Genomic DNA, 113,097 nt, shown 5'->3' with positions numbered 1-113,097 from the left:
AAGACCGCCTGCTGGCCGGCGCGGTGCGCGGCGCTTATGCAGACATGCTGGCGCGGGACCGCCACGCCGTACTCGCGCTGTTCCTTGAGATTCCGCCTGAGGAAGTCGACGTAAACGTGCATCCGGCCAAGACCGAGGTTCGGTTCCGCGATCCCGCTTTCGTGCGCGGTTTTCTCGTCGGCGCTTTACGTCATGCGCTGGATAGCGCGGGCGGGAAAAGCGCGCAGCCCCCTGCGCGCGATGCGATGGCGATGTGGCAGGTCGAGCCGGTCTCTCCCTCCGTTTCGGAACCAGCGCCGCCGTCGCTAGGGTCGCTGTTCGCGCGCAACTATGCGGCGCCTCGCGCCCGATTGGAAAGCGGCGGCGTTCTGGAACAAGGCTCCTCCTGGCGCGCCTTTGAAGCGGAAGTCATGGCCGAACCCGCGGCCAAGGCGGAACCGGCGTCGCAACATGCCGAGGAAGCGCTGTGCTACCCGCTGGGAGTTGCCCGAGGGCAGGTGGCAGGCACTTATATCGTGGCGGAGGCCGAGGACGGCCTTGTGATCGTCGATCAGCACGCCGCGCATGAACGCCTCGTGCTTGAACGGCTCAAGGCGGCGGGAGCGGGAGATGCAATGGCGCGGTCGCAGGCCCTGTTGTTGCCCGAGGTGGTGGAGCTTGAAGAGACCGCCTGCGACGCGCTGGAAGACAAGGTCGCGGACCTTGCTCGCATCGGCCTGGCGCTGGAGCGGTTCGGTCCGGCCGCCATACTTGTGCGCGCGATCCCCGCCGCGCTCGGCAAGAGCGATGTTCAGGCCCTGGTGCGCGACATTGCCGACGATCTGGCGAAGAATGGTGATGCGTTGTTGCTCGGCGAAAAGCTGGACCTGGTGCTGGCGACGATGGCCTGCCATGGCTCGGTTCGCGCGGGACGGTCGCTTTCCGTAGCCGAAATGAACGCCCTGCTGCGCGAGATGGAGCGAACACCGCGTTCCGGACAATGCAACCATGGCCGGCCGACGTGGGTTAAACTTGCGCATAAGGACATAGAGAAGCTGTTTGGGCGCAAGTGATGGACAAAAAAGTCATCGCGCTCGCCGCTCTCGGGCTGTTCGGGAGCGTGCTGCCGACAGGTTGTGCGGAAAAGGACGCGGCGCGGCAGGCGGCGCAAGATGCGCGCGATATCACCATGGTTGAGCGAATGAGCCGCGAGCCGTTCGAACCGATCGTTCCTACGGCGATAAGTTCCGTCGACATCACCCGCTACGGTCTCGACCGGCCAGGATGTGTGTTTCGCAAGACGGGCGGAAATGATCCGCTGTTTATTGCCGCTGGCGATGAGGGTTTCATGCGCATAGGGGGCGATCTCAGGCGCTACGCCGCCAAGTTGGAAAGCGCCCAACTGCCAGGCAATGCTCGCGCGACTTACGTGGGGCTCTCGAACTGGATCGATCTGATGCGCCGGCCGGATGCCGGAACCGGGGCGGATGAAGACCACTGGCCCGCCAGGCTGATCGTTCACGACGCGCGGGAGCGCGTCGCTTTCATGGCTGACGGCGCAGTCACCTGTACGCGATAAGTATGGCGGCGCGTGCCATGCCCAGCCTTGCCTGGCCCAGCAGCATGCACAAGGCCATGCCGATCCTGACAGATTCTCGGTAAGGGAGACGAATCCAGGTGGGACATATGGTGGTGAAATCGCCCGAAAAGTGACGGGCTGCGTCAGGATAAAAGCCCTAAACGTTGAATTTGAAATGCATGACGTCGCCGTCCTGAACAATATATTCCTTGCCTTCCTGGCGAAGTTTGCCGGCTTCCCGCGCTTTGCCCTCGCCGCCGAGCGAGACGAAATCGCCATAGGCAATCGTCTCGGCCCGGATGAAGCCGCGTTGCATGTCCGAGTGAATCTCGCCTGCCGCTTCCGGGGCCTTGGCGCCTTTATGCACGGTCCAAGCGCGTGCCTCTTTGGGGCCGACAGTGAAGAAGGTGAGAAGTTCGAGCAATTCGTAGCCCGCACGGATGATCCGGGCCAGGCCGGTTTCGTGCAGACCCATCTCCTCGAGAAACACCATCCGCTCCTCCGGATCCATGCCGACCAGCTCGGCTTCGATCGCGGCTGAGACAATGACGGCGGTGGCGTTCTCCGCGGCGGCCTTTTCGAAAACGCGTCGCGAGAAGGCATTGCCTTCAGCGGCAGCCTCTTCCTCGACGTTGCAGACGTATAGCACTGGCTTCGCAGTCAGGAGCTGTGCCTGGTTAAGCACGCGCGCCTCTTCCTCGTCCCTGGGCTCAGTCAGACGCGCGGGCTTGCCTTCGCGGAGAAGTTCCAACGCCTGCCCAAGCACCGACGCTGCGATTTTCGCCTCCTTGTCACCCCCGGTCGCACGCTTCTGCGCGGCGGGCACACGCTTTTCAAGACTCTCTAGATCGGCGAGCAGCAGTTCCGTTTCCACTGTTTCGGCATCGGCAAGGGGATCCACGCGGTCGTCCACGTGCTGAATGTCATCATTCTCAAAGCAGCGCAGCACGTGGATAATCGCGTCAACCTCGCGGATATTGCCCAGGAACTGGTTTCCCAGGCCCTCGCCCTTCGATGCGCCGCGAACGAGGCCGGCGATGTCGACGAAGGAAAGCTGGGTCGGGATGATTTTCGCGGAGCCGGCGATTTCGGCCAGCTTATCAAGCCGCGGGTCCGGCACCCCCACCTGGCCGACATTGGGCTCAATCGTGCAGAAAGGATAGTTCGCCGCCTGAGCCGCCTGCGTCTCGGTCAATGCATTGAACAAGGTCGACTTGCCGACATTGGGCAGACCCACGATCCCGCAACGGAAACCCATCTGTAACTCCGAAAATGCAAATTTCGCCGCCCATAGCGGGCAGGATCGAGCTTGGCCAGTTTCACCTAATCTTCACCTCGCGGCGATAGAACTGCGGGCCATGAAGCATGCCATTCGTTCCAGCCTTCCTGTGGCTGTCGCCCTGTTGCTGGCCGGTTGTGGTGTCAATTCCGAGAAACGTTTGGCGCAGGCCGAAAGGGCCTATTCTGCGCACGACTATTTCACTGCGCGGGTCGATCTGAGCAGGGTGGTCCAGGAACAGCCGACCAACGCGCGGGCGCTGGAACTGCTGGCCCGCACTTACGTGGCGCTGTCCGATCCTGACTCCGCCGGCGGAGTGCTCGAGCGTCTTGCCAAGCTCCGTAAGTTGCCGGGGGATATCGCCGTTCTTCGTGGCGAAGTCTATCTGATGAAAAAGCGCTATGACGATGCATTGGCGGCCGTGGCGAATGATGGCACCGCTGAAGGATGTCGGGTGGCAGCGCTCGCTCATATCGGCAAGGGTGAAGCGGACAAGGCAATTCAAACCTTCGCTGCGGGTGAGCGCGCCTCCGGTCCGAAGGGTCGCCTCATGGCCGACTATGCGAACTTTCAGCTCGATCGCGGCAATATGGCTGAGGCGCAGCGGCTTGCTGACCTGGCCGCGAAGGAAAGGCCGCGGCCGCTCAACTCCTATTTGACCAGCGGCGATCTGCTGATGTCCCGGAACGAGTTGGGCAAAGCGCTCGTGGTGTTCGAGTCAGGGCTCAAGGACTATCCGGACAGTCGGGCCGCTTTGCTTGGCACGGTCGGGGTTCTCTCGGCCCTTGGCCGCACGGATGATGTGCGTCTGCTGGTTGCACAGAATCTGGCCGCCAATCCCGATGATCCTGATCTTATCTACCTTGACGCTCGTCTCGATGCTCTTGACGGAAAGTGGCAGAAAGTGCGCGAGAAGCTGCAAGTGCGGGAGGCTTCGCTTGAGCGCTGGCCGCAGGCCAGCGCGCTTTACGCCAAGGCATTGCTGGAACTTGGGCAAGGTGAGCAGGCCCGCGCACGTTTGTCATCCCAGCTTCTTCGTGAACCAGCCAACCGAGAGGTGCGCGCGTTGCTGGGCGAAACAAAGCTCCAGCTCGGCGACGCTTCAGGAGCGGTGGATACGCTGCAGCCGTTTGCGCAATCGCCTAACGTCACCGGCGCGGAACTGGGCCTTTTGGCCAGAGCCTACAAACAGTCGGGTAATCCCGGCGCTCAAGCCATGGAGCAAAGGGCCCGTGAAGCGATGGGAAGAACTATCGTCTCGCGACTGGCTTCCGCTGACAAGGCGATGCGCGGTGGGGACTGGCAGACGGCTATCAGCGCATACCAAACTATCTTGAGGCAGACGGACGGCAAGAATGTGCTGGTGCTGAACAACCTTGCCTTCGCTTACGGCCAGACTGGAAATTCCGCAAAAGCGCTTGAATTTGCCGAACGTGCGCTCCGGCTCGCGCCGGATAACCCTTCGGTTATGGACACTGCCGGGTGGTTGCTTCACCAATCGGGCAAGGACCGCGGGCGGGCCAGGGCGCTTATTCGTGAGGCAGCGCGCAAAGCGCCGGAGAATGCGACGATCGCCGGTCATCTCGCCGAGATCGAGAAAGGCTGACGCAAAAGCCCCCTTCCGCACATGACGGAAGGGGGCTTTCAATGGGCTGCCTTAGGGAGCTAAGGCGAAATCAGGCTGCGGCCGTGAGCGAACCGGTTTGGCGGCGGCGCGTGCGGACCATTCCAAGACCGGCTAGGCCGAGGCCGAGTATTCCGATCATGCCGGGTTCGGGAACTTGCGTTCCGCCTGAGGAACTCGAGCTGGTGATCGTGCCCGTGCCGCTTGCCGAGGAGACGGGGCCGGCGCCGGTTATCGATTGATAGCGGTCGAAGAAGTCCGACAAGGTAATCGACGATGGTGCAGAAGCGAACGAGAGAGTCATCGTTCCCATGCCAGTGTCTCCCGTCAGCACGCCGCCGGAATTTCCGGCGCAGGAACCGCTGAAGCCACCCTTGAAGCACACGTCAACGGTGCCGATGCCGTTCGGATAATTGCTGTTAAGCGTCGTGTAGGAGAACGCGCCGGTGCTGGTGGCGCCCGTGATCGTAGGATCGACGTTGAAGGCGAAGCTCGAAACGCGCGAGTCCAGACCGCCGCTGGTGGTGTTGGTTAAACTATAATCGAATACATATCCGGTGGAGGTCACCGACGAGAGGGTAAACGTCGCTTGGGAGGTCAGGCCATTGATCGTGGTTCCGTTGGCGAAGCCGTCATAATTCACGGTGAACGATTGCCCGATGTCGCTGGCGTCGAGTGTAATGGCATCGGCCCAGGCCGGAGCCGCCAACGACAGGCCGGCCGCGACGGCCAGTCCCGCGAGCGTGTTCTTCAATTTCGACATGACGTACCCCCGGTTGGCATTCGACTCGAATTGGTTGACACGTCTTTACGCAAGCTGTGTGCCAATAAGGGAGATACGGGTGCTTCCATGGTTAACGCATAGGACGAGGAAGCGAACTTGTAAGCTAACCCGACATAAATCGAGAAAAGAGGCCCTAACTTTCGCTGAGACGCAGTGCCACGTCATTCATGAAGCGCGTATCATCGTCCTCCGCCAGATGACCGGCCTCCGCGGCAATGGCGCCCAACATCTCCGCCAGCGGTTCCATTTCGGCCTTGACGAAATTACCGAGAACGTGGCCGGTAACGCGATCCTTGTGCCCAGGGTGACCGATGCCTAGCCGCACGCGGCGGAAATCGGCGTCTAAATGCTGGTCAATCGAGCGTAGCCCATTGTGTCCGGCGTGGCCGCCGCCTCGCTTCACCTTGACCTTGAATGGAGGCAGATCCAGCTCGTCGTGAAAAACGGTCAGAGCGGATAAGTCGAGCTTGTAGAAGCGCATCGCTTCACTGACTGAACGCCCGCTTTCGTTCATGAACGTGGCGGGCTTGAGCAGCAGGATATTTTCGCCGCTGATGCGGCCTTCCTGCATCCAGCCCTGGAACTTCTTCTGGACTGGGCCGAAATTGTGGACATCGGCGATGGTGTCCACGGCCATGAAGCCGATATTGTGCCGGTGCATCGCATATTGCGGTCCGGGATTACCAAGGCCGACCCATAGCTGCATCAAACTCCCCTCCCGCCTACGGGAGGGGCTGGGGGAGGGCATTTCACGCGCGCCACTCCCCGAACAAGCCCTCCCCTGACCCCTCCCGTAAGCGGGAGAGGGAATGGGGATTTATTCGCCTTCGCCTTCGGTCTTGGTCGTGTCGCCTTCCTCACTCTTGAGCGCGGACGGCGCAACGATGGTCGCGATCGTGAAGTCACGGTCCGTGATCGCGCTGGCCGAGCCGGTCGGCAGCTTCACATGGCTGATGTGAATCGCCTCGCCCACATCGAAACCGGTGACGTCGATCGTGATGTCATCGGGGATCTTGTCTGCAGCGCAGACCAACTCCAGCTCATGGCGAACGATGTTCAGCACACCGCCGCGCTTGAGGCCGGGCGACAGCTCCTCATTAATGAACACCACCGGCACGTTCACATGCACGGCCGCGTCTTTGGCCAGACGCAGGAAATCAGCGTGAAGCGGACGATCGGTCACGGGGTGGAAGGCAACGTCCTTCGGCAGCGTCCGCAGCTTCTTGCCATTCACTTCGACCTCGACGATCGAATTGAAGAAGTGGCCGGTCATGAGCTGACGGGTCAGCTCCTTTTCCTCCACGTGAATGGCGAGAGGTTCTTCGTTGCCGCCATAGACAACGGCGGGGACGCGGCCATCACGACGCAGAGCACGGGAGGCTCCCTTGCCAGCCCGTTCACGCGTCTCTGCCGGCAGGTTAAGCGTATCGCTCATGAGACTTGCCTTTCGAAAACTGGATTGAATATCGGCGACAGATCGCTCACCGACCCGCACCGCCCGCCACGCCTCCAGGGATGACCATGACGGGAAGGGCGCGCCCTTACGCGCAAAGGCGCGGGAAAGCAAGTATGCGCGCTACTCGACGCGCGTAATCCTGAAACCTTGCCGTTCCAACATTGCCGGCAGCCCCTGAGGGCCAGCCATATGCGCGGCGCCGACGGCAACGAAGGGCCTGCGCCCCGCTTTCACCGCTTCACCGATCCGCACAGCCCAGTCGCGATTGCGCCGGGCGAACAGCACCTCGCGCAATTCGGGGTCCGCGAGCATGCCGGAACGTGTTTCCCTTTCGAGCGTCGTCATGTCGCCTTTGCGCCAGCTCGCGGAGAGATCGCGATCGGGCTGCACCGCCTCCGTGACCACGGCGGTCAGCAGGTCTCGCTGTTCGTCCTCGGGGAGGTTGTCGAACAGACCGAGTTGCTTGGCTGCACCCTCCAGTTCCACCACCGGCCGGCCGGCCGCCGCGGCGATCACAGCGCGGTCGACGCCGTTGCGGGCATCGCCGCTGCCCTCTTCCGCACGCGCGAGCATAAGCGCCGCCGCCCAGGTGTCCATCGCGGCAAAGTCCCCGTCACGATAGCCGCTTTTCTTGAGCAATGCCGCTAGTTCCGTCCGCTCCCGTGGTGCGATGCGCTGTGAGAGCGGCGGCTGGCCCTGGCTTTTCGCCAGGCGCGCGAACGTCGCCGCCACCCCGGCTTCATCAGCGAGATTGCCGACCTCCACCATGACAATGCCCGAATGATCCAAAGCCTCGCGCACCCCGGGCGTTCGCCACTGGAGAGGGCGAGGCGCACTGTGTATCGTGCCAAACAGCCAGCCCACTTGCCCTTGCTCACGCTCCACCCGCCAGAGAGCCGGGTGCGCTTCCTGCGGCTTGGGCGAACAGGCCAGCAGCGCCAGCGCCACGAAAAGGGCAGCCCAGCGGGGAATCGACACTTACTGCACGCGCACGGGCGTGATGCCGATGTGTTCGAGTTGATCCTGCACGCTGCCTTGGCCTGCCAGATGCCCGGCGCCAACGGCGACGAAAACCGTGCCGGGCTTTTCCAGACGTGCTTTCAACCACTTCGCCCAGGCTTGGTTGCGATTGATAAGCAGGACCTCCCGAAGCTTGGGATCGTCTTCTTCCTCATTCAGCAGCCGGGCAAGTTCTTCGGCTTTGCCCGCTCGCCAGGCGGCGACCATGGAGTCGATATCCGGCTTGACGGTGGGAAGGGCTTTCACGACCTCGTCCAGATATCGGCGCTGCGTTTCCTCCGGGAGGGTATCGAAAAGCGAGATCTGGTATTCCGGCGTTTCCAACGCTTCATTTTCCATGTGCCGTAATTTGGCCTTCTGGCCGACCTGAGCGTCGACGCCGCTTTCGAGGTTGTAGCCTGCCTCTTTAAGCGGGATCAGAGTGAGCATGAGCGCTGCGAACCAGGCATCGTTCTTGTCGAACGCCTGTGGAGGCAGTCCGATTGAGGTCATCGCGGCGTCATACGCGGAGCGCTCTTTGTTGGACAGGGTATCGCGCAGGATCTTGCCATCCTCACGCAAGCTTTTCTGCAGGATCATGCCTTGCGAATCCTGCGTCGTCCGATCCGTCGGAATTTCGGTGACCAGTTCGCTCGACGCGTCAAACGCCTTGGCGACCGGTCCCGAGTACCAATCGACGTTCTCTGGCAGGATGTGAATGGTGCCGAAGAGCCAGATCGTGGTGTCCCCATCCGCGATTTTCCACAACGCCGGGCGGGCGGTGGGCGCCGCGAGGACCGGCGCGGCCGCTGGTGCCGCGTTCCGCGCCAAGGCGGGAATGGACGAAAACAGCGCCAGGGCGCAGGCGGTTGCACGAATGCAGGTCTTGATCGGGATCATGGGCATAGATTGCCGGAGAAACGGCAAACACGGCCTTAATGCAAGCGCTGCCGCGCCATGACCTGTTGATTTGGCGGGCTCGATCCGCCAAAGGCCGCGCAGCCACGCACGGCGCCCTGATCTTGACGGAATTATGATGTCCACCGCGGCCAAAGAGACGCTCAGTTTCCAGGATATGATCCTGACGCTCCACAAGTTCTGGAGCGCGCAAAGATGCCTGATCCTTCAGCCTTATGACATGCGCATGGGCGCGGGCACCTTTCACCCGGCGACGACGCTGCGTGCATTGGGGCCGGAGCCGTGGAAGGCCGCTTATGTCCAGCCCTCTCGCCGCCCCACGGACGGGCGCTATGGCGAGAATCCGAACCGGCTGCAGCATTACTATCAGTATCAAGTGATTCTGAAGCCGAACCCCGAGAACTTGCAGGAGCTTTATCTCGCGAGTCTCGCGGAGATCGGCGTCGATCCGTTGGCGCATGACATCCGTTTCGTCGAGGACGATTGGGAAAGCCCGACGCTGGGCGCCTGGGGCCTGGGCTGGGAAGTCTGGTGTGATGGCATGGAAGTGACGCAGTTCACGTACTTCCAACAGGTTGGCGGGTTTGACTGCAAGCCGGTTGCGGGCGAACTGACTTACGGCCTCGAACGCCTGGCGATGTATATCCAGGGCGTGGACTGGGTCTACGACCTGCGCTTCAATAACGAAGGCGTGACTTATGGCGACGTTTTCCTCGCCAACGAGCAACAGCAGTCGAAATACAATTTCGAGATTGCCGACACCGATGCCCTGTTCGCTGGCTTCAAGGCAGCAGAGGCGGAGTGCAAGCGCTGCATCGACGCGCAAATCCCGCTCGCGGCCTACGATCAGGCGATCGAAGCGAGCCACTTGTTCAACCTGCTGCAGGCGCGCGGCGTGATCTCGGTGCAGGAGCGAGCCAGCTATATCGGCCGCGTACGCGATCTGGCCAAGGGATCGTGCGAGGCATGGATCGACAAGAACAAGGCCGGGTGGGAAGCGAAGTTTCCGGGGTGGACGGTATGACCGATTTTCTTCTCGAGCTCCGTTCCGAGGAAATCCCCGCTCGCATGCAGGCCGGTGCGCGGGCGGACCTGGAAAGACTGTTCCGCAAGGAAATGGAAGCCGCTGGCGTTACGCTGAGCCAGGTCGCGGTATGGTCCACCCCGCGTCGTTTGGCGTTGATTGCGCGCGACTTGCCGCAAACCACCGAAGCGGTGCACGAGGAAACGAAGGGTCCCGCCCTCGGCGCGCCGGAGCAGGCGCTTGAGGGCTTCCTGCGCAAGACCGGGCTGACCAAGGACCAGCTCGAAGTGCGTGACCTCAAGGGCAAGGAGACGTACTTCGCCGTGGTCGAGAAGCCGGGCCGGGCGGTCAAGGACGTGCTGGCAGAGGCGATACCCGCGCTGGTGCGGGTTTTCCCGTGGCCCAAATCGCAGCGCTGGGGCCCCCGCTCGATCAGCACTGAAGCGCTGCGCTGGGTGCGCCCGCTTTCAGGCATCGTCGCCATCTTCGGCGATGATCTGGTCGAGTGTGAGATTGACGGCATCCGCTCAGGCTACGCCACCAAGGGTCACCGTTTTCACCACCCGCACGATATCACCATCGGCAATGCGCATGACTATGTTGACAAGCTTCGCGCGTGCCATGTCATCGTCGATCATGAGGAGCGGCAGGACCTGATCCGCGCCAAGGCCAGCGAAGCCGCTACGGTCGCCGGACTGACTCTGGTAGAGGACGAGGGGCTGGTGATCGAGAATGCCGGTCTCACCGAATGGCCGGTGCCGCTGCTGGGTCGCTTTGACGAGGCGTTCCTGCAAGTGCCGCCTGAAGTGATTCAGCTCACCGCGCGGGTGAACCAGAAATATTTCGTGTGTGAGCGGGACGGAAAGCTCGCCAATGCCTTCGTCTGCACGGCCAATATCGACGCCAGCGACGGCGGCGAGGCGATCGTTGCGGGCAATCGCAAGGTGCTCGCCGCCCGCCTGTCCGACGCGCGCTTTTTCTGGGAGCAGGACCGCAAGACTCCGCTGTCGGTTCATGCGGAGAAGCTGAGCCGTATCACCTTCCACGAGAAGCTGGGCACTGTCGCCGACAAGGTGGAGCGCGTGGCTAAGCTGGCGCGGTGGCTGGTGGAAGAAGGGATCGTCAATCCTGCATCCGTTCGCGCCGAGCGAACGCGAGACATGTCGCGCGATAGCCTCTCGACTTCGCTCGAGGCGAACGGAGAAGTTGTAAAATTGGCCGAGCAGGCCGAACTCGCCGCACAGTTGTGTAAGGCCGATCTCGTTACCGAGATGGTCGGAGAGTTCCCTGAGTTGCAGGGCCTGATGGGCGGCTACTACGCCCGTGCTGAGGACCTGCCTGACGCCGTGGCCGACGCTATTCGCGATCATTACAAGCCCGTGGGGCAAGGGGACGAGGTGCCGACCGCGCCGGTAACAGTGGCGGTGTCGCTAGCGGATAAGTTGGATACCATCGCCGGCTTCTTCATGAAGGGTATGAAGCCGACAGGTTCCAAAGATCCGTTTGCGCTGCGCCGCGCTGCCCTCGGGGTTTTGGCTTTGATCTTGAGCAACCATTTGCGCGGCCGTATAGCCCAATGGCTTGGGGAGGCGCGCCAAGCGGCCAAAGCTCAGGGGTTTGAAGACGAGCGGCCCGAGCCCGCACCAGCGGATTCTCTGAGAGCCGAACTTGAACAGCAATATGCTCGCGTGTTCATGAGCGACATTAGGGATTTCATATCCGATCGCCTCAAAGTCCAGCAACGCGAAGCCGGTGTCCGTCACGACCTGATCGATGCGGTTTTCGCGCTCGGCGGGGAGGACGATCTGGTCCGTCTGCTGGCCCGCGTCCATGCGTTGCAGGCTTTCGTCGAAACGAAGGACGGCGCCAACCTCCTTGCGGGCTACAAGCGCGCGGCCAACATTCTCAAAAAGGAGGACTGGCGCGGCATTGAGGGCGAGATCGCCCGTACAGGTGAGGAAGACCCGTTGGCGCTCGTCGATGATCCCGATCTTGCGCCGGTGATCGCCGCCAAGATGGCGGATCGCCACCGGGCGGAGAAAGAGCTGTCCTACACGCCCGAATTTGCGGAGAAGGCGCTTATCGATGCGCTTGATTCGGCAGAACCCGCCGCTACCGCCGCTGTAGAGACAGAGGATTTCGCAGGTGCAATGTCCGCACTTGCCTCGCTACGAGCACCGATCGACGCGTTTTTCGAACAAGTTACTGTAAACGACGCTGATTTCATTAAGAGAAATTCCCGTTTGGCGCTGCTTGATCGTTTTCGCGCTGCAGTGCACAACGTCGCCGATTTTTCGCGGATCGAGGGATGAGGGTCTTTCTCCCCTGAACCGTGTCAACTGTGTCAACCAGAACAGGAAAGCCAGCGGATAGATGAACAGGCAGGTCTACACCTTCGGCGGCGGTGCCCGGCATGATGATCCGCGCGCGAAAGACAGAGTGATAACCGGCGGGAAGGGCGCCAACCTTGCGGAAATGGCCGGAATCGGCCTGCCAGTGCCTCCCGGCTTTACCATTACGACCGAAGAATGCGTCAAATACCTCGCCGAAGGGGCCGATTTCTCTGACGAACTGCGCATCCAGGTGGCGGAGGCGTTGACACATATCGAAAAGACGGTGGGCAAGACGTTCGGCAGCGCGGCGGATCCGTTGCTGGTCTCCGTCCGCTCTGGCGCGCGCGTTTCGATGCCGGGCATGATGGACACCGTTCTCAACCTTGGCCTTAACGACCGGACCGTCGAAGGGCTGGCCGCGACTTCCGGCGACGATCGCTTCGCGTGGGACAGCTATCGCCGCTTTATCCAGATGTATTCGGATGTCGTGCTGGGCGTAGAGCATCATCTTTTCGAAGAAGTGCTCGAAATCGCCAAGGAGGACAATGGTTATCTCAACGACGTGGAGATGACCGCCAATGACTGGCGCAGGATCGTCAAGGAATACAAGGACATCGTTGAAAGCGAACTGCGCCGCCCGTTCCCGCAGGACGTGAACGAACAGCTGTGGGGCGCTATCCGCGCGGTGTTCGATTCGTGGGATTCCGACCGCGCGAAAGTCTATCGCCGTCTTAACGACATTCCTGGCGACTGGGGCACGGCGGTCAACGTCCAGGCCATGGTCTTTGGCAACATGGGCGATACTTCGGCCACTGGCGTCGCCTTCACCCGCGATCCGGCGACCGGCGAGAAAGCCTACTATGGCGAATGGCTCGTTAATGCGCAGGGCGAGGATGTGGTCGCGGGCATCCGCACCCCCCAATACCTGACCAAGGCGGCGCGCGAACGCGCCGGGGCCAAACCGCTTTCGATGGAAGAGGCCATGCCCGCGGCTTATGCCGAACTGGCGGCGGTTTTCGAACTGCTCGAAAAACACTACCGCGACATGCAAGACATCGAGTTCACGGTGCAGCAGGGCAAGCTGTGGATGCTGCAGACGCGCTCGGGCAAGCGCACTGCCAAAGCCGCGCTGAAAATGGCCGTTGACATGGTGGGCGAGGGCCTCATTGACGAGGCGACCGCGATCAAGCGCGTAGACCCTATGGCGTTGGACCAGTTGCTGCACCCCACGCTGGACCCCAAGGCTCCGCGCGACATTCTCGGCCGCGGGCTGCCCGCCTCGCCAGGCGCGGCTTCAGGCGCGATCGTTTTCGATGCTGACACTGCGGAAAAGCGCGCCGAATTGGGCGAAGCGATCATCCTCGTGCGGGTTGAGACTTCGCCTGAGGACATTCACGGCATGCACGCCGCCAAGGGCATCCTTACCGCGCGCGGTGGGATGACCAGCCACGCCGCCGTGGTGGCGCGCGGCATGGGCCGGCCTTGCGTTTCAGGCGCCTCCGGCTTGTCGATCGACATGAAGACGCGCACGATGCGCATGGGCAAGCGCGAGCTGAAGGAAGGGGATATCCTCACGCTTGACGGCGCATCCGGCGATATCATGGCCGGCCAGGTGCCCACCATCGAACCCGAGCTGGCCGGCGATTTCGCTATCCTGATGGAATGGGCGGATAAACATCGGCGCATGAAAGTGCGCACGAACGCCGAGACTCCCGCCGATTGCCGGATGGCGCGCCAGTTCGGTGCTGAGGGCATTGGCTTGTGCCGCACGGAGCATATGTTCTTCGATGCGAACCGCATCAGCGCGGTACGCCAGATGATCTTGGCAGAGGACGAGTCGGGTCGCCGCGCCGCGCTCGAAAAGCTGCTTCCCGAGCAGCGGGCCGATTTCCATGCGATCTTCGAGATCATGCGGGGTCTGCCTGTGACGATCCGCTTGCTCGACCCGCCGCTGCATGAATTTCTGCCGCACGGCGACGCGGAATTTGCCGAACTGTCGGAGGAAATCGGCATTGGCGTCGACACGCTGAAACGCCGCGCGGCGGACCTTTTCGAGTTCAATCCCATGCTGGGCCATCGCGGCTGCCGTCTGGGCATTACCTTTCCCGAGATCTACGAGATGCAGGCCCGCGCCATCTTCGAGGCCGCCTGCGACGTCGCGGCGGGCGATGGGGAAGCGATCGTGCCGGAAGTGATGATCCCGCTCGTGGCGACGAAGAAGGAACTGGAAATCCTGAAGGCCCTGGTCGCGCGCGCGGCCGCGCAAGTTTTCAACGAAAAGGGTCTCGAGCTGCATTACCAGGTCGGCACCATGATAGAGCTGCCGCGCGCAGCCCTGATCGCGGGCGAGATCGCCGAAGTGGGTGAGTTCTTCTCGTTCGGGACCAACGATCTTACGCAGACGACGCTGGGTCTTTCACGTGATGACGCAGGCAAGTTCCTCCCGACTTATGTCGAGAAGGGGGTGTTCGCCCGCGATCCGTTCGTCAGCCTGGATGTAGAAGGTGTCGGCCAGCTGGTGCGGATGGGCGCTGATCGTGGGCGCGCGACGCGCGCGGAACTGAAGCTGGGCATTTGCGGTGAGCATGGCGGCGATCCGGCATCCATCGCGTTCTGCGAAACCGTGGGTCTCGATTACGTCAGCGCCTCGCCCTTCAGGGTGCCGATCGCCAGGCTGGCCGCAGCACAGGCCGCGCTGGCCTGACCAATCCTTTCGGGCTGGAGCTTACCGATTCCAGCCCGAAAGCGTGAGAATCTCGAAGCATTCCACCACCCGACCGCCTTCACCGGCGGTTGCGAACGCCTGTATCGCTTTTTTCCGAGCCGTCTTGCCCAATGCCGGGCCCGGATCAGCTAGCATGTTCGAAAGACCCTGCGCCCGCAGGTCGGCCACCAGTCGCTCAAGGCTTCGGAATGAAACTTTGAGCGGGCGCTGATCGATCACCGGATCAGCGAACCGCGCACGCTGCAAGAGTTGCCCGCCAGAGCGCACATCTACAACCGGGTGAAGGCGCGGGGCCGGACGATCGCCGTCAGCGGCAAGCATGGCCTCACGCAGCACGGGCAGGCTTCCGGAAGAAAGAAAGCTGGCGATCATCATGCCCCCCTGCGCAAGTGCCGCGCGAAGGTGATGAAGGGCGCCCGGCAGATCATTCACGGTGTCCAGCGTGCCGAGGCTGGCGATGAACTCGAAGCCGCCGAAAGGGTAGGGCCGTTCCTCATCCAGCCCCAGCGCCGGCTCCGCCGTAGTTATAGCCACATCCCGTGCGGCCAGGGCGCGGCCGAGGTCTCCGCTATAATCCCCAATGACAAGCGCGCTGGCGGGGGTCAGGCGCAGGAAGGCCAATCGTTCGAGCACGTCCTCGATCATGTCGTCGATCAGATACCGGGGCGCGTCGGGCAGGCTTTGCAGAGAGAGCATGCGGCGGCGCGCAGCCAGACGACGAGAGGGAGAAAAGATGCGGGGGGGTGTTTTGCTGGCCATCTCGATCCCCTGCCGCCTCGATGAAATCCTTGCAACAGCTTGTCGGGCCGACGCGCTACGATAGCATGGGTTTCATGTCTCTTGCGCCGGTTCTCTCTCCTCTCATCGATCTCGTGTTCCCACCACGCTGCCCGCTATGTGGCGCCGCTATCACCGCGCAGACGGGCCTGTGCCAAACCTGCTGGAGCGAACTCGTGATTCCGGGCGAGCCGGCCTGCACTCTCTGCAGCCGGCCATTCGCTGAAAACATACCGGAGGGCGCCACCTGCGCGCCTTGCATGGCTAATCCGCCCCGCCATGACGGCATTGCAGCGGCCACTCTTTACAATGATACCTCACGCAGGCTCGTGCTGGCTTTGAAGCACGGCAACCGCATCTCGCTCGCGCCGATGATGGCCGGGTTGATTGCGCCCCGCGTGCACTTCATCGGCCCGGATTGGGTGATCGTGCCGGTGCCGCTTCATCGCTGGCGCTTATGGAAGCGTGGATACAATCAGGCCGCGGAGCTCGGCCGCGAATTATCCCGGCGCACAGGAGCCCGCCTCGCAGTGGACGCGCTAGTGCGGCGGAAGCGGACTCCGTCGCTGGGCGGGCTGGGGCAGAAGGCCCGCAAGCGGGTATTGACCGGCGCTATCACGGCAAACGGGCGCTGCCAGGCGCTGAAAGGAGCCCGCGTTGTCTTGGTGGATGATGTGCTGACCAGCGGCGCCACCAGCGACGCCTGCGTCTCGGCGCTGAAGCGTGCGGGTGCCGAGAAGGTCGTCGTCGCCTGTTTCGCTCGGGTTATCGATGAACTGCTGGACGGGCGCTGACTATCGGACGAAACCGGTATTGTGCTGAAACTGGCGTAGCAACGAAAACGCCCGGAACTCGGTTCCGGGCGTCCTCGTGACGAAACTCATGGACCCTGCATGCAGTTCAGCGGCACCCCTGATGCCGTCTTGGTCCGATCCCTCAATCTTGCAGTCGGATGGATCAATCCACCCGGACTTCTTCCCCGAACCATGGCGCTTGTCTGTCAGCGACCTGTGGGTCAAAAAGCAGCCCCCCAGCTGCAAGGGGAAGTTCCGATGAAACGCCCGCGTTGAAAAGGGGATTCGCATCGCCGCATGGATTTTGCTCACTAGCTGTGGTTATCGTGCAACATTAAAATTTGGTAAGCCTGAACGGGAAAATTGAAACAATGACGGACACGTCGAAAGCCGATCGAGAATTGGGCACCACCTTCATGCCTCGCTTTGACGCGCAAGGGCTTCTGATTGCCGTGGCTATCGATTCGGCGACGAAGGATGTGCTGATGGTGGCCTACATGGATGCTGAGGCGCTGGAAAAAACCCGTGAGACCGGCCTCGCGCATTTCCATTCACGCTCTCGCGGCAGGCTGTGGTTGAAAGGGGAGACTTCCGGGCATTTTCTTCGCGTTGACGAAATGCGCGTTGATTGCGACCAGGATGCCTTAGTCATGCTTGTGCGGCCCGAGGGTCCTGCGTGCCATACCGGTGCACGAAGCTGTTTCTATCGGCGCCTTTCGGGTGACGTGCTGACGCGGGATGACGGTTAGAAAATTAATTCAGAACCTCGTCGAACAGGTTCACCATCGCGGCCCATGATTGGCGATCGGCGCTGGCATCGTATTTTACTGCGTCCAGGCTGCGCGCATCGCTGCCTGGATCAGTGAAGCCGTGACGGACGCCGCTATAGGAATGGAAGTGCCATTTCGCGCTGGCACGATTCATTTCGTCCCAGAACGGAAGAACTTGTTCGCGGGGAACAAGTGGATCGGCATCGCCATGGCAAATCAGAAGCCGGGCTTTGATCGCACCGGGCTCTGCCTGCCTGGCCGTCGAGAGTGCGCCGTGAAAGCTGACCGCCGCCAGCAGGTTCTGTCCATCGCGTGCCGCTTCAATCGCTGCTTGTCCGCCCATGCAGTAACCAATTGCCAACATGGGAAGTTCGGAGGCGGCAGGGAGGTCCCGCAAGGCGGCGATCGCTGCGGCCAGACGTCCGCGATAATGCGATACGTCGGCCCGCAGCTTCGCAGCAAGCGGGACCGCGGCTTCGAAGCTTTCCGCTGGTTCGCCGTAAAAGTCCGCCACCATGGCGATATAGCCTAGGTCCGCCAGCATCCGCGCGCGTTTTTCCATTGGCGCATTAAAATTGGCGATAGTCGGGAACACCACTATTGCGGCGCCGGGCGTTCCTTTAGGGCGGGCTAGCCGCCCCGTCAGATCTTGACCGGCGTGACCGTAGGCGACAGCTTCCAGCTCGGTCATTCCGGCAGAAAATCCGGTACGGAAAGATAACGTTCGCCGGTATCGTAATTGAAGCCGAGGATACGGCTATTGGCAGGCAGGTCTTTCAGCTTTTGAGCGATCGCCGCCAACGTAGCGCCCGAGCTGATGCCCACCAACATGCCTTCCTTGGTAGCGCATTGGCGAGCCATTTCCTTCGCTTCGGGAGGATCGACCTGAATTGCGCCGTCGATCGCCTGGGTGTGAAGGTTAGCCGGAATGAATCCCGCACCGATGCCCTGAATGGGGTGAGGGCCGGGCTGTCCCCCTGAAATCACCGGTGAAAGCGTGGGTTCCACAGCATAAGCCTTCATCGCCGGCCAGACATGCTTGAGCGTCTCGGCGCAGGCGGTGAGATGGCCGCCTGTGCCTACGCCGGTAATCAGCACATCAATGGGCGTTTCGGCGAAGTCGGCCAGAATCTCCTGCGCGGTTGTTTTCGCATGGATTGCCACGTTTGCCGGGTTATCAAACTGCTGCGGCATCCACGAACCAGGGGTAGCTTCAATGAGTTCCCTCGCCCGCTCGATGGAGCCTTTCATGCCCTTTTCACGGGGGGTTAGATCAAATTCGGCGCCGTAGGCAAGCATAAGCCGGCGCCGTTCGATCGACATCGAATCCGGCATGACCAGGATCAACTTGTACCCCTTGACCGCCGCCGCCATGGCAAGGCCAATCCCGGTATTGCCCGAGGTCGGCTCAATGATCGTCCCACCAGGTTTCAGGCTGCCGTCAGCCTCGGCTGCTTCGATCATGGCCAGACCGATACGGTCCTTGATCGAGCCGCCGGGGTTTGCGCGCTCAGCTTTTACCCAGACTTCGTGATCCGGAAAGAGACGCGAGAGGCGAATATGCGGCGTGTTGCCGATAGTAGCGAGAATGCTGTCAGCCTTCATGACTCATGCTCCAAGAGGTTCGAACGTGCGGGCCCGGCGTATCTCGGGGAACAACCCGGCCCAGAACAGAGTGATGACTATGGCACCGACGCCGCCGAAAACAACTGCCCCCGTGGCGCCCAGCAGCGCCGCGGCAACGCCTGATTGCATTTCGCCAAGTTCGTTGGAGGCCGATATGGCAAGACCGGAGATCGCGGAAACCCTGCCGCGCACCTCATCAGGCGTGCGCAATTGGACAAGCGAGGTGCGGATAAACACGGAGATCATGTCCGCTGCGCCCATGAGCGCCAGGCAAACGAGCGAGAGGGGGAACACGCGCGAAAAGCCGAAGCTTACAGTCATCGCTCCGTAAATGCTCACGGCGAGCAGCATCTTCACGCCGACATTCCGCTCCAGCGGTTTGAACGACAGCCACAGAGCCACAAGAGCGGCTCCCGCTGCGACGGCGGCGCGCATCTGCCCTAATCCCTCAGCGCCGACATTCAGGATGTCTCGGGCGAAAACCGGCATGAGCGCGGTCGCTCCGCCCAGCAGGACAGCAAACAGATCAAGGGTGATGCAGCCGAGCAGAAAACGCTGGTGCCACACGAAACGGAACCCATCCACGATCTGCTTTACGGGATGCGCATCGCGGGCTTCTGAAGAGAAGGGGGGGAGGTTCGAGATCGCCAGGACTGAAAGCGTGGAAATGACCTGCATTCCAGCAGAAGTCCAATAGGGCACCGTCTGATCGACGGCGAAAAGGAAGCCGTAGGCCGCCGGTCCGATAATCATCCCCGCCTGCATCGCGATTGAATTGAAGGCGATCGCGCGCGGTATGAGATTGAGTGGCACCACGTTTGGGGCAATGGCGCTCATGGCCGGGCCTATGAATACGCGCACCACGCCGTGAAGCACTGCAAAGGCAAACAGAACCGGCAGGCTGCGCAGGCCAAGTTCAGTCGTAATCCCGAGGCCCAACGCGACACAGACGTCGAGAATCATGGCCAGTGCGGCAACCTTGCGCCGGTCCACCCGGTCAGCCACCACCCCCGCCACCGGCGTTAGCAGGAACACCGGCAGGAATTGAGCAAAGCCGAGCAACCCGAGTTGGAACGACGCTGTCGGGATGGACATCGCATAATCGGCGCGGGCCACGTCATAGACCTGATAACCAATGATGACCACCATCCCGGTGGATGCCAGCATGGTGCAGAAACGCGCCAGCCAGAACTTGCGGTAATCGGCGATCTGAAGGGGAGATGTAGGAGGACTCACGAGCGCTGCATGGCAGCACCGCTCACCCTTGCCAAGAGATGCCACATTTCCGGATCAGTAGGTGAACTTGGCCGTCAGTCTTACGTCCCTGCCGGCGATCGGCACAAAATCACGGGTTTCGGAAGCGGCGAGCCTTCCGGCCACGTTCAGCAGATTGTCCGCTGAAAGAACCAACGAGATTGGACTATTCTGACCGCCCGGGCGCCAGGTCGCACTCAAATTCACCAGGGTGAACGCATCTGTCGGATTCTCGTTTTCTGCAACGCGATTTTGACGGGCATTCCATTCGACTTCCCCGCGCAGGTCAATCGTCGGCGAACTGTATTCGACGCCTCCCCGCGCTCGCAGTGGCGGAATGCGGGGCACAGGTCCGATGCTGACAAGTTTTGCATGGGTATAGTCCACTCCAGCATCGGTCTTGAGCGAACGGCCATTGCCCCAACTGACCAAGGTTAACGCCCCTTCTGCTTCGATTCCGCGAAAGCGGGCCGGGGCCTGGATGTACTGATATACGGGAAAATCCTCGACAATCTGGCCAGTGGGAACGGCAGTGATGAAGTTGGCGAAGTTGGTGCCGTAAGCCGTGATCGATCCTGCCAGGTTGCCGCCGTTATAGCGGATTCCGGCCTCGATGCCGTTGCTGCGCTCGACGGTGAAATTGGGATTGCCGCGTTCGAAGGATTGAGTGGCATCGTGCAGCCCGTTCACGAACAACTCCTCGGCCGAGGGCGCACGCTCGCCGTGAGAGTAATTGATCGAGACGGTGACATGATCGAGAGGGTGCCAAGCGATGCCGCCTACGCCCGCATATTGCGAATAGCTGCGTCTCTCGTCCGCGGGAATGGTGCGGATATTTGTGCTCTCGTATCGGAGAGCACCTTCGAGATCGAACTGCCCGACTTCGATTTGCTGCAGGGTGAAAGCCGCGAAATGTTCCGTCATGTTGTCCGGCAGGAGCGTTTCGTCGCCAGACATTTCCAACCGGGCTGCGGAATATTGCACACCGCTAGATCCGCTCCAGATCCCTCGCCGCACCTGATCGAGTTGAAGCCTGACTTCAAGGGCTTTGTTATGAAACTGTGTGCCGATTTGGCCGTTCGAAATTTCGGCATGCGTGTAATCCCCATAAGCCCCCCGAAGCTCCACGCGCTTGAGAAAACCCTGAAGATTGACGCCCGCACGCAAATCGAACCGCGTCTGACGCAGCGAGATGCTGGTGGCTTCCGGGTCAGTTGAAGGGCGGGGCGGAATACCATAATCGGTAGCCAGTCGCTGAACTGACAGGCCGATATCGCCGCCCTCGTCAATGAAGGCAAGGCCACCGCCCAACGTCCAGCCCTTCGTTCCGCTGTTGGCGATCGAACCGCGCCGATCGGCTTGTTGCGTAAGGGCCATGGCGCCTTGCACATCGCCCGCGGCGGCAAGATCGTCAGCCTGCGCAAGCGTCTGTGCGCGTAGCTGCGGAGACAGTACGTTGCCACCGACATGCAGGTTGTTGCTGTGGAAGTAGGAGGCATCCAGATGGCCTACCCAGCGGTCGGCCAGGCGCACGTCGCCTGCTATTCCGCCGTTTACCATGTCTGCCGCCGTGCCATAGGACGCGAGGGCATCGATGGCCAGCGGCTTGTCCGGCACTTGTCGCGGAATACGTTTGTCGATCGCGTTGACCGCACCCCCCGCCGGGTCGCTCGCGTAAAGCAGGACGCGAGGTCCATGGAGAACCTCTACTCGAGCCACGTTAAGCGTATCGAGCGATACCGCATGATCGGCTGAGACTGACGAAGCGTCGAGCGAACCGATGCCGTCCAGGAGGACCTGCACGCGCGGTCCATCAAAGCCGCGCAGCACGGGCCGGGAGACGCCGGGGGCGAAACCCGTGCTGGATACGCCGGGCAGGCTTGCCAGCATCTCGCCGATCTGCGGTTTCAGATCACGTAAAAGGTTGTTTCCCTGCAGGACGACAGGTGCCGCGATGGGATCCGTATTTCCGGAAATGACGCGGCCGGTAACAATGATCTCTGGACCGTGCTCCTGAGCATGGCTGGATGCATTGCCGCCCGATGTGGCGCTCGCCGTGTCGGTAGCTGCAGCGGGGGCTGGCTGCGCTTTTGCGGACATCGCGGGCAAAGTGCCAGAAACAACGCTCGCACAGGCCAGCAACGCGAATCGGAGAGCAGGAAGGGACATGCCGATTTCGCTAATTGTGATGTTATACTATAACAATATATCTTTACATCAGCGGGCTGAGACGTCGTATTAATGCGACGAACGGAGTTTGGTAATCACCTTCTTATCTGCAATCAGCGCCGCGGGCGAAGGCGTGGATTAGGCTGCAAAGTATCGACCAGCTTCAGAAAATCGTCGACACGGATGATACGCTCGAACTGAAAGCCTGATCGGTCATCGTGAGACCATATCATGTGGGCTTCGATCCTTCCGACCACAGGCAATCGCATCACCAGGCGTTCGCCCCGCTCAAGACCGAGATTGCCGTGAACCATGAAGCCTTGAGCGGAAACGTTAACGATGTGCAGCGCCAGGTCGCCGTGCTGGCGATGCTCGGCGATTACTGAGTAGTCGACCGGATGACGCGCCGCCCGACGCTGATCGGTGACAGAAAGCTGCGCTCCTGCACTCATTGTCATTGCCTCTGTTGGTAACCGTGAGGTCCGACAATGCCCTGAATTGACAAAGAATCCGTAAACCCGGCAGTACCTTGCCGGACCAACGGTGCAATTTTGCCGCTTAGATGCCTTTTAGAACGCCGTGCTTCTTCTTGCCCAGGCTCAGCTTGCGCGAATCACCTGCGGCGACCGTAACGAGCAGGCCGGGATCGTCCATGATCTGATCGTCCAGTTTCACTGCGCCTTCAGCGATCTTGCGCTTGGCCTCTCCGTTGGAAGCGGCAAAGCCCAGCACCGTGCAGGCGACGCCCAGGCGGATACCCTTTGCATCAACTTCTATAGTCGGCAGGTCCTCACCCAGACCGCCTCCGGCAAAGGTAGTTCGCGCGGTGGCTTCGGCAGCTCCCGCAGCTTCCTTTCCGCGACACAGACGGGTCGCCTGGTTGGCGAGGATGATCTTGGCTGCGTTGATCTCGCTGCCTTGCAGCGTTTCAAGGCGTTCGATCTCATCAAGCGGCAGGTCCGTGAACAGGCGCAGGCGCTTGCCGACATCGCGATCGTCCGTGTTGCGCCAAAACTGCCAGTAATCGAAATGCGTCAGCTGGTCCTCATTGAGCCAGACCGCACCGCCGACCGTCTTGCCCATCTTGGTGCCGTCGGCGTTGGTGAGCAGGGGGGTGGTGAGGCCGAAGACGTGCGCGCCGTCGACGCGGCGCGCCAGTTCCACGCCGTTGACGATGTTGCCCCACTGGTCAGAGCCGCCCATCTGCAAGCGGCAACCGGCACGGCGCGACAGTTCCAGGAAATCGTAAGCCTGCAGGATCATGTAGTTAAATTCGAGGAAACTCAACGATTGCTCACGGTCGAGACGCAGCTTCACCGAATCGAAGCTGAGCATGCGGTTGACCGAAAAGTGCTGGCCAATGTCGCGCAGGAACGGAATGTACTCCAGCTTGTCGAGCCATTCCGCGTTGTCGACCATGATCGCATCGCTTGGGCCCTCGCCAAAGGTCAGGAAGCGTTCGAAGACACGGCGGATCGACGCGACGTTCTGCGCGATCAAGTCCTCGGTCAAAAGCTTGCGCGCTTCGTCCTTGAAGCTGGGGTCGCCGATCTTGCCGGTGCCGCCGCCCATGACGACGATCGGCTTGTGGCCAGCGCGCTGAAGCTGGCGCAGCATCATGATCGAGACGAGATGCCCCACATGCAACGAAGGCGCCGTCGGATCGAAACCGATATATCCCGGCACTACCTGCTTGGCAGCCAGCGCGTCCAGCCCTTCTGCGTCAGTGAGCTGATGAATGTAGCCGCGCTCATCGAGCAGGCGGAGCAGGGAAGAAGTGTAGGTCATGGCTATACGTTCGGCTTGATCGGGAGCGGCGCGCCTAGCACGCGACGCGAAGGAAACAAAGCGTGGACCTGCTCGCTACCTTTGCCGCGAAGCCGAACGGCTGGCCGCTTCTGCTCTTGTGACTGGCGAATCCGGATTGCCAGGGGGACCAAACCCCATCTACGCTTTCAGCGCCATGGCCGAACTCGTTTGTCATTCCGCCCATCCTCCCTTGCTCGTCCGCAATATGGAGGCGCGGGTCATCGGCTTCGATACGACATGGCTTCGAGTGCGATGGAAGCTGCTGGGAACAGGTCAGTTGGTGATCCCGCCCTTTGCCGGAAAAGGACGGGCGGACGGGCTTTGGCAGACGACCTGCTTCGAATTGTTCCTGATCGCGGGCGAAGGGAACGGTTATACCGAGATCAATCTATCCCCCTCGGAACGCTGGAACGTTTATGATTTTTCTGGCCGGCGCGAGGGCATGAGCGAACGCCCCATGCCGCGTGAACCCGAATGCAGCATGCGGCTCGGCACTGATCTGGCGATTTTCGATGCCGCGATTCCCGCGGCGGGATTACCCATGCCTCCATGGCGTTGCGGTTTCGCTGCGGTGATTGAAGAGCAAGGCGGCAGGAGGAGCTATTGGGCGCTTGCACATCATACAGATGTTCCCGATTTCCATGATCCGGGTTGCTTCCTGGAGGAGGTTGCGGCACCCAGCCCTGCATGAAATTCGGTATCGATCGCCTTCTTGCGGATTCCAAATTGCGCGCGCCGTTGGAAGGTAAGCGCATTGCACTCATCGCTCATCCCGCCTCGGTAACCGATGGGCTGGCCCATTCGCTTGATGCGCTGATCGCGGCGGGGGTGAACGTGGTTTCGGCGTTCGGCCCGCAGCATGGGCTCAAGGGCGATAAACAGGACAATATGGTCGAGACGGCGGATGAGACCGACCCGACTTACGGCATCCCGGTATTCAGTCTCTATGGCGAAGTACGCCGACCCACGGCGGAGATGATGGCCACCGCCGACGTCTTTTTGTTCGATTTGCAAGACCTTGGCTGCCGCATCTACACCTTTGTCACGACGCTGCTCTATCTGCTCCAAGCTGCAGCGGGGAAGGGCAAGAGCGTGTGGGTGCTTGACCGTCCCAATCCCGTCGGACGGCCGGTGGAAGGTACTCTGCTGCAACCGGGGCAGGAAAGCTTCGTTGGGGCTGGGCCGATGCCGATGCGGCACGGGCTGACGCTGGGTGAGATGGGTCAATGGTTCGTGCGCCAGTTCAATCTCGACGTGGATTATCATGTCATTGAGATGGAGGGCTGGCGGCCGGACAATGGGCCGGGCTTCGGTTGGCCTGAAAGCCGGATATGGATAAATCCCAGTCCTAATGCCGCCAATCTCAACATGGCCCGTGCTTATGCCGGAACAGTAATGCTGGAAGGGACGACGCTTTCGGAAGGGCGAGGCACTACGCGTCCGCTCGAAGTCCTGTTCGGCGCGCCCGATATCGTGGCCCAGGCGGTCTTGGCCGAAATGGAGCAATTGGCGCCTGCTTGGCTGAAAGGCTGCGCGATCCGTGAATGCTGGTTCGATCCCACCTTCCACAAGCATCAAAATACTCTCTGCAGCGCCTTGATGATTCACGCTGAAGGTCCGTTCTATGACCATCGCGTGTTTCGGCCCTGGAGATTGCAGGCGCTGGCCTTCAAGGCCATCCGCAATCTTTGGTCCGACTATCCAATCTGGCGTGAGTTTCCTTACGAATACGAGTTTGACCGCCTCGCTATCGATGTCATCAATGGCGGCAGCGCCTTGCGGGAATGGGTGGATGATCGGGCGGCGCATCCCGATGATCTGGACGCCGTTGCTGCTCGCGATGAACTGGCGTGGCGGGAAGAGGTTGCGGATATCCTCATCTACAAAAGTTAACCGCCTTGCCACGGACAAACCGCAGCGTAGGTTCCCTGGGGCGAGCATCACAAGATGCCGCGCTAGATAGGGGGATGCGATGCGAAAAGTTCCTTTGGGAGTGCCTTTCGTCCGGAGTCTTGCGGTCATTGCACTGACCGGCTGCAAGCAACAGCCCACCGCCGATGCCGCACAACCTGTTACAGAAGCCCAAGCAAAAACTGTGGTGACCGATTTCGCCAAAACAATCCAGTCAATGGATCTGACGGCACTCGACAAATGGTACGCCGATGACGTCGTTGGCTATGATCCGCAAGCGCCTGACCCGGTAGAAGGCAAGGTTTCGATGCATGTCGCCAATGCCCGTTTCATCGACATGAAGTTCGATCACGCAGACATGCCCGATCCCGAAATCCAGATACTGAGCCCGGATCTGTTTGTCGCATCGGGTTTTTCACATCTCACCAGCTCGACGGGAAAAATGAAGAAGGCCGATCTTCGCTATACGGATATATTCAAGAAGCAGGCCGACGGCACCTGGCAATTGATCCACGAGCACTTGGACTTCCCGCCCAAGACCTGAAGCAGGTAATCAAACCGGATGGCCGCGGACTGCTTCTCCGCTCGATCATCCCTTTTTGCGCGTCAGTTCCTTCATTGCGCTGTCGAGCCCGTCAAGCGTGAGGGGGAACATTGCATCGTTCATCATTTCCCGGATCATGCGGGTGGAGCTGGAATATTGCCATTGCCGCTCAGGCGTGGGGTTAAGCCACACCGTCGCGGGATAAGTCTGCGTGACCCGGCTGAGCCATGTCGCTCCGGCCTCATCGTTCATGTGCTCTACTGATCCGCCGGGATGGCTGATTTCGTAAGGACTCATCGCGGCATCGCCGACGAAGATCACCTTATAGTCGTGCCCATACTTGTGAAGGATGTCCCAGGTTGGCGTGCGCTGTGACCGGCGGCGACGGTTATCCTTCCACACACCTTCGTAAAGGCAATTGTGAAAGTAGAAGAATTCCAGATTCTTGAACTCACTGGTCGCGGCGCTGAACAGGTCTTCTACTGTCCGGATGAAAGGATCCATCGATCCGCCGACGTCCAGGAACAGCAGGACTTTGACAGCGTTGTGCCGTTCCGGGCGCATGACCACATCGAGCCAGCCCTGTTTGGCGGTGCCGCGAATGGTCTCCTCGAGATCGAGTTCCTCCGCTGCGCCTTCGCGAGCGAAACGACGCAGGCGACGCAATGCCACTTTGATGTTGCGGGTGCCCAATTCCCTGCCGTTGTCCAGATTGGCGAACTCACGCTTTTCCCAGACCTTGATCGCGCGCTTGTGCTGGCTTTCACCACCAATGCGGATACCTTCGGGATTGTAACCCGAATGGCCGAAAGGTGACGTTCCGTTCGTGCCGATCCATGTGTTGCCGCCCTGATGGCGCGCATGTTGTTCCTCAAGCCGCTTCTTCAGCGTCTCCATGATCTCGTCCCATGACCCGAGCGACTTGATCTTTTCCATCTCCTCGTCAGAGAAATAACGTTCGGCCACGTTTTTCAACCAATCCTCGGGAATATCGACCGGCTGTTGACCATAGTCGCTGAGAATGCCTTTAAAGACTTTCTGAAACACCTGGTCGAACCGGTCCAACAGACCCTCATCTTTCACGAGCGTCGCGCGCGAAAGATAATAGAACGCTTCCGGCGTCTGTTCGATCACGTCCTTTTCCAATGCCTCGAGCAACACCAGGTGCTCCTTCAGCGAGGCTGGAATGCCGGCAGCGCGCAGTTCATCGACAAAGTTTAAAAGCATCTGCGGAGCCTAGCGGATTTGCGCGGAATGGGTGGTGAAGCATTATACCGTTATCAATGGGCACAGCCGTAGGAAATGCCATCGGCATCACGGAATCGCGCCTGCGGACGATGAACCGCTGCTACGAGAACGAAGGAAATATACATCAGCAGATACCAGGCCCCGAGCTTCCCCGGATGGACAATCGTCCAGCCGAGGCGTTGATTAGGATAAATCCAGGCATGTGAAAAAGTGGAGATGTTCTCGGCAAACCATATGAACAGGGCAACCAGGAACCACCCGACCAGTAATGGCATGCAGCGGTCCCGTCGCCAGATCCGGAACCAGATACGGGTCCGGGCAAATAACAGGGTCATGACGGCGAAAAGCACTATCCGTAGATCCGGCAGCCAGTGGTGGGCGAAGAAGTTTACATAGACTGCCAGCGCCAGCAGCCACGTGCACGCCTGCCGCGGATAGCGGCTGAATCGAAAATCGAATATGCGCCAGACGCGTGCGATATAACTGCCGACAGCTCCATACATAAAGCCGGAGAACAGCGGCACTCCGCCGATCCGCAGCACACTGGCTTCTGGATATTCCCACGAGCCGTGCGCGGTTTTGAACAGTTCCATCACCGTGCCGACCAAGTGAAAGGCGAGGATGACTTTCGCTTCATCCGGCGTTTCGAGACGCAACGCCAGCATACCAAGCTGAAGGGCAAGCGCGCTCAGCGTCAGGAAATCATACCGCGATAGCGTAGCGTCAACCGGATAGAGCAGGTGCGTGCCGACCAGCAAAGCCAGCAGTAACGCGCCAAACAGACAGGCCCAGCCCTGCTTGAAGCCGAACAGCGTGAACTCGTAGAGCCATGCACGCCAACCAGCACGCGGTTCGAAGGCTTCGAGGCGAGCTCGAATCGCTGCAAAGCGAGTATGTGCAACTGGTCGCGGCCCCAAGGATCAGCTCGCTGGCAGAGCGGGAGGCTGGCGTGGAAAGCGTTCCAACGCAGGATCAAACACGGCCCAGTCCGGCGCCTCGTCGGTCCAGATTACGGCTTGCGGTCGGAGGTCGTGTCCCACATCGAGGACGCCGAGGCGGAAGGTCATCAAGTGCGGGCGGGCGGAGCTCTGCGCATAGACTTGCGTTCCGCAGGATGGGCAGAAATGGAATGTGAGTGTGTTGCCGCTGTCCGCCGTCCAGGTCGAACTGGCAAGATCGCCGTTCAGTGTGACGTCTGCCACTCTGAAGATGGCGTTATTGGTCGGTCCGCCGGCGGCGATTTGCTGACATTGGCGGCACCAGCATTGGCGCGTGCCGATCGCCTCGCCCAAGACTTTTAGCATGACGGAACCACAGGCACAGTGGCCGGTGTAGCACCTCGCCACCTCACCCACCCCGTCTTGCCATGAACGCCAGCCTCTCGAACAGCATCACGTCCTGCTCGTTTTTCAGTAGTGCGCCGTGGAGTGGTGGAATCGCTTTGCTTGCGTCTGGGCTCTGCAACACGTCGAGCGGCATGTCCTCGTTCAGCAGCAGCTTGAGCCAGTCGAGCAGCTCGCTGGTGGAGGGCTTCTTCTTCAGGCCCGGCACGTCGCGCAGCTCGTAGAAGGTTTCCATGGCCTTTCGCACCAGCGCCTTCTGGATGCCAGGGAAATGGACCTCGATGATTGCTTCCATCGTCTCGCGGTCGGGGAACTTGATGTAATGGAAGAAGCATCGGCGCAGGAAAGCGTCTGGCAGGTCCTTTTCGTTGTTCGAGGTAATGACGACAATCGGACGTTCACTGGCCGCGACATGCTCGCCCGTTTCGTAGACGTCGAAAGCCATGCGATCGAGTTCGGCGAGCAAATCGTTGGGGAACTCGATGTCGGCTTTATCGATCTCGTCGATCAGGAGAACGGGAAGCTGTTTAGAAGTAAATGCCTCCCACAGCTTGCCCTTGCGAATGTAATTGCCGATGTCATGCACCCGTGCATCGCCTAACTGGCCGTCGCGCAGGCGGGCGACGGCGTCGTACTCGTAGAGACCCTGGTGTGCCTTGGTCGTCGATTTGATATTCCAGGTAATCAGCGGTGCGTTGATGGCGCACGCGATTTCCTCGGCAAGCACGGTCTTGCCCGTGCCCGGTTCCCCTTTGACCAAAAGAGGGCGACGCAAGAGGACCGCTGCATTGACCGCGACTTTCAAATCGTCCGTAGCGACGTAATTGCTGGTGCCTTCGAAACGCTGCATCGGCGGGTCCTGTTCGTTTAACCGTTCGATTAGGCCCTATGTTTTGCGGCGCAGCAAGGCAAGATTGTTCGAGAGCACCCAGGATGCATGGACAACCGCTCCTTGGCGCTGCAAGAAACTAAGCCATGGGGGACTTCCTGCGCAGGATGGACTGGCTGGGGCGCGAACGCGCGATCGCATATTTGCGCATCGTGGCCGTGCTCGACGTCGCGCTACTTGTCGTGCTGGTAACGACGTCGCACGCGGGCGTAGACCGCAACGGTTTCCTGTTGGGGACTGACTTCATCAGCTTCTGGACCAGCGGGCGGATGTTGCAGCACGGTGCGAACGTCTATGACGCAGCGGCGCATATGGCTGCGCAGCGCGCGTTTTTTGTGGCGCCCAAGGGATATACGGCATTCTTTTATCCCCCCACCTTCCTGCCGGTGTGCTGGCTGCTGGGCTTGATGGGATATTTCCCGGCATTGGCGGGATGGCTGACGGTGACGGGGGCGTTTTACTTTGTCGCGGCGCGCCGATGGCTTAAGGCAACGGAGATAAAGTCGTCGTGGCTACTGTTCATGGGGTTCCCGGCTGCGGCCATTGTGGTGACGCACGGACAGACAGCTTTCCTCGTCGCCGGTCTCCTGGGGCTGGGCGCATGGCTGGTTCCTTCGCGGCCGGTCTTGGCCGGGATGTTGCTTGGTTTTGCAACGATCAAACCACAGTTCGGCATTCTTGTGCCATTTGCGCTGCTTCTGACGCGCGAATGGAAGACGACTGCCACGGCAGTAATGACGGCGCTGGCGCTGGGGGTGCTATCCGCCGTCTTGTTCGGAGCGCAGATCTGGCAGGACTGGCTGATGGCGAGCGCGCGGGCGCAGGCAACGATGGAGGCTGGCGGTGTGCCCTTCGGCAAGTTCATCACGCCTTTCGCCGCTCTGCGACTGCTGGGCGCGCCCGTCAGTATTGCCTATGCAGCGCAGGCTGTTGTTTCACTCGTCGTAGCACTGCTCCTAGCACGCAGCGCTTGGGGTTGCCGTTGGTCGCCTGCATTGAGCGCTCTCTTGCTGACCGGGGCGTTGCTGGCGACGCCGTTCGCGCTCGATTACGATTTGGTGTTGTTGGCATTCCCTTTACTGTGGCTTACCGGCGAGGGTCTACGCGGCGGCTTTGCGTCCTACGAAAAACTGGCGATCGCCCTTGCCTTCATTACTCCGGCGTTTTCTCGCGCGTTGGGACTGAATGTTGGCTTGCCCGTCACGCCACCGGTTCTGGCTTTGCTGTTCTGGGCTCTTTTCCGGCGCGCATCGGAGCAGCCGTCCGCGCGAATGACCTGACGCCTCAGGGCGTTCGCGCGGGCGAGTCCGGGGATCAGTGATGCCCTCGGCCCGGATAATGCGGCGCGTGCTGGCCACGCTGCGGCGTAAAGGTCCCCTGCATCGTCCGGAAATTATCTCCGGGACGCGCATCGCCACGGCGGAAGTGGTCATGATCGCCGCGATAGAAGCGCCGGTCACGATCGCTTTGTCGATAGTAGAAGAACCCATCCGTGCCCCAGTAGCCATCGTAGATTGGACCATAATAGCCGTCATACCAGCCGTAATAAGGATAGGGATCGTAATAGGCCGAATGAACGCCGACATACCCGTCCCCGCCGCACGCTGCCACTCCGACCAGGAGGGGAGCGACGAAGAAAATTTTCCAAGTACGCATTGCGAGACTCCTTCAAACCCCGCTTCGCGTGGGCGACGAGATCGCCGGCGCGCCAGTCCCTGTTGGATGGCGAACGCTTGATCGAGCGGTCAGGGCGCTTGCCTCTCAGGCTCAATCACAACACAGAAACGAGCGACGCCTGCGCCTGTTCCAATCAGCCACGAGATGCGGCGTGCGTGACAAAAAGTTACAGAAGCTCGTGAATATCCAATGACCGCGCTGATCGCGCAAGCAAACGCGGCCTAAGCGTCAATCAGCTCAGGATCGATTTCACCCGCTCGGTTCTGGATAAATTCGAAGCGGTGTTCAGGATTGCGGCCCATCAGGCGGTCGACAAGATCTTTCACCGCCGCGCGATCTTCATACTCGGGGGGCAAGGTGATGCGGATCAGCGAGCGCGTGGCCGGGCTCATCGTCGTTTCGCGCAATTGCTGGGGGTTCATCTCACCCAGACCCTTAAAGCGGCCGACTTCGACCTTCTTGCCTTTGAACTGCGTTGTTTCGAGTTCGGCACGGTGCGCATCATCGCGAGCATAGGCGGAGGTGGAACCGGCCGTTAGGCGGTAAAGCGGCGGCTGGGCCAGATAGAGATGGCCGCGCCGCACTACCTCAGGCATTTCCTGAAAAAAGAACGTCATCAGCAGCGTAGCGATATGCGCGCCGTCCACGTCTGCGTCCGTCATGATAACGATGCGGTCATAGCGCAGGTTGTCGGGATTGCAGTCCTTGCGGCTACCGCACCCCAGCGCGAGCAGCAGGTCGGCGATTTCCTGATTAGCGCGAATCTTGTCCGCGGTGGCGCTGGCGACGTTGAGGATCTTGCCGCGAATGGGCAAGATCGCTTGCATTTTACGGTCACGCGCTTGCTTGGCGCTGCCGCCTGCGCTGTCGCCTTCGACGATGAACAGCTCGGTATCACCGTTTCCTTCGCCAGAGCAGTCAGTCAGCTTGCCCGGCAGGCGCAGTTTGCGAGCATTCGTCGCCGTCTTGCGCTTGACCTCACGCTCAGCCTTGCGACGGAGGCGCTCGTCCATGCGTTCCATCACGGCGCCTAGCAACGCCTTGCCGCGGTCTAGATTGTCCGAAAGGAAGTGGTCAAAGTGATCGCGTACCGCATTTTCCACGAGGCGGGCTGCTTCGGGGCTGGTGAGGCGATCTTTGGTCTGGCTCTGAAACTGCGGATCACGGACAAAGACCGAAAGCATGACCTCGCTGCCGGTAACGACGTCGTCTGGCGTTATGTCCTTGGCCTTCTTTTGGCCCATCAGTTCGCCAAACGCACGGACGCCCTTGGTCAGCGCGGCGCGCAGACCCTGCTCGTGCGTGCCGCCATCCGGCGTGGGAATGGTGTTGCAATACCAGGAAAAGGCACCGTCCGACCAGAGAGGCCAGGCGATCGCCCATTCGACACGGCCCTGCTCTGACTCGTCCTCTCCTCTCGGAAAATCTTGCGACCCCGCGAAGAACTGGCTGGTCACGCACTCGCGGCCATCGATCTGTTCAGAGAGATGATCCGCCAGACCGCCGGGGAACTGAAAAATCGCCTCAGCCGGCACTTCCTCGTTAGTGAGGGCAGACGCACATTTCCAGCGGATCTCGACGCCAGCGAAGAGGTAGGCTTTCGATCGCACCAATTTGAAAAGGCGGGCGGGCTTGAACTTCTGATCGCCGAAGATTTCAACATCTGGAGTGAACGTCACGGAAGTGCCGCGTCGGTTCGGTGCTGCACCGACCTTATGCAGAGGGCCGAGCGGAGCCCCTCGTGAAAATTCCTGCGCGAACAACTCCTTGTTCCGCGCAACCTCTATGCGCGTGTTCGCAGAAAGCGCGTTGACCACCGAGATGCCAACACCGTGCAGACCGCCAGAGGTCGCATAAGCTTTTCCGGAGAACTTCCCGCCCGAATGCAGGGTGGAAAGAATCACTTCCAGCGCCGACTTTCCGGGAAACTTCGGATGCTCGTCGACCGGTATGCCGCGTCCGTTGTCAACAATCGTCAAACGCCCAGGCGTGCCCGGCTCTTCCTCGAGTATGACTTCGATGCGGTTGGCGTGCCCGGCGACCGCCTCGTCCATCGCATTATCCAGCACTTCGGCGGCAAGATGGTGCAGAGCGCGCTCGTCCGTACCGCCAATGTACATGCCGGGGCGTCGCCGAACCGGCTCAAGCCCTTCCAGCACTTCGATTGCGGAACCATCGTAAGCTTCCCCGTCGGACGCGGGCAATTTGTCGAACAAGTCATCGGGCATGTGCATGACTATAAGCGGCGCCGGATTCCGCGATCAAGCGGTCGGACCTCCTTATCCGCAGGGGCGATGCTCACACGGTCGAAGTCACTCTCCGAACTTGGACGGCGCTGGGCTCACCACTTTAACCGTGCCGGGCGCCACCTCGCGCACTTCCAGCGCGCGTTCCACAATGCCGCCGCGCGTGAAACGGAATGGTCCGTCGAGGCCAAGGAACCCGCTTCCGTCCAGCATTTGCGACACGGGGAAGTCCCTGCCGACCTTCCAGTCGCGCGCTACGCGTAAGGTCAGCAAGACCGCGTCATAACCCAAAGTCGCGATACGAAATGGCGGGGTCCCGAAGCGGGTTCGATAGCTCTTCGAGAACTGTCCGAAACGCTGGTCCGACACCGTGGAGAACCACGCGCCCTTCAGAGCCGGAGACGCGGCCAACTCGCGCTCCCCGCCCCACAACTCGGTTCCGAGCAGCCGCACATTGGTCGTGCCGCCGCCTGTTCGAAAGGCCGTTGCCGCCTTGATCGACAGGCTGCCGCCATCGGCGATGAGCAAAGCGCCATAACCGCCTTTTGCCTTGATTCGTCCTGCCGCTGCGCTGATCGAAGCGGCGCTGCGGTCATAGGGTTCCATTGCGACGACCGTACCCCCGCTGCTACGCACGGCTTGAAGCAGCGCGCTGCTGGCGCGATCGCCATATTCGCCGCGGGGAATCAGCGCACCGAATGCGGAAATCCCTTGCGAGCGGGCATAATTTACAGTGCGGTTAATGGACTGGCCGGGCAAGTTGCCCATGACGAATACATCCTTCGTCGCCGCCTGTTCGTCATTCGAAAAGGAGATCATTGGCACCCTGGCCGGACGGGCGACGGAGGCCACCGCCGGAACATCGTCAGCCAGCAAGGGACCGAGAATCAATTTGTTGCCATCGGCGATGGCGCGACGGGCGGCCTCGGCCGGATTGCCGGCGGTATCGTAAGTGGTAACCCGCAGGTTCTTGGCGCCCGTGTCCAGCAGCGCCATGTTGGCTGCGTTCGCGATCGATTGGCCAACAGCCGCATTGCCGCCGGTGACCGGGACTAACAACGCGATGCGATGACGTTCGGTGTCGACCGGAATCGCGCTCTCGCTCGGCTTTGGGGCCGGCGTGGGCGCTTCGGGCGGGGGGGCTTTGGGAACCACCGCGCAGCCGGCCAATATCGCCAGCAGACCGGTGGTCAGCAGATTTCGCCGATTCACGCGTAAATTCAGACGCTTGTCGAACATCTCTTGCCGCTCCCTGGGTCCTTGGCCATGAGTCCCGTGATGGAACAATCGCTTTCGCCCGGGCTGTATATAGTCGCCACCCCGATTGGCAACCTGGGGGATATCACCCTGCGTGCTGTGGAGGTGCTTCGCGGCGTTGCCGCAGTCGCTTGCGAGGATACGCGGGTGACGGGGAAATTGCTGCATCATCTCGGTTTGAAGAAACCGCTGGTCCGCTATGACGATCACGCCAGGGAAGATGACCGCGAACGGCTGCTGGCACGGATGGAGACGGAGCCCGTAGCGCTGTTGAGCGACGCGGGCACGCCGTTGATCTCCGACCCTGGCTATCGCCTTGTGCGGACCGCGCGGGAACGCGGGATCGCGATCACCAGCTTGCCGGGAGCGAGCGCAGCCATCGTAGCGATCACCCTTTCCGGTTTGCCCAGCGATCGGTTCTTGTTCGCCGGTTTCCTGCCGAACAAAGCCAAGGCGCGGGAGGAGGTGCTGGCGGAGCTGGCACGCGTGCCCGCGACGCTGGTGTTTTATGAGACGGCGCCGCGTCTTGATGCCACGCTGACGGCGATCGGCAGGGTTCTGCCGGGGCGCGAGGTGGCGGTCGCGCGTGAATTGACCAAGAAGTTCGAGGAATGCCGCAACGGCGCTCCCGCCGATCTTGCCGCTCATTATGCCGCGCATCCTCCAAAAGGGGAGATCGTGCTGCTGGTGGCTCCGCCGGCGGATGAAGACCCGGAGAACTTCGACGTGGACGCGCTGTTGCGAGCTCAACTAACCGACGCCAAACCCTCACAGGCCGCGGCGAGAGTGGCGAAAGTGACTGGGCTTGACCGCAAGACCCTTTACGCGCGGGCCCTGGAACTGAAATGAGCCGCAGCCGGACACTGGCGGAGCGCAATGGACGGCGTGGCGAAACCGCCGCGTCGCTTTACCTGATGCTGACAGGTTGGCGCATTCTTGCTCGCCGCGCCAAGACGCCGCGCGGTGAGGTTGACCTCATTGTGCGGCGAGGACGCACACTATGCTTCGTCGAAGTGAAATGGCGCAGAACGGTCGAGGAACTCGACATCGCGATTTCCCTGCCACGTCTGCGCCGGGTCGCCGCTGCCGCCGAAGCGCTGGCGGCCCGGTTCGGCAAGCCAGGAGACACGCAGCGTATCGACGTGATCTTGCTGGCGCCCGGTCGCTGGCCTCGGCGCATCGTCAATGCATGGCAGCCCGGATGATCGAATTGATGCGAAAGCAGTCGCGCCGGCAGTTGAATCCGGCTAGGTCGCGCCCGACAGTAATCCGCAGGACCACAATCGCATGACGTTACGCATCGCCATTCAGATGGATCCGCTTGAGGCCATCAACACGGCCGGCGATTCTTCCTTCGCATTGATGTTGGCGGCGCAGGCGCGCGGGCATACGTTGTTTCATTATGATGTTCGTACCTTGGCCTACGATACATCAGAAGGTGCGGCAGGCAGGCTCACCTGCTGGGGTGCACCGGTAACCGTGCAGCGTGCGGAAGGAGCGCATTTCACGCGCGGCGAGTATCGGCTGATCGATCTCGTCAAGGACATCGACGTGGTGCTGATGCGGCAGGACCCACCCTTCGATTTGGGCTATATCACAGCTACGCACTTGCTTGAGCGGCTTGCGGGACAGACCCTGGTGGTCAACGATCCCGTTTCGGTGCGCAATGCTCCAGAGAAGGTCTTCGTTCTTGATTTCGCGGGCTTCATGCCGCCGACGTTTATCGCCAGACGCATCGAGGACGTACGCCGGTTCCATCAGAAGTACCCCGGCGACTTGGTGGTCAAGCCGCTTCACGGCAACGGCGGTAAGGCGGTGTTCCGCGTGCCGGCTGACGGCAGCAACTTGGGTGCGCTGATCGAGATGTTTCAGAACGCTTGGGTAGAGCCCTTCATGGTCCAGCCCTTTCTTCCCGAGGTGGCGGCGGGGGACAAGCGCATCGTGCTTGTCGATGGTGAATTTGCGGGGGCCATCAACCGTAGGCCGGGAGAGGGTGAATTTCGCTCCAATCTCGCTGTCGGCGGTTCGGCAGAGGCTAGCGGGCTGACTGTTGCGGAAGAGGAAATCTGCGCCGCGCTGGGACCAGCGCTCAGGATGCGAGGATTGGTCTTCGTGGGCATCGATGTGATCGGCGGCAAATGGCTGACCGAGATCAACGTGACCTCACCCACCGGCATCGTCGCGATCGACCGCTTCAACGGCACGGATACCGGCGCCAGGATCTGGGACGCTATCGAGGCTCGTCACGCCGCGATGTAAGCTTGCGATGCAATTTCAAGTGGCGACTGTCAGTCGTGCTCGCGCGGATGTGCGCTGCGATAAACATCAAGCAGGATGGCCGCGTCCACTTTCGTATAGATCTGCGTGGAACTGAGGGAGGCATGGCCAAGCAGTTCCTGCAAAGATCGCAGGTCCGCTCCGGCGCCTAGCAAATGCGTGGCGAAACTGTGGCGTAGCGCGTGCGGCGTCGCGGTGACAGGCAATCCCAGTTCGATGCGCACACGGGCCACGGCCTTTTGCACCATCCCTTGCGAAAGAGCTCCGCCTTTGGCGCCGCGAAACAGCGGTCCGCCGCGCTCCAGCGGCCAGGGGCATTTGGCAAGATAATCTTCCACGCTTTCACGCACGGCGGGCAGTACAGGCACCATGCGCTGTTTGTTGCCTTTGCCGGTAATGACGATTGTCTCTCCCAATGGCACCGCGGCGCCGGTAAGCGAGAGCGCTTCGGCAATACGCAAGCCGCCGCCGTAAAGAAGCAGCAACACGGCGCGATCGCGCGCGCCGATCCAAGCGCTGCCGGCATTCTCTGCCACCGTGTCGGCAAGGTTCGTCGCCTCATCGGGAGTGACTGGTCGAGGCAGGCCCTTCTTGACGCGGGGGCCGCGAAGGCGGGGCGGCATGGCGTTGTCCATTCCCGCCTGCGCGCGCGCGAAAGCGAGAAAGCCCTTCAACGCGGCAAGCTCACGCGCCACGGAAACATTGCCAATACCTTCCTGACGTCTTTTGGCCAGTTGTTTGCGCAGGTCAGCTACGCCTAAACGAGCCAAATCGGCCCAATCGACATCGCCATCGAGCAGCCGTGCGGCAGTGGCGACATAGGCACGCACCGTGTGTGGGCTGCGCCGGCGGCCCTGCGTCAGGTAAGCGCCCCAGGCTTCCAAGATATCGGGCTTGGTCATGCCTCCACCAGAGCAAAGGGAACCAACTCCGCGAGAAGTGCATCGAGCAGGGGCATTCCGCTTTCCGTTACACCCAACTTGGCGCCGCTTTGCCAAACCAATTCTTGCTTCTCGTAGAAGGTCGCCTTGGTGGCGTTGTGCAACTCCGCCGGATCCAGGCCGAAGCGCGAAGCCAGTTCCCCCAAGTTCACGCCCTCGCGCAGACGCAGGCCCATGAGCATGGCTTCGCTGGCTTGCTCTCGCGCATCGAGCGAGCGCATTTCCGATATGCCGTTCCCCGAACGATCAACGGCGTCCAACCAGTTCTCCGGCTTGCGATGTCGCACCGTCGCCGTACCGGATCGCCGTCCATGTGCACCGGGGCCAATCCCGCAATAATCCTGATAGCGCCAGTATGTGAGGTTATGGCGGCTTTCCTCGCCAGGGCGGGCATGGTTGCTAACTTCGTAAGCGGGGAGGCCCGCGGCAGCGGTCATTTCGCGGGTCATCGCGAAAAGATCAGCGCAGGCGTCGTTGTCCAATGGTGTGAAATTGCCCTTCCTCACCATCGTCTCAAACCGCGTACCTGCTTCGATGGTAAGTTGGTAAAGCGAGAGGTGTCCGGTTCCGAATGATAGCGCTCGCGTCAGCTCCGCCTGCCATTGCTCCGGCGCCTGATCGGGGCGGGCGTAGATCAGGTCGAACGAGACGCGCGCGAAATGCCGCTGCGCGATTTCCAATGCGGCCAGGCCCTCGGCCGCATCGTGCAGGCGGCCCAGAAAGCGCAACGTGTCATTATCGAGCGCCTGCAAGCCCAGCGAGACGCGATTCACGCCGGCCGAAGCCAGCGCCGCATAATTCGCCGCTTCGACGGAGGAGGGATTCCCTTCCAGCGTAATTTCGATCTCGGGTGCGAAGCCCCACAGCGTCTCGGCCTCTTCGAGTAGTCGGGCGACGAGAGCTGGAGGCATCAGCGAAGGGGTGCCCCCGCCGAAGAATATGCTTTCCAGCGGTTCCTCTGTCGAAACAAAGCGTTCGTGCCGCATGTCCGCGAGCAATGTTTGCTCCCAGCGCGCATGATCTACTGTTTCCCGCACGTGGCTGTTGAAGTCGCAGTAAGGGCATTTAGCGAGACAGAAGGGCCAATGGATATAAAGCGCGCGAGCCATCGGCGGCTTCTACAGCATCGCCATCTTCAAATGAATCCCGTTTTCCCGCGAAATTATGCCAATCGTTCGGATCCGGCGCATAAGCGGAAATCCGCTGCTGCACGCGGCCGCCATTGACGCTAATGGAGACGGTATGAACGCTCAGGACAGTCAACCGACGGCATCGCAAGTGCGCTGGCCCCGCATCGTCGGGCTGTGTCTGCTGATCGGTTTCGGCCTTTGGATCGCAAGGGATTTTATGGCAGCGCTGGTCTGGGGCGTCGTGATTGCCATTGCGATCGATCCCTTGCACATGCGCCTGAGGGAGCGGTGGCCCGGCGTCGCCGGGCATGTGTTGCTTGCGTTGATGTTGACGCTCGGCGTGGCCCTTGTCGTGCTTGTGCCTTTGGTGCTGGGGATCGCGCAGGCCGCCATGGAGGTGCGGGAAGTTTCGATATGGATCGATGCGGCCAAGACCAATGGCATTCCTCCTCCGCTCTGGCTGGCCCGTGTGCCGTATGGCGAGGCGGCTCTCACTCAATGGTGGGCGCAGCACCTGGCTACGCCCGAAGGCGCTGCCGCGCAACTGCACAGCCTTACCGGGGGTGATCTTATCACTCACACTCGGCTAATCGGCAGTAGCGTGCTGCATCGAGCCGTGATTTTCGCTTTCACGCTGCTTGCGCTGTTCTTCCTGCTGCGGGATCGGGACACGATTCTTGCGCAGGTCCGTCAGGCGGGCGAGCGTCTACTGGGCCCGGCGAGCGAGCGTATCGGGAGCCAAGCTGTGCAGTCTGTGCGCGGCACGATCGATGGCCTTATCCTGGTTGGCATGGGAGAGGGCCTGGTAATGACGGTCATCTACCTGCTGCTTGGCGTTCCGCACCCTCTGCTCCTGGGTATGCTGACGGCGGTGGCGGCGACGATCCCCTTCGGAGCCGCGTTCATGTTCCTGATCGCGGCAGCGCTTCTGCTGGGCTTGGGATCGGTTTCCGGTGCAATCATCGTGATGGCGTCCGGGCTTGCGGTCGTAGGGATAGCGGATCATTTCGTCCGACCGGCGCTGATCGGCGGCGCGACCAGACTACCGTTTCTGTGGGTACTGATCGGCATTTTGGGCGGCGCGGAGACGCTGGGCGTCCTGGGCCTGTTCGTTGGCCCAGCCACCATGGCCGTTCTCGTCATGCTCTGGCGTGATTATGTTGATACCGGGGTGAATGCATGTTCGATTTCGTGAGGGTTCGTGCAGGCACATCAACCCCAAAATCACGCGCGCCAGCAAGAGCGACGGCCACGCTAGCAAGCGCAGTATTTTGGTTGGTCCCGTGGGGACACGCGCACGGTGGGGTCGCTACGGCCGAGCGAGTTCTCGTAGATTTTTCGAGCATCGATCGCCAGCCCTCCTTTCGCCCGGATGAAGCGCTTGGCGCGGCGTTCGATGGTGCTGAGCGGGGCGATATCGACCGCTTGCTGACGCCGCACAACATCGCCGCGATGAAGTCGGCCGATCTGCGCCCGCTAACATATCGGTTGCGCACCGAATTGGGCATTCAAGTCTGGCACTGGAACCCGGCCGGGCAATGGAGTGATCCCGCGCGCAAGCAAGGCTATTGGACGTCCAGCGACACGCTGGGGGCGCCTATCGCGCTCTCATGGGGCTATCGTCTGCCCCGGCGAGGCGACACCGTCGATAACGCGACCAACGACGAGTATTCGCGGCTCACCGACGGCGACCGTAAGACTTTCTGGAAATCTAACCCCTATCTTGATCCGTCCGTGTTGCATGATGGTCTGGATCATCCTCAATGGCTTCTGCTGAATCTCGGCAAGCCGCGGCCGATCGATACGGCAGTGATCGATTGGGGAATGCCCTTCGCCGTCAGCTACGATGTGCAGTACTGGACTGGCGGCACGGATTACGATCCACTCGGCCGGTGGGTCACTTTTCCCGAGGGCACGGTCACTGAAGGGAAGGGCGGGCAGGTGACGCTGCGGCTGGCCGACCGGCCCATTCAGGCCACTTTTGTGCGTGTGCTGCTTCACACCGGTTCGGGAACGGCGCCCGCTGGAGCTTCGGATTGGCGTGACCGCCTGGGTTATGCGGTACGCGAAGTCTCGTTCGGCCTGCGCCGTACGGACGGTTCGTTCGACGATGCCGTTGTCCATGCCGCTTCCCATGAGCATCAGACTTTCGCCCACGTTTCCTCAACGGATCCCTGGCATCGGGCCGAAGACCGCAATCCCGACCTGGAGCAGGCTGGGATTGACCGTATTTTCGCCAGTAAGCTCGGGTTCGGCCTGCCGGTCATGATGCCGACCGGTACGCTTTACGACACGCCGGAGAACGTGGCGGCCGAGCTGCGCTACATTGCCAAACGTGGCTATCCGGTAAAGCAGATAGAACTCGGCGAAGAGCCGGACGGGCAATACGGCTCGCCCGCGGATTATGGGGCGCTGTACCTGATGATGCTGGATCGGGTCCGGAACATCTTGCCAGGCATTGTTTTCGGCGGCCCCAGCCTCCAAAGTGGCTCTTCGGATCTATGGCTGCAGGACAGGCCAGGATCTTGGAACGCCGGTTTTGTCGACTACCTGAAGCAGCGCAATCGCCTCAGTGATCTCGGCTTCGTGTCCTTCGAGTATTACCCCTTTGACGATATCTGCGGCGACATTCATGCCAAGCTGATCCATCAGACGGCAATGATGGACGACATTGCCCGGCGTTTCGATAGTGACGGGCTTCCGCGTTCTATCCCGCGTATCATTACCGAGTACGGCTTTTCGGCCTATTCTGGGCGAGCGATGTCTGAAATGCCCAGCGCTCTGCTGATGACAGGCATTGTCGGCCAATGGATGACCCTTGGTGGAAATGCCGCCTACATGTTCGGCTACGGCCCCGCCACACCTGTAAATCAGCATCTGCCATGCGCAGGCTACGGAAACATGATGCTGCACATGGCGGATGCGCGGGGCGAAGCGGTCACGCCCATGCCGAGCTATTACACCGCACGGTTGCTGACTCATGTCTGGACTTTGCCAGGCCATCGATTGCACCGGGTGGTGGCCGCAAGGACAGAGGGCGCCGGTCCGGAACCCGATGTCGTCACTTACGCCGTGGAGCGACCTGACCAACGCCTCGCCGTGATGCTGATAAATCGCAGCGCAACTCATGCGCATCGGCTGGCGCTGACCATGCAAGGCTTGTCGCGCGAACCGGCCGGCATGGCCGATATCTATAGCTATGGCGCGCGCCAGTACGCCTGGCTGGATGCCGGCGCGCGGAGCCGACCACTGCGTAGTCTTCCACCTGCACATCGCCGGCAAGGAGTAAATGCAACGATCGCGATGGCACCTGCCTCGATCGCGGTGGTGGTGGTGCCGATGCCGCAGTGAAAAGCACGCGCGAGCTATCGAAACAGAAAGGGCGCGGCCCCAGCCCCTCCGCTATTGCGGCCCATTATGCCGAGCCCCCACGTTGCGCCGATTTATCATGACGTGCCAACTGCATCCCCAACCTGCTTTGCCTTCCGGATGCCGCATATGTTGGGCCTGAGCGGAAACCATGTGCAGTTCCACAGGTTTCCTGTGTAAATCCTTGATCCCAATGTCGCCGCCTACTGGCAAGCGGATCAGCAAAGGCATACATTGGTATTCGGTGACGGACACTTTGGTGGGAGTCGACCATTGGCTGACAGCGATCTGTTTTCCGACTTTAAACGGAAGTTCGACGAACGGCGTCAGGCGGATATGTCCCTGGAGGACTATCTTATCGGATGCCGCAAGTCCCCCTTGATGTATGCGACTGCGCCGGAAAGGCTGCTCGCGGCGATCGGCGAATCACAAATCGTCGATACCGCGCACGATCAGCGCCTGGGACGGATATTCATGAACCGGACGATCCGGGTCTATCCCAGTTTCTCGGCTTTCTACGGGATGGAGCAGACCATCGAACAGATCGTCAGCTTCCTGCGCCACGCATCGCAAGGGCTGGAGGAGCGAAAGCAGATCCTTTACCTGCTGGGTCCTGTCGGCGGCGGCAAGTCGTCTTTGGCGGAGCGGCTCAAGGCGCTGATGGAGGAATATCCGATCTATGCGCTGAAGGCCGGGGATGAGATCAGCCCGATCTTTGAAAGCCCGCTTTCGCTGTTCGATGTCGAACAGCACGGCCCAATGATAGAGGATAAGTACGGCATTCCGCGCCGGCGGTTGACCGGCCTCGTCAGTCCGTGGTGCCGCAAGCGGCTCGACGAGTTCGGCGGCGACATCTCCAAATTCAGGGTCGTCCGGCTGATGCCGTCGCGGATGCGCCAGATCGCGATTTCCAAAACCGAACCAGGAGATGAAAACAACCAGGACATTTCCTCGCTGGTCGGCAAGGTCGACATCCGCAAGCTGGAGATGCTTTCGCAAAACGATCCGGATGCTTACAGCTATTCAGGTGGACTGAACCGCGCGAACCAAGGCATTCTCGAGTTTGTCGAGATGTTCAAGGCGCCGATCAAGATGCTGCATCCCCTGCTCACCGCCACGCAGGAGGGAAATTACATCGGCACTGAGAATATCGGAGCGATCCCGTTCTCGGGCGTTATCATGGCCCATTCGAATGAGACCGAATGGCAAAACTTCAAGAACAACAAGAACAACGAAGCCTTCATTGACCGCATTTTCGTTATCAAGGTGCCCTATTGCCTGCGCGTAACGGAGGAGCGGCAGGTCTATGAAAAGCTATTACGCGAATCTGAACTGGCCTCAGCCGCCTGTGCCCCCGGCACGCTGGACATGCTGGCGCGGTTCTCCGTGCTGACCCGCTTGCGTGAGCACGAGAACTCTAATCTCTATTCCAAGATGCGGGTCTACGATGGCGAGATGCTGCGCGAAATTGATCCGCGAGCAAAAAGCTTGCAGGAATATCGGGATGCCGCTGGCGTGGACGAGGGCATGTCGGGCATCTCGACCCGCTTTGCGTTCAAGGCGCTTTCGGCGACATTCAATCATGACACGAATGAAATCGCCGCTGATCCGGTCCATTTGATGTATGTCTTGGAACGGATGATCCGGCAGGAACAATTCCCGTCTGATAGTGAGGCCCGTTATCTGGAATTCGTGAAGGGCGAACTGGCGCCCCGCTATGCCGAATTTATCGGCAACGAGATCCAGAAAGCCTATCTGGAAAGCTATCACGATTACGGCCAGAATTTGTTCGACCGCTACGTCGCTTACGCCGACGCTTGGATTGAGGATCTGGATTTCAAGGATCCGGACACGGGTCAATTGCTTAACCGCGAGGTGATCGACCAGGAGCTCTCCAAGACCGAGAAGCCTGCGGGCATCGCCAATCCGAAGGATTTCCGCAACGAAGTGGTCAAGTTCGCGCTGCGGATGCGGGCGACGAACGAGGGGCGCAATCCTTCCTGGACATCTTATGAAAAGATCCGCGAGGTCATTGAGAAGCGGATGTTCAGCCAGGTCGAGGATTTGTTGCCGGTTATCAGCTTCGGCTCCAAGAAAGACGGCGAAAGCGCCAAGAAGCATAGCGAATTCGTCGAGCGCATGGTCACGCGCGGCTACACCGAACGGCAGGTTCGCCGCCTTGTCGAGTGGTATATCCGCGTCAAGCAAGCAGGATAAGGGAGTTCGGCAAGCAGCACATGTACATCATCGACCGACGACTGAACCCTGGGGGCAAGAGCCTGGTCAATCGCCAGCGCTTCTTGCGGCGGGCCAAGGCGGCGGTGCAGCAGGCAGTGCGTGACAGCCTTAAGGATCGCAGCATCAAGGACCTCGACAAGGAAGGTCAGATCAGCATTCCTCGCGGTGGCATCGGCGAGCCGACCTTGCACCGTGCCGCACAGGGCGGCGATCGCGAGCGGGTGTTTCCAGGTAATAAGGACTATCTCGAAGGTGACCGGATTCCGCGTCCTGAAGGCGGGACGGGGGGCGGATCTCAGGCCGGCACGGGCGACAGCGAAGACGATTTTCGCTTTGTCCTTTCGCGTGAGGAGTTTCTTGAGCTGTTCCTCGATGACCTGGAGCTACCAGATCTTGCCAAGCGCAAGCTCACCGGAGAGGAGTCTGTCGCGCTCCGCCGCGCTGGTTATACGACTGTCGGTTCCCCATCGAACCTTTCGGTGCCCCGCACGATGCAAAAGGCGATGTCGCGGCGGCTTGCGCTTCGTCGTCCGAGCCGCGGCGAGTTGGAAGGTATCGAGGAAGAAATCGCCCGACTTGGGAACGGCAATTCCGAACGGGTCGAAGAGTTGAAAAGGGAACGCGAACGGCTGCTGCGCCGCCGCGCTCTTATTTCCTATATCGATCCGGTTGACCTGCGCTATCGTCGTTTCGAAACCGTGCCGCGGCCTATAGCCCAAGCCGTGATGTTCTGCCTGATGGACGTTTCCGGCTCGATGACCGAGCATATGAAGGACCTTGCCAAGCGGTTTTTTGCGCTACTCCATCTGTTTCTGACACGGTGCTACCAGCACGTGGAGGTGGTGTTCATTCATCACACGGACCGCGCGGCCGAAGTGGATGAGGAAACCTTCTTCTACAGCACGGTATCGGGGGGGACGCTCGTTTCCAGCGCTCTGGAGGAACTGCTGAAGGTCGTCGCCGCGCGTTATCGGCCGGATGATTGGAATATCTACGTCGCGCAGGCGTCGGACGGTGACAACATGAGCCGTGACAATCTGAAAACGATCGCCCTGCTCAAGGAGGCGATCCTGCCGATGTGCCAGTATTACGCCTATATCGAGGTTGGGCCAGAGGAACCACCGATGGCGGGCCTTTCGGGATCGGCGGAGAGCGACCTGTGGACTTCTTATGGCGAATTGACATCGAGCTATCGCCACTTCGCCATGCGAAAAGTACATCACCGCCGAGAGATCTACCCGGTCCTGCGCGAGCTGTTTCGGAAACGCGGCGCGCTCGAGCCCGCGGATAGCTGATGGCGGAGCAGGTATCCGTGCCCCTGTTCGAGGGAAGCGATTGGGATTTCGCGCTGATTCAACGTATTTACGACGCGGTTGAACAAATCGCGCTGAGTGAACTGAAGCTCGACGTCTATCCGAACCAGATCGAGATCATTAGCGCAGAACAAATGCTGGACGCCTATTCGTCAACCGGCATGCCGCTGTTCTACAAGCACTGGTCGTTCGGCAAGCAGTTCGTGGCGAACGAGATGCTCTATCGGAAGGGGCTGCGCGGACTTGCCTATGAACTGGTGATAAATTCCGACCCCTGCATCAGTTACATCATGCAGGAAAACAGCGCGACAATGCAGACTTTGGTTATCGCGCATGCGGCGTTCGGTCATAACCATTTCTTCAAGAACAATTACGCATTCAAGCAATGGACCGATGCCGAGGGCATTCTTGACTACCTGGAATTTGCCAAGAGCTTCATTGCACACTGCGAGGAGCGGCATGGTCAACAGGCGGTCGAGCGGTTGCTGGATTGTGCTCATGCACTCATGCACCAGGGCGTTCATCGTCATCCAAGGGTTCGGGCGCGCGACCTGAAAGCCGAGGCGGCGCGCGAGGCTGAGCGGGAGGCTTATCGCGATCGGATCTACGACGATCTTTGGCGCACCTTGCCGGCCGAACCGAAAGCGCCGGTCGTCGAGGCGGACGAACGGCGCAGGGAACTTAACCTCCCGCAAGAGAACATTCTCTATTTCCTGGAGAAGATGGGTCCAAGGCTTGAGCCGTGGCAGCGGGAAATCCTGCGGATCGTCCGGCTGATCGCGCAGTACTTCTACCCTCAGCGCCAAACCAAGGTGATGAACGAAGGCTGCGCCACATGGTGCCACTATCAGATCATGACGAAGCTTCACCAGCGCGGCCTGATTACCGACGGCTCCTTCATGGAGTTCCTCCAGTCGCACACCAACGTTGTTTATCAGCCCAACTATGACGTGCCGCAGTTCAGCGGCTTCAACCCTTACGCGCTCGGCTTTGGGATCATGCAGGACATAGTGCGGATCAGCGAGAACCCCACCGACGAGGATAAGGACTGGTTTCGGGATTTTGCCGGGAAGAATGATGCCGTGGGCGTGCTCAAGGACGTCTGGGCGAATTACCGCGACGAGAGCTTCATCTCGCAATTCCTGAGCCCGCACATGATCCGCCATTGGCGGCTGTTCCAGGTCATGGACAAACAATCCGAAACGGAACTTGGCATCGCCGCAATTCACGACGAGCGCGGCTATCGTCGCATCCGCCGCGCTCTCGCTCGCGAGTTCGACATCGGCAGGCAGGAACCAGACATCCAGATCGTCGACGTCGACTTGGCGGGCGATCGCGCGCTTGTGCTTGAACATCTCGTTGCCGACGGCCGGCTGCTGGACGAAAGGGATGCGACGATGGTGCTGCAAAGCCTGGCCGACTTATGGGGTTATGAAGTCCGCTTGAAAGAACTAGACGCCGTCGATCGCAGGGAATTGAAGGCACATGTTCTGTCGCCACAAGCCTGAGCCGGGGCCGCTTGGCTCCAGCAGCGGAATCCGGTTTTAATCCCGCGAAAAGCGCGGTATATCAGTCGTAGTTCAACCACGCTGGTTTCCAGCTTTCCTGTCGCTGTCCGTCCTCCGGGCCGTTCAACAGTAAGGTGGGAAGCAACGGGTTAGGAGTTTGTCCAATGATCCATTCGGACACTCATCGGTCTGATTGCCTAGAGCGAGCGCGGATGCACGAGCGGCTGGCCGCCTCGACCAATGATGCGGCCGCACGACAGATGCACCAGGCGATGGCCTCGGAGTTCAGGCGCCGTGCCGAGCAGATGAGGGGCGATGACTTGCCACCGCCTCCCTCCGCGCCTGTGCTTGAGGTCTATCCGGCACTGCGCTGACGGAAGTCGGCAATCGGATATTGACCGTACTTTCAAAAATGCGTTTGGCACGTGTTCGTCCGCGCGATGTTAAGGTTCAGCCCGTGCGCTTGTGGTGAAACCAGAAGGTCCACACTGCCAGTGTCCCTAGCAATCCGAGTGCAAGACCTGACATGGTCATCACTAGGCGGTAGGCAACACCCCCCACTTTCCCGGCATGCAGGGGATACAACAGATAGTACATCTGAACCTGCGTCGGCGAGTGACCCGGATCCTGTGCCGCCACAAGCCTGCCCGTATCAGCGGCGAACCAAAGCGTGGTCCTTCCGTTAGGAAGCCATTCCCATGGTTGCTTCATCCGAACAGTGATAAGACCATTGCCCTTGCGCGGAAGTGAGACGCCGCGCACATCGGCCTTTGGGAATCGTACGTGGGCTGCCTTGACGATGCCGGCCCAATCCACATCGCGGCTCATCTGCACGGAGAGGGGGTGCGGCGGTCTGGCAGCCACTTCAATGGCGGCTGCCGCGCCGGGACCTAGCACGATGGATGACAAGGGCCGAAACACCATAACCGAACCCGTCACAAGCGAGAGCAGCAGCAGCGGCGCCATCATGATTCCGATGTCGCGATGGTGGCGAACGATCGCCGGGCGGCTTAGTCGCTTGGGCAGCAACCGGAAGTTGAAGGTTTGCCGGGTTCGCCACCACAGGATTGTTCCTGTCACGGTGAAGAATACGCCGGCCAGACCCATGATGCCTATCACGATCTCACCCGCTTCGCCGGAGAAGAGGCGCCGATGAAGATCGGAAAGCCACAGTTCGGGACGGGCCCATTGGCTATCCCAGTGGACCAGGACGTTCCCACTCTGATCGGTATAGGCACCGCCGCCGTTCTCATAGGCGATCCGGTGGACTGCGAAACCCGGAGAAGCGAGGATAATCGTGCGCGCCGTCCGGTCGGTCATGATTTTCGTGAGCGCTTCAGCTACCTGTTCAGTCTCTTGAATCGGTGCGTCCAGCTTGCGCGTAACGGTTGTCCAGGCATCTCGATGCACCAGGATAGCGCCGGAGATGCCAATCACGGCCATCAACAGCCCTATCAGGCCGCCCAACCAACGATGACTGAGCTCAATCCAGCGCATTTAGGCGAAATACCGGCAGAAGCGCAGAGGATGCCTTTGCATGTGACCTACCCGCTCTTTGCCAATTTGATGAACTTGAGACATTCCCTTTTCCCGTGGGCCCGCACCTTTAATCAGCATGCGGCAAGGGTCTTTCATAAACCGGCAGGACCGTCAATCAACTGATTGAAAATAAGCAAGAAGTTGGTCGGGGAGACAGGATTCGAACCTGCGACATCCTGCTCCCAAAGCAGGCGCGCTACCGGGCTGCGCTACTCCCCGACCCTTCAGACGTGCAGTCCACGGTGGTGGGCCCGGCAGGATTCGAACCCGCGACCTAGCCGTTATGAGCGGCCAGCTCTAACCGCTGAGCTACAGGCCCCTACCGCCGTGCGCCGCGGCAGTGCACGAGCCGACCGGGCCGATGCGCGTTAGCTTGACTGAAGCGATCAGGCAAGCTTCACTGACGACATGATCTCGGCAATGCTTGTGGGTTTTACGCCACGCCGTGCCAGATGGCCGAACAACGTGCGCCACCAGTCGTAAAGTGCGTCCAGATCATCGTCACTGCGCACGTAAGGCGTGTGGCCCGGCGCCAGGGAAGGGCTGTGGAAAGAGAACACAAGCACCGGCAGTTTTTCATCGATGGCGATATCAACGCCGCGCAGCGCCTCTTCTGCGGTGATTCCCTCCGGCGTCAGGGGTATCCGCTCCAACAGCCCTGCGCGAGCCAGCACGCCTCGCATAGACGGAGTTCGCCACAAGTGCGGATAGATGACGTTGCCCATCTGTCGCAACGGCCCCCAATAGACTGTGGTAAGCGGCAGTTCCAGAAGCCTGCGTTCCTGATCCACCCAGTATGGGTGCAGCGGGTGATCGCGATAATTCGGACCACCGTTGCCGCTATAATCGAAACGCGCACGCACGGACGTATCGATGGCGATACCGCATTCCAGCAGGATATCCGCCGTATGGGGACCCAGGCCATAACGACCGGCGCGGTAAATCAGTGGTGCGACGCCGAATGCCTGTTGTATCCGGTCGCGCAGAGTGCGGAACTTGGCGCGCTCCAGTTGGAAAGGCAGGTTTCCGGCATAGCTGTTGAACTCGCTGACTTCTTCTTCAAAAGGCGGGCTGACCCAAGGGTGCAGTTGAACGCCGATCTCGCCCCGCCCGTTAGTCACGGCTCCGCCGATCACTTCGGATACGTAAGTGGAGGAAGCCACCGGATAGTCGATCAGGTAAATTGGAACGACACCGAATCCTTCGCAGAATTGCTGGAATTTGCGAAGGGCGGGAACGGTAACGACGCTGTGCTTCTCCCTCGCGAGCGGGGCGTTCCAATCGAACTCCTCCTCGGTGTCGACGGTGACGATGAAGCGCTGGCCGAAGTCCGTTCCGAACATCGCGGCCGCGTCCTTGCCGGGCGGTTCCAGGAGATTGGGCCCTGGCAAAGCAAACTCCCCCCTCGTTCGCGTGACGTTCTGTAACCGTTGCCCCCGGCCGTCAGTGCCGACGGTTCTTCATGCTTTGCTATTGCTTGCCCGTGTACGGGTCAAGCCGGGCAGCCATAAGTGCAATGTATTGCCTACGCGCTGCAGCCCTCCACCTGCCGCCGATGCTTCGGCCGCCGCCAGCCGTAGGCTGAAGCCGATTCCGAACATGCTGGCGGAAAGCGACTGCGCCCGTTCGCCCGGAGATGTATCGAATAACTCCCCATCCTTCAATTTCACGAGGGCGCCGGGCAAGGCAACTCTTACGCTGATCGTGTGGCGTTCCAGGGACCAGGAAAGCCCCAGCGCCTCATCCGGGGCCGTGGCCCCGGCAAGCGCGGCAAAAAGTCGCCAAATGAGGCGTTCGACCTCCGCTTCGTCAAGAGCGATAGGAAGCGTCGAGGGCCCCGTCGCAGGATCTACCGCGAAGCCGCTGCGGCGCGGATCGGTCCAGGAGCGCAGGCGTGCGATCGTTTGGGCAAGCACTTGCGCCAGATCACATTCACCCTCCTCGATCCCCAGCGCGCCGGTCTCCAGCTTCACCAGCCGGTCAAGCTCTTCGAAACCGGCGAGGATATGAGCGCAGTCACTGGCAATCGCGGCGGCGAGAGCGCGGTATTCATGCGGCGCCGGTCCGTAGAGCTGTTGCTGGATGATTTCGGCCGCGACTTGGATGGCATTGGCGGGCGTGCGCAATTCATGAAGAACTTCGCGCATGCGTTCCGCCTCGGCCCGGTTGGAGACCGCAGCATCGACCGCGGCGCGTTGCCGCAGGCGGCGTAGCCGGCCGCTGTAACCGGAAAACCGGCCACTGCCTGGATCGAACAGCGGCACGGCATCTATCTGCCACCCCCCTGCCACGGCGGGAGCTCCGGTCAGATGCAGTTGCGCGCCGTCCAGCGGCAGGTGGTGACGGATTGCGGTGGCAAGCGCGGGAGAAATGCCATCGTTATCATGCGCAGCCAAATGAAGTCCGGTTAGTGACGGGGCGTGAACACCGTCGGCCCAGTTGATGCGGCCTTGCGCATCTGTCGCGAAATCAATGGCGGCGGCATGCCTATCAGCGCCAGCTGCAACATCTTCGAGCGGCAGGCGGAGGGCCTCCGGCGAGCTTTCCGAACCGCCTTGCGCCTGTCGAGCCTTGCGAAACTCTTCGATCCGTCTGACGATGGCGCCGATGCCGGCGTGGGTTGATTTCGCCGAAGCCGCAGAAGGGGGCGAAGCAAGCTCCCTTGCCGCTTTGGCCTGAGCCCATTCACTCAGCGAAGTGGGTGCGGGGGGGGCATCGGCGAAGTCGAGCAGTTCCAGCACATCTCCCGAAATGTATGGATCTTCAGGCGCAACGGAAGACGCCGGGCTCACCGGCGGCAACCCGCGATCGTGAATGCCTAGACGATCGAGAACGGTATCGACTGCAGGGGAAAGGTCCCGCCGGTGCCGAAGAATACCACGGGCGCGCACCGGCAACTCGGGGATCAATGTAAGCCATTCGGCGTCAGTCAAATGGGCGGCCGCGATCGCGGTGCTGGCTATACCGGGTTCGTCCCGCGCCAGCAGGGAAAGCAGGCGGGAATTGGTGATCGGCTGCGGAATTTGGCGCAGGAGTCGTTGACGGTCCGGCGCCGGAATACGTACGGCCAGAGCGTTCAAGCGAGAGAAACCCGCTTCCAGAGCTTCGGAACGGAGCCGCGCCGGTACGCGCCCGAGCAGATCGATCAACTGGAGGTACTGAACGCGGGCCAGCCCATCGCCGGAATCAGGCAGGCGCAGAACCGTTTCCAGGCGATCGTCAAAATGCATTCAAGCTCCGGGCTCGCCGGCCCTTCGGCTGGCGGCAGGTTTTAAGCGGCTCTCCGCGCATTCTACCGTCTGCGCAAGAGCGTGGAAGGCTTTCCTCGTACCAAAGTGGGGGATGATCGAAAGCATTCACTCGGGGGCGTTGCAAAGCGGGACGATTACGCTATGGAACAATAATATTACATAACGCCGTTCTTTTCGATGTGGAAATTCCGTCGTGCAGCACGGCGGCGGCCTGCCGGGGAATGTATGAATGATAAATCTCGATCACATCGACCGTCGATTGCTCGCCGAATTGCAGGCTGAAGGGCGGATAACCAACGTGGAACTCGCACAGCGGGTGGGCTTGACCGCACCCCCATGCCTGCGCCGCGTGCGGAGCCTTGAAGAAGCAGGCATTATTCAAGGCTACCATGCGGATCTCGACGCTTCGAAGCTGGGGTTCACGATTACTGTCTTCGCACTGGTCAGCTTGAGGAGCCAGGCCGAAGAGGCGCTGCGCGCTTTCGAAGAACATATGAAAACACTGCCAGAGGTGCGCGAATGCCACATGCTGAATGGCGAGATCGACTTCATCCTCAAGATTGTTAGCCGCGATCTGCAAAGCTTCCAGGAATTTTTGACGGGACGGCTGACCTCGGCGCCCAATGTTGACAACGTGAAAACCTCGCTAACGATTCGCACAGCGAAGAACTTGCCCGGGGTGCCACTGGGGTAAGGCGCGAAGCCCGCTCTGCTCAGCTGTCTTGCGGTCAGGGGCGGGGCCCGAACTGTTCGGCGACAAGTTTGGCAAAGGCATCGGCGCGGTGACTGATGCGGTGCTTCTCCTCAGGGTCAAGCTGCGCGAAAGTGACGTCGCGTCCGTTCGGGACGAAGACCGGATCGTAGCCGAAGCCCATAGTTCCACGCGGTGGCCAGGAGAACGTGCCGCTCACGTGCCCTTCATAAACTGCCTCGTCGCCCTCCGGCCAGGCGATCGCCAGCACACATGAAAAGCGGCAGGAGCGGTCGACGTTGGGCCCCTGTTCACACACTAGCCCTTCCACTTTGCCCATGGCCATATACCAATCGCGACCGGGATCGCCTTCAAACCACTGCCGCTCCGCCCAGTCAGCCGTATAGACGCCGGGACGGCCGCCGAGCGCCGCGACCGAAAGGCCGCTGTCATCGGCCAGCGACGGCAATTGCGACGCCTTGGCGGCCGAGTGAGCCTTAAGCAGCGCATTTTCCACAAAGGTTTTGCCGGTCTCTTCCGGTTCGGGAAGACCGAGTTGCCCGGCGGAGAGGCACTCGATCCCGAACGGCGCGAGCAGGGCGCCGATTTCCTTGAGCTTTCCGGCATTGTGCGTGGCGATCACCAGTCGCTTTCCGGCCAGTTTGCGGGTCATCTTATCATCCCTGCACAAATGGAAGGGTCCAGTCCCTCGCGCTATTGTCCCACAGCTTTCGCTTGCGCGGCAAAGATATTTTCGCAGCCGATGCGGGCCAGGCGCAAGAGGCGCAGAAGACCTTCTTCATCATAGCAGGCGCCTTCCGCGGTCGCTTGCGCTTCGGCGATGCTGCCGCCCTCAATCAGGACGAAGTTTGCGTCGGCATCGGCCGAGGAATCCTCGATATAATCAAGATCCAGCACCGGCGTGCCATTGCAGATGCCGCAGGAAATTGCGGCAACACGGCTTTCGATCGGGTCTTCCTTGAGTTTGCCTTCTGCCATCAGCTTGTCAACGGCCAGACGCAGCGCCACCCAGGCGCCGGAAATCGAAGCGGTGCGCGTGCCGCCGTCCGCCTGCAGCACGTCACAATCCAGCGTGATCTGCCGTTCGCCCAACTTCTTCATGTCGACCACCGCGCGCAAGGAGCGGCCGATCAGGCGCTGTATCTCCTGCGTCCGGCCCGATTGCTTGCCCTTCGCCGCCTCGCGTGAACCGCGAGTGTGCGTGGCGCGGGGAAGCATCGAGTATTCCGCCGTCACCCAGCCTTCTCCTTTGCCGCGCAGGAACGGCGGCACCTTTTCCTCGACACTGGCGGTGACGAGCACGCGCGTATCGCCGAAGGAGATCAATACCGAGCCCTCGGCGTGCTTGGTGAAGCCGGTCTGGATGTCGATAGTGCGCATTTCGTCGGACGCACGGCCGGAAGGTCGCATGGAAATTCCCCCCTTGGTCGATTGGGTCGTGGATTACCTCGCGCCCCTTTGCGCATAAGACTTGAGGCTGCAAGCCCATTGCCTAAATTACCTGGAACGATGCCCACACTGCCCATCACCGAACTGACCAGCCGCGCCCGCGAGATTTTTCGACTCGTGGTGGAAGGTTATTTGACGACCGGCGCTCCCGTCGGTTCGAAGACGCTGGCGGGCCCAGGGGGCATCAATCTCTCGTCCGCCTCTATCCGCTCTGTGCTGGCGGATCTGGAAGCATTGGGTCTGCTTGCAGCGCCGCATACCAGTGCCGGCCGTCTTCCGACCGATGCCGGGCTGAGGCTGTTCGTTGACGGGATCATGCAAGTGGCTGAGCCGACGGCGGAGGAGCGCGCCGTTATCGAAAGCCGCATCGCCGCGCCCGGCCCGATTGAGGCAGCGCTGGAGGCCACCAGTTCGCTGCTGTCCAATCTTTCTTCCGGTGCCGGCGTGGTCATGGTGCCCAAGCGCGAGCCGCGTCTGCGGCATATGCAGTTGGTGCCGCTTTCTCCGGGCCGCGCGCTGGCCGTGCTGGTCGGGGACGATGGCGCCGTGGAAAATCGTGTGGTGGATCTGCCAGAAAGCCTTCCGCCCGGCGCGCTGGATGAAGTTTCGAATTACATTTCCGCTCACTTGGCCGGCCGCACGCTGGAGGAAGCGGCCCGTATTACGCGATTCGAGATCGAATCAGGGAAGTCGGCCCTTGATGTGGCAAGCCGCGATCTGGTCGAGCGCGGACTTGCCGTGTGGAGCGAGGACGCCTTGCGGCGTCCGATCCTGATCGTGCGCGGGCAAGCCAACTTGCTCGATGAAACGGCCTTGTGGGACCTTGAACGCGTTCGTTCGCTGCTGGACGATCTCGAAAACAAGCAATCCATTGCCGATCTGCTTGACGTAGCGCGCAACGCCCAGTCCACCCGCATTTTTATCGGTTCGGAAAATCGGCTGTTCGCTCTTTCCGGCTCCTCCGTGATCGCGTCTCCCTATCGTGACCGCGAGGGACGAGTGGTTGGTGTTGTGGGGGTTATCGGGCCCACGCGGTTGAATTATGCGCGGGTCGTCCCCATGGTGGACTTCACTGCCCGGAGCCTGGGCAAGCTCATCGGATAGCTGGAACAATTGACGACATGAATGACAAGACCAAACAGGCGGAAATTTCATCAGCGCCCGACGAACTCAACGAACTGGAACGCGATTCGGAAGAGTTGCTGTCCGGCATCGACGATCAGATCGCGCGCTTGTCGAACGATCTGGACGCCGCGCGACAGGACGTGCTTTACGCTCGCGCCGAAACGCAGAATGTGCGCCGCCGTCTGGAAAAGGACATCGCTGACGCCCGTGCTTATGCCGCAACCGGTTTTGCTCGCGACATCCTTTCGGTGTCCGACAATCTTTCGCGCGCCTTGTCTTCCATCCCCGTGGAATTGCGGGAAGATGAAAAGCTCAAGAGCTTGATCGCCGGAATCGAGGCGACCGCGCGTGAGATCGACAAGGTGTTCGCCGTGCATGGCATCAGCCGCATCGCTGCCACCGGCTTGCCGCTTGATCCCAACCAGCATCAGGCCATGATCGAGGTCCCCTCGGCCGACGTCGAGCCGGGCACCGTGGTGCAAGAGCTGCAGGCGGGCTACATGATTAAGGACCGCCTACTGCGGCCGGCCATGGTGGCCGTGGCCAAGAAACCGGACTGACCGCTGCTTCTCGACCGCCTGTGTCCGGTTTCCCTTGCGGGACGGCCGGATGCAGGCGGTCGACAGCCTGCTCGCCTCTACGGAACCTCACGCAAGCCTGTCCGTTGATCCGGAGTAACCGGAATTTTTCGGAGAAGTGCGATGCGCAAGCTAATTCTACCTATTCTCGCTGCGGGCGCGCTCGGCATGGCGGGCTGCGCCAGCAATTACTCGGGCGAGGGTGCCCTGGCCGGCGGCGCGCTAGGCGCGGGCGTGGGCGCCCTGAGCGGCGGTAGTATCGGAACAGGTGCCGCGATCGGCGCAGCGGCCGGCGCGGTTGCGGGCTCTCAGGTCAAGAAGCACCACGGCTGCTACCGTTATGACCGCGACGGCTATCGCTATTGGGACCGTGATTGCTGAGCTATAGTGCTCTTGTCAGTCACCAAAAAAAAGGGCGTGGGGAGACTCACGCCTTTTTTTATTGTGAAACGAACGGCAAGATCGCGTTGTGACTTTCGGCTGCCCCGTCGACGGAAATACGCCAACCTCTGGAAAACAGGAAGGCATTGCGCACGATCTCCGCCTGCTGCTCGATCCCGTAATGCTCCAGCGGCCGACTTGGTCGCAACACGTAGTCGTAACGGCAGAAGGGATGGCGCATCAGTGGCAGATACCAGCGTCCCTTGCTCTGGGCCTGCCACACATGAACCATCTCGTGAATGAACAAGCCTTGGAGGTCAGGCGTGGCCGTTGAAAAATCGTCACGATAGCTAAGGGAGGCAGGATGAAAATGCAGGTGCCCGCACGGCGCCATGACGGTGTGACGCGGCTGCAACGGGAACCAGCACCGCCTGCGTAGACGCACCGGCGCGCAGTTCACGGCATCGCCAAACACGGACCGCACCAGTTGCTTTTCCCCCGCCGTCAAAGGCCGTTCGCCGCCGGGCGAACAGGCGTAACCGGACGCTGTCAGCGTGGCTTCTCCGATCGGGTGCTCATGTCGTGATCGCTCATATCGTGACTGCCGATGTCATCCCCCAACGCCTCTATCCGCAGCGGCATGGACAACTTGTCGCCATCAGAAAAGGTCATCGTCAGTTCCGTGGTATCGCCTGGCTTGAGGGACCGGGCGAGATCGAATGCCATGACGTGGTATCCGCCCGGCGCAAAGTCGATCGTTACCCCCGGCGCCAATTCCACCGACTTGACGGCGTTCATCGAGCCGCCTTGCGTCTTGTGCATTTCCGCCTTGCCTGCTCCCGCGACATGAATGCTCGCCAGCGTGACCGCGCCTGGACCGTCATTTCGTACCGAGAAATAAACAGCAGCCGGATGTCCTGCAACGACGGGCAGGACAAGCCTTCCGCCATGAGCGGCAATGCCCGGTTTGGCTTCTGGGCTGCTGGCGCCCCCCATGCTTTCCTGCGGCGCCGGCGTCTTGGAGCCCTGGCATGCGGCCAGCGCTGCAAACGAAACAGCGCCCAGGAAAAAAGCGAGGTTACGGAGCGATTTCACGGCGGGAACATCCTTGATCCGGGGCATACGAAATTTCGCCGGGGTAATGCCACCTTGGCGGTCTTGTTCCAAGAAAAACCGCTCCTATATCGCCCCCCGACGACTTGGAACGTCATCGAGCCGTGCAAGCAGCCTTGCCTTCCGGGGAGGCATCCGTGCGGTGTCAACCACTGACGTGAGGAATGGGGTAAATGGCAAAAGTAATCGGTATCGACCTCGGCACTACCAACAGCTGCGTCGCCGTGATGGACGGCGGAAAGCCAAAGGTAATCGAAAATTCGGAAGGCGCCCGCACGACTCCGTCGATCGTAGCCTTCACCAAGGACGGCGAGCGCCTGATAGGCCAGCCCGCCAAGCGCCAGGCCGTGACTAATCCGGACAATACGGTTTTCGCGGTAAAACGGCTCATTGGCCGCCGCTTTGACGATCCCATGACCAAGAAAGACATGGAACTCGTCCCGTACTCGATCACTAAGGGCAAGAATGGCGACGCTTGGGTCAATGCCGGCGGCGAAGATTACAGCCCTTCGCAGATTTCCGCCTTCATCCTGCAGAAGATGAAGGAGACCGCCGAATCATATCTGGGTGAAACGGTGACTCAAGCAGTCATCACCGTGCCGGCTTATTTCAATGACGCACAGCGCCAGGCGACCAAGGACGCCGGCCAGATCGCGGGTCTTGAAGTGCTGCGCATCATCAACGAACCTACGGCGGCGGCTCTGGCCTATGGGCTTGAAAAGCAGGATGGCAAGACCATCGCGGTCTACGACCTTGGCGGCGGCACCTTCGATATCTCGATCCTTGAGATCGGTGATGGCGTATTCGAGGTGAAGTCCACTAACGGAGACACCTTCCTCGGCGGTGAGGACTTCGACTCCAAGCTGGTTGAATACCTCGCGGACAAGTTCAAGGGCAAGGAAGGCATTGACCTCAAGAACGATCGTCTTGCCCTCCAGCGGCTGAAGGAAGCTGCGGAAAAGGCCAAGATCGAACTGTCGAGCGCGGCCACGACCGAAATCAACCTGCCCTTCATCACCGCCCGTATGGAAGGCGGCGCAACCACGCCGCTTCATCTGGTCGAGACGGTCACCCGCTCGGATCTGGAACGGATGGTGGCTGACCTGATCCAGCGTACGATGGAGCCGTGCCGCAAGGCCCTGGCCGATGCCGGGATGAAGGCGGCCGATGTCGACGAGGTTGTCCTTGTCGGCGGCATGACTCGCATGCCCAAGGTGCGCGAGGCCGTGAAGGACTTCTTCGGCAAGGACCCGCACACCGGCGTTAATCCGGACGAAGTCGTCGCCATGGGGGCGGCGATCCAGGCCGGCGTGCTGCAAGGCGACGTCAAGGACGTGCTGCTGCTTGACGTGACGCCCCTCTCGCTGGGTATCGAAACGCTGGGCGGCATCATGACTCGCATGATTGATCGCAACACCACGATCCCGACCAAGAAGAGCCAAGTCTATTCGACCGCCGAGGACAATCAGCAGGCGGTGACGATCCGCGTGTTCCAGGGCGAGCGCGAAATGGCGGCGGACAACAAGCTGCTCGGTCAGTTCGACCTGGTGGGCATTCCCCCGGCGCGGCGCGGCGTGCCGCAGATCGAAGTCACTTTCGACATTGACGCGAACGGGATCGTGAACGTTTCTGCCAAGGACAAGGGCACCGGCAAGGAGCAGCAGATCCGCATTCAGGCTTCGGGCGGACTGTCCGACGCCGATATCGACCAGATGGTCAGGGATGCGGAGCGCTTCGCGGAAGAGGACAAGAAGCGTCGTGAGGCGGCCGAGGCCAAGAACAACGCTGACAGCCTTGTGCACGCGACCGAACAGCAATTGGTCGAGAACGGCGACAAGATCGACGCCGCGCTCAAGTCCGAAGTGGAAGCGGCCATCGCCGCAGCCAAGGCGGCCATCGAAAGCGGCGATTCGGAAGCCATGACTGAGAAGGCCCAGGCGCTGACTCAAGTCGCCATGAAGATGGGCCAGGCGATCTACGAGAAGGAGCAGGCGACGGCTTCTCAGAGCGCCGAAGCTCCGGCCGAGGGCGCCGAGGACGTGGTGGACGCCGAGTTCTCGGAAGTAGACGAAAACAAGGGCTGAACGCCCTGATGAAACCGCAACCGCCATCGGTGTTGATCGCACCGGTGGCGGTTAGGTTGTCTGTGGGGGATACCGCGTGTCAGCGACCGAGATAGATTATTACGAACTTCTGGAAGTCGAGCGCGACGCTGATGAGAAGAGCATCAAGTCGGCTTATCGCCGGCTTGCCATGCGCTATCACCCGGACAAAAATCCGGGCTGCAGCGATTCAGAGGCCCGATTCAAACAAATCAGTCAGGCATATGATTGTCTGAAAGACCCGCAGAAAAGGGCGGCATACGATCGCTATGGCCACGCCGCATTCCAGCAAGGCATGGGGAGCGGCAGTCCGGGCGGCATGGGCGCAGAATTTGGCGACATCGGCGACATCTTCGAATCGATCTTCGGCAGCGCATTCGGCAGCGGCGGGCGCCAGCAGGCGCGGCGGGGCGCCGATCTGCGTTATGACATGGAGGTCAGCCTCGACGACGCGTTCCGGGGCAAGCAGACCGAAATCACTATCGAAGTCTCGCAAGTCTGCGAGCCTTGCCACGGCTCGGGCGCGGAACCGGGCACCGGCAAGCGCGGCTGCTCCATGTGCGGCGGCCACGGTAAAGTGCGTGCGCAGCAAGGCTTCTTCGTGGTGGAACGCACTTGCCCGACCTGCCAGGGGCGCGGCGAAGTGATCGAGCGTCCGTGTCGGGCTTGCGGCGGCGAGGGGCGTGTCGATAAGCCGCAGACGCTGCAGGTCGATATTCCGCCGGGAGTCGATTCCGGCACGCGCATTCGCCTTTCCGGCAAAGGCGAGGCCGGGCCGTTCGGCGCGCCGCCGGGCGATCTCTACATCTTTCTCCACGTCAAGCGGCACAAGATGTTCGAACGCGACGGCACCACGTTGCTGACGCGCGTGCCGATCACGTTCACCATTGCCGCGCTTGGGGGGGCGATCGAGCTTCCCGGCATCGACGGGGAGACGCTTCAGCTCGATATTCCGGCCGGCATTCAGTCCGGCAAGCAACTTCGAAAGCGTGGCGCCGGCATGCCAGTGCTGCAAGGCAGGGGGCGTGGCGATCTGGTGATTGAGATCGCCGTGGAAACGCCCACGAAGCTTACCGCGCGCCAGAAGGAATTGCTGCGCGAATTGCAGGCCAGCGAGACGGGAGAGGAATGCCCCCAGTCAAAGGGCTTCTTCGATCGCATCAAGGATGCGTGGAACGACCTGACGGAGTGAGAGTCTTTCCGTGATCGGGAAAGGGAGGGCTATAGCGCTTCGACTTGCCGTCTGATGTTCGCCACCAGCGTAGGATCGGCGCGTAGCCTTCGTTCTTCCTCGTCCAGGACCGCTAGCGCCGCCTCGCGCCGGAACCGCCTGAGCTCGCCTTCGGGCAAGTCGTGATCCTTGCTCAGCGTTGATGCGATCAGGTCGATCATGCGCTCCGCCCCGTGCAGGCGCCCCCAGAGATAGTCGTTCTCGCGGTATGCCCGGCTGAAGAAGGCGCCGAAATTATAAAATTCCGTGCCACGCAATGTGTCCGACCCCGGCCGGATAAAATGACAATCCTCGGGCGAGATGCGATCCACCAGCACGGGATCGAACTCATTCATTCCCTCTCCCCGCAGTAGAGGGAGCGTCACCGTATCGTAGAAAGGAAAGCCCAGATAAGCGAGCAGGACGCGCCGACGCAGCGGTGGCGGCATCTCGACAAGGGCTTCGGCCAGCAGTTCGTCAACAATCTCGTCGGTATCCACCAGGCGGCGTTTTTGCGCAACGCGGTCAATCACCGTTTCCGCGTCTTCGAAAACACTGCGGGCTAAGCCAGGGAAATCCTCGCCAAGCGAAGCGATCGGCTCCAGATCGATATAGATTGCCAAGGCGGCATAGATCGCCGTGCGGGCGTGATCGCGATCCTGCTCCGTCACGCTTTCGTCGTTCTCCCGCTCCTGCGTGACCTGACGGGCCAGGAATCGCAGCCGACGGATGCGGAAGGCCAGATCGTGAACGCGAAAGAACGTCACCATGGCCGGCGACCTGGCGTCGCGCAGGGCCTTCATCCGGTCGATTCCGTTCACCTCCAGTTGAGCGAACAGGCGCGTCCGGATCGGAGCTGCGTTGGGGAGAGCCAGTTCGGGCGCGGCTTCGAAGATCATTCGTCCTAGCATGGCCACGATGCCGCTGAATTTGATCTGTGCGTAACCGTGATAGGCGAACCCAGCCTGCTCAAACGCCGCTTGCTGTGCTTTCGCGCGCCACGCTGCAAGCCGCTTGGGGGTGGGGCGGTCGAGGAAGAGCGTATAACCGAATAGCCGCTCCACTGTTTCCTCGATCTCCGGTCGCAATGCCCTGACGATGTCGCTGAGGGCGGCCTTTTCGCGAGAATCCCGCTCCAACGCTTCCAAATTGTCTCGGATCGGCTGTTCGCGCGGGATCGCGGAAAGCGAGCCGAAGATCACTGGGAAGAAGCCCGGTGCGCGAATGCCCTTTTCCATGCCCGCAGCCATATGGTCAGGCGTGGGATCGATATAAACGAAGCGCCGGTCCACTTCGCGCGTTGCCGGCCTGTCGCGCAGCACAGACATGGCATCGGCGAAAGGTGCATTCACCAACACTGACCCGTCGATAAGCGCGACTGAATCCAGATCGCCGCGTCGCAAATGCTCTGGCATGATACGCTGTAGGAATGCCTCGCGGCCGGGCCAGGCGATTTCCTTTTCGTTGGCCAGCCGGTCAATCTCCGCGATTTGAAGTGGCGGAAAGGCGCCGGGAAAACTGGCGGTGGCGCGCGCCGCCAGCACCAGTTCAGGCATGGGCGCCAGCGAATGTCCGCCGTAGTCCTGCACCTTGGCTCGAAAGCCGATGGTAAGCCGATGTTCACTTTCCATCACCGTTTCCGGCGAATGCAGATGCAGCGTTTCTAGATGTCCCTTGAAGTCAGTGGCCGTAACGAAAAGATCGAGCGGATGGTTCGCCGGCAGCAACGGCTTTTCAGCCGGCGCGCGCGACATGGCTGTTAGTGCGCGGCATAGCAAATGTGAAAAGCCGATGCCGCTGAAGGGCGGTTCGAACCAGCGCGAGCGGATAAGGCGTGACAGCTTCGCCCGCACTTCACGACGCGTTTCAGGCGCGACGCTTGCGCTCACGGCGTTGCCGGGGCGGCGCAGCAGGAAGGAGACGATCGGGCGCGCCCAGAACTTGGCGATCCGCGACCAGGGCCGCGCCGCCGGATCCAGCAGAACGTCGACATCCGCGCATTCAAGCCACAACTCGGTCAAGGGCTCGAGCGATTGCCCGGAATGGATTGCCTGGGCCAGGAATACCGAATTGATTCCGCCTGCGCTGGCACCTGCGACAATGTCGGTCAACAATCGCAGCCGGAGGTTGCCGCCCGCTTCAAGACGGCGCAGCAAACGCAGGTAGACAGCGGCGCTGCCGGCGGGCTCGGGTTCATCGGACCAGAAGGCCCGGCTTGCCTGCATGGCCTTCCAGATTTCCTTGGTCACGCCATGCATGTAGACGGCCAGGCTGACGCCTCCGTAACAGACGAGCGCGATCCGCAATTCCTTCTGCCGCATGCGCCATGCTTGGCAGAGCGTGCCCCCTGACGCCACTGCAATCGATGCGACGATCAACAGGCGCGTGAAATGCCAGCGCTCGGGCTCTGGACCAGACCTTCGCTGCGCAGATGGACGCGATATTGTTCGCGGCATGAGTAGCAAGCGGCACAGAAGGCTTGCGTTCGCAATCTGTTCTCATTACTCGACTGCCATGGCAAAGCCCAAGCGTCGATATGTATGCCAAGCCTGCGGAAGCGTTTCTACGCGCTGGCAGGGGCAATGCGCCGACTGCGGAGAGTGGAACTCTCTGGCGGAGGATGTGCCGCAGACGGTGTTTTCAGCCAAGCATGATTTGTCCTCGGGTGGGCGGGCCATCCAGTTCACGCCGCTTGATAGACCGGGCGAAATGCCGAGGCGACGCCCCAGCGGTCTTGCCGAGTTCGACCGCGCTCTGGGCGGCGGCCTCGTTCCTGGTTCGGCAATTCTCATGGGCGGTGATCCGGGCATTGGAAAATCCACGCTGCTGCTGCAGGTTTCCGCATATATCGCCAAGAGCGGTGGGCAGGCGGTCTATATCAGTGGTGAGGAAGCCGCAGGCCAGGTTCGCCTGCGCGCCGAAAGGCTGGGCCTGACTGGCGCGCCTATCCAACTTGCCGCCGCGACCTCCGTTCGCGACATCCTGACCACGCTTGGCATGATGGAGCCGCCGGCCCTGCTGGTGATCGATTCGATACAGACTATGCATTCCGACCAGATCGAGGGTGCGCCCGGCACTGTCAGCCAAGTTCGCGGATGCGCCTTCGAATTGATCCGTTATGCCAAGGAAAACGGTGTTGCGCTGGTGCTTGTCGGCCATGTCACCAAGGACGGCACGATCGCCGGCCCGCGCGTGCTGGAACACATGGTCGACGTGGTGATGAGTTTCGAAGGGGAGCGCAGCCATCAGTATCGCATCCTGCGCAGCTTGAAGAACCGCTTCGGTCCAGTGGATGAAATCGGGGTCTTCGCGATGGAGGGAGACGGGCTTGCCGAAGTGGGCAATCCTTCCATGCTGTTCCTTTCCGGGCGCGAAGAGCCGATGGCGGGCAGCGCGGTATTCCCGGCGGTGGAAGGCACGAGGCCGGTTCTCGTCGAAATCCAGGCGCTGATTGTACGGTTGCAGAGCGGCGCCACGCCGCGTCGCGCGGTGGTGGGCTGGGACAGCGGGCGATTGGCAATGTTGCTGGCGGTGCTGGAAGCGCGGTGTGGCCTTAATTTCTCAAGTGCCGAAGTCTATCTGAATGTCGCGGGGGGATATCGCCTGTCAGACCCAGCGGCTGATCTTGCGGTAGCCGCTGCGCTAGTCTCCGCCCTGGGCGACAAACCCTTGGCGAATAACGCCGTGTGGTTCGGCGAAGTTTCGTTGGCGGGGGAAATCCGCCCGGTGGCCCATTCATCGATTCGGCAGCGAGAATCGGCGAAGCTCGGCTTCGGACGAGGCTTTGGCCCGAATGGGGGTTCCGCTGCGGAAAAGGAGATGAAATTCACCAGCCTTTCCATGCTTCCCAACCTCGTTGACCGCATCCTTTCTGGCGCATAAATCTCAGGGCATATGACTGGCTTCGACATCGCCGTGCTGTTCTTCGTCGGGCTGGGCGCCATAACCGGCTTCGTCCGTGGCTTTGTGCAGGAAGTCCTGACGCTTGGCGCTTGGGTTTTCGCGCTTCTGGCCATACGCATGCTCCATGCCCCCATCACTGAGTGGCTGGAGCCGCACGTCGGCACAGCTTCGGGCGCGGCCGTGACGGCTTTCGTCCTGTTGCTGGCGGTGCCGTTTATGGCGGTCAAGCTGGTCGCCAAATGGGCAGGCAATATGAGCCGCGCCTCCGTGCTCGCGCCGATTGACCGCGTGCTCGGTTTCGGCTTCGGCGCCGTCAAGGGCATTATCATCGTCGTTCTTGCGTTTTCTGTCGTGGTGCTGGGCTACGACACAGTGTGGGGTCCTGAAGGCCGGCCTGACTGGATCACGCAGGCCCGCACTTATCCATTCATCAACGCCAGCAGCGAAGCTCTGGTCCAGATCGTTGCCGAGCGGCGCCAGCAGGCTATCGCGGCCGAGGCCAAAAACAAGGACAACGAGATTTAAGCGTGTCGACGGCCGTTCTCTACACGCCAGAGGTCCTGGGGCTCGCCATCGCGCTTGCGCGCTTTCCCCTGACCGAAGATTTGCCGCTGCGTGGAGAGGCGCGCTCAAAGAGTTGCGGCAGCACCATCACTCTTGGCTTGAAAATGGCTCCGAATGGGACGATCGAACGGATAGGGGTGCGCAGCCAGGCGTGCGCGATCGGACAGGCGGCAGCAGCCATATTTGCACAGGCAGCGTCAGGCCGCCGTGGCCCGGATATCCATGTCGCGGGCACGGCAATAGCGGCTTGGCTGGCGGGCGAGGGCGCCATGCCCGACTGGCCGGGATTATTCGCCATTGCCGCGGCGCGGGAATACCCCGCTCGCCATGGCGCCGTTATGCTGCCGTGGAATGCCGCGATGCTGGTGCTTCCCACCGCTTAAGCGGGCAGTTAAAGGCGGTTACGGAAGATAGTTCACGAGGGGGAAGAGATGGCAGACCCATACCGGCATCCGCACGGGCCTGAGCCCAGCGTTTCCGACATCAGACTGGTGATCGCGGCCTCCTCCATGGGGACGGTGTTCGAATGGTATGATTTCTTCATTTACGGAACGCTGGCCGCGATCATCGGCAGGACCTTCTTTCCATCGGGAAATGCCACGCTGGAAACGCTGCTGGTTTGGGCCGGCTTCGCGGTCGGCTTCGGCTTTCGGCCACTTGGCGCAATTTTGTTCGGCTTTCTGGGTGACAGGCTGGGGCGCAAATATACTTTTCTGGTGACGGTCACGCTGATGGGCATCGCTACGGCGGGGGTGGGCCTGATCCCTTCCGCTGACACGATCGGGCTGGCGGCGCCGGCGATCGTCCTGCTTTTGCGTGTGCTGCAGGGTCTTGCGCTGGGCGGGGAGTATGGGGGCGCGGCGATATATGTCTCGGAACATTCACCACCGAACCGCCGCGGCTATTTCACCGGATATATCCAGGCCAGCGTGGTCGGCGGCTTCGTGCTCAGCCTGATCGTGGTGCTGAGCTGCAAATCGCTGATGAGCGCGGAAATCTGGAACGCCTGGGGCTGGCGTACTCCTTTCGTCCTTAGCGTCGTCCTGCTCGCGATTTCCTTGTGGATGCGCCTCAAGCTTTCGGAAAGCCCGGTATTTCGGGCCATGCAGCAGGAAGGCGAGATTGCCGGCAACCCCTTCGTCGAGAGTTTCACTTATCCGGGCAACAAGAAGCGCATCTTCATAGCCTTGTTCGGCATTGCCGCCGGCCTCACGGTGATCTGGTACACAGCGATGTTCTCAGCCTTGAGCTTCCTCAAGGCAGCCATGCGCATGGATGACACCTGGGCTGAAGTAATCGTGGGGATTTCAGCGGCATTGGGCATGAGCTTCTTCGTGATCTTCGGCGGCCTATCAGATCGTATCGGCCGCAAGAAGCCGATCGTCTGGGGCTACGTTCTGACGCTGATCCTGTTGTTCCCGGCGTTCTGGACCATCGGCGCTCATGCCAATCCCGGACTTGCCGTTGCCAGCGAAAGGGCGCCCGTATTCGTGGTCGGTCCGGACTGCGATTATAATCCCTTCGCTTCCGAGCAACGGACGGAATGCGGCAAGCTATTGGGCGACCTCACGGGTGCCGGCGTGACGTACCGGCTCTCCAAGGCGCCGCATCTGGTGCTGCAAATCGGCGGCAAGGCGATGCCGCTCGGGACGTATCCCTGGAACAACAAGAAAGCCCGGACGGCGCATCTCCAGTCCTGGCTTAACGGCGCTGGCTACAGTGTCGATAAAGTCACCCCGACAATGAGCAACGCCTTGATGGTCGGCGCGATGCTGATGGTGTTGATGGCCTTGTCGGGCGCGACTTACGGGCCGGTTGCGGCCTTGCTTTCGGAGATGTTTCCGCCCAAGATCCGCTACAGCTCGATGTCGATCCCTTATCATATCGGCACCGGCTATTTCGGCGGCTTCCTGCCGCTGATCTCCAGCTACATGGTGGCCAGGAGCGGTAATCCCTACGAAGGTCTCTGGTATACTTGGGCCGTTGTGGCGATAGCCCTGCTCGTGGCGATCTGGGGCCTGCATGGCGGGCCTCCTCGCGATTATGGTGATGATGTCTCCTGATGTTCCTGCGCCCGCTTTGCGGCTGCATATTGATCTCGATGCTTTGCGATCGAATTGGCAAGCGCTTGATCGGCTTTCGGGCCGCGCGCGGGCGGGTGCCGCCGTCAAAGCTGACGCTTATGGCGTTGGCGCAAGGCAGGTGGTGCCTGTACTTCGCGCCGCGGGGTGCCGTGACTTCTTCGTCGCCCATTGGGGCGAGGTGGGCGACGTGTTGGATTTGCTGGAGCCCGAAAAGCTCTCTGTCCTCCATGGGCCGCTCACGGACGCCGATGCGGCCTTCGCGCACTCTTGCGGCATCAAGCCGGTCATCAACTCGTTGGAGCAGGCGCGCCGTTGGCTGAGGAGCGGCGGCGGTCGCTGCGACCTTATGATTGACACCGGGATAAATCGCTTGGGGTTGCCGATGGCCGAGATCGGCAACGAATGCCTGCGGTCTCTGGATATCGATGTGCTGCTCTCGCACCTCGTATCCGCGGAAGAGGACACCGATCTAAACCGGCTCCAGTGCGATCGCTGGCGAGAAGCGCGCGCCGTGATCCCGCATCAGCGCTCCAGCCTTGCCAACAGCGCGGGTATCGTGCTTGGCAGCGATTTCCACGGTGATCTAACGCGTCCCGGCATCGCCCTTTACGGAGGCGTTCCGCGCGCGGAGATGAGCGGATTGATCCGGCAGGTCGTGCGGCCGCAAGCCGCGATCTTGCAAGTGCGGAACATCGTGGCGGGGGATACCGTGGGCTACAACGCCACATTCACCGCGCCTACCGCCATGCGCGTAGGCACTATCGCCTTAGGCTATGCCGACGGCTATTTGCGCTGCTGGTCCGGCAGGGGACGTTTCCATGCGGACGGGCAGGAACTTAAGGTGCTCGGCCGCGTCAGCATGGATATGACGGTGATCGATCTCAGCAAGGCGCCTCATATTGGCGAGGGCGGCTGGGTGACTGCAGATTACGCGCTGCCCCAAGCCTCAGCCCTGACCGGCTTGTCGCAATACGAACTGCTCACCTTGCTGGGAAATCGCTTCGGCCGTTAGGGGCTTAATCGCCTTTTGCTGCGCAGCAATTTGTGTTGCGTCGCGATATGCCGGAATGATAGCATCCCTGTCTAAACAGGACGGGGATTGGCAATGGCTGAAGCGGCGTCTGGCGAAGACAATACGGTAATCATCAAGAAGTACGCGAACAGGCGACTCTACAACACCCGTTCGTCAAGCTACATCACGCTTGAACATCTCGCGAAGATGACCCGCGAAGGCGTGGACTACAAAGTTCTCGACGCCAAAACCGGTGCGGACATCACGCACACGATCCTGACACAAATCATCATGGAGGAAGAATCCAACGGCGAGCAGATGCTTCCCGTAAATTTTCTGCGCGAACTCATCAGCATGTACGGCAATTCGATGCAGTCGCTGATCCCCCACTACCTCGAAGCGTCGATGGAAAATTTTCGCGCCAACCAGACGAAACTGGCGAAGGCTTTTGAAGACAGCCTGGGCAATAATCCGCTCGCGAAGCTTGCTGAGCAGAACATGGCCATGTTCCGCGCCGCCTCTGCCGCTTTCATGCCTGGCGCTGACAAGGCTGAGCCAAAGGCGCCTGTCTCTGGCGAGAACGGCGACCTTTCGGCCCTGCGCGAGCAGATGGCGGAAATTCAGAAGAGGCTTGACGCGCTGGGCAAATAGAGGTCAGCGGGGGCGCTCCGGAGGAGGCACCTCCGGCCGCTGCAACAAAATCAGGAAGAACACATCGTGTCCGCCATCCGCCACGCCCTCTCGATCAAGCGCGAGGACGATTTCGCCCAATGGTATCAGGAAGTCATTTCCGAGGCTGAAATGGCTGAGGAATCAGGGGTGCGGGGATGCATGGTCATCAAGCCCTGGGGCTACGGCATATGGGAACGCATCCAGCGGCTGATGGACGACCGGATCAAGGCGGCGGGGGTTTCGAACTGCTATTTCCCGCTTTTCATCCCGCTATCTTATTTCGCCAAGGAAGCCGAACATGTCGAAGGCTTTGCTAAGGAAATGGCGGTTGTTACGCATCACCGACTGGTGGGGGATGGCAAGGGCGGGCTGACGCCGGATCCCGATGCGAAGCTTGAAGAGCCGCTTATCGTGCGCCCGACTTCGGAAACGGTGATCGGTGCTGCGATGGCGCGTTGGGTGCAATCCTGGCGCGATCTGCCTCTGCTTACCAATCAATGGGCCAACGTCGTGCGCTGGGAAATGCGCACCCGCATGTTCCTGCGTACCAGCGAGTTCCTTTGGCAGGAAGGGCACACGGCGCACGCCGATCGTGACGATGCGATGGCCGAAACGCTGCGCGCTCTCGAAATGTACCGCGATTTCGCGGAGACCGATCTGGCGATGCCGGTGATTGCCGGTGAAAAGCCGGAGAATGAGCGCTTTCCCGGCGCGGTGGGCACTTATTCAATTGAGGCGATGATGCAGGATGGCAAGGCGCTGCAGGCCGGCACCTCGCATTACCTTGGCACCGGCTTCGCGGAAGCTTCGGGCATCCAGTATCAGGACAAGGAAGGTGCGCAGCAATATGCTCATACCACCAGTTGGGGCGTCTCAACCCGGCTAATCGGCGGTCTTATCATGACTCACGGAGATGACGATGGGCTGCGCGTACCGCCAGCGGTGGCGCCGCACCAAGTCGTCATCCTGCCGATGCTGCGCGATACGCCTGACGACGAAGCGTTGCTGGCTTATTGCGAGGAACTGCGCAAGGTGCTCGCGGGCATGTCCGTGCTGGGAGAGCCGGTGCGTGTGCTGCTTGATAAGCGTCCCGGCAAGGCCACGCAAAAACGCTGGGCCTGGGTTAAGAAAGGCGTGCCGCTGATCCTCGAAATCGGCGGCAGGGATGCTGCGGCGGATCAGATATCCATGCTTCGACGCGACAAGCTGTGGAATGAGGCGGCCAAGGCCAATTTCCAGGCCATGCCGCAGGTGGAGTTCCTGACCCGCGCCGCGGCCGAGCTTCAAGAACTGCAAGACGCGCTTTATGTGGAAGCGAAAGCCCGGCGCGATGCTCATATCGCACAGGTTTCCAGCTTTGACGAGCTCGCCGCCTTCTTCGCGGAAGATAAGCGTTATCCGGGCTGGGCGGAAGTCGAATGGTCGCGTCCGACCGGCGCTGAGCTGGAAGAGGTTGTCCAGAAGCTCAAGGCGATCAAGCTGACCATGCGCAACACGCCGCTGCACGCTGCACCGGCGGCTGGAAAGTGCATTTTTACAGGACGTCTCGCGGTCGAGAGGATATACGTCGCCAGGGCATATTAAAGGGGAATTGGGGGGCGCGATGTTCGAAACGATCCGGTACAATCTATCGAATTTGACGAACTTTTCGGGAAGAGATTCACGCTCCACCTTCTGGTTCTACGTGCTGTTTCTTGTCATCGCTCACATGGTGATTTCGTTTGGCCTATCGCTTGTGGCAGGCGGGGCGATGGTGGTTGATGCTTTCCATACGGCGCACACGGGTGCGAGCGGAATGATCGTGCAGCAGCACTTGCTTGGCGGGATCAGCGGCCTGGTGCAATCCTCAATGTGGGGGTCGGTTCTGCTTTCACTAGTGATGACCGTCCTCCTGGCCGCCTCGTTCACGCGAAGGCTGCACGATTCCGACAAGCCGGGCTGGGTTGCGGCGGCTACCATAGCGATGCAGTTGCTCTCGGTCGTCCTCGCAATCGGCATGATTAACGAGATGGGGTCGCTTTTCGCGTTGATGAAGCTGGACGATCCCGCAGCCACGCAGGCGGTGATGCGAGCACAGCAGGCAAAGTTCGTGTTTCGCGGCGCTCTGGGCTGGCTTCCGACACTCTCCGTCGTGGTCTTTGGTATCTGGCCGTCAAGCGATGGGGATAACCGCTACGGGCCAGAGCCCGATCACCTCTGACGCGCCGCGCCATTGCAATAGGCGACATTCAGTCCCATTGCGGGTTCATGCCTTCCAAGAAACGGCCTGCACCCGGCCTGCCGACGCGCAAGCAGATCCTCGATTTCATCCAGAACTCGCCGGTTCCCGCCGGCAAGCGCGAAATCGCGCGCGAGTTCGGTCTGAAAGGGCAGGAGAAAATCCAGCTCAAGACCTTGCTCAAGGATATGGCCGAGGAAGGTTTGATCGACGGTAAGCGCACAGCCTTTCATCGTATGGGCGGCCTGCCGAAGGTCACTGTCCTGCGCGTGATCGATATCGATGAAGGCGAGGCCATCGCCGTTCCCGACACCTGGCAGGCCGAGGATGCGACCCCGCCGCCGCGTATCCGCCTGGTGGAAAAGGGCAGGGGCTCCGCGCTCAAGAAGGGCGACCGCGTGCTTTCACGTACGGAAGAGACTGCCACCGGCTGGCGCGCCTTTCCGATGAAGAAGCTGGTGTTGCGTTCCGAGCAGGTGCTCGGCGTAGTGGAGTTCGACGGCGCGGGTAAGCCCTGGCTGGCGCCCGTGGACAAACGCATCCGCAATTCCTCCCCGATCTCGGATCTCGGCGGTGCTGAACCTGGGGAACTGGTCCTGGCCGAGCCGGTCGGCCGCTCCGCGCGTGCCGCGGTGAAAGTGACCCAGGTTCTGGGGGAGCCGCTTGCACCCAAGGCTTTCAGCCTGATCGCGATCCATAAACATGGCATTCCCAACGTCTTTACCGAGGATACTCTTGGCGAGGCCGAACGAATGGCTCGCTTGCCACTCAGTCAGGAACAGCGGGAGGATCTGCGACACTTGCCCATCGTGGCCATCGACCCCAGTGACGCGCGTGACCATGACGATGCCATTTGGGCTCAGCCGGATGGTCAGGGCGGATTCGAGGCTCTCGTGGCCATCGCCGACGTCTCATTTTACGTCCGCCCAGGCGGAGAGATTGATCGCGAGGCCCGGCGGCGCGGCAATTCGGTCTATTTCCCGGATCGCGTGGTGCCGATGCTGCCGGAAGTCCTTTCCGCCGACGTCTGCTCGCTGCGCGCGGGAGAGGATCGCGCAGCGATCGCCTGCCATCTAAAGATCGATGGCGGCGGCAGGGTGACTGACTGGCGTTTTACTCGCGCGATCGTCAGGATAGCGGAAGTGATCGCCTACGAGGAAGCACAAGCACGAATTGATAGGAATGCTGAAGAGGTTGCGGGCGGCCAGGTGGATCTCGTCGTTCTTCAGAACCTTTGGGCCTGCTGGAAAACGCTCGCAGCCGCCCGCGCGAAACGTGACCCACTGGAACTGGAGCTTCCAGAACGGCGCGTGAAGCTGGATGAAAAGGGCCGTATTGCCGAAATCGCCATTCGCGAACGGCTCGACGCGCACCGCGTGGTCGAGGATTTCATGATCGCCGCGAACGTAGCCGCCGCCAAGGCGCTGGAGGCCAAGGTAGCGCCGGTAGTCTACCGCCTCCATGAGCCGCCAAGCCGTGAGAAGCTCGTCGCGCTCAAGGATTATCTGGCTACGTTCGGCAGAAAGCTTGCGTTAGGGCAGGTGATTACGCCCGGCCTTTTCAACCGCATGCTCAAAGACATCGCTGACGAGAGTGAGAAGGCGCTGATTATGGAGGCGGTGCTACGCAGCCAGACTCAAGCATATTACGGTCCTCGCAATGAAGGGCACTTTGGCCTCGCGCTGGGTTCCTACGCCCATTTCACCTCGCCGATCCGGCGCTACGCCGACTTGCTGGTTCACCGTGCGCTTGTCGATGCGTATCATCTCGAACAGCCCAGGCCCGAAGGGGACCTTCCTCCAACCACTGGCCTTTCGGAACGTGATCGGGAGGATCTTGGCCGCATCAGCGAAGCCATCAGCGCAGCTGAACGTCGCGCTATGGAGGCTGAGCGCGAGACGATAGACAGATATGTCGCCGCCTGGCTTTCCGCGCGCGTCGGCGAGGTGTTCAGCACGCGGATCACTGGTGTCCGGAAGTTCGGTTTCTTCGCGACCATCGTCGGCCTTGGCGGGGACGGACTGGTGCCGGTATCGACCCTTGGAGACGAACGCTTCGCTTATGACGAAAAAGCGCACACGCTGGCGGGTGAGGAAACTGGTGCAACTTATGCGGTGGGTCAGATCCTTCCGCTAAGGCTTGCGGAGGCGAACCCGCTGACAGGCGCGCTCAAGTTCGAACTGCAGGAAGGGGGAGGTCGCATAGAGCCGCGCGGAAAACCCCTGGCGCTCAAGAAACGTGGCGATCATCTGGCCGGTAAGCGGGGACGGCCCGCGAATATCCGACATCAGGGACGCCGGAAGCGGTAAGCCTCAACAGATCAACTCAGCCGCTCGATCGCCGTTGGATCCAGACTGCCGGGAACGACGAAAACGGGGCAGGTCATGTGCGCCATGCCGGCGCCTGTGAAGTGCACCACCAAGGGACCCGGTCCGCCTTCCTTCGCCGCGCCGAGGACAAGGGCGGAAACCTCCGGGTGTTCCTTCAGGTATTCGCGCACAACTTTGATATCCTCACCCACGCGGACCGCGATGATCGGCATTTTGCCACCCTGCGAGATGAGGTTGCCCGCGGCCGCAGTCACCAGCGTTTCGGCTCGGGCACGCGCTTCTTCCTCAATGGTGGCCTGTACGCCCCCGAAAGCGTTGAAAGGCTGAGGAGGCACCAGCGCCAGGAGATGCAGCACACCATCCGTCTTGGCCGCCCGACGCGCCGCGAATTGCAGCGCGATCAATGCCTCTTCGGTTTCGTCGATGATGACCAGATAGACGCGCATCCGTTATCCCCTTGGCAAGGACTTATCAGGCCAATCAAGTCTTGGCGCAAGCCATCCAGAAAGTGAAAAAAGTGCCGGCCGGGCGCTTGTGCGAGAGCACCATTTTGTCCAATGAGGGCGCAGGTCCAACCTTCCCAGGATAACAAGGACGATACCGCATCCATGCCTATAGAGATCAAGATGCCCGCTCTTTCCCCCACCATGGAAGAAGGGAAACTGGCGAAGTGGCTGGTGAAGGAAGGCGATACCGTTAGTTCCGGCGACGTGATGGCCGAGATCGAAACGGACAAGGCGACCATGGAGTTCGAAGCTGTTGACGAAGGCGTCATCGGCAAGATCATGGTGCCGGAGGGCGCGGAAAGCGTAAAGGTCGGAACCGTGATTGCGTTGCTGACGGGCGAGGACGAGGATGCCGCCGCAGTATCGTCTGTCTCGGCTCCCAACCCGTCCGATCGGGCCAAAGCTGAAACGAAACCCGCGGCGCCCGTGTCCAGCGCTTCGACAGTCCCCCAAGCCTCCCGTTCGCAATCTTCCAATTCGAAGGACGGCCGCGTGATCGCATCTCCCCTCGCCAAGCGCCTTGCGGCCGCCAAAGGCGTCGATCTTGAAAGCCTTGCAGGCTCCGGCCCCAACGGCCGCATCATCAAGGCTGACGTTGAGGCAGTGCAACCAGGTGCGGCTGGGTTGAAAGTCACCGCTTCTGCTGTTGCTAACGGTGGTCCGCTGGCTAAGCCATCGACGGTGGACATGGCGGCCGAAACGCGCGCACTGCTGGACGGTCGCGTGCCGCACACGGTCGAAAAACTTTCGAGCATGCGCAAGACGATCGCGCGTCGCCTTAGCCAGTCGATGCAGGAAGCGCCGCATATCTATCTTACGCTCGACATGCGCCTCGACAAGCTGATGGCGATGCGCAGCGAACTTAACGCAGCTCTGGAAAAGCAGGGCATAAAGGTCTCGGTCAACGACATGCTGGTGAAGGCCCTGGGCCTCGCCCTCATTGCGGTGCCGGAATGCAATGTGACTTTTGCCGGAGATGAACTGATTAAATATTCGCGTGCCGACGTCTCGGTCGCGGTTTCAATTCCGGGTGGGCTCATAACGCCGATTGTACAGGACGCGAACGGCAAGAGCTTCTCACAAATTGCAATGGCCACCAAGGATCTGGGGCAGCGCGCGAAAGAAGGCAAGCTCAAGCCTGAGGAGTATCAGGGTGGCACCGCCTCTATTTCCAACATGGGCATGATGGGCATCAAGCACTTCACTGCTGTCATCAACCCGCCGCAAGCTTGCATTGTGGCGATCGGCGCAGGTGAAAACCGCCCGTGGGTGATGCCGGACGGTTCGCTGGGCATTGCGACAGTGATGACCGCCACCGGCAGTTTTGACCACCGTGCGGTCGACGGGGCCGATGGTGCGCGCCTGATGGCGGCCTTCAAGGAATATGTCGAAAGTCCGTTGGGGATGGTTGCCTGAGGTGGCCGGAACGTCGCGTGAACCGATCATCCGCGTAACCGCCATGCCGGCCGACGCCAATGCCTACGGCGACATATTCGGCGGTTGGTTGATGGGATTGATGGACATGGGCGCCGGCCTGATCGCCGCCCGGCGCTCTCGCGGCCGCGCAGTTACCGTGGCGATGGATGGGCTGCAGTTTCATCATCCGGTTAAGGTAGGCGATGAAATCTCGGTCTACGGCGAATTGCAGAAAATCGGACGGACTTCGATGACAATATGCATTGAGGCATGGCGTCGGCATCGGCACGAGGAAACAGCCGTAAAGGTTACCGAAGCGCAGTTCACCTTCGTTGCGGTGGACGATACGGGCGAGCCCCGCGTTATCGATCAGGAGATTTAGCAGCGTGGCAGATTCATACGACGTTATCGTTCTGGGTTCCGGCCCTGGTGGCTACGTAGCGGCGATCCGCTGCGCGCAGTTGGGCCTGAAGACCGCGATCGTTGAGCGGGAGCGGCTCGGTGGCATCTGCCTAAACTGGGGCTGCATCCCGACCAAGGCCCTCCTGCGCTCGGCCGAAGTGTTCCACCAGATGAAGCACGCCAAGGACTATGGCTTGGCGGCCGAAAATATCACCGTTGATCTTGCCGCGGTGGTCAAGCGTTCTCGCGGGGTCGCTGATAAGCTTAATCAGGGCGTTACGCACCTGATGAAGAAGAACAAGATCGCCGTGCATATGGGCACCGGCAAGCTCATCGCGCCCCGCAAGCTCGAAGTAACGGGCGACAAGGGCGCGGCGACGTTGGAAGCACGGCACATCATCCTCGCCGTGGGTGCACGCGCGCGTGAACTACCCACCGCCAGGGCGGACGGAGAGCGGATCTGGACTTACCGCCATGCGATGACACCGAAGGAAATGCCCGGCAAATTGTTGGTCATTGGTTCCGGTGCTATCGGCATAGAATTTGCCAGCTTCTACAATGACATGGGTGCAGACGTAACCGTGGTGGAAATGCTGGATCGCGTGGTCCCTGTGGAAGATGCCGACGTCTCGGCGTTCCTCGAAAAGGCCCTTGTCAAGCAGGGCATGAAGATCATGACAAGCGCGAGCATCGGCTCCATTGAGAAGACGGGAGCAGGCGTAAAGGTTTCGATCAAGGACAAGGCCGGCAAGGAAGCGATCATGGAATTTAGCCATGTGATCGTCGCCATCGGCATCGTCCCGAATGTCGAGAATATTGGCCTGGAAGGGCTTGATATCGAACGTGACAAGCGTTCTCACGTCAAAGTGGACGATTACGGCCGCACCAACGTGGCCGGCATCTGGGCGATCGGGGATTGCGTGGAAGGACCCTGGCTGGCGCACAAGGCCAGTCACGAGGGCGTGACCACGGCGGAGGCTATCGCGAAGGAATTGGGTAACAAGGATGTGCATCCGCATCCGCTCGACCGCCGTAATATTCCCGGCTGCACCTATTGCCACCCGCAGATCGCCTCGGTCGGCATGACTGAGGCCAAGGCGAAGGATGCAGGCTTCGCGGTGAAAGTCGGTACTTTCCCCTTCATCGGCAACGGCAAGGCTATCGCGTTGGGCGAACCGGAAGGTTTCGTAAAGACCGTATTCGACGCAGCGACCGGCGAACTGCTTGGCGCACACATGATCGGCGCGGAAGTGACTGAGATGATTCAGGGCTACGTCGTCGGCAAGACATTGGAGACCACCGAGGTCGAACTAATGAATACGGTGTTTCCGCATCCGACCATCTCGGAAACGATGCACGAGGCAACGCTTGCCGCATATGGGCGGGCCCTCCACATCTGAGATAACTGAAAGTCAGGTTTGACAGGGCGGACGGAAAGGCACTCTATTGGCCGCGATTACGTCGCGTGGGCGATGCGGACGATATGGTCGAAGACCGCGACGTGCAACGGCTCCGCAAATTCGCAGCCGACGGCCGAATCGCGCGTCCAGCAAATGCTGGCGCTCAGCAGACGGATACCGGGAATACGAATACGCAGTGGGACTTCCGCACGCGCATCGGGCAGCCAGGCGATACGAAATCCTCCAGTGGACGGGTCTTCCAGCCTTGCCATTTTCCACGGGCGGGTTCCTTGGCGTACCTCGCACAGGATGACTACTCCCACGCGCTCGGTACGCGGCGGATGATCGCCCGAAATTGGCTCGTGATACAAGACTGCCTCCGTGGTCTCGGATTTAGCCTTGCTCTCGAGAGTGTTACCACAGCGTTAGCGACACGGGCGGAAGACGATGACGCCCGAGGATAAGTCCTGCCTTCAGTGCCTTGCTAGTGGAAGGTCTTGGACAGGATGACCAGTGTGGGATCGCCTTCGAACGGTTCCGGTCGGAAGCCCTTTTCGCGTTCCACCTCTATGGCTGCATGATTGCCACGGCTCTCTATCGCGATAACTCGTCGACAGCTACGCGCCTCGGCTTGTCGAGCCAGGAAATCGAGCATAGCCCAGCCTATGCCCTTGCCCTTGTGATTGGCGCAAACGGCAATGGCGACTTCAGCCGTATCGAGCGGACCATCACAGGCCAATAGCCCCGAAGCAACGATCTCGCCGCTGCCCTTGTTTATGCCGAGCCAGGATTCGGTGCGGAAATGATCGGTATGCACTAGCGGCTTGAGTTGCTCGTGCCCCACATGCTCTGCGGCTGCGAAAAAGCGAAAGCGGCGGTCTTCGTCGGTGATCCGATCAAAGAATGCAGCAAGCGCCGGCTCATCGGCTTCAGTTACGGGACGAACTTCAAGCGTGATGCCAGAGCGTGTGGGGAGATTGACGGAGACGATGGACATGGCGGCATACTCCATTCAGGGGATGCCATTTCCTAGTCGTTTCGCGATCACTGCGCCTTGATCGAGATCATCGTGGTTTTCGCGATTGCCTCAATTTCGACTGGCCAGTTCCGTATTGAGCCAGAGCGCCAACAAGGTCGCGAGCGCGCCGGAAAGCAAATAGGCGCCCGATGCGATCAACCCGAAATTGACTGACAGCGACAGTGCAGCAAGCGGCGCGAAGCCGGCGCCGAGAAGCCACGCGAGATCGCTGGTCAGTGCAGAGCCGGTATAACGATGCTCGGTCGAGAAACCTGAGGAAACCACGCCCGAGGATTGCCCGAATGCAAGGCCCAGCAGCACGAAGCCAACAACCATGAAAGCAATTTCGCCCACCGTCCCGGCGTTGAGCAACTGCGGCGCAAAGCCGGAAAATATTGCAATACCGAGGGCGCAGACGCCCAACAGTCTGCGCCGTCCCACCTTATCTGCAAGGCGGCCTGAAGCAATAACCGCTACCACGCCGAAGGCAGCAGCGAACGCTTCGATCAGCAGGAATCGCGTCGGCGCCTCTCGCGTGAACAGAAAAACCCAGGAAAGCGGAAACACCGAGACCATATGGAACAGGGCAAAGCTGGCAAGGGGCGCGAAGGCGCCAATCACGATGGTGCGCCATTCGCTGCGCATGGTGCCCGCAACGCTCACCGCCTGTAGGTCGCGACTGGCGAACAGGTTGGCAAACTCGTCTGTGACCACGATGCGCAGACGCGCGAAGAGCGCGACGACGTTGATCGCAAAGGCCACAAAGAAGGGATAGCGCCAACCCCAGCTCAGAAAATCGTCGGCCGGCAATTCGCTAATCATGAATGCAAAGAGCGCGCTGGCGACGATCAAGCCGAAGGGCGCGCCGAGTTGCGGGATCATCGCGTACCATCCGCGCCGATTCTCCGGCGCGTTAAGGGCGAGAAGGGAAGCAAGGCCATCCCATGTGCCACCTAACGCGAAGCCCTGGCCCAGACGGAACAAGGCCAGCAGCCATATCGAGGTGACGCCCGCATCGGCATAGGATGGAAGGAAGGCGATCGCGGCCGTTGAACCGCCGAGCATGAACAAAGCGATCGTTAACTTCGTACCGCGTCCATAAGCCCGGTCTATGCCCATGAAAACCAGCGATCCGAAGGGCCGGGCGATAAAGGCCAGCGAGAACACGGCGAACGAATACAGCGTGCCCGTCAATGCATCGACGAACGGGAAGAAGAGCTTGGGAAAAACCAGCACCGAAGCGATGGCGTAGACGAAGAAATCGAAGAATTCGGAAGTGCGTCCGATGATGACGCCGATAGCGATTTCGCCAGGGGAGGGCTGGTGATGTGCCTTGGAAATGGGCAGGCCCAGTGCTTCGCGGGTCTGGAACGTACTGGTCATCTTGGTTTCCCGGGCTTTCGTCTCGGGTCCATGGGCGGTGTGATTCCTCAGGCAGCCGCTTGCGGACGAATCGTTGGAACGGGCGCGTGCGCACCTTGGTTCTCTAGGTCCTATTGTCGTTGATCTCGATCAAGGGGATTGGACAAAATGTCCTATGTTCGCATTCGCAGCATCGGCCTAGTCGGGGCGCATGCGCTGTTCCGAGTCCCGTTCAAAGCTGCGCCTTGCTGCGTCTGCCCGAGTTCCGGCCACCTTGTCGCTTCTCGCCGCTCTTTCTGCGTGCAACACTATCGTGCTCCATCCAGCCGGCGATGTTGCGCAGCAGCAGGGCGACCTTGTGGTCGTTTCCACCGCGTTGATGCTGCTGATTATCATCCCGGTCATAGCCCTGACGCTGCTTTTCGCATGGCGTTACCGCGCGTCCAGCAAGACTGCGACGTATACGCCGGAATGGGATCATTCGACGCAGCTTGAACTTGTGATCTGGGCTGCCCCGTTGCTCATCATCATCTGTCTTGGCGCGTTGACATGGGTCAGCACGCACTTGCTCGATCCCTATCGCAGGATCAGCCGGATCGACCCCGAAACCGCAGTCGTCAGCGAGGCGAAGCCATTGGAAGTCGATGTCGTCGCGCTCGACTGGAAATGGTTGTTCATTTATCCCGAACAGGGCCTGGCGACGGTGAATGAGTTGGTCGTGCCGGCGGGGCGACCGCTGCAATTCAAGATCACTTCGTCAAGCGTGATGAATTCGTTCTATGTGCCGGCCCTGGCGGGGCAGGTCTATGCCATGCCAGGCATGGAAACTCAGCTTCATGCTGTGATGAACCGCACGGGCACATTCTATGGCTTTTCCGCCAATTATTCCGGCTCAGGCTTTTCCAATATGCGCTTTGGCACGCGATCGGTCAGCGGGGCTGACTTCGCGGATTGGGTTGCCCGCGTGAAGGCCGGCGGTAATGGCAATGCCGGGTCCTTGGATCGCGCTACTTACCTCCAGCTTGAGAAGCCGAGCGAGAAGGTGCCTGCAATCCGTTACGCTTCGGTGGCTCCGGATCTTTATGACGCGATCCTCGACATGTGCGTGGAGCCGGGCAAGATGTGTATGAGCGAAATGATGGCGCTCGATGCGCGCGGCGGCCTGGGTAAGGCCGGCATTCGCAACGTGGAGATGCTCGCTTACGACAAGCACGGCCGACAGACCGTAGCGACGGTCAATTCCAATCCCGACGCCGCCACAAGACGGGAATTGGCCTGGGTTCGCGCGCTCTGTCGTCAGACGGCCGGCAAGGTCCCCGATCGCTCTATGTCAGCCCCCGCCGACCTTCGTTCCTTAACGGGTGCCGGCCTTGCCGCCCCGCAATCCGTCGCTTTTGACCAGAAGCGAGGAGCGTCCGTGCACTCCCTCCAGATTTCCCGAGACTGACAGATATTATGGAAGCCGTAGTTCATACCCATTGGAGCCCTCTGCTGGGCCGCCTGTGGTGGGATGCAATCCCGACCGAGCCGATCGTCATGGCCACATTCGCAGTCGTGGCGGTCGGCGGTGTGGCAGTGCTGGCGGCGCTCTCCTACTTTCGTCTCTGGGGCTATCTTTGGAAGGAGTGGTTCACCAGCGTGGACCACAAGAAGATCGGCATCATGTATATGGTGCTGGGCCTGGTCATGCTTCTGCGCGGCTTTGCCGATGCGGTGATGATGAGAATCCAGCAGTCGATCGCGTTCAATGGCAGCGAAGGCTATCTAAACGCTCATCATTACGACCAGATCTTCACCGCGCACGGCGTCATCATGATCTTTTTCGTAGCGATGCCTTTCGTGACCGGCCTGATGAATTACATCGTGCCGCTGCAGATCGGCGCGCGGGATGTAAGCTTTCCGTTCCTCAACAACTTCAGCTTCTGGATGACTACGGCTGGCGCTGTGCTGGTGATGATGAGCCTGTTCCTGGGGGAATTCGCACAGACCGGCTGGCTCGCTTATCCGCCGCTGTCCAACCTTGCTTATAGCCCTTGGGTCGGTGTCGATTACTATATCTGGTCCTTGCAGATCGCCGGTGTCGGCACCTTGCTGTCAGGTGTGAATCTGATCGCGACAATCGTGAAGCTGCGCGCGCCGGGCATGACGATGATGCGCATGCCGATCTTCACCTGGACGGCGCTGTGCACCAACATTCTGATCGTCGCCGCCTTTCCCGTATTGACCGCCGTCATGTGCATGCTCAGCGCCGATCGGTATCTGGGCTTCAACTTCTTCACGAACGACTTCGGCGGCAGCGCCATGATGTACGTGAACCTGATTTGGATTTGGGGCCACCCAGAGGTTTATATTCTGGTTCTGCCGCTGTTCGGTGTATTCTCCGAAGTCACCGCGACGTTCTGTGGCAAGCGCTTGTTCGGCTATTCCTCAATGGTTTACGCCACGCTGGTCATCACGATACTTAGCTATCTCGTGTGGTTGCACCACTTCTTCACAATGGGGTCGGGGGCGAGCGTCAATTCATTCTTCGGGATCACCACCATGGTCATTTCGATCCCTACAGGCGCCAAGCTCTTCAACTGGCTTTTCACGATGTATCGCGGCCGTATCCGGTTTGAGCTGCCGATGATGTGGACCATAGCTTTCATGCTGACCTTCGTGATCGGTGGCATGACCGGCGTGCTGCTTGCGGTGCCGCCCGCCGATTTCGTGTTGCATAACTCGCTGTTTCTGATCGCGCACTTCCATAACGTCATCATCGGCGGCGTGTTGTTCGGCATTTTCGCGGCGATCAACTTCTGGTGGCCCAAGGCGTTCGGGTTCAAGCTCGATCCGTTCTGGGGCAAAGTGAGCTTCTGGTGCTGGGTCGTCGGGTTCTGGTTTGCCTTTATGCCGCTTTACATTCTGGGTCTGATGGGCGTGACCCGGCGCATGCGGGTGTTCGATGACCCCAGCTTGCAGATCTGGTTCCAAATCGCGGCTTTCGGCGCCTTCCTGATCGCGTGCGGTATCGCGGCCATGCTTGTCCAGTTCGCTGTTTCGATCTGGAAACGCGATGAATTGCGCGACCATACCGGCGATCCCTGGGACGGGCGGACGCTCGAGTGGTCGACCAGTTCGCCCCCGCCCGAATACAACTTCGCTTTCACGCCGATCGTGCATGATATCGATGCCTGGGCCGACATGAAGCGCTGCGGTGTTCAGCGCCCCACCGAGAGGTTCCGCTCAATCCACATGCCCAAGGGTACGGGCACCGGCTTGATTCTCGCCGGTCTCTCCACGATCTTTGGCTTCGCGATGATTTGGTACATTTGGTGGCTGGCCGCCGTCTCGTTCGCAGGCATCATCGGCTATGCCGTCGCTCACACCTTCAATTACAAGCGCGACTTTCACATCTCGGCGGAGACTGTGATCGAAACCGAAGCCGCGCGAACCCGCCAATTGGCGGCGGCGGGAGCCTAAGCCTATGGACGCCCTGACCATTCAAGCCGCTCCCGAGCCCCCCCCGGCCCAGATCACGGCGGCATTCTACGATCTGGATGAACACGACCATCCGGAAGGCGGCAGCACTATGCTCGGCTTCTGGATCTATCTGATGAGCGACTGTCTCATCTTTGCGATGTTGTTCGCCGCTTATGGCGTGCTGGGCGGCAATTACGCCGCAGGGCCAGGGCCGAAGGACCTGTTCGAACTCCCGCTCGTCGCTCTCAACACGGCCATGCTGCTGTTCTCCTCTATCACTTATGGCTTCGCCATGCTGGCGATGGAACGCGATAAGGCCGGGCAGACGCAATTGTGGCTGCTTATCACGGCCGTGTTTGGCGCCGCGTTCCTATCCATAGAGCTTTACGAGTTCGCGCACCTGATCCACGACGGGGCAACGCCGATGCGCAGCGCCTTTCTGACTGCGTTCTTCTCGCTGGTCGGAACGCACGGGCTCCATGTGACCTTCGGGCTCGTCTGGCTTTTCACGTTGGTTTCGCAAATCGCGACAAAGGGCCTCATCCCAGCCAACAAGCGCCGGCTTATGTGCCTTTCGCTGTTTTGGCACTTCCTGGACGTCATCTGGATCGGCGTTTTCACCTTTGTCTATCTCATGGGAATGCTGCGATGAGCGACTATGTCCACTCCTATGGCCATGCCAAGGATCATCATGCGGGAGATCACGCCGGCCATGGGTCATTGCGCGATTATCTGGTCGGATTCTTCCTCTCCGCGATCCTGACCGCCATCCCGTTTTGGCTGGTAATGACCGGCGCGATCACGGACCGGCAGGCAACGGCATTGGTCATCATGGCATTTGCGATCGTACAGATTGTGGTCCACATGATCTACTTTCTGCACATGAATACCAGATCGGAAAATGGCTGGACCTTCATGGCGCTTATCTTCACGATCGTGATAGTGGTGATTGCACTTTCCGGTTCACTGTGGGTTATGTACCATCTCAATCACAATATGATGCCGATGAGCCATAATATGGGGCAGTTGCCCTGACTGTCGGCGGCGGTGGCTCCGGCGCCGCCGCGACGGGTCGGCCTTGGGGGCTGACCCTGCTGCTCATTATCGCACTGGCCGTTTTCGTTGTGCTCGGCATCTGGCAAGTACGACGGATGTATTGGAAACACGACCTTATTGCACGGGTCAACGTGCGAGTCCGGGCTGTTCCTGCCAGTCTGCCAACCGATGCTCGTCTCGTCTCGGCTAGACCGGGTGATCTCGACTATCTTCGAGTGAAACTCTCGGGCGTCTATGTCGCATCGCAGTCCGCCCGGGTCCGGGCGGCAACTGATCTCGGCACCGGATATTGGGCGATGACCGTGATGCGCCTGGATGATGGCCGAACCATTTGGGTCAATCGCGGTTTCGTGCCGGAAGGGGTGACCGAGAATCAAGTTTGGACCGGCGTGCCGGCTGGAGCGGTTCGTGTGATCGGCCTCTTGCGGTCCACCGAGCCGGGCGGCAGCCTGCTGCAGTCGAACAGGCCGCAGGACGACCGCTGGTATTCGCGCGATGTCGCGGCACTAACACGTGCCAAGCAGGCTGGGCGAACCGTCCCGGTATTCGTAGACGCACAACAGGAGGAGGGGCGCTCCTTTCGTGGCTCGAAGCCGGTGCCCGGCCTAACGGTGGTGCGGTTCGCCGACAATCATTTGTCTTACGCGCTGACTTGGTTCGCGATGGCTGCTCTTTCGGGCGCAGCGATCGGCCTTGTCTGGCGGCAGGCCAGACCCAAATCGTCATGATGCGCCTGCTCGCCTCGTCTCCACCTTCGCGCAGCGCAAGCTGGCGCAACGTGCTGCTCCTGTTGCAGTTGCGCTGGATCGCGGTGATCGGCCAACTGGTGACGATCGTGGCGGTCACCCAAGTTTTGGACGCCCGTCTGCCGCTGGCCCCCTTGCTGATGGCCCCCTTGGTGCTCATCGTTGTCAATCTGGCGACCGCAAGCCTTTTGCGGCGGCGGGAATCTTTTTCGCAAAGCGAGCTTTTCGCGGCCTTGCTGATAGACGTGGTCGCCTTGTGCTGGCAGCTCTACTATAGCGGCGGCGCGACCAATCCCTTCACTTTTCTGTTCCTGCTACAAATAGTGATTGGCACGGTAATCCTGGAACCCCGCTGGAGCTGGATCGTCGCATTTCTCGCTTGCGTGGCGATCCTGCTGCTGACCTTTGTTTATGTTCCACTCGATTTGCCGGCCCGCCACGCCGCCGATCAATTTCATCTGTACCGGCTGGGCAGTTTGTTCTGCTTCGTTCTTGCGGCGGTGCTGCTTGTGTTCTTCGTCGCCAGGCTGGACCGCAACCGGCGCGAAAGCGACAGAGCCCTGGCGGCGCTGCGCCAGCAAGCGGCGGAGGAGGATCACATCATCCGCATGGGTCTGCTCGCTTCTGGCGCGGCGCATGAACTCGGCACCCCACTTTCCTCGATGTCTGTGATCCTCGGCGATTGGACGCGGCTGCCCGAAGTCGAGTCCAGTGCAGAGCTTCGCGCCGATCTCGCCGACATGAGAACCGAACTTCACCGTTGCAAAACGATTGTCAGCGGGATTCTGATGTCCGCCGGCGATCTGCGCGGCGAGAACCCCAGCGTTACCAGCGTGCGTTCGTTGTTCGGCGAAATAGTCGGGGACTGGCGGTCGCGGATCAACGGGGAACTACGCTTCGTTGATACGTTTGGCGAGGATGTCTCTATCGTTGCTGATCCCGGTTTTCGGCAAATCATCGGCAATGTGATTGACAATGCTCATGAAGTCTCACCTCAACTCATTATCCTCGAAATCCGCAGGGAGGACGCCGACCTTGTGATCGCTGTGAGTGACGAAGGCCCCGGATTTGCAGCCGACATGCTCGCGAGGCTCGGCCAACCTTATTCTTCCACGAAAGGACGAGACGGTGGAGGACTGGGGTTGTTCCTTGTCGTCAATGTCGTGCGCAAGCTTGGGGGGCAGGTCTCGGTCGAAAATCGCGAATCCGGCGGCGCGACGGTGCAAATCTCCCTCCCGCTCGCCTCTCTGGCTTACCATGAGGCATTGCCCAGATGAATAGCTCTGGCGCGCATAATGATGATGCAACGTTGCTGATCGTTGAGGACGATCCTGCATTTGCGCGAACCTTGCGTCGTTCCTTCGAGCGCCGCGGCTACGTGGTGTCATCAGCGGCCTCAGCCGCCGAAGCGGACGATGTGGCGCGGGGAACGGACTTCGACTACGCGGTGGTGGATTTAAAGCTGGGGAACGACTCTGGGCTAGCCGTCGTGCAATCACTCCATGCGCTGAGGCCAGATACGCACATCGTAGTGCTGACCGGCTATGCCAGCATCGCGACGGCGGTGGAGGCGATCAAGCTGGGCGCGGCGCATTATCTCGCCAAGCCCTCGAACACTGACGATATCGAGGCGGCCTTCTCCAGCACGCAGGGCGATTCCAGCATACCAGTGGACGGCCGCAAAAGCTCAATCAAAACCCTCGAGTGGGAATATATCCACCGCACGCTTGTCGAGTGTGATTTCAACATCTCCGAAGCCGCACGCCGCCTTGGCCTTCACCGCCGGACCCTTGCCCGCAAGCTGGAAAAGCGAAGACTCTAGACGCGAGACCAAGTGATGGTGTGACTGAATGTCCGCGCAAAGCGCTTGTCGAATCGATATTTCGGCGATAGTCGAAATATCGAAACAAATGGAAAATCGACATGCAACTGGTCGAAGCGGTCAAGGCTTTATCCGCACTTGCGCAGGAACACCGCCTCTCTGCGTTCCGGCTGTTGGTGCGGGCAGGTTCGGATGGATTGCCGGCGGGCGAAATCGCGCGGGAGGTCGGTGTATTGCCCAATACGCTTTCCACGCACTTGACGATTCTGGACCACGCCGGGCTGCTTAGATCGCGGCGCGAAGGGCGATCAGTCATCTACTCCGCCGATTACGACGGCATGGGTGAATTGCTCGATTTCCTTGTCGCTGACTGTTGCGACGGTCGTCCTGAAATCTGCGCTCCGCTTGCGGAAGTCGCGCAGGCGTGTTGTTCGTCCAAATGATGCGGCGTGCCATCGCTGAATTGGTGGGCACAGCCCTATTGCTTGCCGTCGTCGTTGGGTCCGGCATCATGGGCCAGCGCCTTGCCGCCGGGAACGTCGCGATTGCGTTGTTGGGCAACACGATCGCAACTGGCGCGGGTTTGGTCGTGCTGATTCATATCTTCGGTCCCGTATCCGGTGCACATTTCAACCCGGCGGTTACACTGGCCTTCGCCATGCGCGGCGAAGCCGATCGCCGATCCGTTCCGGTCTACATTGTCGCGCAGCTTGTGGGAGCGGTGCTGGGCGTTTGGACCGCGCATGCTATGTTCGCCGAGCCGATGCTTCAGGTATCGGTGAAACTGCGTGGGGGGCCGGCGCAAGGCTTTTCGGAACTGATCGCCACCTTTGGGCTGATAGGAACGATCTTCGGCACCCAACGATCACGCCCGGAATTTACCCCTGTCGCCGTCGGCCTTTACATCACCTCCGCATATTGGTTCACCGCGTCAACGTCGTTCGCTAATCCCGCGGTGACGATCGCTCGATGCCTGTCCGATACTTTTGCCGGGATCTCGCCAGTTTCGGCCCCCCTTTTCATAATCGGACAGCTTGCGGGCACTGTCGCTGCAGTCAGCTTCTTTGCATGGCTGTTCAGAGAGGATGTCCAAGATGACCAACGCATTTCCGATCACCATCTATCACAATCCTGATTGCGGCACGTCGCGCAATGTGCTCGCGATGATAGAAGCCGCCGGATACGGCCCTACCGTGATCGAGTATCGCAACGTCGGGTGGACGCGTTCGCAGCTTGAAAGCCTGTTTGCGGCGATGAACGCAAAGCCTCGCGACATGCTGCGCGAGAAGGGAACGCCCTCAGTCGAACTTGGCTTACTCGAAACGTCGGTATCGGATGCCGCAATCATCGAAGCTATGTTCGCGCATCCGATCTTGGTGAACCGCCCGATCGTAGTAACGCCAAAAGGCGCGAAATTATGCCGCCCATCCGAAGCGGTATTGGATTTGCTGGACCGCAAACCCCACGAGTTCAAAAAAGAAGATGGCGAAATCGTTCGCCCCTAACCGCCCATCTCGCGCTGGGTTTTATGCGAACGGAATGATTGTTTTGAGCGGCGTACGACTGGACGCTTCGAAAAGCTGCTGGCGGATAGCGGCGTAGGATGATTCATTGCCTTAGTGATTGAGCGGAGGCATTGATGTCTGGCCAGCCGGGTTTCTTTGATCTTTCGGACCGGTACGAGGCGCTGAGTGCGGCCGGTGATCCGCTGGAGCGGACTGGCATCTGTCGTTGATTTTGAGGTTTTCCGCGGGCCGTTGGTCGCGGCGCTCCGGCGCAGTGTTCGCGGCAACGGCGGGCGCCCACCGTTCGATCCGGCGCTGATGTTCAAGATCCTGGTGCTGCAGGCTGGGCATCGCGCTTGCGCCTGTGCCCGCTCGTTCATGATCGTCGAGAAGGTCGAGCGCCAGCCATGCGGCACATGCCGGCCATGCGCGACAAGGCGGTTGTAGAGATAGCCCACCGCATTCTCGCTGATCGGCTTGTAGGTATGGCGCTGGCTGGGAAACACCAGCCGGCTGTAAGGGGCAAAGGCCCGTGCAGCATCGAGCACCTCGAGCGCCTGCCTCGAGAGCGGCAGCAGGAAATCGAAGCGGGCATCGATCTTGCGGTCGAGCTTCAGCTTCATCCGTGCGGCCGGAATGCGCCAGACCGACTCCTCCCGGTCCAGTCCCTCCAGTTCCGACCACATTGTCGTTCGCAGCACGCCTTGGCGCAGTGCCGTGAGCGCCAGCAGGCGCCAGGCCAGCTTGGTCATCGGATGGGCAGGGACCTCTTCCACCTTGCGCAGCAGCGCCCGCGCTTCCTCGAGCGTTGCCAGCGCTGGCTGGCGCCCCTTGATCAAGGGTTTCAAGGCGGCACGGATAGGCGCTGCCGGGTCCGCATCAGCCAGCCCTGAGGCTATGGCGTAGGCATGGACCGCCGATATTCGCTGCCGCACCCGCCGTGCCGTCTCGATCGAGGGCCGATCCTCGATTGCCCGCACCACGTCCAAGACCATCGGCGAGGTGATTTCCTTGATCGGCAGCGCGCCGATTCGGGGGAACACATCCTGTTCCAGGCTCTTGAGCACATCGGCCGCATGGCGCGGCTCCCATCCGCTCACCTGCTGACCGTGCCATTCGCGCGCCACCGCCTCGAACGTAGCCGCCGCTTCCTCCAGCCGCACCGCCGCCAGTTGCTTGGCCTGCAACGCCGGATCGATGCCGCTCTGAGCAGCCGCGCGGCATTCTCGCGCGCCTCGCGTGCAGAACCGAGATTCATCTCCGGATAGCTGCCCAGCACCAGGCGCTTTTCCTTGCCGGCAAAGCGGTATTTCCAACGCCAGGAGCGAAAGCCGGTCCTGGTTACGAAGAGATTAGAGCCCATGGGCATCGGCGAGCTTGTAATCCTTCTCGGCAGCCTTGGCCTTGCGGCACTGCAGGTCGGTTAGCATTTAGTGCCCCAAGCCCGCGAATTGATGCCCCCACAATGCCCCCGAATCGTTCAAGCTGCTATGAGAACATACGAGATACAGAGAGACGGTAAATGCGCAAGAAATAACGCATTTCCGCGCCGCTTGAGGCGGCGTGAGATTGATGGGGATTAGTGTCTGGCGGACAGGGTGGGATTCGAACCCACGGTGAGCTTGCACCCACGGCGGTTTTCAAGACCGCTGCCTTCAACCACTCGGCCACCTGTCCACTTGTTTGTCGCGCATAGCCAAAAGCGTCGCCGACGCAAGGGGGCTGTCCGATGGATGGCATTACGCGCGCGCTGACTGTCCACTGCACGCGCGCTTGGACGGTTTGCAAGTCGGTTGATTTGTGCGACTTTTGGGCACGATGATCTCTGCTGTAACCTTCAAAAGCCTGCGTTATTGGCTCTTTCCGATCTGCTTTGCCGCCACGCAGCTCTTGCCGACGCAGGCTGGGGCGCAGCAGGAGAGCTTTTCGGCCTATCTTCGGATTGTCGCGGCGCATGCGCGTAACGCCAGCGTGAGCGCAGCGGCGAGCGCAAGTGTTCTAGAGGGGCTAACGCCCAATCAGCGCGTGATTGAACTCGATAACGCGCAGCCCGGAAGCAGCGGTATGCCGCCGCCACTGGCGCCTTACATCGCACAACATGTGGATAGTTCCATCATCGGCCGAGGCCGAGCGCAATATGCATCGCTCTCCTCGCTTCTGCCGGGGATCGAGCGCCGGTTCGGCGTACCTGGGCCGATCCTGTTCGCCATCTGGGGACATGAAACCAATTATGGCAGTTACACCGGCGACTTCGATCTGGCCCGATCGCTGGCGACTCTCGCCTGGGAAGGGCGGCGACGAGATTTGTTCGAAGGAGAACTGATCGCGCTCATGAAGATGGTCGACCGCGGTATCCCGCGTGAGCGGCTCAAGGGCAGTTGGGCAGGAGCTTTCGGCTATCCACAGTTCTTGCCCAGCGTCTATTTGCGCCTGGCGGTTGACGGTGATGGGGACGGTCGGAGCGACGTTTTTTCGAGTCCCGCCGATACCATCGCTTCCATTGCCAACTACTTCCGTGATGCCGGCTGGCGGCCTGGCCAGCCTTGGGGTGTGCGGGCAGCGCTGTCATCGGGCTTCGATGTCAATGCTTATCCGACCAAGCTTGCCGCCCCCACCTGCGGGAAGGTTCATGCTCGTCATTCCCAATGGAAGACGGTGTCTGAATGGCGCGCGCTGGGCGTTTCGCCACTCGCGCCCATTGGGGACCAGGTGCTGGCATCGCTGTTCCAGCCGGATGGCCCTGGCACGCCAGCTTACCTGTTAACCGGGAATTATCGGGTCATCCTACAGTACAACTGCTCCAATTATTACGCTATGTCCGTGGGATTGCTTGCTGATGCGATTGCCCGTTAACTATGCCCTGTCATTCGGGGCGCTTATCCTACTGAGCGCCGGCGGTGCTGTCGCCAAGGAACATCCGGAGAAGCAAGCCGCCCCTGCGACGGGTCCGGCGGCGGATTATCCCGTCGTGATCGGTCAGCCTTTCACCATCGGCACCACTGTGTGGACGCCAAACGACCAACTCAATTACGACGCCGTTGGTTACGCGAGTGTGGGGGACAGCAGCCTGACTCGTGTTACCGGCGCACATAAAACTTTGCCCTTGCCGAGCTATATAGAGGTTACCGCGCTGGATACCGGCAAGACGATCCTTGTGCGATTGGAACGGCGGGGACCCATGGTCAATGATGTGCTGATCGAGCTTGCGCCAGCGGCGGCGGCGCAGCTTGGCTTGTTACCGGCCGCACACTCTGCGATTAGGGTACGTCGAGTAAATCCGCCAGAACAAGAGCGTGCGATGCTGCGGGCTGGCGGTCGGGCGCCGGAACGGATGGAAACACCCGAAGGTCTGCTCAAGGTTCTGCGTCGCAAGTTGCATGAGCAACCGCCGCTGTTGCCACCTCCTTCAACTCCGCCAACCATGCCGACCGCCGCGCCCGCGGAAGCGGCGATCAAGAAGGCCGGTGCGACGGCCAAGCCAAACGCGGTGCCTCCCGTACTCCCCCCGACATCGACGGTCATCTCACCGACGAAGGGTTCACCCTCGCAGTCGAGGGAAGCGGCCCGAGTTCCATCAGCGACCATGCCGGTTCCAAAGCCGACCAAAGGCTCGCTGGTGGTGCAGGTTGGAGCGTTTTCCGGGGAAGCCGGGGCACGTAATCTGGCCGGTAAGCTCGGCGCTACTGTCAGCCGCTCGGACAAATACTGGCGCGTGCGCCTGGGACCGTTCGTTGATCGTGCACAAGCTGCTCCGGCGCTGGAGAAGGCTAAGCGCGCAGGCTATAGCGACGCGCGAATCCAGCCTGCGGACTGACCGGAGAACGTTTCCGGCGGGCGCGAAAGCCTGGGGTCGGGTGCGCGCGGGAGAAGCCGATTTTGACGTCGATAACGAAGTTAGTCTTGGCGCTTGCGCTTCCTGCTTCCGCCCTTCATGCTGCCGTTCCCGCCCCTCCTGCGGAACTCGCGCCGATTCCGGTCAGCCTGCTCGTCGATCTGGGGTCGGGGCAGGTGCTTGAACAGCGTCATCCTGACACGCCGTTCCTGCCCGCCTCAGTGACCAAGGTAATGACCGCCTATGTCGCATTCGAAGAGATCGGAGCGGGACGTTTGCCTCTCGACCGCGCCTTCGTGGAACGCCCGGAAAGCGAAAAGGAGTGGTTCGCTAAGGGCACAAACATGTACCTGACGGTAAACGACCGGCCGACCACACGTGATCTGCTTCACGGCATCATGACGCAGTCGGCGAACGACGCTGCGATCGTTTTGGCCGAGGGGTACGCCGGCAGTATTCCGGGTTGGACTGCGAAAATGAACGACGCCGCTCGTCGGCTCGGCATGACGCGCAGCCATTACAATACACCCAATGGCTGGATGGACGAGGGCCATACTTACGTCACCGCGAGTGACCTTGTCAGATTGGCTGATGCGATGATTACGCGCTATCCCGATCTTTACAGGGAGTTCTCTGGCCACAAACATTGGTTCTGGCACGGGCAGGCAGGCGACGTGGCCATGCGCAGCCATGACCCGACGGTCGGCGTCATCCCCGGCGCAGATGGCATTAAAACGGGCTATACACGGGAAGCGGGGTATAACTTCTTGGGGACTGCCGAACGTGATGGCCGCCGGTTAGTGATGGTTCTGGCCGGCTCGCCGACCACACCCGTGCGTGATGCGGCTGCGCGAGCGCTCATGGAATGGGGCTTTTCCGCCTGGTCCCCGCGTCACCTTTTTGATAAGGGGCAAACGATTGCAAAGGCCCAGGTGCAAGACGGAGATGCTCTCAGCCTGCCGCTGGTCGCGAACCGCGAGGTACACGCGACATTCTCCGCCGGCAGTCAGCCCGCGATCGCCCTTTCCGTTCGATACAAAGGACCGCTCGTAGCGCCGATCCATAAGGGCGATCAGGTCGGCGAACTGGAGATCCGGGTGAACGGTCTGGCTCCGGGGCAAGTGCCGCTTTATGCTGGCCGCGATGTCGGCAAGGCCGGCGTGCTGGACAGGCTCAGGAACGGGCTTATCAACCTCTTTTCATGATGCAGGGACGATTCATCGCGCTGGAAGGCGGGGAGGGGGTGGGCAAATCCACGCAAGCTCTGCTCCTGGCCGACGCTCTACGTAACCGTGGCCTTGAAGTGATCGTCACTCGGGAACCGGGCGGCACACCGGGTGCGGAAGCCATTCGCACGCTCCTGCTGGAAGGCACTCCCGGAGATGCGCGGGGGTGGGGACCGAGAGCGGAAGCGCTGCTATTCGCAGCTGCGCGTGCGGACCATGTGGAGAAACTCATCAGGCCGGCACTGGCGCGCGGCGCATGGATCATATGCGATCGCTTTCTGGATTCGAGTCGCGCCTATCAAGGGGGCGGGAGTGGACTGTCGGATGTTGACATCATGGCCCTGCATGGCATCGGAAGTGAAGGTTTACTGCCTGACCTTGCCATACTGATCGAGGTTTCGCCTGACATCGTAGCGGCCCGCTTGGCCCGACGCGACGGAAATAGATCCGATCGCATCGGCGGTCGCGACGCTGCTTACCACGCTCGCGTAGCAAAAGCATTCAATGCGTTTGTGAAGGCGGAGCCTCGCCGTTTTGCACGTATCGACGGCAGCGGTGCGCCCGAGACGACGCACGCTCGCATAGTGGCCGCGCTCGCTCCCTTGCTGACGACGGGATGAGCGAAGACAGGCCCTTTATCGGTCAGGAAGCCGTCTGGCAGGAATGGCTGAGCGCTACAGCTTCCGAACGCATGCACCACGCTTGGCTGCTCGCCGGGCCGAAGGGCCTCGGCAAACGTGCTTTCGCTCGCGCCGCCGCTGCCGTTCTGGTGAACAGAACAGGCGGTAGGACAGCAGACATAGCGGCGCATCCGGACATCCATCTGCTTGAGCATCTTCCTGCCAATGAAGATGAGGCCAAGAAGAAGGCCGAGGGCAAGCCCTATCAGACGAGGCGCAATATCACGGTCGATCAAGTGCGAGAGATGATTCGCCGCCTTGCGACCATGCCGACGTTAGGGGATCGCCGCGCAATCATCGTCGATCCGGCTGACGATATGGAGAAGAGCGCGGTCAACGCGTTGCTGAAGGCACTTGAGGAGCCACCGGCTGGAACATACTTCCTACTCATCGCCCATCAGCCCGGCCGCTTGCTGCCGACAATCCGGTCTCGGTGCCGAGTTCTGCGTTTCGCAACACTACGTCCCGAAGAGCTGGATGCCGTGATCCGCCGGGATATACCGCTGGCAGACGCGCAGACGCGCGCTGCCGCGATCGCGGCTTCTAACGGATCTCCCGGTGTCGCGTTAAGTTTTGTGGAACAGGAATTGAGCGGCCTCCACCGATTAATGTCCCGTATCCTTCATGAAGGGGACGCGGACTTTCGTTTGCGCGGAGCGATGGCGGAGGAGATGGGCCTGCGGCCCACGCGGGAACGGTTGGCGGCGACGCTCGAATTGGCGCGCAGCGTGTTGGTGGCGGAATTACCTATTGCATCTCGCGCTCAGCAGTTGCGGATCATCAAGGCGCATGGCACTCTCGCAAAGCTCGGCATGCAGGCGCCGACCTACAATTTCGACGCCGGGCTCCTCATATTGGAAATTGGCGGGTTGCTGGCGTCCGCCGCGATGCCTAGGGAAGCGGCTCGCTGACGAAGCAACAGACAGGAAAGTGCGACGCCGCATGGGCGAGCCCTATTACATAACCACCGCGATCAGCTATCCCAACGGCAAGCCTCATATCGGCCATGCTTATGAGGCGATCGCCGCTGATGTCATAGCCCGTCACCGCAAGGCGGAAGGGTTCGAAGTACGGTTGCAAACCGGTACGGACGAACATGGCCTTAAGATGGCCCAGAAGGCGCGTGAGCTGGGTATGGCACCGGCCGATCTCGCAAGAGAAATGTCTCTGTATTTCATAGAGATGTGCAATAAGTTGAATGTCGATTATGATGTTTTTATCCGCACCACGGAGCCACGCCATCACGCAGCCACTCAAGAGCTGTGGCGGCGCATGGAGGCTAACGGCGATCTCTATCTCGATCGTTACGAAGGCTGGTATTCCGTGCGCGATGAAGCCTATTACGACGAAAGCGAACTCATAGAAGGTGAGGGTGGGGAAAAGGTTTCCCCGCAGGGCACCCCCGTCGAATGGACGGTAGAGGAATCATGGTTTTTCCGCTTGTCAAAATATCAGGGCAAGCTGCTGGAACTATACAACCTTTCTGATTTCATCCGACCAGAAAGCCGCCGCAACGAGGTGATGCGCTTCGTCGAAGGCGGCCTTCGCGATCTGTCGGTATCGCGCACCAGCTTCGATTGGGGCATCAAAGTACCCGGCAGTGAAAATCACGTGATGTATGTCTGGGTCGATGCGCTTACCAACTATATTACGGGTTTGGGCTTTCCAGACGAACAAGGCGATTATGCCAGATATTGGCCGGCCGATTTGCACTTGATCGGCAAGGATATCGTTCGGTTTCATACGGTCTACTGGCCGGCTTTCCTGATAAGCGCCGGCCTGCCATTACCACGGCAGGTGTTCGGCCATGGATTCCTGCTCAATCGCGGGCAGAAGGAATCAAAGTCGCTGGGCAACGTTACAGATCCGATCGGGCTTGCCGAAACTTACGGTGTGGACGCCCTGCGCTATTTCCTGATGCGAGAGGTCGCTTTCGGAAACGACGGCTCCTATTCGCCGGAAGCGATCGTGACCCGCGCCAATGCGGAACTGGCTAACAGTTTCGGGAATCTCGCTCAAAGAACTTTATCAATGATTTTCAAAAATATGGATGGAGGAATTAAGGCTAACATTCCAGCGACAGAGGCAGATGTCGCGCTTTCGGACGCAGTCGCGCTCGGCATTGCCGGTTTGCGGCGCGCTTTCATGGATCTGGACTTCTCGAACGGCCTTGAAGCGTGGATGCGCGCGGTCTTCGCTTGCAATCAATATGTAGATGAGCAAGCGCCATGGGCGCTGCGCAAGACTGATCCGGAGCGCATGGAAGCGGTCTTGATGACTCTATTACGCTGCGTACGCAGCCTCGCGCTGGCCGTGCGTCCGGTTGTGCCGGATGCCATCGACAGATTGCTTGACCAGATGGGTGTCGCGTCGGACGCGCGGGATTATGACGCACTTGGTGCAAGTGACTGGCTGGATACCCTTTCCGCGAGCGGTTTCAGGATCACTCAGCCGATAGGAGTCTTTCCACGGCTAGAGTTGCCTGCGGGCGAGCTTGCCTGATGTTGATCGATTCCCATTGTCACCTTGAGTATGAAGGTCTGGCGGAAGACCGGCAGGCCGTGCTCGAGCGGGCACGCGCCGCGGGGATAGGTGGGTTTCTCAACATCTCCACGCGGCGGCGCGAATGGGACAGCGTCATCCGCACGGCTGCGCAGGAAAACGATGTATGGGCTTCTATCGGAATACATCCACACGAGGCGGATCAGCATGCCGATCTGGGTGAGGGGGCTCTGCTTGAGGCAGCCCAGCATCCAAAAGTGATCGGCATTGGTGAGACCGGACTGGATTACTACTACGACAAATCTGACCGCCGCGTGCAGCAAGCGCTGTTTCGTACGCACATTGCGGTGGCGTGCAAGACGGGACTGCCCTTGATTGTCCATACGCGCGATGCGGAAGAGGATACCGCGCGCATCCTTCAGGAAGAGATGGAGAAGGGTTCATTTCCCGGTTTAATCCATTGTTTCACGGCCAGCGCCGAATTTGGCCGAAAAGTGCTTGATCTGGGCCTTACGATTTCCCTATCGGGGATCATCACATTCAAGAATGCCAATGACTTACAAGCTTTTGCTCTAGATATTCCTGAGGATAGACTGCTCGTCGAAACTGACGCGCCCTTTCTCGCCCCGGTGCCGCACCGCGGGAAGACCTGCGAGCCGGCTTATACGGCGGACACCGCCCGCTTCGTTGCCGGGCTGCGAGGGGTGTCGGTTGAACATCTGGCAGCGGCTACGACGCGCAATTTCTTTGCACTTTTCCGAAAGGCCGCCACGTGAAGCTGACCATACTCGGCAGCGGCACATCCACCGGCGTGCCGCGGCTTGCGGGGGAGCATGGCGCCGACTGGGGATTGTGTGATCCGGCTGAGCCGAAAAACCGGCGCACCCGCGTTTCGATCCTGCTTGAAAGCCAGACCGGCAGCCGTATTCTGGTGGATACGCCCACCGATCTGCGCGCCCAGCTTCTCGCCCGGGAAATCCACCGTATCGACGCGGTGTTCTGGACGCACGATCATGCGGATCATTGTCATGGCATCGATGACTTGCGCCCCCTGCGCTATGGTCGCGCCGGGCCGATCCCCGGCTATGGCGCCAGCGAAACCGTTCGCCGTTTGCGGCAGCGTTTCGGGTACGTGTTTGCTGGTCAGGACGGCTACCCTACGCTTGTCATGCTTGACAATCTGGACACACTGCGGATCTGTGAGGGCTTCAAGATCGAGCATGCCCAGATGCCTCATGGACCGTCCCAGTCCACTGGATATCGCTTCGAATGCGATGGCAAGTCTATATGCTATGCTACTGATTTTAGCGAGATCACGCGAGACATGGTCGATCTTTGCCGGGGATGCGACGTGCTTGTCGTCGATTGTCTGCGCCGCGAGCCGCATCCTACTCATGCACACCTTGCTATGTCGCTTGAGCTTGCGGAGGCCGCGAGCGCGCGAACAACGGTGCTGACGCACCTCGATAAAAGCATGGATTATGGCACTCTTAGCAGCGAAGTGCCGAGCCACGTGCTAGTGGGTTTCGATGGAATGGTGTTGGAACCATGAACGATACGGCCACGATTGTCGCGATTGTTACCGTGATCGGATGCCTGGTTCTGGCAACCCGCAGTTCAGCGCTCCGTAATGCCGGCGCGCGTCACGTCGTCCGGCTCGCATTGATCTGGGTGGCGATTATTTTTGCTTTGATGGCACTGGTCCGTCTCGTCGGAGTCAGAATTGCGTCGTGAGCACAGCTTTTTCACACGCGAGGGCGGCCTTCTCCCACCGCAATCGATCTTTAATTTAACATAATATATATTATCGATCTCACATGACCGAACATCATCAGCAAATCGATCGCCTCCTCTCGATCATGGCGCGCCTGCGCGATCCACATAGTGGATGCGAATGGGATCGCGCCCAGAACTTCGCAACCATCGCACCTTATACGATCGAGGAGGCATATGAGGTCGCAGACGCCATCGCTCGCGACGATCTTTCGTCCTTGCGTGATGAACTTGGCGATCTTCTGCTCCAGGTCGTGTTCCATGCGCGTATGGCTGAGGAACTAGGCCATTTTTCATTCACCGATGTGGCCATCGCGATCTCGGACAAACTTGAAGCTCGCCATCCGCATATCTTCGGCAGCAATGACGTCTCCCACGACGCACAGACCGAACGCTGGGAGACGCTGAAAGCCCGTGAACGCGCTGCGAAAGGGGCAAAAAGCGCGGTGGAGGGTGTCGCATTGTCGCTGCCGGCTCTGATGCGGGCCGAAAAGCTGCAGAAGCGCGCGGCGCGGGTCGGTTTTGATTGGCCTGACCCGTCGGGTGCTGCCGGCAAGTTGCTTGAGGAGATGAGCGAACTTGCCGACGCGGATGAAGCACACAAACTGGAAGAGGCTGGCGATCTCCTATTTGCGGCCGTGAATCTCGTGCGCCTGCATGGAATCGCGCCAGAGGATGCATTGCGCGCCGCCAATGCCAAATTCGAGTGCCGGTTCCGCGCCATGGAGTTGCTGGCATCGTTTGAGGGCAAGGATTTCGGCTCGCAGCCCTTGGAAACCCAGGAAAACTATTGGCAGGCCGTCAAAGCCTCAGAGCGTACCAAAACGACCTAGCTCACGCTTTGTGAGGCGCACTTGCATGCAGACTTGCGGTCCGTCGGGCCCCTCTCCCGCCGGTTCCTCGGAGACGACCTCACCGCGGGCATGAAGAAAAGCGATGCGCTGGCCGTCAGCCGTCGGCAACACGAAACTGTAAAGTTGCGCACCCGCGGTCAGTTGCTGACTTACGATCTGCAGCAGGTGATCGCAGCCCAAGCCAGTCAAGGCTGAAAGTGGGACGATCGTTTCGTTCGCGCGTTGAGCGATGGTTTCGCGCAGCTCCTCCGCATGAGTTGAAGCGAGCAGATCCCATTTGTTCCATACCTCGATGATTGGGATCGCCGGTTCAGCACCGTCATCGCCCTCTTCCGTCATTACTCCCAGGTCCGCGAGGACTTCCAGTACCTGGCGCTTCTGCGCCTCGGTATCGGCATTAGCGATGTCTCTGACGTGAAGAAGCACGTCGGCAGCGGTGACTTCCTCCAAAGTCGCGCGGAAGGCAGCGACAAGTTGCGTGGGTAAGTCCGAAATGAAACCAACGGTGTCCGAAAGGATCGCCTTCTCCACTCCCGGCAACCGGATCGCTCGCATCGTGGGATCAAGGGTGGCGAATAGCAAATCCTCGGCCATGACATCTGCGCCGGTCAATTTGTTGAAAAGCGTTGATTTTCCGGCATTCGTGTAGCCAACCAGCGCGATTACCGGCCAAGGCGCTTTCTCCCGCCGTTCCCGATGAAGACCGCGGGTGCGGCGCACTTGCTCAAGTTCGCGCCGGATTCTCGCCATGCGGTCGCGGATCATACGCCGGTCCGCTTCGATCTGTGTTTCGCCGGGACCGCCAAGGAAGCCGAAACCGCCGCGCTGACGTTCAAGGTGCGTCCAACTGCGCACTAGGCGCCGGGCCTGATAATCAAGATGAGCCAGCTCAACCTGGAGGCGGCCTTCTGCCGTTGCAGCTCGCTCGCCGAAAATCTCCAGGATCAATCCCGTGCGGTCGATCACCTTGCGCTTAAGCTTTTCCTCTAGATTGCGTTGCTGGATGGCCGAGAGGGAGCCGTCAACGATGACAAGTTCCGCCCCATTCAATTCGCAGGCCACGCTGATATTCTGGATTTGGCCCTCGCCAAAGAGCGTGCCTGCACGCGGTTCGCGGATGGGGATCGCGATAGCGTCGGCCACGATGAGGCCTATCGCCAGCGCAAGGCCGTGCGCCTCTTCCAGACGTGCGCCGGTATCGAGATCCCCCTTCCCGCGCATTTGCGGATAGACGATGAGGACACGCGCACCGCGCGTGTCCTCATCCTTAAGTTCGTCGTTCAAATCAGGTCCGCTTCGACTCAGTCGTCAGCTTCTTCATGCGCCTGCAGGTCGACCGGAGTCACGGGCTGAATCGTGGAAACGGCATGCTTATAGGCGAGTTGGACATATCCTTCACGTTCCAGCAGCATGCAGAACAGATCGTAGGCCGCCACGCGGCCTTGCAACATCACGCCGTTCACCAGGAACATAGTGACCTGCACACCCGCGCTGCGAATACTGGAAAGGAACACGTCCTGCAGCACCCGGGTTTTCTTTCCGCTGTCCGTGCCGTTGCCGAACTGGCGCACATCAACCGGTGTGGACGGCATGATGGTCGATATCGCGTGCTTGTAGACAAGCTGCGACTGCCCATCGCGGCGAAGCAAGATCGAGAAATTATCGAACCATGTGACGATGCCTTGGAGCTTTACGCCCTTGACCAGAAACATGGTGACCGGGGTCTTGTTCTTGCGCAGGAGATTGAGGAACTGGTCCTGAAGATTCTGCCCTTTCCCGGGTGCAGCAGCCGCGCTTACGGGCGGTGTTTCCGGTTCCGGTGCCGGTTCAGGCGTGGGTTTGGGCCGCGCGGAAAGCGTTCGACCAGCCATGTCATTCTCCTTCTTTTTGGCAGCCACCGGCCGCGATCTGGCCATCGCGGATGGCGATGACCGTGTTCGAATCAAAATCTATCCATTTGCTGCACTGCAGTAAACCCGAGAATTTTGGCGATATCTTTACACTGCCCCAGTCAAATCAGGTCCTCTCCGTCCTCATCCTCCCGCCGCTCCGACATGCCTAGCAGCTTGAGCTTGCGATGCAGTGCGGAGCGTTCCATGCCGATGAAGGTAGCGGTCTTGGATATATTGCCCGAAAATCGCCGGATCTGGACGCGCAGATATTCCCGCTCGAAGTTTTCTCGCGCCTCGCGAAGGGGCGTGCTAATCATCACTGAGACGCCCGGATCACCTCCCCCTCGGCTGTTGAATATCTCGGGCGGCAACATGTCCGCCTCGATCCGGCCGAGTTTCTCCCGCGGGGCCATTATGACAGTGCGTTCGACGACATTACGAAGCTGGCGTACGTTGCCCGGCCACTCATACGCCTGAAGCGCGGTCATCGCCTCGCCACTGACCTGGGGCGGCGGAACCCCCTGTTCATTCGCATAGCGGGCGAAGAAATGATCGACGAGGGCGGGAATATCGTCACGTCTTTCGCGCAAGGCGGGGATGGAAATCGGCACAACATTAAGGCGGTAGAAAAGATCTTCGCGGAAGCGACGTTCCGCAATTTCCTTTTCGAGATCGCGCGAGGTCGAGGACAGGACACGAACGTCGACTCGAATCTGGCGCGTCCCACCCACTCTCACAAATGCCTGGTCAGTCAGCACGCGCAGGATGCGGGCCTGTGTGGAAGGGGGCATATCGGCAACTTCATCCAGATAAAGCGTGCCGCCATCAGCCATTTCCAGCAATCCGGGGCGGACCAGAGCGCCGTCCGCCTCCTCACCGAACAGTTCCTGTTCAAACCGCTCTGGCGTGATACGTGCCGAATTGACGCTGACGAAAGCATTGCCGGCCCGAGGACTCCAGGCATGGAGCAACCGCGCCGCGACTTCCTTGCCTGATCCAGCGGGGCCAGTGATGAGAAGGCGACTGCCAGTGTTGGCCACCCGCTTGAGTGTGGCGCGCACCTGGTTGATCGCCGCGCTAGAGCCCGTAAATTCCTCGCCGATGGAGAAATCCTGCCGTAGTTGTGCATTCTCCCGCCGCAGACGCTCTGTTTCGGTGGCTCGTTCGACAAGATGCAACAGCTTTTCAGCTTCGAACGGTTTTTCGATGAAATCGACGGCACCGCGACTGATCGCAGCAACCGCCGTGTCGATATTTCCGTGACCGGAAAATATGATGACCGGCAGTCCCGGTTCACGCGCCTTGATCGCGTCCAGCACTTCCAGGCCGTCCATCGGGCTTCCGTGCAACCATACGTCAAGCAGCACCAGCGAGGGACGACACGCATCCACCGCCGCCAGCGCTGCCTCGCTATCTCCGGCGGTGCGGCATTCGTAGCCTTCGTCGCTCAGGACGCCGGCAACCAATTCGCGAATGTCGCGTTCGTCATCGACGATCAGGATTTCGAGAGCCATAGCATTATCTTCTTGGACTGGGATTATGGAAAGGAAAACAGGGGGCGTGGATCATTCCGCGGCCTCCGACTTGCGGCCTTGAGCCAGCGGATCTCTGGCGAAGCGCATTGTTACTGTGGTTCCACCGCCTGGCGCCGCGATGAACGTCATTTCTCCACCGTGCTCTTCAATGATCTTGTTCACGATCGCCAGGCCAAGGCCAGTGCCCTTTTCACGCGTCGTGACATACGGTTCGATGATGCGCTCCCGGTCCTGCGAAAGACCGATGCCATTGTCTGTGACCCGCACTAATAACGAGTCCTCTTCACCGCAAACCTCGACTGCTATCACACCGTGGTAATCGTTGTCGGCTTCCTTGTTTCTCGCCTCGATTGCTTCGACGGCATTCTTGAGCACATTGGTCATCGCCTGGCCGAACTGGTGGCGATCACAATCAATGCTGGCGATGCGTTGATCGGCCGCGAAAGTGAAGGTGATGTCCGGCCTGGCGACTTCCTGCAGAAAGAGCGCCTGACGGGTAAGCGCAACCGGATCCTCGCCGCGAAACACGGGTTTGGGAAGCCGCGCGAAGGAGGAAAACTCGTCCACCATCTTTCGCAGATCGCCGACCTGTCGGATGATAGTGCGTGTCAGATCCTCGAACAGTTCCGGATTGTCCGTAATCTGTTTGCGATAGCGGCGGCTGAGGCGCTCCGTCGCGAGTTGAATGGGCGTTAGAGGATTCTTGATTTCGTGAGCGATTCGTCGTGCGACGTCGGACCAGGCTGCAGTCCTCTGGTCCAGAAGCTGACGCGTGATATCCTCAAAGGTGATGACGTGCCCCGTGGCGTCCCTACTCGTCTTGACTGCGAGCGTGAGCAATTCGCCGCCCCGGCTGTATTGGACGATGCCCGTTGACGTCCCGTGCTCCACCAGCGACGCGATCGAAGGGGCGAGTTCGCCAATGGTGAGATTGTCCGGCAGATCGCCGTCGCGATCCGTCAACAACTTCTGCGCAGTGCTGTTCATCAGCAGAATACGGCCGTTCTCGTCGAGGGAGATAATCCCTGAGGTCACGGACTCGAGCACCGCCTCTATGAACAAACGGCGCTCATGAAGCTGGCGGTTGGCGCCTAGAAGCGCCTGCGTTTGCTTGTCGATCTGTGCGGTCATCCGGTTAAAGGCCCGATTAAGCAACCCAATCTCGTCTGCGCCGGTGCGTCCCTCGATCCGCAACGAATAGTTGCCTGCCCCCACTCGGCGGGCCGCATCCACAAGTTCATAAAGCGGCTTCACCTGACGATCGGCGAAACGCAGAGCAAACCACACCGAGAAGCCTACCAAAACCAGTGAAGCCACGAACAACGCGACATTGAACCGTAATTGCAAAACCCGCGCCCGGCTGGTGAGCACTTCATAGGCTTGAACGATGTTCTCCGCGCTCTGCCCTTGGCTAAGCGAGAGAAGGTCGTTACTCCGCGCGACGAGCAGATAGATCCCTGAAGAGCGTTCGATCGGAGCGGCTGCGACAATGCGGTTGTCGCCCGATGTCACGTCGTAAGGCGCGCCCTTGTCGAGGCGGTTGAGCGAAGCCTGATTGATTCGGTTATTTTCCGATTTGCCGTCGGGATCGACAATGATGGGCGTGCGTTGATTGCCATCGGCGTCAATCTGGATGATCGCCGCCACACTGAGATTTCGGCGCAGCACCTGATCTGCCAGGAAAGCCTGAAATTCACGACTGGCGACCGGATATTGCCCAAGCCAGGTCCGCGAATCCTCCGCCATTGCGACCGATTCGTAACCTACGTCCCGCAGTGTCTGTTCGTAATACCCTCGCGCCAGTTTATTGGCATTCTCAAGCAAACCGCGCGAACTGTCGGAAAACCAGAACTCGACGCCAGACTGAAACAACCAGGAGGCAAAGATCACCACCAACAGAGTAGGAACAGCGGAAATCAGCGAAAAGATAAACACCAGGCGCACATGCATCCGCCCGGTCCCGCCAATGTTTTCCGCCGCCCGCCGCAACGCCAGCCGGCGCCCCAGCAAAACCAGAAGGGCCATCGCCGGAACCAGCGTTCCTACCAACAAGGTGGCGGTGAGGTTCGAAGGCAACAGTTGGTGCGTATCGCCGCCACTGTGAAGCGCGATCCATGTGACCGCCGTCATCACCAGGAAGGCGAGGACAGAAAGCACTTCGATGACGGCAAATAGGTTCGCCCGCCGGGCCGCAAGCTGCATGCGACGCCACCACCGCGGCCAAACGCTTTTGCGGGTTTGAGCTTCCATCATCGTTGCCACATTACAACAGCGCTGTTGCCATATCGCAAGGATAATTCCACCAAGTTGCAATTAGGTCCGACGGACGAATTCCTCGGGATCGAGCGCGAGTTCGCTTAGCCGTTTGCGCAAAGTATTGCGATTTATACCTAAAGCCTGTGCGGCACGCAGCTGGTTTCCACCCGTCTCCCGCAATACTTCGGCGAACAGTGGGCGCTCGAAAGCAGCCAGGGCGCTCTCGTAAATGGTGCCGCGTGGCGGTCGTTCGATGGCGAGCCAGCGCGATACCGCGCTGGAAATATCTCCGCCCTCCCCGTTGCCGGTCGGCGGCATACCTGTGGATTCTCGCGCCAGCAACGGTTCGAGGCTTTCCACGTCGATGATATCTTCGCGCGCGAGAAGCGCCATGCGATAAACGAAGTTCTTGAGTTCCCGAACATTGCCCCGCCACGGCTGGCGGCTGAGCAATTCGGCGGCTCCGACAGTGAGTTGGTGTGGTGGCAGCCCTTCGTTGACGGCATGCATGAGGAAATGGCGGGCAAGCACTTCGATATCATCCCGGCGTTCCCGCAAAGGCGGCATATGGATCGGAACGACATTCAACCGATAGTAAAGATCCTCGCGAAACCGGCCGGCAGCGATTTCGGGTTCAAGGTCCTTGTTAGTCGCCGCGATAATGCGTGCATCGAGGCGGATCTCCTCGCGCCCTCCTACACGGCGGACGGTGCCTGACTGCAAGGCCCGGAGCAACCGGGTCTGTGCCTGCATGGGCATATCGCCGATTTCATCGAGGAACAGGGTCCCGCCCGCCGCTTGCTCGAATTTCCCCACATGCCGAGCGATGGCTCCCGTAAAAGCACCCTTCTCATGGCCGAACAATTCGCTTTCGATAAGTTCCGCCGGAATCGCGGCCGTGTTTACGGCAATGAATGGTCCGGTCCGCCGATGACCGAGTTGGTGGACCGCCTCCGCGACCAGTTCCTTGCCGGTGCCCGATTCGCCCAGGATCAAGACGGTCAGATCGTTACGCAAGACGCGGGTAATCATGCGGAACACCGACTGCATGGCCTGACTGCGCCCCACCAGCGGCAACCCGTCGCCTAGCGGTTCATCCCCGCTTGAAACATTTCTATGCGCCGTCCCGACGGCCTGGCGCAGCGTGCGGGCCAGCTCGTCGATGTCGAAAGGCTTCGGAAAATACTCGAACGCGCCGGTGTCAGTTGCTCTGACCGCAGTATCGAGCGTGTTTTGAGCGGAAAGGATAACGATCGGCATCTTCGGGTGAAGCGCCCGCACGCGATCGATCGTTTCAATGCCGTCGCCATCCGGCAGCATGACATCGGTTACCAACGCTTCAAATCCACGGTCCGTCAGCAAACGATCGCGCTCCGCGATGGTCTGGCAATGCACGACCGAGAAGCCCTCGTCCTCCAGCGCGGCGGTGATGACGATAGCAATGGAGACATCGTCTTCGAGAAGCAGAACGCTCACGATGTCACCTTTTTCCTGCCCGATCTTGCCCGAGGCTCACGGGCAAGCGGCAAATGGACACGAAAGTGAGTAAGGCGGCCCTCCTCATCACGCTCGTGCGTGATGCGCCCATTCATATCGCGCACCAATTTGCGCACCAACGGCAGTCCTAGCCCCTGCCCCGACTTCTTGGTGGTGACGAAAGGCTCGAATATGTGATCGCGCATGGTGGGATCGACACCGGGTCCATTATCGCTGACGCGCAATTCGACCGGCAAGCGCAAAGGCGCCCCTGAATCCGTGGTATGCAACTGCAGGCCGCTGGCAAAGCGCGTGCGGATCGTGACCCGCGGATCATCGGCCTCCTGACTGGCCTCGATAGCGTTGGACAAGAGGTTGATAAGGACCTGCACCAGAGCGTCAGGACTGCCGAGAACAGGCGGAAGTGAAGGATCGAACTCTTCCACCAAACGGTAGCGGGATGCCTTGTCGCGCTCCCTGCTCCCGGCTCCGATGATATCGATCGCGCGGCGGGCGGCCTCGTGCAGGTTGCAAGGCTCGACTGGAGGCGCCGTGCGGACGCTCAACTTCTGCATCCGTTCGATCAGCCCGGCGATGCGGTCGACTTCCGCCGTAATGAGATCAGTCAACGCCCTGTCGCGTTCCTCGACCTTGCGCGCCAGAAGCTGCGCCGCTCCGCGTATACCAGCAAGCGGGTTCTTGATCTCATGCGCCATGATTTCCGGCCCGCGCAAGATGGCATTGTCGACCCCGCCGGAATCGTCGCCGAGCGCGTCGGCAGCGCTGTTGTCATGGATCGTCATGACCTGCCAGGCCGCCGCGTCCGCAACCGGAGCAACATTGATGTCTATGCGTCGGGCGCCTTTCCCCTTCAGAGTGACGACGACCTCCCGCGCCGAAACCGGTGTTTCGAAGTCATTCAGCCGCTCCGCCAGGCGTTGATCGGCAAACGTCAACATATCATCAAGACGGCGCCCCACCAGGCGCCGTAGCGACTGGCCGAAAAACTGCTCCGCCGCTGGATTTAGCGACGCGATCTTGAAGCCCGGTTCAAGCAGGACCACAGCATGAGGGAGACTGGCTACCAGCCGGCCGGCTTCAGGAAGCAAGGTCCGTGCGGCGACGCTCATGCCGCCCGAAGTTGTCCGCCTGAGGAGCGATAGGGCGCATAGAACTCGGAAAGCGAACGCAGCACCTCGTCCGGGTCGTCGATGAAGTTCACGCGATTACGAAATTCGGCCGAGCCCTTGATGCCCTTCACATACCAGCCAAGGTGCTTGCGGGCCATCTTCACTCCCGTATCGCGGCCATAATGCGCCAGCATTGCCTCGTAATGCTGGCGGATGATCTCGTACTGCTCGCCAATATCCGGTTCCGACAGCAAGCCGCCACCCCGCCACCACTGCATGATCTGTGCGAGAATCCAGGGCTTGCCGTATGCGCCTCGACCGATCATCACACCGTCTGCCCCCGACTGTTCAAGCGCCCGCGCGGCGTCATCCACACTGCAGATGTCACCGTTGACGATCACCGGGATCGACACCGCACCTTTGACCCTGCGGACGAAAGCCCAATCCGCCTCCCCCTTGTACATCTGGTTGCGAGTGCGGCCGTGGACGGTAATCATCCTTGCGCCCAAATCCGCGGCAATGCGCGCCAGTTCGGGGGCGTTCAGGCTGTCATGGCACCAGCCCATGCGCATCTTCACGGTTACCGGCACTTTCACAGCTCTGACGGTGGCCTCGATCAATCGCGTCGCCAGGGGCAAGTCACGCATGAGCGCCGAACCTGCCTCACCATTGACGACCTTGCGGACAGGGCAACCCATGTTGATGTCGATGATGGCGGCGCCACGATCCTCCACCAGTTTCGCCGCCTCCGCCATCTGTTCAGGCTCGCAGCCAACCAACTGCATGGATACCGGATCCTCGATCGGATCCCACATGGCCTTCTGGATCGAAACGCGCGTCTCCCGGATCGCGGCTGGGCTCGCGATCATTTCAGTGACATTCAGCCCCGAACCGAAACTGCGCACCATGCGGCGGAAGGGTAAATCCGATACGCCCGTCATCGGTGCGAGGACGACCGGACAGTCGATCCTTACAGGACCGATCTGAATGGGCTTGAGCACCGGCGGAACGGGCAATCGAGTCATGATTTCACATTGCTGCCTAAAAAACAGGCAGCGCATAGTGGATTGCCCTCTCTCCGGCAAGCGATTACCGGCGGTAGCGATGTCGCGGATCGTATCAGTACCGGGCCCGGCCAATCCGGAAGTTCTCCTTGCGGCCGCCGTGGTGGTGGCCGCCGGACAGGGCCTCAGAGCGGGACAGCCCCTACCCAAGCAGTTCGCGAACTGGCGAGGTAAACCGGTGGTCAGGCATTCGGTCGAGGCTTTGGCCGCCGCAGGAATTTCGCCCATCCTCGTCATTATTCCCGAAGGATCAGAAGCCATTGCTCGGAATGCTCTGCGGGATATTCCCGGCGTAGAGTTCGCCCAAGGCGGCGCCACAAGGCAGGAATCCGTGCGACGGGGATTGGAGGTCCTGAGCGTTCAAGCGCCTGATCTGGTTCTGATCCATGATGCCGCCCGCCCTGCTCTGCCTCTTTCCGTCATCGAACGCCTGCTCACTGCCCTGTCCCGCTGTCGCGGCGCGATTCCCGTAATGTCCGTAGTGGACAGCCTGGCCCATGCCGAATTGTGCGACGGACACGAAGTTATGGGTGCCCCCGCTCAGCGGGAGCGGCTGCGCCGCGTACAAACCCCGCAAGCCTTCCATTTCGCGGACATTCTCGCCGCTCACCGCGGATGGCCGGGGGAGACAGTCGCCGGTGATGACGCACAGGTGGCACAAGCCGGGGGCATCGAAATCGCCTTGGTGGAAGGAGATGAAGCGTTGCGCAAATTGACATACGCCTCTGATTTTGTCCCATCGGCACCCGCTGTTCGCGTGGGGACAGGCTACGATGTCCACCGGTTAACTCGGGATGCCGAGCTTTGGCTTTGCGGGGTCAGAATTGAACATACCCACGGTCTTGCGGGGCACAGCGATGCCGATGTGGCGATCCATGCCTTAGTCGACGCTATGCTCGGCGCGATTGGAATGGGTGATATCGGGCAGCATTTCCCGCCCGGCGATCCGCAGTGGAAGGGCGCGGCCTCCCATCAATTCCTGTCTCGTGCCTCATCTTTGGTGCAAGAGGCCGGCTATACGCTTGGCAATGCCGATCTCACCATCATATGCGAGTCTCCGAAGATCGGTCCACATCGTCAACGAATGCGGGAAAAACTGGCAAAAATCCTCGATGTAGACATCGCCCGGATCAGCGTGAAGGCAACAACTACGGAGAAGCTTGGTTTTACCGGCCGTGGCGAAGGCATTGCCGCTCATGCTGCAGTCAGTCTCGTCAGGACATAGGAATTGCCCATGAAAGGATTTGTCACCGCGGGAACCCTTGCCTTAGCCTTTGTTCCAGGGCTGGCATCGGCAGCCGAACCGGTATGCCTCACGCAGGCGGAGGCCACGTCGCTCGTCGCCTATGCCCTCCCCCAGGCGATAAACGGCACTGCCAAACGCTGTTCCGCCGTTCTCCCCGCCGGCGCTTTCCTACGTCAGCACGGCAGTGAGCTTGCCACGCGATATGCAGGGCAAAAGGACAAATATTGGCCGCAGGCCAAGCCGGCATTCATAAAGACGCTAGGTGCGGATGGCGGCGACGCTGCCAATCTCACGCGCAGTCTGCCGGATGACAGTTTGCGTCAACTCGCCGACGTCTTCGTCGAAGGACTGGTTTCGCAGCGGATCGCTCTGAAGTCATGCGACAAGCTTGATCTTGCGATCGACCTGCTCTCCCCGCTTCCCCCAGAAAATACCGCGGGCCTGATTGCGCTCACCATGGAAGTGGCAAGCACCGCCGAGCCACAGGTCGGCAAGATCGCGCTCTGCAAGGGATAAAGCCCCAAGGATTTCATATGCCTAACACCGTTTATTTTCCGGAAGACCTCGTTGCGCTTGCCGAACGAGTGATAGACGAGAACAAGGCGATCGGGCGCAAAGTAGCGTTGGCGGAAAGCTGCACAGGCGGCCTGGTTTGTGCCGCCTTGACTGAGATTCCCGGCTCCTCTGCGGTTTTGGATCGCGGATTCGTGACGTATTCGAATGAAGCCAAGCAGGAGTCGTTAGGGGTCCAATCGGACATCATTGACGCTTTCGGCGCCGTTTCTCCGGCAACGGCCTGGGCCATGGCCCAAGGCGCGATCAAGTATAGCAATGCCGATGTGGCCGTAGCCGTAAGCGGTATCGCCGGACCAGATGGCGGAACGGATATGAAGCCGGTCGGAACCGTTGTTTTCGCGCTCGCAATCCGTGGGGATGATGACGTCAACGCTGAGCAAAAGCTGATAGAAGGCGCCACCCGCGCCGAAATCCGACATCAGGCCGCGATCATCGCGCTAGAAATGCTGCTTCCTCGAACGGAATAAAAACGCATTATTCCAATGCGATGGTGAGTTTTAGTTACGTTTAGTAACGTAGGTTACGCAAAGTTACCGAAAAATCCAACGAAAAGTTACTATCGATCACCTGGCCGCTCTGTTTCGGTTTAGAAATGTAACTGACTTCAAGATTCCAAGGGCGCACCGTAAAGCTGGGCTGCGCGTTCTTCGAAAGCGACAACCATTTTCCGGAATGCCTTGTCGAAATATTGACCGGCCAGCTTTTCGAAAAGCACATTGCGAAACGAAAAGTGAACATCAAATTCGACCTCACACGATGTCTCGTTGAACGGGTGAAATGTCCACCGGTTGTCAAGGTCGCGCATGGGGCCATCGACATAGTGCACCCGGATTTCGGCCGGTCGCCGCTTCTCCACACGCGAAGTGAACTTCTCCCGCAATGCTTTGAAGCCAACCAACATGTCGGCCACCATTTCCCGCCCGTTGTCCGATTTCACGCGCGTCGCCACCACCCAGGGGAGAAACTCCGGGTAGCGAGCTACGTCTGCTACTAGATCGAACATCTGTTCGGCGCTGTAAGGCACGCGATGGATCTCGTGTATGCCGGGCATAGTCAGCGTCTTGGCACGCCCGTGCGCGCAAGTCCTTGGACACCGGTGGACATCAACGTTGTCCCCGAGCCAGTTGAGCTTCGCGGGCTGCTCGCATCTGCGCAAAATCGTCACCCGCGTGATAGCTCGATCGGGTCAGCGGAGAGGACGCGACCTGCAGAAAGCCTTTCGCCCGAGCGATCGCGCCGAAAGCGGAGAATGCCTGCGGTGTCACGAATTCCTTGACCTCTGCATGCCTGGCCGTTGGGCGCAGATATTGGCCCATGGTCAGGAAATCGATATCCGCGCAGCGCATATCGTCCATAACCTGGTGAACTTCCAGCCGCTCTTCGCCCAAGCCGAGCATGACGCCGGATTTGGTGAAGATAGTAGGATCGTGCCGCTTCACCTCCTCCAAGAGCCGCAGCGAGGCGTAATAGCGCGCGCCAGGGCGAATGGTTGGATAAAGCCGCGGGACCGTCTCAAGGTTGTGATTATAGACGTCCGGCCGAGCGGCAACGATCGCCTCGATCGCCTGACGCATCTTGCCCCGGAAATCGGGGGTCAGGATTTCGATAGTGGTGGAAGGGGTGTTCCGCCGAAGCTCCTCGATGACCTTCACGAACTGATGCGCGCCTCCGTCGGGAAGGTCATCGCGATCGACGGAGGTTATTACGATATGTTCCAGCCCCAGCTTGGCCGCTGCCTCAGCCACATGCGCCGGCTCATCCGGATCCACCCTGGCAGGCATGCCGGTTTTCACGTTGCAAAAGGCGCAGGCGCGCGTGCACGTGTCGCCCAGAATCATCACCGTCGCGTGCTTTTTCGTCCAGCATTCCCCGATATTGGGGCAAGCCGCTTCCTCGCACACGGTATTGAGCTTCAGGTCACGCATGAGCTGACGCGTCTCGCCATAGCCTTTGGTGGTCGGCGCCTTGACACGAATCCAGTCAGGCTTTCGCTGATGTTCTGGTTTGGGGTCTGCGTTGGGGACGGAGGCAAGATCGTTCATGCCGGCCCAGATAGTCTCTCGGCCCGCCCCTTGCCAGCACGAATATCCGGGTTAAGGACTGCCCCAGCATCGACCCAACAACACGGAGCCCTCATGACCTCACCCGTGTCCAACCCCGACAGCGGCGCGTTTAATCATCTGCTCGAAGGCTACCACCGTTTCCGCAACACTGGCTGGAATCCGCACCGTGAGCGATGGGCGCGGCTGCGCGAAGGTCAGCAGCCCGAGGTCATGATTATCGCCTGCTCCGACAGCCGCGTGGATCCGACGCAGATCTTCGATACC

At 60.4% G+C, this 113,097-nt stretch carries 107 protein-coding genes, 3 tRNA genes and 3 pseudogenes (1 of these 113 only partly in view); 65 read left to right on the top strand and 48 right to left on the bottom strand.

What is annotated here, in order from left to right; translation table 11 throughout:
- On the top strand, positions 1-1,052 hold the 3' portion of the coding sequence (gene mutL, locus V7D69_RS01805; RefSeq protein ID WP_333604932.1) for a DNA mismatch repair endonuclease MutL. It extends 775 nt beyond the left edge of the window; the window shows 1,052 of its 1,827 coding nt (coding positions 776-1,827); the start codon falls outside the window, past its left edge; its stop codon occupies positions 1,050-1,052.
- Positions 1,052-1,558 (top strand): hypothetical protein, encoded by a 507-nt coding sequence (locus V7D69_RS01800; RefSeq protein ID WP_324064473.1) that lies wholly within the window; start codon positions 1,052-1,054, stop codon positions 1,556-1,558. Before mutL ends, V7D69_RS01800 begins: the two co-directional genes overlap by 1 nt.
- 157 nt (positions 1,559-1,715) lie before the next feature.
- Here V7D69_RS01800 and ychF read toward each other — a convergent pair whose 3' ends face one another.
- Complete coding sequence (gene ychF / locus V7D69_RS01795) at positions 1,716-2,816, bottom strand: redox-regulated ATPase YchF (RefSeq protein ID WP_324064474.1); 1,101 nt, start codon at positions 2,814-2,816, stop codon at positions 1,716-1,718.
- Positions 2,817-2,916: 100 nt separating this feature from the next.
- Between ychF and V7D69_RS01790 the strand changes: the two genes are divergently transcribed.
- Entirely contained in the window at positions 2,917-4,443 is a 1,527-nt protein-coding gene (locus V7D69_RS01790; RefSeq protein WP_333604931.1) for a tetratricopeptide repeat protein, read from the top strand.
- 70 nt (positions 4,444-4,513) lie between these two features.
- Here the strand turns inward: V7D69_RS01790 and V7D69_RS01785 are convergent, their stop codons facing one another.
- From V7D69_RS01785 to V7D69_RS01765, 5 genes are all read right to left on the bottom strand, one after another.
- Complete coding sequence (locus V7D69_RS01785) at positions 4,514-5,224, bottom strand: cistern family PEP-CTERM protein (RefSeq protein ID WP_333604930.1); 711 nt, start codon at positions 5,222-5,224, stop codon at positions 4,514-4,516.
- A 154-nt stretch (positions 5,225-5,378) separates the two neighbouring features.
- Positions 5,379-5,951, bottom strand: a complete 573-nt coding sequence (pth, locus tag V7D69_RS01780; RefSeq protein WP_333604929.1) for an aminoacyl-tRNA hydrolase — start codon at positions 5,949-5,951, stop codon at positions 5,379-5,381.
- Between the two features lie 111 nt (positions 5,952-6,062).
- Positions 6,063-6,680, bottom strand: coding sequence for a 50S ribosomal protein L25/general stress protein Ctc (locus V7D69_RS01775; RefSeq protein WP_324063227.1), 618 nt, complete (start codon positions 6,678-6,680; stop codon positions 6,063-6,065).
- Between the two features lie 141 nt (positions 6,681-6,821).
- Complete coding sequence (locus tag V7D69_RS01770; protein ID WP_333604928.1) at positions 6,822-7,679, bottom strand: TraB/GumN family protein; 858 nt, start codon at positions 7,677-7,679, stop codon at positions 6,822-6,824.
- Positions 7,680-8,600 (bottom strand): TraB/GumN family protein, encoded by a 921-nt coding sequence (locus V7D69_RS01765; RefSeq protein ID WP_324063231.1) that lies wholly within the window; start codon positions 8,598-8,600, stop codon positions 7,680-7,682.
- Between the two features lie 136 nt (positions 8,601-8,736).
- Here V7D69_RS01765 and V7D69_RS01760 point away from each other — a divergent pair, with 136 nt between their 5' ends.
- The 3 genes from V7D69_RS01760 (at position 8,737) to ppdK (ending at position 14,679) form a co-directional block, all read left to right on the top strand.
- Entirely contained in the window at positions 8,737-9,642 is a 906-nt protein-coding gene (locus V7D69_RS01760) for a glycine--tRNA ligase subunit alpha (RefSeq protein ID WP_333604938.1), read from the top strand.
- A complete protein-coding gene (glyS, locus tag V7D69_RS01755) occupies positions 9,639-11,954 on the top strand; it encodes a glycine--tRNA ligase subunit beta (RefSeq protein ID WP_324064108.1) in 2,316 nt (771 codons plus the stop codon). Before V7D69_RS01760 ends, glyS begins: the two co-directional genes overlap by 4 nt.
- Before the next feature lie 61 nt (positions 11,955-12,015).
- Complete coding sequence (ppdK, locus tag V7D69_RS01750) at positions 12,016-14,679, top strand: pyruvate, phosphate dikinase (protein ID WP_324064097.1); 2,664 nt, start codon at positions 12,016-12,018, stop codon at positions 14,677-14,679.
- 21 nt (positions 14,680-14,700) lie between these two features.
- On the opposite strand, the gene V7D69_RS01745 is transcribed toward ppdK, so the two are convergent.
- A complete protein-coding gene (locus V7D69_RS01745; RefSeq protein ID WP_324064098.1) occupies positions 14,701-15,459 on the bottom strand; it encodes a methyltransferase in 759 nt (252 codons plus the stop codon).
- Positions 15,460-15,479: 20 nt separating this feature from the next.
- Here V7D69_RS01745 and V7D69_RS01740 point away from each other — a divergent pair.
- From V7D69_RS01740 to hisI, 3 genes and pseudogenes are all read left to right on the top strand, one after another.
- Positions 15,480-15,680 (top strand): annotated as a pseudogene (locus tag V7D69_RS01740) (double zinc ribbon domain-containing protein); the annotation flags it as partial.
- A 57-nt stretch (positions 15,681-15,737) separates the two neighbouring features.
- Entirely contained in the window at positions 15,738-16,271 is a 534-nt protein-coding gene (locus V7D69_RS01735; RefSeq protein ID WP_324064109.1) for a ComF family protein, read from the top strand.
- A gap of 371 nt (positions 16,272-16,642) precedes the next feature.
- The gene (gene hisI, locus V7D69_RS01730; RefSeq protein WP_333604927.1) at positions 16,643-17,020 is read left to right on the top strand and encodes a phosphoribosyl-AMP cyclohydrolase; all 378 of its coding nucleotides are present in this window, start codon (positions 16,643-16,645) and stop codon (positions 17,018-17,020) included.
- A 4-nt stretch (positions 17,021-17,024) separates the two neighbouring features.
- On the opposite strand, the gene V7D69_RS01725 is transcribed toward hisI, so the two are convergent.
- The 6 genes from V7D69_RS01725 to tyrS form a co-directional block, all read right to left on the bottom strand.
- Positions 17,025-17,732, bottom strand: coding sequence for a dienelactone hydrolase family protein (locus V7D69_RS01725; protein WP_333604926.1), 708 nt, complete (start codon positions 17,730-17,732; stop codon positions 17,025-17,027).
- Positions 17,729-18,646, bottom strand: a complete 918-nt coding sequence (gene cysK / locus V7D69_RS01720) for a cysteine synthase A (RefSeq protein WP_324064101.1) — start codon at positions 18,644-18,646, stop codon at positions 17,729-17,731. The genes V7D69_RS01725 and cysK overlap by 4 nt, the downstream gene beginning before the upstream one ends.
- Before the next feature lie 3 nt (positions 18,647-18,649).
- The gene (locus V7D69_RS01715; protein ID WP_333604925.1) at positions 18,650-19,903 is read right to left on the bottom strand and encodes an MFS transporter; all 1,254 of its coding nucleotides are present in this window, start codon (positions 19,901-19,903) and stop codon (positions 18,650-18,652) included.
- 54 nt (positions 19,904-19,957) lie between these two features.
- On the bottom strand, positions 19,958-22,021 hold the full coding sequence (locus V7D69_RS01710; protein ID WP_333604924.1) for a TonB-dependent receptor: 2,064 nt from the start codon (positions 22,019-22,021) through the stop codon (positions 19,958-19,960).
- A 182-nt stretch (positions 22,022-22,203) separates the two neighbouring features.
- A complete protein-coding gene (locus tag V7D69_RS01705; RefSeq protein ID WP_324064104.1) occupies positions 22,204-22,542 on the bottom strand; it encodes a PilZ domain-containing protein in 339 nt (112 codons plus the stop codon).
- A 106-nt stretch (positions 22,543-22,648) separates the two neighbouring features.
- Positions 22,649-23,878 (bottom strand): tyrosine--tRNA ligase, encoded by a 1,230-nt coding sequence (gene tyrS, locus V7D69_RS01700; protein ID WP_324064105.1) that lies wholly within the window; start codon positions 23,876-23,878, stop codon positions 22,649-22,651.
- 175 nt (positions 23,879-24,053) lie between these two features.
- Between tyrS and V7D69_RS01695 the strand changes: the two genes are divergently transcribed.
- The 3 genes from V7D69_RS01695 (at position 24,054) to V7D69_RS01685 (ending at position 26,354) form a co-directional block, all read left to right on the top strand.
- Positions 24,054-24,590, top strand: coding sequence for a DOMON-like domain-containing protein (locus V7D69_RS01695; protein WP_324064106.1), 537 nt, complete (start codon positions 24,054-24,056; stop codon positions 24,588-24,590).
- The gene (locus V7D69_RS01690) at positions 24,587-25,792 is read left to right on the top strand and encodes an exo-beta-N-acetylmuramidase NamZ family protein (protein WP_333604923.1); all 1,206 of its coding nucleotides are present in this window, start codon (positions 24,587-24,589) and stop codon (positions 25,790-25,792) included. Before V7D69_RS01695 ends, V7D69_RS01690 begins: the two co-directional genes overlap by 4 nt.
- Positions 25,793-25,871: 79 nt before the next feature.
- Positions 25,872-26,354: a YybH family protein gene (locus V7D69_RS01685; protein WP_333604922.1), complete on the top strand. Its 483-nt coding sequence runs from the start codon at positions 25,872-25,874 to the stop codon at positions 26,352-26,354.
- A gap of 45 nt (positions 26,355-26,399) precedes the next feature.
- Here V7D69_RS01685 and V7D69_RS01680 read toward each other — a convergent pair whose 3' ends face one another.
- Genes V7D69_RS01680 through V7D69_RS01665 form a run of 4 tightly spaced genes read right to left on the bottom strand, consistent with a single transcriptional unit; the run spans position 26,400 to position 29,795 of the window.
- Positions 26,400-27,581, bottom strand: coding sequence for a vWA domain-containing protein (locus V7D69_RS01680; protein ID WP_333604921.1), 1,182 nt, complete (start codon positions 27,579-27,581; stop codon positions 26,400-26,402).
- Between the two features lie 53 nt (positions 27,582-27,634).
- Positions 27,635-28,519, bottom strand: coding sequence for a DUF817 domain-containing protein (locus V7D69_RS01675; RefSeq protein ID WP_324064189.1), 885 nt, complete (start codon positions 28,517-28,519; stop codon positions 27,635-27,637).
- Between the two features lie 3 nt (positions 28,520-28,522).
- Positions 28,523-28,948 (bottom strand): GFA family protein, encoded by a 426-nt coding sequence (locus V7D69_RS01670; protein WP_442947032.1) that lies wholly within the window; start codon positions 28,946-28,948, stop codon positions 28,523-28,525.
- A 1-nt stretch (position 28,949) separates the two neighbouring features.
- Entirely contained in the window at positions 28,950-29,795 is an 846-nt protein-coding gene (locus V7D69_RS01665; RefSeq protein ID WP_333604920.1) for an AAA family ATPase, read from the bottom strand.
- 125 nt (positions 29,796-29,920) lie between these two features.
- On the opposite strand from V7D69_RS01665, the gene V7D69_RS01660 reads away from it, so the two are divergent.
- Positions 29,921-31,114: a glycosyltransferase family 87 protein gene (locus V7D69_RS01660; RefSeq protein WP_333604919.1), complete on the top strand. Its 1,194-nt coding sequence runs from the start codon at positions 29,921-29,923 to the stop codon at positions 31,112-31,114.
- Positions 31,115-31,148: 34 nt separating this feature from the next.
- Here the strand turns inward: V7D69_RS01660 and V7D69_RS01655 are convergent, their stop codons facing one another.
- From V7D69_RS01655 to V7D69_RS01645, 3 genes are all read right to left on the bottom strand, one after another.
- The gene (locus V7D69_RS01655) at positions 31,149-31,490 is read right to left on the bottom strand and encodes a hypothetical protein (RefSeq protein WP_333604918.1); all 342 of its coding nucleotides are present in this window, start codon (positions 31,488-31,490) and stop codon (positions 31,149-31,151) included.
- A 242-nt stretch (positions 31,491-31,732) separates the two neighbouring features.
- Positions 31,733-33,739, bottom strand: a complete 2,007-nt coding sequence (parE, locus tag V7D69_RS01650; protein WP_324061667.1) for a DNA topoisomerase IV subunit B — start codon at positions 33,737-33,739, stop codon at positions 31,733-31,735.
- Between the two features lie 84 nt (positions 33,740-33,823).
- Positions 33,824-34,996 carry a penicillin-binding protein activator gene (locus tag V7D69_RS01645; RefSeq protein ID WP_333604917.1) on the bottom strand — a complete coding sequence of 391 codons (1,173 nt, stop codon included), beginning with the start codon at positions 34,994-34,996 and terminating at the stop codon, positions 33,824-33,826.
- Between the two features lie 39 nt (positions 34,997-35,035).
- On the opposite strand from V7D69_RS01645, the gene rsmI reads away from it, so the two are divergent.
- The 3 genes from rsmI (at position 35,036) to gshB (ending at position 37,273) form a co-directional block, all read left to right on the top strand.
- The gene (gene rsmI / locus V7D69_RS01640; RefSeq protein WP_333604916.1) at positions 35,036-35,863 is read left to right on the top strand and encodes a 16S rRNA (cytidine(1402)-2'-O)-methyltransferase; all 828 of its coding nucleotides are present in this window, start codon (positions 35,036-35,038) and stop codon (positions 35,861-35,863) included.
- Positions 35,860-36,219 carry a YraN family protein gene (locus V7D69_RS01635; RefSeq protein ID WP_333604915.1) on the top strand — a complete coding sequence of 120 codons (360 nt, stop codon included), beginning with the start codon at positions 35,860-35,862 and terminating at the stop codon, positions 36,217-36,219. The genes rsmI and V7D69_RS01635 overlap by 4 nt, the downstream gene beginning before the upstream one ends.
- Before the next feature lie 82 nt (positions 36,220-36,301).
- Positions 36,302-37,273: a glutathione synthase gene (gene gshB, locus V7D69_RS01630; RefSeq protein ID WP_333604914.1), complete on the top strand. Its 972-nt coding sequence runs from the start codon at positions 36,302-36,304 to the stop codon at positions 37,271-37,273.
- A 29-nt stretch (positions 37,274-37,302) separates the two neighbouring features.
- Here the strand turns inward: gshB and V7D69_RS01625 are convergent, their stop codons facing one another.
- A complete protein-coding gene (locus V7D69_RS01625) occupies positions 37,303-38,193 on the bottom strand; it encodes a tyrosine recombinase XerC (RefSeq protein WP_324061661.1) in 891 nt (296 codons plus the stop codon).
- The gene (gene hemW, locus V7D69_RS01620; protein ID WP_333604913.1) at positions 38,190-39,341 is read right to left on the bottom strand and encodes a radical SAM family heme chaperone HemW; all 1,152 of its coding nucleotides are present in this window, start codon (positions 39,339-39,341) and stop codon (positions 38,190-38,192) included. Before hemW ends, V7D69_RS01625 begins: the two co-directional genes overlap by 4 nt.
- A gap of 133 nt (positions 39,342-39,474) precedes the next feature.
- On the opposite strand from hemW, the gene V7D69_RS01615 reads away from it, so the two are divergent.
- The 6 genes from V7D69_RS01615 (at position 39,475) to V7D69_RS01590 (ending at position 48,164) form a co-directional block, all read left to right on the top strand.
- Entirely contained in the window at positions 39,475-40,557 is a 1,083-nt protein-coding gene (locus V7D69_RS01615) for an AI-2E family transporter (protein ID WP_333604912.1), read from the top strand.
- Between the two features lie 80 nt (positions 40,558-40,637).
- On the top strand, positions 40,638-42,713 hold the full coding sequence (locus V7D69_RS01610; protein WP_333604911.1) for a discoidin domain-containing protein: 2,076 nt from the start codon (positions 40,638-40,640) through the stop codon (positions 42,711-42,713).
- A 291-nt stretch (positions 42,714-43,004) separates the two neighbouring features.
- Positions 43,005-44,948, top strand: a complete 1,944-nt coding sequence (locus V7D69_RS01605; protein ID WP_333604910.1) for a PrkA family serine protein kinase — start codon at positions 43,005-43,007, stop codon at positions 44,946-44,948.
- Between the two features lie 20 nt (positions 44,949-44,968).
- A complete protein-coding gene (locus tag V7D69_RS01600) occupies positions 44,969-46,264 on the top strand; it encodes a YeaH/YhbH family protein (protein ID WP_333604909.1) in 1,296 nt (431 codons plus the stop codon).
- A complete protein-coding gene (locus V7D69_RS01595) occupies positions 46,264-47,790 on the top strand; it encodes a SpoVR family protein (protein ID WP_333604908.1) in 1,527 nt (508 codons plus the stop codon). Before V7D69_RS01600 ends, V7D69_RS01595 begins: the two co-directional genes overlap by 1 nt.
- Before the next feature lie 212 nt (positions 47,791-48,002).
- A complete protein-coding gene (locus tag V7D69_RS01590) occupies positions 48,003-48,164 on the top strand; it encodes a hypothetical protein (protein WP_333604907.1) in 162 nt (53 codons plus the stop codon).
- A gap of 76 nt (positions 48,165-48,240) precedes the next feature.
- Here V7D69_RS01590 and V7D69_RS01585 read toward each other — a convergent pair whose 3' ends face one another.
- From V7D69_RS01585 to V7D69_RS01565, 5 genes are all read right to left on the bottom strand, one after another.
- Positions 48,241-49,287: a PepSY-associated TM helix domain-containing protein gene (locus V7D69_RS01585; RefSeq protein ID WP_333604906.1), complete on the bottom strand. Its 1,047-nt coding sequence runs from the start codon at positions 49,285-49,287 to the stop codon at positions 48,241-48,243.
- 184 nt (positions 49,288-49,471) lie between these two features.
- Positions 49,472-49,548: transfer RNA gene (locus V7D69_RS01580), tRNA-Pro, on the bottom strand.
- Positions 49,549-49,572: 24 nt separating this feature from the next.
- Positions 49,573-49,648 (bottom strand) — tRNA-Ile (locus tag V7D69_RS01575).
- 67 nt (positions 49,649-49,715) lie between these two features.
- On the bottom strand, positions 49,716-50,720 hold the full coding sequence (locus V7D69_RS01570) for a polysaccharide deacetylase family protein (protein WP_333604905.1): 1,005 nt from the start codon (positions 50,718-50,720) through the stop codon (positions 49,716-49,718).
- Positions 50,721-50,789: 69 nt separating this feature from the next.
- Positions 50,790-52,559 (bottom strand): sensor histidine kinase, encoded by a 1,770-nt coding sequence (locus tag V7D69_RS01565; protein WP_333604904.1) that lies wholly within the window; start codon positions 52,557-52,559, stop codon positions 50,790-50,792.
- A gap of 250 nt (positions 52,560-52,809) precedes the next feature.
- Between V7D69_RS01565 and V7D69_RS01560 the strand changes: the two genes are divergently transcribed.
- On the top strand, positions 52,810-53,274 hold the full coding sequence (locus V7D69_RS01560) for an Lrp/AsnC family transcriptional regulator (RefSeq protein ID WP_324062099.1): 465 nt from the start codon (positions 52,810-52,812) through the stop codon (positions 53,272-53,274).
- A 34-nt stretch (positions 53,275-53,308) separates the two neighbouring features.
- On the opposite strand, the gene rdgB is transcribed toward V7D69_RS01560, so the two are convergent.
- Both rdgB and rph read right to left on the bottom strand, forming a co-directional pair.
- Positions 53,309-53,944 carry an RdgB/HAM1 family non-canonical purine NTP pyrophosphatase gene (gene rdgB / locus V7D69_RS01555; protein ID WP_324062101.1) on the bottom strand — a complete coding sequence of 212 codons (636 nt, stop codon included), beginning with the start codon at positions 53,942-53,944 and terminating at the stop codon, positions 53,309-53,311.
- A gap of 41 nt (positions 53,945-53,985) precedes the next feature.
- A complete protein-coding gene (rph, locus tag V7D69_RS01550) occupies positions 53,986-54,702 on the bottom strand; it encodes a ribonuclease PH (RefSeq protein ID WP_333604903.1) in 717 nt (238 codons plus the stop codon).
- A 99-nt stretch (positions 54,703-54,801) separates the two neighbouring features.
- Between rph and hrcA the strand changes: the two genes are divergently transcribed.
- From hrcA to V7D69_RS01535, 3 genes are all read left to right on the top strand, one after another.
- Complete coding sequence (hrcA, locus tag V7D69_RS01545) at positions 54,802-55,845, top strand: heat-inducible transcriptional repressor HrcA (RefSeq protein WP_333604902.1); 1,044 nt, start codon at positions 54,802-54,804, stop codon at positions 55,843-55,845.
- Positions 55,846-55,862: 17 nt separating this feature from the next.
- Positions 55,863-56,426 carry a nucleotide exchange factor GrpE gene (gene grpE / locus V7D69_RS01540; RefSeq protein ID WP_333604901.1) on the top strand — a complete coding sequence of 188 codons (564 nt, stop codon included), beginning with the start codon at positions 55,863-55,865 and terminating at the stop codon, positions 56,424-56,426.
- Between the two features lie 141 nt (positions 56,427-56,567).
- Positions 56,568-56,825: a hypothetical protein gene (locus V7D69_RS01535; RefSeq protein WP_324062109.1), complete on the top strand. Its 258-nt coding sequence runs from the start codon at positions 56,568-56,570 to the stop codon at positions 56,823-56,825.
- 58 nt (positions 56,826-56,883) lie between these two features.
- On the opposite strand, the gene V7D69_RS01530 is transcribed toward V7D69_RS01535, so the two are convergent.
- A complete protein-coding gene (locus V7D69_RS01530; protein ID WP_333604900.1) occupies positions 56,884-57,309 on the bottom strand; it encodes a vgr related protein in 426 nt (141 codons plus the stop codon).
- A 65-nt stretch (positions 57,310-57,374) separates the two neighbouring features.
- Positions 57,375-57,920, bottom strand: a complete 546-nt coding sequence (locus V7D69_RS01525; protein ID WP_333604899.1) for a copper chaperone PCu(A)C — start codon at positions 57,918-57,920, stop codon at positions 57,375-57,377.
- Between the two features lie 191 nt (positions 57,921-58,111).
- Here V7D69_RS01525 and dnaK point away from each other — a divergent pair, with 191 nt between their 5' ends.
- Both dnaK and dnaJ read left to right on the top strand, forming a co-directional pair.
- Positions 58,112-60,022: a molecular chaperone DnaK gene (dnaK, locus tag V7D69_RS01520; RefSeq protein ID WP_324062115.1), complete on the top strand. Its 1,911-nt coding sequence runs from the start codon at positions 58,112-58,114 to the stop codon at positions 60,020-60,022.
- 76 nt (positions 60,023-60,098) lie between these two features.
- Positions 60,099-61,232: a molecular chaperone DnaJ gene (dnaJ, locus tag V7D69_RS01515; RefSeq protein WP_324062117.1), complete on the top strand. Its 1,134-nt coding sequence runs from the start codon at positions 60,099-60,101 to the stop codon at positions 61,230-61,232.
- A 29-nt stretch (positions 61,233-61,261) separates the two neighbouring features.
- On the opposite strand, the gene V7D69_RS01510 is transcribed toward dnaJ, so the two are convergent.
- Positions 61,262-63,571: a patatin-like protein gene (locus V7D69_RS01510; protein ID WP_333604898.1), complete on the bottom strand. Its 2,310-nt coding sequence runs from the start codon at positions 63,569-63,571 to the stop codon at positions 61,262-61,264.
- Positions 63,572-63,764: 193 nt separating this feature from the next.
- Between V7D69_RS01510 and radA the strand changes: the two genes are divergently transcribed.
- From radA to V7D69_RS01465, 9 genes are all read left to right on the top strand, one after another.
- Positions 63,765-65,132, top strand: coding sequence for a DNA repair protein RadA (radA, locus tag V7D69_RS01505; protein WP_324062120.1), 1,368 nt, complete (start codon positions 63,765-63,767; stop codon positions 65,130-65,132).
- Positions 65,133-65,144: 12 nt separating this feature from the next.
- Positions 65,145-65,678, top strand: a complete 534-nt coding sequence (locus V7D69_RS01500) for a CvpA family protein (RefSeq protein WP_324062121.1) — start codon at positions 65,145-65,147, stop codon at positions 65,676-65,678.
- A 2-nt stretch (positions 65,679-65,680) separates the two neighbouring features.
- Positions 65,681-66,100: an iron-sulfur cluster assembly scaffold protein gene (locus V7D69_RS01495; protein ID WP_324062123.1), complete on the top strand. Its 420-nt coding sequence runs from the start codon at positions 65,681-65,683 to the stop codon at positions 66,098-66,100.
- 48 nt (positions 66,101-66,148) lie between these two features.
- On the top strand, positions 66,149-67,780 hold the full coding sequence (locus V7D69_RS01490) for an MFS transporter (protein WP_324062124.1): 1,632 nt from the start codon (positions 66,149-66,151) through the stop codon (positions 67,778-67,780).
- Positions 67,770-68,813 (top strand): alanine racemase, encoded by a 1,044-nt coding sequence (alr, locus tag V7D69_RS01485; RefSeq protein WP_324062128.1) that lies wholly within the window; start codon positions 67,770-67,772, stop codon positions 68,811-68,813. Before V7D69_RS01490 ends, alr begins: the two co-directional genes overlap by 11 nt.
- A 93-nt stretch (positions 68,814-68,906) precedes the next feature.
- Positions 68,907-69,464: a polyhydroxyalkanoate synthesis repressor PhaR gene (gene phaR / locus V7D69_RS01480; RefSeq protein WP_324062125.1), complete on the top strand. Its 558-nt coding sequence runs from the start codon at positions 68,907-68,909 to the stop codon at positions 69,462-69,464.
- 66 nt (positions 69,465-69,530) lie between these two features.
- Positions 69,531-71,069 (top strand): proline--tRNA ligase, encoded by a 1,539-nt coding sequence (gene proS, locus V7D69_RS01475; RefSeq protein ID WP_333604897.1) that lies wholly within the window; start codon positions 69,531-69,533, stop codon positions 71,067-71,069.
- Between the two features lie 19 nt (positions 71,070-71,088).
- Positions 71,089-71,685: a DUF805 domain-containing protein gene (locus V7D69_RS01470; protein ID WP_324063915.1), complete on the top strand. Its 597-nt coding sequence runs from the start codon at positions 71,089-71,091 to the stop codon at positions 71,683-71,685.
- 47 nt (positions 71,686-71,732) lie between these two features.
- Positions 71,733-74,012: a ribonuclease R family protein gene (locus V7D69_RS01465; protein WP_333604896.1), complete on the top strand. Its 2,280-nt coding sequence runs from the start codon at positions 71,733-71,735 to the stop codon at positions 74,010-74,012.
- Between the two features lie 11 nt (positions 74,013-74,023).
- Here the strand turns inward: V7D69_RS01465 and V7D69_RS01460 are convergent, their stop codons facing one another.
- Entirely contained in the window at positions 74,024-74,479 is a 456-nt protein-coding gene (locus V7D69_RS01460; protein ID WP_324063917.1) for a universal stress protein, read from the bottom strand.
- A gap of 162 nt (positions 74,480-74,641) precedes the next feature.
- Here V7D69_RS01460 and V7D69_RS01455 point away from each other — a divergent pair, with 162 nt between their 5' ends.
- The 3 genes from V7D69_RS01455 to lpdA are packed head-to-tail and all read left to right on the top strand — an operon-like array spanning position 74,642 to position 77,757.
- Positions 74,642-75,955, top strand: a complete 1,314-nt coding sequence (locus V7D69_RS01455) for a pyruvate dehydrogenase complex dihydrolipoamide acetyltransferase (RefSeq protein ID WP_324062401.1) — start codon at positions 74,642-74,644, stop codon at positions 75,953-75,955.
- Positions 75,924-76,337 (top strand): acyl-CoA thioesterase, encoded by a 414-nt coding sequence (locus V7D69_RS01450; protein WP_324062400.1) that lies wholly within the window; start codon positions 75,924-75,926, stop codon positions 76,335-76,337. Before V7D69_RS01455 ends, V7D69_RS01450 begins: the two co-directional genes overlap by 32 nt.
- 4 nt (positions 76,338-76,341) lie before the next feature.
- Positions 76,342-77,757 (top strand): dihydrolipoyl dehydrogenase, encoded by a 1,416-nt coding sequence (gene lpdA / locus V7D69_RS01445; protein ID WP_333604895.1) that lies wholly within the window; start codon positions 76,342-76,344, stop codon positions 77,755-77,757.
- Between the two features lie 56 nt (positions 77,758-77,813).
- On the opposite strand, the gene V7D69_RS01440 is transcribed toward lpdA, so the two are convergent.
- The 3 genes from V7D69_RS01440 to V7D69_RS01430 form a co-directional block, all read right to left on the bottom strand.
- Positions 77,814-78,128 (bottom strand): PilZ domain-containing protein, encoded by a 315-nt coding sequence (locus V7D69_RS01440; protein WP_324062396.1) that lies wholly within the window; start codon positions 78,126-78,128, stop codon positions 77,814-77,816.
- Positions 78,129-78,241: 113 nt separating this feature from the next.
- Positions 78,242-78,754, bottom strand: a complete 513-nt coding sequence (locus tag V7D69_RS01435) for a GNAT family N-acetyltransferase (RefSeq protein ID WP_324062394.1) — start codon at positions 78,752-78,754, stop codon at positions 78,242-78,244.
- Positions 78,755-78,844: 90 nt separating this feature from the next.
- Complete coding sequence (locus V7D69_RS01430) at positions 78,845-80,158, bottom strand: MFS transporter (RefSeq protein ID WP_333604894.1); 1,314 nt, start codon at positions 80,156-80,158, stop codon at positions 78,845-78,847.
- A gap of 190 nt (positions 80,159-80,348) precedes the next feature.
- Between V7D69_RS01430 and cyoA the strand changes: the two genes are divergently transcribed.
- The 11 genes and pseudogenes from cyoA to V7D69_RS01375 form a co-directional block, all read left to right on the top strand.
- Complete coding sequence (gene cyoA / locus V7D69_RS01425; RefSeq protein WP_324062391.1) at positions 80,349-81,584, top strand: ubiquinol oxidase subunit II; 1,236 nt, start codon at positions 80,349-80,351, stop codon at positions 81,582-81,584.
- A gap of 8 nt (positions 81,585-81,592) precedes the next feature.
- Positions 81,593-83,599: a cytochrome o ubiquinol oxidase subunit I gene (gene cyoB, locus V7D69_RS01420; RefSeq protein ID WP_333604893.1), complete on the top strand. Its 2,007-nt coding sequence runs from the start codon at positions 81,593-81,595 to the stop codon at positions 83,597-83,599.
- A 4-nt stretch (positions 83,600-83,603) separates the two neighbouring features.
- Positions 83,604-84,251: a cytochrome o ubiquinol oxidase subunit III gene (gene cyoC, locus V7D69_RS01415; RefSeq protein WP_333604892.1), complete on the top strand. Its 648-nt coding sequence runs from the start codon at positions 83,604-83,606 to the stop codon at positions 84,249-84,251.
- Positions 84,248-84,634, top strand: coding sequence for a cytochrome o ubiquinol oxidase subunit IV (gene cyoD / locus V7D69_RS01410; protein WP_324062385.1), 387 nt, complete (start codon positions 84,248-84,250; stop codon positions 84,632-84,634). The genes cyoC and cyoD overlap by 4 nt, the downstream gene beginning before the upstream one ends.
- Positions 84,631-85,383, top strand: a complete 753-nt coding sequence (locus tag V7D69_RS01405; protein ID WP_442947031.1) for an SURF1 family protein — start codon at positions 84,631-84,633, stop codon at positions 85,381-85,383. The genes cyoD and V7D69_RS01405 overlap by 4 nt, the downstream gene beginning before the upstream one ends.
- The gene (locus V7D69_RS01400; RefSeq protein ID WP_324062405.1) at positions 85,383-86,678 is read left to right on the top strand and encodes an ATP-binding protein; all 1,296 of its coding nucleotides are present in this window, start codon (positions 85,383-85,385) and stop codon (positions 86,676-86,678) included. Before V7D69_RS01405 ends, V7D69_RS01400 begins: the two co-directional genes overlap by 1 nt.
- Positions 86,675-87,223 carry a response regulator transcription factor gene (locus V7D69_RS01395; RefSeq protein ID WP_333604891.1) on the top strand — a complete coding sequence of 183 codons (549 nt, stop codon included), beginning with the start codon at positions 86,675-86,677 and terminating at the stop codon, positions 87,221-87,223. The genes V7D69_RS01400 and V7D69_RS01395 overlap by 4 nt, the downstream gene beginning before the upstream one ends.
- Before the next feature lie 101 nt (positions 87,224-87,324).
- Positions 87,325-87,666 (top strand): ArsR/SmtB family transcription factor, encoded by a 342-nt coding sequence (locus V7D69_RS01390; protein ID WP_333604890.1) that lies wholly within the window; start codon positions 87,325-87,327, stop codon positions 87,664-87,666.
- Positions 87,663-88,358 (top strand): MIP/aquaporin family protein, encoded by a 696-nt coding sequence (locus V7D69_RS01385; RefSeq protein WP_333604889.1) that lies wholly within the window; start codon positions 87,663-87,665, stop codon positions 88,356-88,358. Before V7D69_RS01390 ends, V7D69_RS01385 begins: the two co-directional genes overlap by 4 nt.
- Positions 88,309-88,728: an arsenate reductase (glutaredoxin) gene (arsC, locus tag V7D69_RS01380; RefSeq protein WP_442947030.1), complete on the top strand. Its 420-nt coding sequence runs from the start codon at positions 88,309-88,311 to the stop codon at positions 88,726-88,728. The genes V7D69_RS01385 and arsC overlap by 50 nt, the downstream gene beginning before the upstream one ends.
- 134 nt (positions 88,729-88,862) lie before the next feature.
- Positions 88,863-89,133: pseudogene (locus V7D69_RS01375) on the top strand (IS5/IS1182 family transposase); the annotation flags it as partial.
- 23 nt (positions 89,134-89,156) lie between these two features.
- Here the strand turns inward: V7D69_RS01375 and V7D69_RS01370 are convergent.
- The 3 genes and pseudogenes from V7D69_RS01370 to V7D69_RS01360 all read right to left on the bottom strand — a co-directional run.
- Positions 89,157-89,828 (bottom strand): annotated as a pseudogene (locus tag V7D69_RS01370) (tyrosine-type recombinase/integrase); the annotation flags it as partial.
- On the bottom strand, positions 89,825-90,091 hold the full coding sequence (locus V7D69_RS01365) for an Arm DNA-binding domain-containing protein (RefSeq protein ID WP_333604936.1): 267 nt from the start codon (positions 90,089-90,091) through the stop codon (positions 89,825-89,827). The gene V7D69_RS01365 and the pseudogene V7D69_RS01370, both read right to left, overlap by 4 nt.
- Before the next feature lie 224 nt (positions 90,092-90,315).
- Positions 90,316-90,405: transfer RNA gene (locus V7D69_RS01360), tRNA-Ser, on the bottom strand.
- Between the two features lie 141 nt (positions 90,406-90,546).
- Here V7D69_RS01360 and V7D69_RS01355 point away from each other — a divergent pair.
- The 10 genes from V7D69_RS01355 to mazG all read left to right on the top strand — a co-directional run bounded on the left by V7D69_RS01355 (position 90,547) and on the right by mazG (position 99,574).
- Positions 90,547-91,581, top strand: a complete 1,035-nt coding sequence (locus V7D69_RS01355) for a lytic murein transglycosylase (RefSeq protein WP_324062428.1) — start codon at positions 90,547-90,549, stop codon at positions 91,579-91,581.
- Positions 91,565-92,542, top strand: a complete 978-nt coding sequence (locus tag V7D69_RS01350) for an SPOR domain-containing protein (RefSeq protein WP_324062430.1) — start codon at positions 91,565-91,567, stop codon at positions 92,540-92,542. The genes V7D69_RS01355 and V7D69_RS01350 overlap by 17 nt, the downstream gene beginning before the upstream one ends.
- 86 nt (positions 92,543-92,628) lie before the next feature.
- Positions 92,629-93,765 carry a D-alanyl-D-alanine carboxypeptidase family protein gene (locus V7D69_RS01345; protein WP_324062432.1) on the top strand — a complete coding sequence of 379 codons (1,137 nt, stop codon included), beginning with the start codon at positions 92,629-92,631 and terminating at the stop codon, positions 93,763-93,765.
- Complete coding sequence (gene tmk, locus V7D69_RS01340; RefSeq protein ID WP_333604887.1) at positions 93,762-94,406, top strand: dTMP kinase; 645 nt, start codon at positions 93,762-93,764, stop codon at positions 94,404-94,406. The genes V7D69_RS01345 and tmk overlap by 4 nt, the downstream gene beginning before the upstream one ends.
- A complete protein-coding gene (locus V7D69_RS01335; RefSeq protein WP_333604886.1) occupies positions 94,403-95,377 on the top strand; it encodes an AAA family ATPase in 975 nt (324 codons plus the stop codon). The genes tmk and V7D69_RS01335 overlap by 4 nt, the downstream gene beginning before the upstream one ends.
- Positions 95,378-95,408: 31 nt before the next feature.
- The gene (gene metG / locus V7D69_RS01330) at positions 95,409-96,968 is read left to right on the top strand and encodes a methionine--tRNA ligase (RefSeq protein ID WP_324063357.1); all 1,560 of its coding nucleotides are present in this window, start codon (positions 95,409-95,411) and stop codon (positions 96,966-96,968) included.
- Complete coding sequence (locus tag V7D69_RS01325) at positions 96,968-97,744, top strand: TatD family hydrolase (protein WP_324063359.1); 777 nt, start codon at positions 96,968-96,970, stop codon at positions 97,742-97,744. The genes metG and V7D69_RS01325 overlap by 1 nt, the downstream gene beginning before the upstream one ends.
- The gene (locus tag V7D69_RS01320; RefSeq protein ID WP_324063360.1) at positions 97,741-98,520 is read left to right on the top strand and encodes an MBL fold metallo-hydrolase; all 780 of its coding nucleotides are present in this window, start codon (positions 97,741-97,743) and stop codon (positions 98,518-98,520) included. The genes V7D69_RS01325 and V7D69_RS01320 overlap by 4 nt, the downstream gene beginning before the upstream one ends.
- On the top strand, positions 98,517-98,702 hold the full coding sequence (locus V7D69_RS01315) for a hypothetical protein (protein WP_324063362.1): 186 nt from the start codon (positions 98,517-98,519) through the stop codon (positions 98,700-98,702). The genes V7D69_RS01320 and V7D69_RS01315 overlap by 4 nt, the downstream gene beginning before the upstream one ends.
- 83 nt (positions 98,703-98,785) lie before the next feature.
- Entirely contained in the window at positions 98,786-99,574 is a 789-nt protein-coding gene (mazG, locus tag V7D69_RS01310) for a nucleoside triphosphate pyrophosphohydrolase (RefSeq protein WP_333604885.1), read from the top strand.
- On the opposite strand, the gene hflX is transcribed toward mazG, so the two are convergent.
- The 7 genes from hflX to dusB all read right to left on the bottom strand — a co-directional run bounded on the left by hflX (position 99,551) and on the right by dusB (position 108,909).
- Positions 99,551-100,879: a GTPase HflX gene (gene hflX, locus V7D69_RS01305; protein ID WP_333604884.1), complete on the bottom strand. Its 1,329-nt coding sequence runs from the start codon at positions 100,877-100,879 to the stop codon at positions 99,551-99,553. The genes mazG and hflX overlap by 24 nt on opposite strands.
- A 17-nt stretch (positions 100,880-100,896) precedes the next feature.
- Entirely contained in the window at positions 100,897-101,466 is a 570-nt protein-coding gene (gene hfq / locus V7D69_RS01300) for an RNA chaperone Hfq (RefSeq protein ID WP_324063368.1), read from the bottom strand.
- Positions 101,467-101,606: 140 nt separating this feature from the next.
- Entirely contained in the window at positions 101,607-103,001 is a 1,395-nt protein-coding gene (gene ntrX, locus V7D69_RS01295) for a nitrogen assimilation response regulator NtrX (RefSeq protein WP_333604883.1), read from the bottom strand.
- 51 nt (positions 103,002-103,052) lie between these two features.
- Positions 103,053-105,224, bottom strand: coding sequence for a sensor histidine kinase (locus V7D69_RS01290; RefSeq protein ID WP_324063372.1), 2,172 nt, complete (start codon positions 105,222-105,224; stop codon positions 103,053-103,055).
- 111 nt (positions 105,225-105,335) lie between these two features.
- Positions 105,336-106,754 (bottom strand): sigma-54-dependent transcriptional regulator, encoded by a 1,419-nt coding sequence (locus V7D69_RS01285; protein ID WP_333604882.1) that lies wholly within the window; start codon positions 106,752-106,754, stop codon positions 105,336-105,338.
- Positions 106,751-107,884 (bottom strand): two-component system sensor histidine kinase NtrB, encoded by a 1,134-nt coding sequence (locus tag V7D69_RS01280; protein WP_324063375.1) that lies wholly within the window; start codon positions 107,882-107,884, stop codon positions 106,751-106,753. The genes V7D69_RS01285 and V7D69_RS01280 overlap by 4 nt, the downstream gene beginning before the upstream one ends.
- A complete protein-coding gene (dusB, locus tag V7D69_RS01275) occupies positions 107,881-108,909 on the bottom strand; it encodes a tRNA dihydrouridine synthase DusB (RefSeq protein ID WP_333604881.1) in 1,029 nt (342 codons plus the stop codon). The genes V7D69_RS01280 and dusB overlap by 4 nt, the downstream gene beginning before the upstream one ends.
- Before the next feature lie 79 nt (positions 108,910-108,988).
- Between dusB and V7D69_RS01270 the strand changes: the two genes are divergently transcribed.
- Genes V7D69_RS01270 through V7D69_RS01260 form a run of 3 tightly spaced genes read left to right on the top strand, consistent with a single transcriptional unit; the run spans position 108,989 to position 111,237 of the window.
- A complete protein-coding gene (locus tag V7D69_RS01270) occupies positions 108,989-110,173 on the top strand; it encodes a bifunctional 2-C-methyl-D-erythritol 4-phosphate cytidylyltransferase/2-C-methyl-D-erythritol 2,4-cyclodiphosphate synthase (protein ID WP_333604935.1) in 1,185 nt (394 codons plus the stop codon).
- Between the two features lie 9 nt (positions 110,174-110,182).
- Positions 110,183-110,710: a hypothetical protein gene (locus V7D69_RS01265; RefSeq protein WP_333604880.1), complete on the top strand. Its 528-nt coding sequence runs from the start codon at positions 110,183-110,185 to the stop codon at positions 110,708-110,710.
- Positions 110,711-110,727: 17 nt separating this feature from the next.
- Positions 110,728-111,237 carry a CinA family protein gene (locus V7D69_RS01260; RefSeq protein WP_333604879.1) on the top strand — a complete coding sequence of 170 codons (510 nt, stop codon included), beginning with the start codon at positions 110,728-110,730 and terminating at the stop codon, positions 111,235-111,237.
- Between the two features lie 137 nt (positions 111,238-111,374).
- On the opposite strand, the gene V7D69_RS01255 is transcribed toward V7D69_RS01260, so the two are convergent.
- Both V7D69_RS01255 and lipA read right to left on the bottom strand, forming a co-directional pair.
- Positions 111,375-111,821, bottom strand: coding sequence for a type II toxin-antitoxin system RatA family toxin (locus V7D69_RS01255; protein ID WP_333604878.1), 447 nt, complete (start codon positions 111,819-111,821; stop codon positions 111,375-111,377).
- Positions 111,822-111,873: 52 nt separating this feature from the next.
- Positions 111,874-112,812 carry a lipoyl synthase gene (gene lipA, locus V7D69_RS01250; protein ID WP_333604877.1) on the bottom strand — a complete coding sequence of 313 codons (939 nt, stop codon included), beginning with the start codon at positions 112,810-112,812 and terminating at the stop codon, positions 111,874-111,876.
- A 93-nt stretch (positions 112,813-112,905) separates the two neighbouring features.
- Here lipA and V7D69_RS01245 point away from each other — a divergent pair.
- Positions 112,906-113,097, top strand: a 192-nt coding sequence (locus V7D69_RS01245; protein ID WP_442947029.1) for a carbonic anhydrase, incomplete at its 3' end; no start/stop codon positions are given.

It is taken from the genome of Novosphingobium sp. (genome assembly GCF_036733805.1).
Lineage (GTDB): Bacteria > Pseudomonadota > Alphaproteobacteria > Sphingomonadales > Sphingomonadaceae > Novosphingobium.
Note: the sequence above shows the minus strand (reverse complement) of the source record. Positions and strands in the feature narration are given on the sequence as shown.

What these genes read in the sequence shown, in the direction of transcription:
- V7D69_RS01800 (WP_324064473.1), top strand. Translation starts at nt 1,052, where the DNA reads ATGGACAAAAAAGTCATCGCGCTCGCCGCTCTCGGGCTGTTCGGGAGC.
- ychF (WP_324064474.1), bottom strand. Translation starts at nt 2,816, where the DNA reads ATGGGTTTCCGTTGCGGGATCGTGGGTCTGCCCAATGTCGGCAAGTCG.
- V7D69_RS01790 (WP_333604931.1), top strand. Translation starts at nt 2,917, where the DNA reads ATGAAGCATGCCATTCGTTCCAGCCTTCCTGTGGCTGTCGCCCTGTTG.
- V7D69_RS01785 (WP_333604930.1), bottom strand. Translation starts at nt 5,224, where the DNA reads ATGTCGAAATTGAAGAACACGCTCGCGGGACTGGCCGTCGCGGCCGGC.
- pth (WP_333604929.1), bottom strand. Translation starts at nt 5,951, where the DNA reads ATGCAGCTATGGGTCGGCCTTGGTAATCCCGGACCGCAATATGCGATG.
- V7D69_RS01775 (WP_324063227.1), bottom strand. Translation starts at nt 6,680, where the DNA reads ATGAGCGATACGCTTAACCTGCCGGCAGAGACGCGTGAACGGGCTGGC.
- V7D69_RS01765 (WP_324063231.1), bottom strand. Translation starts at nt 8,600, where the DNA reads ATGATCCCGATCAAGACCTGCATTCGTGCAACCGCCTGCGCCCTGGCG.
- V7D69_RS01760 (WP_333604938.1), top strand. Translation starts at nt 8,737, where the DNA reads ATGTCCACCGCGGCCAAAGAGACGCTCAGTTTCCAGGATATGATCCTG.
- glyS (WP_324064108.1), top strand. Translation starts at nt 9,639, where the DNA reads ATGACCGATTTTCTTCTCGAGCTCCGTTCCGAGGAAATCCCCGCTCGC.
- ppdK (WP_324064097.1), top strand. Translation starts at nt 12,016, where the DNA reads ATGAACAGGCAGGTCTACACCTTCGGCGGCGGTGCCCGGCATGATGAT.
- V7D69_RS01745 (WP_324064098.1), bottom strand. Translation starts at nt 15,459, where the DNA reads ATGGCCAGCAAAACACCCCCCCGCATCTTTTCTCCCTCTCGTCGTCTG.
- V7D69_RS01735 (WP_324064109.1), top strand. Translation starts at nt 15,738, where the DNA reads ATGGCTAATCCGCCCCGCCATGACGGCATTGCAGCGGCCACTCTTTAC.
- hisI (WP_333604927.1), top strand. Translation starts at nt 16,643, where the DNA reads ATGACGGACACGTCGAAAGCCGATCGAGAATTGGGCACCACCTTCATG.
- V7D69_RS01725 (WP_333604926.1), bottom strand. Translation starts at nt 17,732, where the DNA reads ATGACCGAGCTGGAAGCTGTCGCCTACGGTCACGCCGGTCAAGATCTG.
- cysK (WP_324064101.1), bottom strand. Translation starts at nt 18,646, where the DNA reads ATGAAGGCTGACAGCATTCTCGCTACTATCGGCAACACGCCGCATATT.
- V7D69_RS01710 (WP_333604924.1), bottom strand. Translation starts at nt 22,021, where the DNA reads ATGTCCGCAAAAGCGCAGCCAGCCCCCGCTGCAGCTACCGACACGGCG.
- V7D69_RS01705 (WP_324064104.1), bottom strand. Translation starts at nt 22,542, where the DNA reads ATGAGTGCAGGAGCGCAGCTTTCTGTCACCGATCAGCGTCGGGCGGCG.
- tyrS (WP_324064105.1), bottom strand. Translation starts at nt 23,878, where the DNA reads ATGACCTACACTTCTTCCCTGCTCCGCCTGCTCGATGAGCGCGGCTAC.
- V7D69_RS01695 (WP_324064106.1), top strand. Translation starts at nt 24,054, where the DNA reads ATGGCCGAACTCGTTTGTCATTCCGCCCATCCTCCCTTGCTCGTCCGC.
- V7D69_RS01690 (WP_333604923.1), top strand. Translation starts at nt 24,587, where the DNA reads ATGAAATTCGGTATCGATCGCCTTCTTGCGGATTCCAAATTGCGCGCG.
- V7D69_RS01685 (WP_333604922.1), top strand. Translation starts at nt 25,872, where the DNA reads ATGCGAAAAGTTCCTTTGGGAGTGCCTTTCGTCCGGAGTCTTGCGGTC.
- V7D69_RS01680 (WP_333604921.1), bottom strand. Translation starts at nt 27,581, where the DNA reads ATGCTTTTAAACTTTGTCGATGAACTGCGCGCTGCCGGCATTCCAGCC.
- V7D69_RS01665 (WP_333604920.1), bottom strand. Translation starts at nt 29,795, where the DNA reads ATGCAGCGTTTCGAAGGCACCAGCAATTACGTCGCTACGGACGATTTG.
- V7D69_RS01660 (WP_333604919.1), top strand. Translation starts at nt 29,921, where the DNA reads ATGGGGGACTTCCTGCGCAGGATGGACTGGCTGGGGCGCGAACGCGCG.
- V7D69_RS01655 (WP_333604918.1), bottom strand. Translation starts at nt 31,490, where the DNA reads ATGCGTACTTGGAAAATTTTCTTCGTCGCTCCCCTCCTGGTCGGAGTG.
- parE (WP_324061667.1), bottom strand. Translation starts at nt 33,739, where the DNA reads ATGCCCGATGACTTGTTCGACAAATTGCCCGCGTCCGACGGGGAAGCT.
- V7D69_RS01645 (WP_333604917.1), bottom strand. Translation starts at nt 34,996, where the DNA reads ATGTTCGACAAGCGTCTGAATTTACGCGTGAATCGGCGAAATCTGCTG.
- rsmI (WP_333604916.1), top strand. Translation starts at nt 35,036, where the DNA reads ATGGAACAATCGCTTTCGCCCGGGCTGTATATAGTCGCCACCCCGATT.
- V7D69_RS01635 (WP_333604915.1), top strand. Translation starts at nt 35,860, where the DNA reads ATGAGCCGCAGCCGGACACTGGCGGAGCGCAATGGACGGCGTGGCGAA.
- gshB (WP_333604914.1), top strand. Translation starts at nt 36,302, where the DNA reads ATGACGTTACGCATCGCCATTCAGATGGATCCGCTTGAGGCCATCAAC.
- V7D69_RS01625 (WP_324061661.1), bottom strand. Translation starts at nt 38,193, where the DNA reads ATGACCAAGCCCGATATCTTGGAAGCCTGGGGCGCTTACCTGACGCAG.
- hemW (WP_333604913.1), bottom strand. Translation starts at nt 39,341, where the DNA reads ATGGCTCGCGCGCTTTATATCCATTGGCCCTTCTGTCTCGCTAAATGC.
- V7D69_RS01615 (WP_333604912.1), top strand. Translation starts at nt 39,475, where the DNA reads ATGAACGCTCAGGACAGTCAACCGACGGCATCGCAAGTGCGCTGGCCC.
- V7D69_RS01600 (WP_333604909.1), top strand. Translation starts at nt 44,969, where the DNA reads ATGTACATCATCGACCGACGACTGAACCCTGGGGGCAAGAGCCTGGTC.
- V7D69_RS01595 (WP_333604908.1), top strand. Translation starts at nt 46,264, where the DNA reads ATGGCGGAGCAGGTATCCGTGCCCCTGTTCGAGGGAAGCGATTGGGAT.
- V7D69_RS01590 (WP_333604907.1), top strand. Translation starts at nt 48,003, where the DNA reads ATGCACGAGCGGCTGGCCGCCTCGACCAATGATGCGGCCGCACGACAG.
- V7D69_RS01585 (WP_333604906.1), bottom strand. Translation starts at nt 49,287, where the DNA reads ATGCGCTGGATTGAGCTCAGTCATCGTTGGTTGGGCGGCCTGATAGGG.
- V7D69_RS01565 (WP_333604904.1), bottom strand. Translation starts at nt 52,559, where the DNA reads ATGCATTTTGACGATCGCCTGGAAACGGTTCTGCGCCTGCCTGATTCC.
- V7D69_RS01560 (WP_324062099.1), top strand. Translation starts at nt 52,810, where the DNA reads ATGATAAATCTCGATCACATCGACCGTCGATTGCTCGCCGAATTGCAG.
- rdgB (WP_324062101.1), bottom strand. Translation starts at nt 53,944, where the DNA reads ATGACCCGCAAACTGGCCGGAAAGCGACTGGTGATCGCCACGCACAAT.
- rph (WP_333604903.1), bottom strand. Translation starts at nt 54,702, where the DNA reads ATGCGACCTTCCGGCCGTGCGTCCGACGAAATGCGCACTATCGACATC.
- hrcA (WP_333604902.1), top strand. Translation starts at nt 54,802, where the DNA reads ATGCCCACACTGCCCATCACCGAACTGACCAGCCGCGCCCGCGAGATT.
- grpE (WP_333604901.1), top strand. Translation starts at nt 55,863, where the DNA reads ATGAATGACAAGACCAAACAGGCGGAAATTTCATCAGCGCCCGACGAA.
- V7D69_RS01535 (WP_324062109.1), top strand. Translation starts at nt 56,568, where the DNA reads ATGCGCAAGCTAATTCTACCTATTCTCGCTGCGGGCGCGCTCGGCATG.
- dnaK (WP_324062115.1), top strand. Translation starts at nt 58,112, where the DNA reads ATGGCAAAAGTAATCGGTATCGACCTCGGCACTACCAACAGCTGCGTC.
- V7D69_RS01510 (WP_333604898.1), bottom strand. Translation starts at nt 63,571, where the DNA reads ATGCGGCAGAAGGAATTGCGGATCGCGCTCGTCTGTTACGGAGGCGTC.
- radA (WP_324062120.1), top strand. Translation starts at nt 63,765, where the DNA reads ATGGCAAAGCCCAAGCGTCGATATGTATGCCAAGCCTGCGGAAGCGTT.
- V7D69_RS01500 (WP_324062121.1), top strand. Translation starts at nt 65,145, where the DNA reads ATGACTGGCTTCGACATCGCCGTGCTGTTCTTCGTCGGGCTGGGCGCC.
- V7D69_RS01490 (WP_324062124.1), top strand. Translation starts at nt 66,149, where the DNA reads ATGGCAGACCCATACCGGCATCCGCACGGGCCTGAGCCCAGCGTTTCC.
- alr (WP_324062128.1), top strand. Translation starts at nt 67,770, where the DNA reads ATGTCTCCTGATGTTCCTGCGCCCGCTTTGCGGCTGCATATTGATCTC.
- phaR (WP_324062125.1), top strand. Translation starts at nt 68,907, where the DNA reads ATGGCTGAAGCGGCGTCTGGCGAAGACAATACGGTAATCATCAAGAAG.
- V7D69_RS01470 (WP_324063915.1), top strand. Translation starts at nt 71,089, where the DNA reads ATGTTCGAAACGATCCGGTACAATCTATCGAATTTGACGAACTTTTCG.
- V7D69_RS01465 (WP_333604896.1), top strand. Translation starts at nt 71,733, where the DNA reads ATGCCTTCCAAGAAACGGCCTGCACCCGGCCTGCCGACGCGCAAGCAG.
- V7D69_RS01460 (WP_324063917.1), bottom strand. Translation starts at nt 74,479, where the DNA reads ATGCGCGTCTATCTGGTCATCATCGACGAAACCGAAGAGGCATTGATC.
- V7D69_RS01455 (WP_324062401.1), top strand. Translation starts at nt 74,642, where the DNA reads ATGCCTATAGAGATCAAGATGCCCGCTCTTTCCCCCACCATGGAAGAA.
- V7D69_RS01450 (WP_324062400.1), top strand. Translation starts at nt 75,924, where the DNA reads ATGTCGAAAGTCCGTTGGGGATGGTTGCCTGAGGTGGCCGGAACGTCG.
- V7D69_RS01435 (WP_324062394.1), bottom strand. Translation starts at nt 78,754, where the DNA reads ATGTCCATCGTCTCCGTCAATCTCCCCACACGCTCTGGCATCACGCTT.
- V7D69_RS01430 (WP_333604894.1), bottom strand. Translation starts at nt 80,158, where the DNA reads ATGACCAGTACGTTCCAGACCCGCGAAGCACTGGGCCTGCCCATTTCC.
- cyoA (WP_324062391.1), top strand. Translation starts at nt 80,349, where the DNA reads ATGCGCTGTTCCGAGTCCCGTTCAAAGCTGCGCCTTGCTGCGTCTGCC.
- cyoB (WP_333604893.1), top strand. Translation starts at nt 81,593, where the DNA reads ATGGAAGCCGTAGTTCATACCCATTGGAGCCCTCTGCTGGGCCGCCTG.
- cyoC (WP_333604892.1), top strand. Translation starts at nt 83,604, where the DNA reads ATGGACGCCCTGACCATTCAAGCCGCTCCCGAGCCCCCCCCGGCCCAG.
- cyoD (WP_324062385.1), top strand. Translation starts at nt 84,248, where the DNA reads ATGAGCGACTATGTCCACTCCTATGGCCATGCCAAGGATCATCATGCG.
- V7D69_RS01400 (WP_324062405.1), top strand. Translation starts at nt 85,383, where the DNA reads ATGCGCCTGCTCGCCTCGTCTCCACCTTCGCGCAGCGCAAGCTGGCGC.
- V7D69_RS01395 (WP_333604891.1), top strand. Translation starts at nt 86,675, where the DNA reads ATGAATAGCTCTGGCGCGCATAATGATGATGCAACGTTGCTGATCGTT.
- V7D69_RS01390 (WP_333604890.1), top strand. Translation starts at nt 87,325, where the DNA reads ATGCAACTGGTCGAAGCGGTCAAGGCTTTATCCGCACTTGCGCAGGAA.
- V7D69_RS01385 (WP_333604889.1), top strand. Translation starts at nt 87,663, where the DNA reads ATGATGCGGCGTGCCATCGCTGAATTGGTGGGCACAGCCCTATTGCTT.
- arsC (WP_442947030.1), top strand. Translation starts at nt 88,309, where the DNA reads ATGTCCAAGATGACCAACGCATTTCCGATCACCATCTATCACAATCCT.
- V7D69_RS01365 (WP_333604936.1), bottom strand. Translation starts at nt 90,091, where the DNA reads ATGGGCTCTAATCTCTTCGTAACCAGGACCGGCTTTCGCTCCTGGCGT.
- V7D69_RS01355 (WP_324062428.1), top strand. Translation starts at nt 90,547, where the DNA reads ATGATCTCTGCTGTAACCTTCAAAAGCCTGCGTTATTGGCTCTTTCCG.
- V7D69_RS01350 (WP_324062430.1), top strand. Translation starts at nt 91,565, where the DNA reads ATGCGATTGCCCGTTAACTATGCCCTGTCATTCGGGGCGCTTATCCTA.
- tmk (WP_333604887.1), top strand. Translation starts at nt 93,762, where the DNA reads ATGATGCAGGGACGATTCATCGCGCTGGAAGGCGGGGAGGGGGTGGGC.
- V7D69_RS01335 (WP_333604886.1), top strand. Translation starts at nt 94,403, where the DNA reads ATGAGCGAAGACAGGCCCTTTATCGGTCAGGAAGCCGTCTGGCAGGAA.
- metG (WP_324063357.1), top strand. Translation starts at nt 95,409, where the DNA reads ATGGGCGAGCCCTATTACATAACCACCGCGATCAGCTATCCCAACGGC.
- V7D69_RS01325 (WP_324063359.1), top strand. Translation starts at nt 96,968, where the DNA reads ATGTTGATCGATTCCCATTGTCACCTTGAGTATGAAGGTCTGGCGGAA.
- V7D69_RS01315 (WP_324063362.1), top strand. Translation starts at nt 98,517, where the DNA reads ATGAACGATACGGCCACGATTGTCGCGATTGTTACCGTGATCGGATGC.
- mazG (WP_333604885.1), top strand. Translation starts at nt 98,786, where the DNA reads ATGACCGAACATCATCAGCAAATCGATCGCCTCCTCTCGATCATGGCG.
- hfq (WP_324063368.1), bottom strand. Translation starts at nt 101,466, where the DNA reads ATGGCTGGTCGAACGCTTTCCGCGCGGCCCAAACCCACGCCTGAACCG.
- ntrX (WP_333604883.1), bottom strand. Translation starts at nt 103,001, where the DNA reads ATGGCTCTCGAAATCCTGATCGTCGATGACGAACGCGACATTCGCGAA.
- V7D69_RS01290 (WP_324063372.1), bottom strand. Translation starts at nt 105,224, where the DNA reads ATGCAGCTTGCGGCCCGGCGGGCGAACCTATTTGCCGTCATCGAAGTG.
- V7D69_RS01280 (WP_324063375.1), bottom strand. Translation starts at nt 107,884, where the DNA reads ATGAGCGTCGCCGCACGGACCTTGCTTCCTGAAGCCGGCCGGCTGGTA.
- dusB (WP_333604881.1), bottom strand. Translation starts at nt 108,909, where the DNA reads ATGACTCGATTGCCCGTTCCGCCGGTGCTCAAGCCCATTCAGATCGGT.
- V7D69_RS01270 (WP_333604935.1), top strand. Translation starts at nt 108,989, where the DNA reads ATGTCGCGGATCGTATCAGTACCGGGCCCGGCCAATCCGGAAGTTCTC.
- V7D69_RS01265 (WP_333604880.1), top strand. Translation starts at nt 110,183, where the DNA reads ATGAAAGGATTTGTCACCGCGGGAACCCTTGCCTTAGCCTTTGTTCCA.
- V7D69_RS01260 (WP_333604879.1), top strand. Translation starts at nt 110,728, where the DNA reads ATGCCTAACACCGTTTATTTTCCGGAAGACCTCGTTGCGCTTGCCGAA.
- V7D69_RS01255 (WP_333604878.1), bottom strand. Translation starts at nt 111,821, where the DNA reads ATGCCCGGCATACACGAGATCCATCGCGTGCCTTACAGCGCCGAACAG.
- lipA (WP_333604877.1), bottom strand. Translation starts at nt 112,812, where the DNA reads ATGAACGATCTTGCCTCCGTCCCCAACGCAGACCCCAAACCAGAACAT.